The sequence below is a fragment of the Citrobacter sp. Cpo065 genome (assembly GCF_030332805.1).
Taxonomy (GTDB): Bacteria; Pseudomonadota; Gammaproteobacteria; order Enterobacterales; family Enterobacteriaceae; genus Citrobacter; species Citrobacter portucalensis.
The window spans coordinates 380,662-496,004 of record NZ_JAOWHC010000034.1 but is presented as its reverse complement, the minus strand read 5'-3'; the positions used below and the strand labels follow the sequence as shown (position 1 = coordinate 496,004).

Below are 115,343 nucleotides of genomic sequence, written 5' to 3'. Positions count from 1 at the left end.
TATACTTAATATTGTTTCCTTTTGTTCTGTGAATCCGATTTTTAAAAGTCTGTATTGCAATGATTCCATTGATTTAGTGAATGAAAAGATTGTGTTTTTATAATTATGCTCAATGTCATTATATAACGTAATCTATATGTTTTTTAATGATTCATTAAGTTGTTTTTTAAATATTCTCATGATGAATTTATTCGGCTTGCATATAAAAAGGTTAACACTCGAAATAGTAAATAAAAATCACTCACAATAGCTTTCGATATGAGTGTGTTTACTGCTTTATCCCAGGAGTTTTTTTATGTCTACAGGATTACGTTTCACACTGGAGGTGGACGACCTGCCACCGGATGCGCTGGCCGTGGCGTCCTTTCACCTGGAGCAGTCCCTTTCCTCGTTGTTCACCCTCAATATTTCGCTGGTCAGCCAGCAGCTTCTCAGCATTGATTTCTCTCAGGTACTGGAAAAAACAGCCCATCTTAAAATCTGGCAGGGCACGGAGATACAGCGCCGGGTGAACGGTATTGTGACCTGGTTTGAGCAGGGGGAAAACGACGGACACCAGATGCTGTACAGCATGATTGTCCGGCCACCGGTGTGGCGTGCCTCCCTGCGGCAGAACTCCCGTATTTTTCAGAATGAGGACATTAAAAGCATTCTGGGGACGATATTGCAGGAAAACGGGGTGACGGACTGGAGTCCGCTGTTCAGTGAGGCGCATCCGGCGCGGGAATTCTGCGTGCAGTACGGTGAAACGGATTATGACTTTCTGGCGCGGATGGCGGCGGAGGAAGGACTGTTCTTTTACGAAGAGCACTCGCCTGACAGCGACGACCAGAGTCTGGTGCTGTGTGACACGGTGCGCTTTCTGCCGGAGGCGTTTGACATCCCGTGGAACCCGAATACCCGGACCGAAGTGAGCACGCCGTGCATCAGCCAGTTCCGCCACAGCGCACAGATACGCCCCTCTTCTGTCATTGGCAAGGACTACACCTTTAAACGCCCCGGCTGGGCGGGCCGCTTTGAGCAGCAGGGGCAGAACCAGGATTATCAGCGTACACAGTATGAAGTGTTTGATTATCCGGGGCGCTTCAAGGACGACCACGGGCAGAACTTCGCCCGCTGGCAGGTGGAGGGCTGGCGCAATAATGCCGAAGAGGCGCAGGGAAAAAGTCGTTCTCCGGCAATATGGCCGGGGCGGCGTATTCAGCTGACGGAACATCCGCAGGCGGGCCTGAACCGTGAATGGCAGGTGGTGAGCAGCGATTTGCAGGGGAAACAGCCGCAGGCGGTGGCGGGGCGTTCCGGTTCAGGGACCACCCTTGAGAATGATTTTACGGTGATACCGGCGGACAGGACGTGGCGGCCCCGGCCAATGGAAAAGCCGTCAGTGGACGGCCCGCAGTCAGCCACTGTTACCGGCCCGGAGGGGGAGGAAATCTTCTGTGACGAACATGGCCGGGTGCGGGTGAAGTTTAACTGGGACCGGTATAACCCGGCGAACCAGGACAGCTCGTGCTGGATACGGGTGGTGCAGGCGTGGGCGGGACCGGGGTTCGGCAACCTGGCGATACCGCGGGTGGGACAGGAGGTGATAGTGGACTTCCTGAACGGGGACCCTGACCAGCCAATCATCATGGGGCGGACGTACCATGCGGATAACCCGCCGCCTGGCGGTCTGCCGGGGACGAAGACGCAGATGACGATACGGTCGAAGACGTACAAGGGCAGCGGGTATAACGAGCTGATGTTCGAGGATAAAACAGGTCAGGAACTGTTGTCGATGCATGCGCAGAAGGACATGAAGACGACGGTACTCAACGATCAGGATACGGCGATCATTCGTAACCAGAGTCTGGTAGTGGGCAATAACCGGCTGAAAGTCGTGACCGCCAACGAAGATGTCAAAATTGACGGGCACCAGTTGCTCAATATTCGGCAGTTTCAGGAAGTGAATGTCAAAACCGATGTGACCTGTTTTAACGGCGGCGACAGGATAATGCAAAGCGCGGGAAACGTGGTCATCGGATCAGGTTCCATGATCCGGCTGGAATGTGGGGAGAGTGCACTGGAGTTGCATGCCGGGGGCGTGATTAACCTTAAGGGCAAGGCGTTTAACATCGTGGCTGAGGGTAACAGTCTCATTACGACAGGCACAGCTATGCTGGGCCTGAATCCGGAAGAGCCCGCCCCGGCTATTGGCGTTGTCGGTAAAAACCATAAAAAAGACTTAACCAGCATTATACAGGGATTATTCCCCGAAGAGACGGGGGGCGGAAAATGAACGCCATTTACCGCATGAATGAAGGCCATCTGGCGCTGACCGGAGAAGACTGGCTTGACTGCACGATGCAGGTTATCCGCAATACCCGCACCCACACCTCACTGGTGATCACCCGCGCAGTTATTGCCGGGGACAGGTCGTTTGATGACGAACTGGTATTCCAGTGGGCACAGGTGGCTGCACAGATCGATAACTATCAACAGACGCCACCCGTCACATTAACGTTGCCTTTATTGCCTGACTGTCCCGCCCGGGAAACGACGGCTACATATCTTCGTGAACCTTATTTTTGTTGCCAGCGCCAGCTGGCCGTACTGATGCCAGAACGGCGGCTGCTGATGCTGACCTGCACCGCACTGAATACCTTTAGCGAAGAGGACGAACGGTTCTGGCTGCAGGTTAAAAATACGCTGGACAGGGACTGAGATCAGACAGAGGACGTTTTGCCATGAGCAATCCGAACGCCGCCCGTCTGGGCGACGACATCATTCATACCAGTATTCTGGCCGATATACTGGAGGGAGCTTTTGAAGCGGCTATTTGCGTTGCTGTTGGGGTCGTCGTGGTTGCTGCTGCAGCCCCTCTTGCCGCCGCGGCGGCAACTGCTGCAGGCGTGTCAGCTGCGACGGTTGCGGCAGCGTCAGCCGCCGCAACAACCTGTACAGCCGCGGGCATTGTCGGAGGGCTGACCGTTTCGTTATCGGGTGCTTCTGAGGTTGTCGGCGATATTGCTCAGGGCGCGGCAAACTTTATCTCCCCCCCGTCACCGCAGGGGAAAATTGTGACGGGCTCTTTAAATGTGCAGACCAATAGTCTGCCTGCCGTCAGAGCTGCGGGGCGTCTGATGACTGCTGCCGAAAACGCCACGCGGGAAAAAATGGAGGCGGAAGAGAAGAAACGGCGGGAAGAAGAGGACGCCCGGATGTCCACCGGGATGAAAGTGCTGAACGGGGTGTCTGCACTGTTCAGCTATGGCAGCGAACTGCTGGGAGAGTTGATTAACCCTGTCGTGGCCGGGCCGTCAGGCGGAGTGGTGGAAGCTGAGCACGATGTGGTGCTATGCGAAAAACACCCACCGAATCCCATACAGTTTATGGCCGAAGGCTCTTCTCAGGTCAGTATCAATGGTCTGCCTGCTGTCCGCACCGGAGACCGGACAACCTGCGGCGGCACCGTTTCTACGGTGGTCTCTCCCAACGTCATCATCGGGGGGAAACCGGTTGTGGTTCGCCCTATTCATAGCGGCAAATCACCCGGCGTGGAAACCGCGCTGCTCGCGCTTTCCGTCCTGACGTGCCGCCCCACTAAGCTACTGAAACAGCTTCCCTGCATGATAATGGGGATGGCGGCGGCAATGCTTGCCAGTAAGATTGGCGAATCTGTGCGGGCACTGTGGAATCCGGTACATGCCGCGACGGGCGCGAAGGTTCTGAGCGGGGAAGAGGACTGTGATTTTGAGCTCCCGGCCCGTTTCCCTCTCATCTGGCAGCGCATCTACAACAGCCGTAACCCGCATGAAGGGCTCTTTGGTCGCGGCTGGCGCACCGCATTTGAAACCCGCGTGGTCAGGGAGGAGGAATACACCTGCTTCCATGATGAAGGGGGACGCGAACTCCGTTTTGTCTGTCCCCCGCCGGGTGAGGCAGGATTCAGTCCCGATGAAGGACTGTTATTTGCGCAGAGCGAACAGGGCATGGTGGTGATTGGTGATCTGGACGGCGCCACCTGGCGGCTCTATCTTCCGCACCCGCTAGCGCCCTCGCAGCTGCGCCTGCACCTGCTGTCGGATAATTATGGCAATGGCTTGCGGCTCCATTATGACGAACAGGATCGCCTGCAGGCGATTACCGATACCCAGGAAAGCCTGCGGGTGGTGCTGCATTATCAGGACTTACACTCCCCGCAGCGTCCGACCCGGATCACTGAGCATATGCTCACCCCGGACACCCCCGGTGGCGAGCCGGTTCATCGGCTACTGATGTCCTACGACTACACCCCGCAGGGGGAACTGTGCCGTGTGACCGATGCGGATGATGTCTGCCTGCGTGAATTTGATTACACCCCGGACGCCCTGATGGCAGGGCACCGGATGCCCGGCGGGGCCCGTCACCGCTATCAGTGGAAAAAGTTCAGCGACGGCTGGCGGGTGGTGGCCTATGAGTCCCGCGGAGGTGACAGCGCCACGATTGGTTATGACCTGACACAGGGCGTGACCACCGTCACCCATGGCGGTGGCGAAACGCACCGGCATGAATGGGATCATCGCTATCTGGTGGAGAAGTACACCGATGAATCCGGGCAGGTATGGGGCTATGAGTGGAACGAGGACGGGCAGCTTTCGCGTACCGTCGACCCGTTGGGTGCCAGCAGAGCATATCACTATGATAATGCGGGAAACATGATTCTGGAGACCGGCCCGCTGGGCCGGGCCGTCTGTACACGCTGGCTTGAAGACCGGGCGCTGCCTGTTCAGGTCAGCGGGCCGGAGGGAAGCGTACACCAGTATTTTTATGATGCGAACTTTGGTCTGCGTGCAGAAATCAATGCACTCGGGCTGTGCTGCTATTACCGTCGTGATGAATGGGGCCAGGTCGTCGAATTCACAGATGAAAAGGGCGGCGTACAACGCTTTAGCTGTAATGAGCGTGGGCAGCTTATCAGCGTTCAGGACTGTTCCGGGAAAGCAACGCAGTACCGGTACGATGCGGCTTACAGGCTGGCCGAGGAGGTGGATGCGGCCGGGGAGAGTACCCGCTATGTTTACAGCCCGGCAGGCAGGCTAAAAATGGTTTCCGGTGCGGAGGACTGGACGGCCAGCCTGTCCTGGACGGCACAGGGGCTGCCGGAAAGCTACCGGGTGGGACACAATAATCCGGTGCGCTGGCAGTATGATGCCTGTGGGCGGGTGAGCGTGGTGACCGACCCGCTGGGCCATACCGTGCGGCGTGAATATGACGCGCGCAACCGGCTGACGCGTTTGTATAACGAAAGTGGTGAGCTGTACCGGTTTATCCACGGCATAAATGGGCATCTGACGGAAGAGCGGGGTCTGGATGGTGTTATCACCCACTACGAATACGATGTCTGTGACCGGGTGGTCAGTAAAACCTGGGCGGCCGGCACGCCGGATGCGCTGACGCACCGCTGGCAGTATAACGCAGCCGGGGAAGTGACCGGTAAGCAAACGCCGGACGGGCACACGGTCTACCGGTACACGGCGGGAGGGCTCCTGCAGATGGCGTTGTTTTATCCACCGGGAGCGGAGAGCCCTGCGCAACGCGTGCTGCTGGAGCACGACCGGCTGGGGCGGCTGACGTCGGAAGAGAATAACTCAGGCCGGGTGAGCTACAGCCTGGATGAACTGGGTAACCGGACATCCGTCCGGCTACCGGATGGCCGCAGCCTGAAAACGCTGTACTACGGCAGCGGTCATGCGCTGAGTATCAGCCTGGATGAGCGGCTGATTACGGAATTTACCCGTGACAACCTGCACCGGGAAATCAGTCGAACGCAGGGCGGCCTGACGACACGCACGCGTTATGACCGACTGGGGCGGCAGGCGCGCCGGGAAATCTACCGCAAAGAGAACGGGATGCGGCCGGTGGAGGCGTGGCACTGGCAGTACGACAGCCGCCACAACCTGCTGAGTGAAACGCAAATCAGCGACTACCGCTATCAGGGCTACCATTACGATGACGGTGACCACGTCTGTCGCCACGACACCAGTTTTCGTGGGGTGACGCATCATACGTACGATGTGGCGGGTAACCTGCTGACGGCGTCGCAGGCAGGGCTGTCGCTGAAGTATAACCGGCAGCCTCAGTGCGGTAATGGTGCGTGCAGGTATGATGTTTACGGCCGGATGGTGCAGAAACCGGGCCCGGGTGGCCTGTGGCGCTACGGTTATGACAGTGAACACCGGATGACGGAAGCGGTGCTGGACACACCGGACGCAACCGGGGCCGGAAATACGCGACACCGGGTGATTTTTACCTACGATCCGTTTGGGCGGCGAACAGAAAAGCGCAGCGAGGTGACGGTATCTGCGCCGGATGACGGGCGTGTCACCGGGACGCAGGAGGTGACGACCTTTGTGTGGGAAGGGTTCCGGCTACTGGCGGAGACCCGCAACGGACAGTCGCTGGTGTACGTGTACGAAGGGGCGGGGAGTTACACGCCGCTGGCGAGGGTTTACGGCACCGGCGACAAACAGCGTGTGGACTACTACCGCTGCAGCCATAACGGTATGCCGCAGGCGCTGACGGATGAGGACGGGAAACTGCACTGGCGTCAGGATGTGGATACGTGGGGAGAAACGCGGTCGGAATACGCGGATGAAGAGGGAAGCAGGTGGCGGAAGATATGGGGTGGTGCGCCGGAAGAGAACCTGCGGTTCGCGGGTCAGTATCTGGACAGGGAAACGGGGCTTCACTACAATACATTCAGGTATTATGCGCCGGATATGGGGCGGTTTATTACGCCGGACCCGATAGGGCTGGCGGGGGGACTGAATCAGTATGCATATGCGCCGAATCCACTGACGTGGATCGATCCGCTTGGATTAAGAAAATGTACCAGCGGTTTTTCAAGTGCAGACGATGCAGCAAGAGCTGCTTTAAATAAATATAATCCGATGTCTATATTTAAAAACAGAGAATACGGCGGGATTATATACAGAGCTAAAGACGGTTCTTATGGATATACACGTGGTCGTTTAGGAACTGGCAGAACAGCACCGACATTTAAAGACTCTGCAGGAGGTTTACCCAAAGGTTCGACGCCAGTCGGGCAATATCATACGCACGGCGATTATTCGGACAGAGGTTTTAACCGGACGAATAAAGCTGGTGACTATCACAATAGTGATGTATTCTCGTCAACTGATATAAATATTCATAACCGTGCGAATAGTACATTCCCTGATTATACTGATGCTTTAGGAACACCAAGTGGCGGGTTCTGGAAGATTTTTGGTAGAGTCAGCAACCATAGTGATGCAACACCTTTATAACGGGGGAATGTATGAACCAAAATGAATTTATTTTTACTATTGATAAGAAATACACTCCGTATTTATTAAAGGCTATAGTCGCGGCTCAAGATAATGGAATATATGATATAAGCAATTTCTATATTTCATTTAAACAACATATGCGAAAAGATATTGGTAAGGAAATATATTCTATCAGATTTTATTCAGTAGAAATAACAGATGAAAACTGGATGGATATAGGATGCGGTGGAATCGAGGTTTTTGATACAAATGTGGATCTTGATATAAAAACCTGTGAAGTTATTGCGGTTTACGGTAGTAGATAAGTCTCAATATTCTATTGAGCAATGTAAAAGCCGGAAGAAAAAACTTCCGGTTTTTTATTATTTAATCCCCGTTCAGCATACTAAACATCCCGTCTTTAATTCCCTTAACCACCTGCTTCGCCAGATAAAGCTGCTCGCGGAGCTCCTGCACCTCGTTACAGTCCGCCATCAGCACAATGCACCCGTCTGAAATCTTCACCGTCACGCCGCGTCCGGTCTCAAATCCTGCCTCTTTCAGCCAGTCGCCCTTGAGGTGCAGGCTGGGATGCTGTGAGTAATATGTGGTCATATTTTCTGGTATAAGACATATTGCGGTAAATATTTTGACAGAAAATAAGGAATTCAAAGCAGGGCTGAGAAGAGCGACGATGGACAGAGAGTACCTCGCGTCAGTCCTTGCGGGGCGCGGGGTTTCGTAATCTTGCCCTACTTGGCTCCCTTTTCGTCTTTCAGCGCTCTCACCTGGCCATTGTGATAGAGTGCCGTATTCTGCGACGAATAAACACCAGGAGTCATCAATATGAGTCAGTTTCCGACACTTTCCGCAACCACCCTTGCGGCTATCAATACCGTAGGGCGATGGCTGGCGCAGAATGATTTTACGGGGAATATCACCGTTCAGTCAGATTGCGTGATTCTGGCAGGAAACGCGGTTATTCCGACCATCGACGCCGCCTGTCGGATCGCGAAAGAGCAACAGGTTCCCTTGCTGATTAGCGGTGGCATCGGTCATTCCACGCGCTTTCTGTATGATGCGATTGCCCAGCATCCGCGTTATAACATCATTCGTACTACCGGACGCGCGGAAGCGGCGATCCTTGCCGATATTGCTCACCAGTTCTGGCAAATTCCGGGTGAGAAAATTTGGGTGGAAGATCAGTCGACAAACTGCGGTGAGAATACCCGGTTTAGCTGTGCATTACTGAATCAGGCGGCAGAAAGTATTCATACCGTCATAGTGGTGCAGGATCCCACTATGCAACGCCGCACAATGGCCACGTTTCAGCGCGTCACCCGCGATGAGCCGCATGCGCCGCGCTGGTTGAGTTTCCCTGGTTTCATCCCTGAACTGTCTCAACAGCACAACGGCGTGGATTTTGTGCCTGCCGCAGAAGGTCTGTGGTCGGTAGAACGCTACCTTTCTCTCATTACCGGTGAACTTCCGCGTCTGCGTGATGATGCAACTGGCTACGGGCCCTGTGGACACGATTTTATCGTACATGTTGATATACCCCAGGACGTCGAGCAAGCCTGGCAGCAGCTAAAAAATGATACCGCGCTGACCGACTTACTGGAGAGCCGTTCTCTGTAATTCTTGCTGCCCGTTTGTCGGCGTTTTACGGCAAACGGGCAGAAATCCCACCTGGTTTTTCTCTTTATTCTTACTTTTCCAGACGCTTTTATGAAGCAGTTCACAGAACCGCCACTCCAGCGATAATGTGTCATGCATGATTGATATTAATTAACAATAGTTTTACTTGTTAAAAACAAATCAATCACAGGAGAGCCGTATGTCAGTACCCGTACAACATCCTATGTATATCGATGGGCAGTTTGTGACCTGGCACGATGACGCCTGGATTGATGTCGTCAATCCGGCCACGGAAGAGATTATCTCGCGTATTCCCGATGGGCGTGCCGAAGATGCGCGTAAAGCGATCGATGCCGCGGATCGCGCTCAGCCGCAATGGGAAGCGTTGCCTGCCATTGAACGGGCAAACTGGTTACGCAAAATTTCTACAGGTATCCGCCAGCGAGCCGATGAAATCAGCGCGTTGATTGTGGCGGAAGGTGGAAAAATTCAACAACTGGCTGACGTTGAAGTCGCGTTTACCGCTGACTATATCGATTACATGGCGGAGTGGGCGCGTCGCTATGAAGGCGAGATCCTGCAAAGCGATCGCCCAGGTGAGAATATATTGCTGTTTAAGCGTGCACTGGGCGTGACGACGGGCATTCTGCCGTGGAACTTCCCGTTTTTCCTGATTGCCCGCAAACTGGCTCCCGCCTTGCTGACGGGAAATACCATCGTCATTAAGCCGAGTGAATTCACACCGAATAACGCCATCGCCTTTGCCAAAATTGTTGATGACATTGGTTTACCGCGCGGAGTCTTTAACCTGGTGCTGGGACGCGGTGAAACGGCCGGGCAGGAGCTGGCCGGAAACCCGAAGGTCGCCATGGTGAGCATGACCGGTAGCGTCGGTGCGGGTGAGAAAATTATGGCCGCAGCGGCCAAAAACATCACCAAAGTTTGTCTGGAGTTGGGTGGCAAGGCCCCGGCTATTGTGATGGACGATGCTGACCTTGAGCTGGCGGTGAAGGCTATTGTTGACTCGCGGGTGATCAATACCGGACAGGTATGCAACTGTGCCGAGCGCGTATACGTTCAGAAAGGTATCTATGACCAGTTCGTTAATCGTCTGGGTGAGGCGATGAAAGCCGTGCAGTTTGGCAATCCGGCCGAACGCAATGACATTGCGATGGGGCCGCTGATTAATGCCGCTGCGCTGGCGCGTGTAGAGCAAAAAGTCGAGCGAGCGGTGCAGGAAGGCGCCCGTGTGGTGCTGGGTGGTAAAGCCGTTGCTGGTAAAGGTTATTACTATCCGCCGACGTTACTGTTAGACGTGCGCCAGGATATGGCGATTATGCACGAGGAGACGTTTGGTCCGGTGCTGCCGGTGGTGGAATTTGATACGCTGGAACAGGCACTGACGATGGCCAATGACAGCGACTACGGACTGACCTCATCGATCTATACGCAGAATCTGAATACGGCAATGAAGGCGATTAAGGGGCTGAAGTTTGGCGAAACCTATATTAATCGCGAAAACTTCGAGGCGATGCAGGGCTTCCACGCTGGCTGGCGCAAGTCCGGGATTGGCGGGGCAGATGGTAAACACGGTCTGAATGAATACCTGCAAACACAGGTAGTGTATTTGCAGTCTTAAGTTTTTCGCCGGGTGAGCCTGTACGCCACCTGGCGCAATTCTCACACTTTGGTGGCGATCCAGTTCATCATCATTTCCGGCCAGATGGCCAGCGGTAACCCTTGCGCATCGCGAATACCAAATCCGTGCTTACCGCGTTCAAACAGATGCATTTCGACCGGAACGCCCAGCCCACGTAGCGAATTAAAGAAAACCAGGCTGTTTTCTACTTTCACCGCCGGATCGTCGATGGCGTGTAGCAGGAATGTCGGCGGTGTCGTGTTATCCACTCGCTCTTCCAGAGAATAGTGGCGCAGATCTTCCTTTTCGGGCGTAGCGCCAACCAGCTCAAGACGAGAGCCCGGGTGACCGATGTCTTCGCGCAGAGTAATCACCGGGTAGACCAACGCCATGAACGCAGGACGCGTTGGTTGCTCGTCTATGCTATCAATCGGTGTATAAACCGGTTCGGCAAACCGGGTTCCCAGACTGGCGGCTACGTGACCACCGGAAGAGAAGCCCAACACACCGATACGATCAGGGTTAATTTTCCATTCATGGGCGTTGGCGCGAATGTAGCGCATGGCGCGCTGGGCATCGGCCAGCGGCGCGTTTGCACCTTCCTCATGGCCATCACCTGGCATGCGGTAGGTCATCACAAACAGGGTATAACCGCGGGCGTTAAAGAATGGTGCCAGTACGCTGCCTTCTTTATCCATCACCACGCGACGGTAATAACCTCCCGGTGTAACAAGGATCCCTACGCCGTTAGGTTTTTCGGGGGCATAAACGGTAATTTCCGGGGCGCGAATACCGGTGACAGCACGATCATACTGAGATGTTCCTGTATGTCGGGGTTCTGGCGTAAAGACCGCATCGCTGTTTTTTGCTCCGGGGGCTTCACTCTGCGGCCAGAATGAGACGGTGGTTGCGTGGGCAACGGCTTGCTCCATCATGTTTTCTAACGTTTCACGACTCAGTGCTTCCATTACTATGCTCCCTCAGTGGCAAAGGTTAGCTATAGCACAGTCAGTGAATTGAAAACGGGGAGAGACTCACAACGTATTGAATTCGCGGGAAATGAAAGAGGGCGGAGGCTGGCCTCCGCCAGAACATTAGAGCTTGATAAATTTATCCAGCGTACGAATAAGCTGGGTGACAAAACCGTATTCGTTATCGTACCAGGCGACGGTTTTTACCAGTTGCAGATCGCCCACTTCGGTAATCTCGGTTTGTGTTGCATCAAATACCGAACCGAAATGCGAGCCAATGACATCTGACGAGACGATTTCCTCGTCGGTATAACCAAACGACTCATTATTTTGCGTGGCTTTTTTCAGCGCGTTGTTGACCTCTTCAGCAGTGACTTTTTTCCCCAATATCGATACCAGTTCCGTGACAGATCCTGTTTTCACCGGAACACGCTGGGCATGGCCTTTTAATTTTCCGCTCAACGCCGGAATAACCAGACCAATGGCCTTGGCGGCACCAGTGGTATGGGGAATGATGTTCTCTGCTGCTGCCCGCGAGGCGCGCAGATCTTTCCCGCGTGGACCATCAACCAGCGACTGCGTTCCCGTGTAGGCGTGGATGGTGGTCATAGTGCCAAGCTGAATACCGAAGCTATCGTGCAGCGCTTTCGCCATCGGTGCCAGGCAGTTGGTGGTGCACGATGCGACCGAGATAATCCGATCGTTCGCATCCATTGTGTCGTCGTTGACGTTAAAGACAATGGTCTTCATGTCGCCAGCCGGGGCGGATATCAGCACTTTTTTGGCACCTGCATCCAGGTGCGCGTTGGCTTTTTCTGTCGAGGTATAAAAACCGGTGCATTCGATGATTATCTCAGCGCCAGTGGTTTTCCACGGGATATTTTTGGCCTCTTTTTCTGCGTAAACCGCGATTTTTTTACCGTCGACAATCAGCGCGTCTTCGGTAAAGTCGATGCTCCAGGGAAACGGGCCGTAGTTTGAATCGTGCTTTAACAGATAGGCGAGAATTTTGGGCGAGGTGAGGTCATTAATGGCCACAACCTCCACGTTGCTTTTGACTTCCAGTAGCCGACGCAATACCAGACGGCCGATACGACCAAAACCGTTAATGCCAATTTTACTCATGGTTTTCTCCTGTCAGGATGAGGCGGTACGACATATTTTCCTTACCAGGCTTAGTCCAGACAGGCATCCTCGGCAATAGCGGTTCTTGCGGTTAAGCGTAAGCGACTGAAAATGGGTGAACAAAAGTTAATGAATTTTTAACAAAAGCCCGTTATGTTGACGCATTATTGTTTTTATTCAGGAAGTGTTATGGGGAATAAGTATTCTGGCCTGCAAATCGGTATTCACTGGCTGGTCTTTTTGTTAGTTATTGTGGCCTATAGCGCCATGGAGTTTCGCGGATTTTTCCCGCGCAGCTATCGTCCCTTATTCAACATGGTGCACGTATCCTGTGGTATCACGATATTAACGCTGATGGTGGCGCGTCTGCTGGTCAGGCTGAAATATCCGGCACCGCCGATTGTGCCAAAACCAAAGCCAATGATGACCGGCATGGCGCATCTGGGGCATCTGGTTATCTATCTGTTGTTTATTGTGCTGCCTATTATTGGGCTGGTGATGATGTACAACCGGGGTAATCCGTGGATTGCATTCGGCATAGTTATGCCGCATGCGGCAGAGGCTAACTTTGATTTAGTGGATATGCTGAAGTCCTGGCACGTGACGCTGGCAAACCTGGGTTATTTTGTTATTGGTCTGCATGCCGTTGCCGCCCTGATGCATCACTATTTCTGGAAGGATAATACGCTGTTGCGCATGATGCCGCGTAAACGCTCCTGAGGTAATGCCCCGCAAATGCGGGGCATTTTTTTAGCCGATTAATTTTCGCAGGGTGGTGCTTTTCGTACGCTTTGAACCTGGGAGACGCGTTTTTTCAGGCTGACGATAGCCAGCGCAACAACAATCAGCATAATACCGCAGCCTTCAACAACGCCAGGCTCTTCACCCAGCAACCACCAGGAAAACAGAACGCCACAGACAGGTACCGCCAGCGTACTTAAGCTGGCAATACTGGCTGGTAAGTTACGCAACACAAACAGCCATAAACTCCATGCCAGCGCCGTCGCCAGCACGGCGCTATAAGCTAATGCCCAGAAAACGACAGGTTGCCAGTCTGGATCTCGCTGTGGAACCAGCCAGGCCACCAGGCTCATCACCAGCGCGGCATACAGCATCTGCCATGCGGTCAACGCTAACAGATCGATATTCGGATGGCGGGTATACATTCGCTTGGCGACAATCGCGCTGGCCCCCCAACTGATCCCAGAAAGGATCGCCAGTAGCGCGCTCTGCATTGAGGCAAAGTTCAGTTGCCATGGCTGTAAAACCAGCAATAATCCCGCAGCTGCCACGGCAATGGCGAAATACTGTAAACGCCGCATGCGTTCACCGAGGAAAATGGCGGCCATAATCACCACCCAGAATGGCATGGTATAACTCAGTATGGCTACTTTACCTGCGCCGCCGCTGACTAGCGCCCATTGTGATAATCCAACCATGCCGCATGTTTGTAGTAAGGCGATCGCTAACGTATAGCCGAAAGGTGTCGGGCGCATTCCTCGGCCACGCAGTAACAGAACGATGAATAACAATAATGCGCCAAAAGAACAGCGTAGTGCGGTAAAGTCGAACGCGCCGATGTAGTGCGTGACCTGTTTCATCGCGATCCAGCTGTAGCTCCAGATGAGCGTTAAGGTGATGAGGCCGCCAATGGCCAGCGGATGGCTTTTCCCTGCGGTGGTCATAATGTGTCCGTTTTAATGATTTTAGTACGCCACTATACGCGCTTTCAGGGCGCCGTAGTCGTTATCATTCCGGCTGAGTACATGTCGCGAAAATTTGTACTTTCCTCTGTGGAATAAAACCGAAAATTATTTTTCCAGATAGCATAAACGCTTACCGGCAAGATGGTTAAACAACGCTCAGTTCGCCACGTCTGTCACTTGATCACTGTCCTCATTAAAACTACTGTATATAAATACAGTCATATGAGAGGCAGATTATTATGTTGTTTTTCCAGCCAGTAGAACACCCCGAAATCAAACACTTCCCGCTATTTAGCGATCTCGTGCCCTGCGGTTTTCCTTCTCCTGCGCAGGATTACGTTGAGAAACGTATCGATCTTAACGACCTGTTGGTGCAGCATCCCAGCGCAACCTATTTTGTTAAATCGTCTGGCGACTCCATGATGGGGGCAGGGATCGGTGCTGGTGACTTGCTGGTAGTCGACAGTGCCAGAAAAGCGGCCCACGGAGACATTGTGATTGCTGCTATTGAAGGCGAATTCACCGTTAAGCGCCTGCAATTGCATCCGGTGGTGATGCTGAAGCCAGAGAACAGCGCCTACGCGCCGATCATGATCGGCAGCGAGGACACGCTGGATATATTTGGCGTGGTGACATTTATCATTAAATCCGCGGGCTGATTATGTTTGCGCTGGTGGATGTTAATTCGTTTTATGCCAGTTGTGAATCGGCATTCCGACCGGACCTGAAAGGTAAACCCGTTGTTGTTCTTTCAAATAATGATGGCTGCGTCATTGCCAGCAGCGCGGAAGCGAAGGCGCTTGGCGTCAATATGGGAGCACCATACTTCAAACAGAAAGATCTGTTCAGGCGCTGCGGCGTGTTCTGCTTTAGTTCGAACTACGAGCTGTATGCGGATATGAGCAGCAGGGTAATGTCGATTCTGGAGGAGCTGTCTCCGCGCGTGGAAATGTACAGTATCGATGAAGCCTTTTGTGATTTAACTGGCGTGCGAAACTGCAGGGATCTTACAGATTTTGGTCGTGAAATCAGAGAAACCATTTTACAGAAAACGCGCCTCACGGTTGGGGTCGGTATCGCCCAGACCAAAACCCTGGCCAAGCTGGCGAACCATGCTGCCAAAAAGTGGCAGGAACAGACTGACGGGGTGGTGGATCTCTCGAATATTGAGCGTCAGCGTAAGCTGATGGCTGCGCTCCCGGTTGATGAAGTCTGGGGTGTCGGACGCCGTATCAGTAAAAAACTGGACGCTATGGGCATTAAAACGGTCTGCGATCTAGCGGATACCGATATTCGCTTTATCCGCAAACATTTCAACGTTGTGCTTGAGCGCACTGTGCGGGAATTGCGCGGTGAACCGTGCCTGGCGTTGGAAGAGTTTGCGCCAGTTAAGCAGGAGATCATTTGTTCAAGATCGTTTGGTGAAAAACTCACGGATTACAATGCGATGAGAGAGGCTATTTGTACCTATGCTGCACGTGCTGCGGAAAAATTACGCAGAGAGCACCAGTTCTGCCGGTTTATCTCTACGTTTATCAAAACCAGCCCATTTTCCCTGAATGAACCGTATTACGGTAACAGCGCATCGATAAAACTGCTGACACCAACCCAGGATAGTCGGGAAATTATAAGGGCGGCCACACGTAGCCTGGACGCAATATGGCGGGAGGGGCTGCGTTATCAAAAAGCAGGGGTCATGCTGGGCGATTTTTTTAGTTCTGGCGTTGCGCAGTTGAATCTGTTTGATGACAACGCCCCACGGCATAACAGCGATAAGCTGATGGCCGTTCTGGATACGCTCAATGCTGAAAAAGGTAAAGGAACGCTCTATTTTGCCGGACAAGGTATACAACAACCGTGGGCGATGAAGCGAGATATGCTCTCACCGCGTTATACAACGAGATACAGTGATTTACTGCGGGTTGGGTAGGGTGGTTATCGTAAATAAGTCTTAAGAGCGATTCTAAAACTGTCCAGAAATAAATAAAAAAACGATTATCAGCCTTCATTAAAAATCTTATTGTAGCGCCGACTAACAGATAACTAACTGACAAACGGCAAGTCTATAATAGGAAATTTATGAAAAAGACGCTTATTACACTCATTATTGCAAATGCACTGACCGCGACTACGGCATTTGCCGCAGCGGATGCGGGAACCTGGTATGCTGGTGGGAAATTTGGTTGGTCGCATTACTTTGATACCAGCGCAAGCCAGCAAACGGGGGCTAATGGTAATAAATATGGTGATGTTGGTTTTGATAGCGATAACGTCGGTGGCGGGGTATTTACAGGCTACCAGATTACTCCATGGCTGGCAGTTGAAGGCGGCTATGATTATTTAGGTAATATGCAATTCAACGGTAAAAATGGTTCTTCTGGTTCTCAAATGAAAAGCCAGGGTCTGCAATTATCGCTGAAAGCAAGTTATGGTTTGACTGATGATTGGGATCTCTACGGTCGTGCAGGGGCAATGGGATATCGCGCGGAGTCAGATATTAAAGGCAATAACCGCTTTGATACTGGTGTGCGTCCGGTTGTGGCTGTTGGTACGGAATATGCCTTTAACAAGAACTGGGCTGGTCGCGTGGAATATCAATGGGTGAGCAATGTGGGTAATGAAAACCAGATTGGCGTATCAAGTGATGTTAGTTCCGTTACCGCTGGGTTGTCATATCGTTTTGGCCAGCATGATGACGCGGAGGTTACGCCTGCACCGGCAGTTGCCGCAACTCCTGCGCCTGAACCTCAGCGTTTTAACTTAAAATCTGATGTGATGTTTGGTTATGATTCAGCAGCATTAACCCCAGAAGGGAAAGCGGCGATTGCGCAGTTATACCGAAATCCCGGTCTGCAACCGGCCAAAGACAAAGCGACCGTTGTTATTGGCTATAGCGATCGCACCGGAGCCGCAGATTATAACCAGCAACTGTCAGCCCAGCGCGCGCAGGCTGTTGCCGATGAATTAGTCGCGTTAGGCATGCCAGCTGCAAATATTACTGCACAAGGACATGGTTCGAGTGATTCTGTCACGGGATCCAGTTGTGATGGGCAGACCGGACAGCAGCTGATTAATTGCCTTGCTCCAGATCGCCATGTCGTTGTTGAGATCACTGATAAGTACTAAATCGGTGTACAAAAGCCCTCCACATTATCGAATGGGGAGGGCTTTTTTATTCGCACAGTGGACTATCATTAACTGTGACAAATTAAAGATGTTAGAGCGTAATTATGTTCATAGAATCCTTAGTTTCGAGAGCTAAAGGTAGATTATGGCGTTATTTTCTGCCACGGTTTACTCTGAAAAATCATGTGGATGATCAAGTATATAATTACTATGGTGTTTATTTTTCGGATGTAAAACAAGAAAAATATCAGCTTGTGAGCCTAAGAGGCAAAAATGTTGTGCTTGAAAAATGGCATGCTGAGCAGCACGCCTATATGGAGAAAATAAACCTTCCACTCAATGATATTGAAAAAATGAATGTTGAGATTATTCATTGGAGAAAGCAAGGTCCGTTAAGGTTTGATTCGATTTTTCTTTTTGCAATAAATTATTTTACGCGTATTGCTTATGCAAAAAATGCTCTGACGAGAGCAAAAAGCAATCTCTTTTCTTCATTCGCCAGTAACAAGGCGTTGAATGGACTTGATCGTATAATGTTGCTACAGATGCTGGTGAACGAATATGTACATCAATCGCCAGAGAAAACTCACACTGGAGCGACATGTGATGAGGTTATTGATCTATTGTACGGGACGCTTTGGTATAAACATATCAAGAATGAAGATTTCAGGAGGAAGGTCTTTCTGCTGCTCCAGTCACTTGTAATTACAGAAGATGTCAGATTTAGTGATAAAAAATATTATATACAAGGCAAGGCTATTTCAACAATTGTTTCATGGGAATCTGAAGATAAACGGGAAAAGCAGCAGATCAGGATCCAGAAAAATATTAGTCGTTTGATGCTTGTGATTACCGCGTCCACATTGATGATCACCCTGGCAATACTGGCTCAGGCAGGTCTTATTAATCTACATAATCTTTGGGTGCATCTGACACAGTTAAAGCCAATCAGGGTGTTGTTCAAATTAATATGATAAAACACAGTTTTGTTTTAGTCCTGGCAGGAATACAAACTAGAGATGTTGCGTTTCGCTACTGCCGTACTCCTTGAAATGCTGAATAATATCCGTTCCCTCGCGATGGCCTGTGATGAGGTATTGATAAATCTGCTGCGGTGAACCATAAATTAGTAATCCTGGTTGCCCTGGGCGTTATCGTTCGGTTTTTTCATTGGGGTGGAAAGTTCCGTGAATGTTGCGGTGACGTCCTGATCGGGGCAGTGATCATGATGTTTGCAGCAGCTCACCTCCCAAACGTAACGTTCACTATCCCGCAAGTTGGCGAGGTCACATTTACACACAATGAGATCGTGTTTGTGTTGGGTATGCTCGGTTATAAGGGGTTGAAGGAAGTTATCTTCGGGGTATTAAAAAACGGTTTGGTATCGATTTGCGCAAGCTTATAGCGCAACGAAAAAATAATTAAGGGGAATGAAGCCCGTACGAATTAACGGGCTTTACATAGATTACTTTAGACTGATGTTCGGCAAGATATCCTGTCTGGCTACAGATTGAACTTTCCAGGCCCCGCCTTCCTGCACCATACAGTCGATAACGGTATGTGCTTTATTCGTTCCAAACGACACATAAACTTGCATACACACGGGATCATAATCTGACGACACAATCTTGATCTGCCGCCAGTCTTCACTATAATCTTGGGCTTTGATAAACATATCAGAGTCCGGTACGTCTTCGGTATTGGGGTCGGCCGCATTAGATTTTTTCAATGCGGCAATCGTGCTGGTAGTGACGTAAGGTTTAAGTCCAGCGTAATCCGTTAAAGGGTTTTTCTCTTTTAACAATTGTGCAATATACCAGTGATTAAATTTCAATGCTGCTGCCTCTGGGCCAGTAGGGGAAACAGTCGCGAACGCGGAAGTGCAGATTAGTAGGCTGGTAAATATTAATAATTTCATATCAATTGTGCCTGAATAATTGATAAGACGGTGCCGCAGATGCCCAATTATTGCCAGGGCACATGCTGTTTTGTTTATAATCTGAATACCAGGTGCCATCACCGCCGTAAATGCAAGCATGTCCCGCCGGATGGCCAGCGATCGGTTGTATTACAGCAACATCGCCTTTCATTGGGGCGCCATACACAGCTCGAAAGCCTGCTGCACGTAGGTTAAACGCCATATCTTATGCATAGTTTGTATTAATGAGTCTAGCGCCGCCAGCGCGTACGGCATTAGAAACAAAATGAGCGCATCTATGTTGACTGGCACTTCCTGCGCGATTTCGTGCGTAATTAACGGCAGCATCTTTATTCCAGCTCATAACGTTTCCTTGTATTAATAAAAAAACACAATAAAACATTACGCTTTAAATTTAATTGTTTTTGTAAATTATCATTAAGTGATGTTAATCATCATCAAGAATAAATATGAAGTTAATTAAGTCATAAAACATGGGATTATATATTTAGGTAATGAAAAAAGGGGGGGGGGCGGAGTCGAAGTGGTTAACGAAGGTCCGTCGTTAAATTAGCGAGCGTGAAATAAAAGGGGCGCAGCACAACCTTCGGATGAAAGAAATTTTTGTGTCTAATCGGGTGGTGAACAGATTGAGTATCGTATTGGTAATTTCGTACAGCCAGGGCGACAGCTTTACCTTATGGCAGATGTACTGAAGAGAATTTCAATATTTGGGAAATGATATTAGACACTAATCATCAACCAATTAGCTAAACCGTTACACATCAAAATCAGCCGGCCTTGGGCGGTTTTTTATTGCCAGTAATCAGCACCCAGCTCCATCGCAGCGTAGTGACTATTAGAAGGTGGTTGACCGCCGCCAGCGGGAAATGGCGACAGTCATTCATACCCACATAGCGCTGTGGATATAAACCGGGGTTCCGTTTGCCTGCGCAGGCGATAGTAAACGGGTGTCCGCATATATCCGATAACAGCTTAACCTAAGCTACTGATATTAAATAAATCATATATTTTACAGCCAAATAACAAATCTGATAGTATACCCCCCTATAGTATCTGGAGAGCGTATGCCGCATTCACCTGAAGACAAGAAACGCATTCTCACCCGTGTACGCCGTATTCGCGGTCAAGTTGATGCGCTTGAGCGTGCACTGGAATCTGGCGAACCGTGTCTGGCAATCCTGCAGCAAATTGCCGCTGTGCGCGGCGCATCCAATGGCCTGATGGGCGAAATGGTTGAGATCCATCTGAAAGACGAGCTGGTCAGTGGGGAAACTACGCCAGACCAGCGTGCCGTGCGCATGGCTGAAATCGGCCATCTTCTGCGTGCTTATCTAAAATAACATCATCACCTCGCAATAATGGGAAGAGACAAATGAAATCACGTGCAGCAGTTGCATTCGGCCCCGGCCAACCGTTAAAAATTGTCGAAATCGACGTCGCACCGCCAAAGAAAGGTGAAGTGCTGGTTAAAATTACCCATACCGGCGTGTGCCACACCGACGCCTTTACGCTCTCTGGCGACGATCCGGAAGGCGTATTCCCGGCGGTACTTGGGCACGAAGGTGGCGGCATTGTGGTTGAAATCGGCGAAGGCGTCACTAGTCTGAAACCGGGTGACCATGTGATCCCGCTGTACACCGCAGAGTGCGGCGAGTGTAAGTTCTGTAAATCGGGTAAAACCAACCTGTGCCAGGCCGTACGTGCGACCCAGGGCAAAGGTTTGATGCCGGATGGCACAACGCGCTTCTCGTATAACGGTGAGCCGATTTATCACTATATGGGCACCAGCACCTTCAGCGAATACACCGTTTGCGCGGAGATCTCTCTGGCGAAGGTTAACCCGCAGGCCCCGCTGGACAAAGTGTGTCTGCTGGGTTGTGGCGTGACCACCGGTATCGGAGCAGTCCATAACACCGCAAAAGTGAAAGAAGGCGACACCGTCGCCGTATTTGGTCTGGGCGGTATTGGTCTGGCGGTAATTCAGGGCGCGGTGCAGGCGAAAGCCGGGCGTATTCTGGCCGTTGATACCAATCCGGAAAAATTTAAGCTGGCAGGTGAAATGGGCGCGACTGATTTCATCAACCCGAAGGATTACGACAAACCGATTCAGGATGTGATCGTTGAACTGACCGACGGCGGCGTGGATTTTAGCTTTGAATGTATCGGCAACGTTAACGTGATGCGCGCGGCACTGGAATGTTGCCATAAAGGATGGGGCGAAAGCATCATCATTGGCGTGGCAGGAGCAGGGCAAGAGATCAAAACGCGTCCGTTCCAGCTGGTTACCGGGCGCGTCTGGCGCGGTTCCGCGTTTGGCGGCGTGAAAGGGCGTACTCAACTTCCTGGCATGGTTGAAGAAGCAATGAGTGGGAAAATTCAGTTGGATCCCTTTATTACCCACCGTTTACCGCTGGGGCAGATTAACGAAGCGTTCGATTTAATGCATCAGGGTAAGTCCATCCGTACCGTTATCCACTTTGGCGATAACTGATTCATTGGCCAGCGGATTTAACCGCTGGCACTTTCCTGAATTTTTTAGAATTATGTTGTGAAAGTGTGACGAATCCGGCGCTTTTCACGGTAAGTAAACTTCCCGGATTGCCGATGACTATCTAACGGGCGTGTTTTCACGCATAAACCCTACAAGAGAGTCGACGGTCATGGACAACACTACATCGATGCAAGCCCAGCATAAACTGGGCTTTCTGCATCAAATCCGGCTGGTTCCGCTGTTTTCCTCCATTCTCGGTGGCATCCTTCTGCTGTTCGCCTTAAGTTCCGGACTGGCAAGCTATTTTCTTATGCAGGCCGATCGCGATCAGCGCGACGTGACCGATGAGATTCAGGTCAGGATGGGGTTATCTAACAGCTCTAACCACTTACGCACCGCGCGTATCAATATGATCCACGCCGGCGCGGCGAGCCGTATTGCCGAAATGGATGACATGAAGGCCAATATTGCCGAGGCAGAAAAACGCATCAAGCAGTCGCAGGACGGTTTTAACGCTTATATGTCGCGTGCGGTAAAAACGTCTGCTGATGAAGCGCTAGATGCTGAACTGAGCGCCAGCTTCAAAGCCTATACCGACGGTTTACAGCCCATGCTGAAGTACGCTAAAAACGGCATGTTTGAAGCGATCATCAACCATGAAAATGAACAGGCCCGACCGCTGGACTCTGCTTACAATAAGGTATTGTTAAAAGCGATCGACATTCGTACCGCAAGGGCGAACCAGTTAAGCGAACAGGCGCATCAGCGTACACAACTCGGCATGGCTTTTATGCTGGGTGCATTCGTTCTTGCGCTGGTGCTAACCGTGATGACGTTCATTGTTCTGCGTCGTACCGTCATTCACCCTCTGCTACGCGCGGCCCAGCGTATTGAGCGAATTTCATCAGGCGATCTGACGATGCACGATGAACCGACCGGGCGTAGCGAAATTGGCCGTCTGAGCCGTCACCTACAGACAATGCAACGATCGTTGGGGAAAACGGTGGGCACGGTACGTCAGGGCGCGGAAGAAATCTACCGCGGTACCAGCGAGATTTCGGCGGGTAATACCGATCTGTCTTCACGTACTGAACAACAGGCCGCAGCGATTGAACAAACGGCAGCCAGCATGGAAGAGCTGACCGCCACGGTGAAGCAAAACGCCGACAATGCGCATCACGCAAGCAAACTGGCGGAAGATGCGTCCGGTAAGGCCAGTCGGGGCGGTCAGATGGTTTCTGGCGTGGTGAAAACCATGGGTAATATCTCAACGAGTTCGAAGAAAATCTCCGAAATCACAGCCGTGATTAATAGCATTGCTTTCCAGACCAATATCCTGGCACTGAACGCTGCGGTTGAGGCGGCGCGGGCAGGAGAGCAGGGGCGTGGATTTGCCGTGGTCGCCAGTGAAGTCCGTACGTTGGCAAGCCGCAGCGCTCAGGCGGCAAAAGAGATTGAAGGATTGATCAGCGAATCGGTCCGACTGATTGACCAGGGCTCCGGAGAAGTCGTCGCGGCGGGCAATACGATGACGGATATTGTCGATGCGGTAAAACGCGTCACCGATATCATGCTGGAAATCGCGGCGGCCTCTGATGAGCAGAGCCGGGGTATCGTACAGGTGAGCCAGGCGATATCAGAAATGGATAAGGTGACGCAGCAAAATGCCTCGCTGGTTGAAGAAGCATCGGCTGCGGCGGCCTCTCTCGAAGAGCAGGCGGCGCGCTTAACGGAAGCCGTAGGTACATTTCGCTTAACGGGAACGAGTGCAATTAAACGCCCTCCCGTAACCACTACGCCTGACCATTCGCGTCCGCAGACGGCAACGGCCAGTGGCGATAACTGGGAAACGTTTTAACAATAAATTAAGGGACCTGATGGTCCCTTAATTTTTGGTATCAAAACGGTACGGTTTTGCGTATTGCGGCGATGAGGATCTGCGCGGCCTGAGAGAGTTGCACATCGACACGGGTAAGAATACCGATGGGTTCACCCGCACCATGGGTAGGTATCGGCAACGACACCAGCGTCGCCTGGCGTAAATCCTCTCTAACCGCGCCTGAAGGGACAAACCACACATAGTCGTAATCAACCGTCAGCTGGCGGGAAAGCGATGCTGACAGCGTTTCAATGCAGCCTGGCGGCATTTTACAACCCTGACTTTGCAACAATGCTTCTGCGTGCTGGCGAGGCGCGGTTCCTTTTGGCGAAACCACCACCGGCCACTCCATTACCCGACTTAACGTGATGGTTTCCTGCAACAGCGGATGGTTAGGGCGCACGACCAGTTTAAGTGATTCCAGAAACAACAATTCATAGTTCAGACCGACCATTAATTCCGGATCGGCCATGCGACCAATGCCAAGATCGATTTCCCCGGATTTTAAACCTGCCAGAATCATCGGATTGCTCATGGTGGCGACCTGTAGCGTGGTCTCCATTTGCTGCTTGTGGAAAGGACCAATTACCGCAGGCAGAATGCCCAGTGCCGCGGTGGGTAAGGCCCCGATCCGTACGACGTCAGTCTGCGACTCTTCGCGCTGATTTAACGCTTGTCCGGCGGTGTTGAGCGCATCCAGCACTCTTACCGCGTGGGTAAGAAACTGTTCTCCGGGCAGCGTTAACTGCGCGCCAAGGCGGCCACGCTCAAAGAGACGGGTACCGGTCAGTTGCTCCAGTTCATTTAGCGTTTTGGAGAGAGCCGGTTGGCTCAGGTTAAGGGTCTCAGCCGCGCGCCCCAACGTTCCCTGCTGTGCAACGGCGACAAAAGTATGAAGGTGGCGCAAGCGAATGCGCTGATTGAACAGAACATTTTTTTCCATAAGCGATGTTAAAAACAGAGCCGTATCGGTGACAAGTAAAGTTGTTTGTTTTTGATAACCTGATAGCAAAATATTATTAACATTTATCATGTTTTACTTACAACTGATTTATTTTGCTTATGTTTTGTACAGCATTGCTGGGTGGTGGGATCATGGAAGGGAGTGTGGCCAGTCGTTATACTTTGGTGATTGTTTACTTTTGAACGATTTCTCTTCACAAGGCACTGATGAATGATACATGTAATAGGGCACCTTAATCCCGATAGCGATGCCATCTGCACCGCCGCAATGACGGCGCGTTGGCTTAGTTTACGTGGCCAGCAGGCGACGGCATGGCGTTTGGGCGAGCCTAACCGCGAAACGCAGTTTATCTTTGAGCATGCGGGGCTGATGATGCCTGAACGGTTGACGTTTGAACTGACCGATCGTGATGTCTGGCTGGTCGATTTCACCGAGCCGGCCCAGGGACCGGAATCGTTAACAGAAAGTAACGTGGTGGGAATTATCGATCATCACCGACTTGGTGGGTTAGTCACCCGTCTGCCACCGGAAGTGTGGGTGAAGCCCGTCGGCAGTAGCGCAACCCTGCTGTGGCAACTGATGACGGAGGATCAACGCAACCAGTTATCTTCCGCTGAGGCTGTTTTACTGCTCGGCGCCGTATTGAGTGACACTGTCACGCTTCGTTCACCAACGACCACCTCTGACGATCGCCTGGCGGTTGATGCGCTGGCTCAAAAAACCGGAGTGGATCTTGACGCTTTCAGTCGCGACCTGCTGTCAGCTAAAACAAGTGTGGAAGGGATGAGCGCCCGGGAACTTTTGCAGAAAGACATTAAAACCTTCACCATCCATGGACATTCAGTCTGTGTAGCGCAGCTCGAACTCTATGCGCTGCAACAGGTGGATGCGGTGCTGGACGATCTCCGTCAGGAAATGGCGCGCTATGCAGAAGAAAAGAACGCTGCGTTAGTCGTGCTGATGCTCACTGACATCAATCTGGGTGACACCAGCCTATGGTTTGCTGGATCAGAACTTTCAGACATCCCGCAGCCTTGCAAGGTCGAAGGCATGCTTAGCCGTAAAAAACAGATGCTGCCCTGGCTGGAAAGTCATTTGAAACCACGCCAGTAGGTACTGTTCATCTTTTGTATGGGTGGGAAGTTTACGCGGGGTCACACTTTGTAAATTCTTCCCACCGGAGTCAGCGGCGTTTTCTACACTCCAGGTAATATTCACTGGAGGCATGACATTATGGCGAACACCATCACGGCAGATGAGATTCGGGAACAATTTTCGCAGGCAATGTCAGCAATGTACCAGCAGGAAGTCCCGCAGTACGGCACGTTGCTGGAACTTGTCGCTGATGTGAATCTGGCGGTACTGGAAAATAATCCGACGCTGCATGAAAAACTGGCGAATGCGGATGAACTGGCCCGGCTAAACGTTGAGCGTCATGGTGCCATTCGAGTGGGTACCGCGCAGGAGCTTTCTACGCTGCGCCGGATGTTTGCCGTTATGGGCATGTATCCGGTGAGTTATTACGATCTCTCCCAGGCGGGCGTCCCCGTACATTCTACAGCCTTTCGTCCCATCGACGATGCCTCGCTATCGCGCAACCCGTTTCGGGTATTCACCTCGTTATTACGGCTCGAACTAATCGAAAACGCCGCGCTGCGGCAAAAAGCCGCTGAGATCCTCGCGAAACGCGATATTTTCACTCGCCGTTGCCACGAACTACTGGATGAATTTGATGCGCAGGGCAGTTTTACATCTGAACAGGCGCAAGAATTTGTGCATGAAGCGCTGGAAACATTCCGCTGGCATCAGCACGCCACGGTCGATGAAGAGACCTATCACGCATTACATAACGAACACCGGCTGATTGCTGATGTAGTGTGCTTCCCCGGTTGTCATATCAACCATCTGACACCGCGAACGCTGGATATTGACCGGGTGCAGTCGATGATGCCGGAATGCGGCATTGAGCCCAAAATACTGATTGAAGGGCCGCCGCGCCGCGAGGTGCCGATTTTATTACGTCAGACCAGTTTCAAAGCGCTGGAAGAGCCGGTGTTGTTTGCCGGTGAAATGCGTGGCACTCACACGGCGCGTTTTGGTGAAATCGAACAGCGCGGCGTGGCCCTGACACCGAAAGGCAGAGCGTTGTACGACGAATTGCTGAATAAAGCGGGAACGGGGAAAGACAATCTGACGCACCAGCTACATCTTCAGGAGGTGTTTAAAGCCTTCCCGGACAGCGAATTCCTGCTGCGCCAGCAGGGGCTAGCCTGGTTCCGCTATCGTCTGACGCCATCGGGTGAAGCGCATCGGCAGGCGATTCGCCCGGATGACGATCCGCAGCCGCTTATTGAACGGGGCTGGCTGGTTGCGCAACCCATCACCTACGAAGATTTTTTACCGGTGAGCGCCGCAGGAATTTTCCAGTCCAATTTGGGTAATGAAACACAGGCTCGCAGCCACGGAAATTCCAGCCGCGACGCGTTTGAACAGGCGCTGGGTTGCGCGGTTTATGATGAGTTTGCGCTGTATCAGGAGGCTCAAGAACGAAGTAAACGTCGGTGTGGTTTACTTTAACGGAATTTACATGGGATTCGGTCTGTTCCCATCGACATAAAATATTTTCGATTTTGTACAGATAATCGGCGACCAACAATTGGATTATTAATGAATTTTGTCTAGAGTGAGCGGTCAGAAATGTGCACTCTCTTGCCGCTGATTTTGACCGGCGCGGGACCGTTTACACGACCAGAAGGACTCACTTTCAGGCATGAATCGCAGACGATTTATTAAAGGTTCAATGGCAATGGCCGCCGTGTGCGGAACCAGTGGTATTGCATCACTCTTTTCCCGCGCCGCCTTTGCGGCAGAGTCTGACATTGCAGACGGAAAAACCGTACGTTTTGATTTTTCCGTTCTGCAATCGATGGCCCATGACTTAGCACAGAAACCCTGGGGCGGTGCACCACGCGCGTTACCGGACACGCTGGCGAAACTGACGCCGCAGGCCTACAACAGCATTCAATATGATGCAGAGCAGTCTCTGTGGAACAATGTTGAAAATCGTCAGCTTGATGCGCAGTTCTTCCACGTGGGAATGGGCTTCCGTCGTCGTGTACGCATGTTCTCGGTTGATGGTAGTACGCATATGGCGCGTGAAATTCACTTCCGTCCGGAACTGTTTAAATACAACGACGCGGGTGTGGATACCAAACAATTGGAAGGGCAGACTGACCTCGGATTCGCTGGATTCCGCGTGTTTAAAGCGCCAGAACTGGCCCGGCGCGATGTCGTTTCTTTCCTGGGCGCCAGCTATTTCCGCGCCGTGGATGACACCTATCAGTACGGTTTATCGGCCCGTGGTCTGGCGATAGATACCTACACCGACAGTAAAGAAGAATTTCCTGATTTCACCTCTTTCTGGTTCGAAACGGTTAAACCGGGCGCAACCTCCTTTACCGTGTATGCGCTTCTCGACAGCCCAAGCGTAACCGGCGCATTCAAGTTCGTGATCCACTGCGAGAAAACGCAGGTGATTATGGATGTACAAAACCACATCTATGCGCGCAAAGACATCAAGCAGCTCGGCATTGCGCCGATGACCAGCATGTTCAGCTGCGGCAACAACGAGCGTCGGATGTGCGACACTATTCACCCGCAAATCCATGACTCCGATCGTCTGGCGATGTGGCGGGGCAATGGCGAGTGGATCTGCCGTCCGCTGAATAACCCGCAAAAGCTGCAGTTCAACGCCTATACCGATAACAACCCGAAAGGGTTTGGCTTGCTGCAACTCGATCGCGACTTCTCCCATTATCAGGACATCATGGGCTGGTATAACAAGCGCCCAAGCCTGTGGGTCGAACCGCGCAACCAGTGGGGCAAGGGGACCATCGGTCTGATGGAGATCCCGACGACCGGCGAAACGCTGGATAACGTTGTCTGCTTCTGGCAGCCGGACAAGAAGATCAAAGCCGGCGATGAGCTGGAATTCAAATATCGCCTGTACTGGAGCGCTCAGCCGCCGGTGCGTTCACCGCTGGCTCGCGTGATGGCGACCCGGACAGGCATGGGCGGTTTCCCGGAAGGATGGGCACCGGGCGAGCATTACCCGGAAAAATGGGCGCGTCGTTTTGCCGTTGACTTCGTTGGTGGCGATCTAAAAGCGGCTGCGCCGAAAGGCATTGAACCGGTGATTACGCTCTCCAGCGGTGAAGCGAAACAGATTGAGATCCTCTACGTGGAGCCTATCGACGGTTATCGCATTCAGTTTGACTGGTATCCAACCTCTGACTCGACCGATCCGGTAGATATGCGTATGTTCCTGCGTTGTCAGGGTGACGCCATCAGCGAAACCTGGCTGTATCAGTACTTCCCGCCAGCGCCGGATAAACGTCAGTACGTTGACGACCGCGAGATGCGTTAATCACGCCCTTTACGGCTCTCCTGATGGGGAGCCGTATCTGCATTCATCCTCATAACGACTCTGTACACTATTTACTCGATCCTGTTCGCATTTTTCTGTATGGCAAATGGGTACTCTGTGGGTGTGTATTTCTTATACACGTTCTTGTCCACTAACAGGGAGAAAGTATGTTTCCAGAATACAGAGACCTTATTTCCCGACTGAAATCCGAGAACCCTCGCTTTCTGTCCTTATTCGAAAAACACAACAGCCTTGATCATGAGATCTCCAGACTGGAAGGTTCGGATGGTCGGGGGTATAGTTTGGACATTGTTCGTCTTAAGAAACAGAAACTCCACCTGAAGGAAGATCTGCTCAAAATATTGCAAAAAGAGAGTGTCAGTGAGAGCTAAGTAGAACGGCGCTTGCTGTGTAAAAGGGCTTCCTGCGAGAAACGGAAGCCCTTCCTGTTTTAGGTGTTAATCGACCATCACGCGTTTGTTCGTCGCCCCCCAGAGGATCGACATTTCAGTGAACAACGCGCCGCTAATTTCTTCGACTTCTTCTGCACTAACCTGCGCATTTCCCTGTTTACCGAACAGCACCACTTCATCACCGGATGCAACCTGCGGCAAATCGGTTACATCGACGATCACGGTATTCATGGATGTTTTACCCAGTACCGGAACCCGCTGGCCGCGGATCAGCACGTGCCCCGCATTACTGAACACACGGCGATAACCATCGGCATAACCTGTCGGGATATTGGCCAGAACGGAATCACGTTTAAGGGTATAGGTTCTGTCATACCCGACGGTGTTTCCTTTGGGGTAATGGTTTACCGACGCGATGGCAGATTTAAACGTCATGACGCGTTTGTATTCGGTGCTGGCGATGGTATCGCCATAGAAAATACCGCCAACACGCACCATGTCGAGCCAGGATTCTGGAACGGTCAGGGTAGCGAACGTATTCGCGACATGCAGGGTGACATCTTCGCGCTTAAGACCGGTAATTTTCAGTACCTGGGCTGATTGCGTATTGAAACGGGCCAGATCGCGTTTTACCACTGCCGCATCTTCTTCCGGGAAATGCGACATGATGCCGACAATTTTCAGGCCGGGTAATGCGGAAATAGCGCGTGCTTCTTCCAGACCTGCAGCGGTACTGACTTCCAGACCGTTACGCGACATACCGCCAGAGTTCAGCGCCAGATGGATACGAATAGTTTTACCTTTCTCCTGAGCGATTGCACTTAAACGCTTAGCCATATCCAGATTACCGATAAGCTCTTCGGTATCGAAATCCGCCGCCTGGCGCATCTCTTTTTCCGTCGCGTTACGCACGCGCATGAGCTGCGATGTATAGCCTGACTGGCGAACGGTACTAATCTCCTCGTTGCTGGCGATGCCAATACATTGCACGCCGTTTTGCATCATCACCGGTGTTACCAGTGAGAGATCGTGCCCATACGCGTCGCCTTTAAGAATGGCGCACATCCGGGTTTTATCTCCCAGCAGTTGCTGAACTTTATGAATGTTATATTCCAGCGCGCTACGGGAAATTTCCAGCGTGGTATTATCCACGACCTGTTGCTTATTGACGGCAAAGGGAACGGGGCCCGCTTGCGTGGTGGAAACAGGTTGGTGACAGGCGGTAATCAGTAAAAGCGGAATAAGTGCTAAACGACCCAAAGGTGCTGCCATGCTTGCTCCTTAGCAATAGAATGAAAGTGTTATTGTCATCATTACGGTCTATCCATGAGGGGATACCCGGATCACCAGAGTAACGGGTTCCACGCCAGAGATTCTTTCTAAGTGATTGCTGTTACAGCATAAAAATAAGACATCCTCGGTGCTAAACAGAGTAATATCGGCTACTGCCAGTCAGAAATGCCCCGTTTACGATCGCAAAGGAGATAAACATGTCAGAAATAATTATCGTTAGTGACGCGCTGGAACTGCGGGCGGTAGAAGAACAACACGTCACCCCTCTGCATCAGTTGGTGCTCAAGAATAAAATCTGGCTCCAGCAGTCACTGAACTGGCCGCAGTTTGTCGAATCTGAGGACGACACGCGTAAGAACGTGCAGGGGAATATGATGTTGCACCAGCGCGGCTACGCCAAAATGTTCCTTATTTTCGAACAAGGGGAGGTGGCTGGCGTTATCTCGTTTAACCAGATAGAGCCGCTGAACAAAGCCGCTTATATTGGTTATTGGCTGGATGAAGAGCACCAGGGCAAAGGCATTCTGTCTCAGGCGCTACAGGCAATGATTCATCATTATGCGCAGCGCCAGGAGATTCGCCGCTTCGTGATTAAATGTCGTGTAGATAACGTTGAGAGCAACCAGGTGGCGCTGCGCAATGGCTTCCGACTGGAAGGATGTATGCAACAGGCGGAGTTCCTTAATGACGATTACCATGACGTGAATCTCTACGCCCGCATCATTGATGGCTCTTCAGAATAAACCGGCGATAGGGGTGCGCGTGATACGTTGTTCGCCGTTGATCACTTTTGGCCCGCGCAGATGGATTGCATCGCCATCAAAGGCTTCAACTTGGGCCTGATCGGTTATCTCAATATGATGCTCGATCAGCACTTCACCCAGAATACAGGCATAGCCTTCAATCAGGATGTGACCGTCAAGCTGGAGCGGTCCGCCACGTAATTGCGCATGCCCCCCAACCAGCACGTGGTGTTTCAGCACGCAGTTACCTTCGACCACCGCGTGTCCCGCCACCTGCGAGCTGTAGCGCAGGGTAGGAATGGCGTCTTCATCCGTTCCGGCGATGACGCGTGCATGCCCATAGACTTTGGCGCAATCGCAGATCCAGACATTATTCTCTTCGTTGCCTTCTATCCGTGCAAAATCAAAAACTTCAGCCCGATGTTCTATAAAGGCATAATTGATCATCGCATCGCCATAGATTTGCGCCTGATGCACCACGCGTGAATTGCTGACTGCCGCCCGCTCGTAAATTTGCAGGAGCTGGTCGCTTTCACGGGTTAACCCCCTGGCTGCAATGATTTCAGAGTCACACACAATGCGTGCATCACCGCAGATGAGGCACTCACCGCGAACAACAGAATCCTGAATAGTGACGTTGTCACGTATTTGCGCGTTATGGCTGATTTCTGCTCGGTCAATCCAGACGGCATCACCAATCTGCGCACCGTCTCTAACCACGCTTGCCTGTGTAATACGGGCGTCTCCGGTTATCGTCGCGCCGGAAAAAGCGAGCGCATTCTCATCGTATATCCAGCAATTACCGCTTTGCGACAGAACGCTTTCATCATCAATCCAGCCACCGAGCGTACCGGATCTAACATCATTAAAATCAATGAGTGCGATGATTTGGCGTAGTAATACACTTTTTTTATTGCCATTATCCTGGTAACTAAAGGAGCGAGATTCATCGCTTAGACGGTATTTGGTCATAGCTCATTTCCATGTTGCGCACCTTAGTTAAACGTAGCAAAGTTTTCTGTACTGGCTAAACCGGCAGATATTCCATAAAATGCATTTCAAATATACTTTAAAAAATAAACAAAATGAGTAAGAACAAACAGAGTGAACGGGTCCTCAATCTTCCGGCCGGTTATTTTGGCATGGTACTGGGTACAATTGGGATGGGATTTGCGTGGCGTTACGCCAGCCAGGTGTGGCCGGTGAGCCACTGGATTGGTGATGGCTTAGTCATCCTTGCAATGGTCATCTGGGGATTGCTGACGCTGGCCTTTCTGAGCCGTTTACTGCGTTTTCCGCATAGCGTACTGGCGGAAATTCGTCATCCGGTGATGAGTAGCTTTGTCAGTCTGTTTCCGGCCACCACGATGCTGGTCGCGATTGGATTTGTTCCGTGGTATCGACCGCTGGCGATTGGGTTATTCAGTATTGGCGTGGTCATACAGCTGGCATACGCAGCCTGGCAAACGGCAGGGCTGTGGCGTGGGGAGCATCCGGAAGAGGCCACCACGCCGGGTCTGTATCTGCCAACCGTTGCCAATAACTTTATCAGTGCCATGGCCTGTGGTGCACTTGGGTTCAACGATGCCGGATTGGTGTTTTTGGGCGCCGGGGTATTTTCATGGCTCAGCCTGGAGCCAGTGATTCTGCAACGTTTACGAAGCTGCGGCGAGCTGCCGACGGTTTTACGGACTTCACTTGGTATTCAGTTGGCACCCGCGCTGGTCGCCTGTAGCGCCTGGCTTAGCGTCAACGGTGGCGAGGGGGATACGTTAGCCAAAATGTTGTTCGGCTATGGTTTGCTGCAACTTCTGTTCATGCTACGCCTTATGCCGTGGTATTTGTCACAGCCATTTAATGCGTCATTCTGGAGCTTCTCGTTTGGCGTGTCTGCGTTGGCGACAACGGGATTGCATCTTGGGCACGGCAGTGAATCAGGATTTTTTCATACTCTGTCTATCCCACTGTTTATTTTTACCAATTTTATCATTGCATTATTACTGATACGTACGTTTGCATTGCTGATGCAGGGGAAACTGCTCATCCGCACGGAGCGTGCTGCATTACTGAAATCTGAGGATAAATAATGACCCTTTGCGACGAAAACTACTTTACTGAAAAATATGATTTAACCCGTACGCATTCCGATGTCGTTGAAGCGGCAAAAGTGGTTGCACCAGGTAAAACGTTAGATCTGGGCTGCGGTAACGGCCGAAACAGCCTGTACCTGGCGGCAAACGGCTATGACGTTACTGCATGGGATAAAAACCCCATGAGCATCGCTAACCTTGAGCGCATCAAAGCGGCTGAGGGGCTGACCAACCTGAACGCGAAGGTCGCTGACCTTAATGCGTTACGTTTTGAGGGGGAATACGATTTTATTCTATCTACCGTTGTGTTGATGTTCCTTGAAGCCAAAACAATCCCTGGCCTTATTGAGAATATGCAACGTTGTACTAAACCGGGTGGATACAACTTAATCGTCGCGGCGATGGATACTGATGATTTTCCGTGCACAGTTGGTTTTCCGTTCGCGTTTAAAACCGGAGAATTACGTAACTATTACAGTGGGTGGGATCTGCTGAAATATAACGAAGACGTAGGTGAACTTCATCGTACAGATGAAAACGGTAATCGAATTAAACTGCGCTTTGCCACCATGCTGGCACGCAAAACTTCCTGAACCTCCCGTTTGGGTTAACTCTTTCTGCGTTCAGCATTTTTTGTGCTGAGCGCAGAGATAAAATTGTGCGGTGCTTACCATTTTTAGTACATCCAAAATGAAACTGTTTTGCTATCCTTTTTAGGCATCATTGCGAAAACTAAAGGGATCGTTTCATGCGTACTCAAACTTTATTTAAAGTTGCAGCGCTTACTGGCTTGTTGGCATTATCCGGCTGTGCGTCAAAAGTGACCGAGCCGGATAAATATTCTGGGTTTTTAAAAAATTACTCTGATCTGAAGGAAACAAAATCAGCCTCGGGACAAACGGTACTCCGTTGGGTTGACCCGAGCTACAACGAATCCAAATATGACAACATCGTGTATAACCCGGTAACGTATTATCCGGTTCCGAAACCTACTACGCAGGTAGGGCAGCAGGTTCTTGATCAATTACTGACCTATACCAATACACAGTTGAAATCCGCCATCAGCAAGCGTAAGCCTCTGGTTACGACCCCTGGACCGCGTAGCCTGATTTTCCGCGGGGCGATTACCGGTGTAGCGACCAGCAAAGAAGGACTGCAGTTCTATGAAGTGGTCCCGGTTGCACTGCTGGTTGCGGGAACGCAAATGGCGACGGGTCACCGTACCATGGATACCAACCTCTATTTCGAGGGTGAGTTGATTGATGCAGCGACCAATAAACCGGTGATTAAAGTTGTACGTAAGGGTGAAGGTAAAGACCTGAACAACGAAAGCACGCCGATGGCGTTCGAAACGTTGAAGAAAGTTGTTGATGACATGGCGACCGATGCCTCCATGTTTGATGTGAACCAAAAACCACAATAAAAATGATGAACGCACCATCTCAGGATGGTGCGTTATTTTATGCCACACGACGACGATAGAGTAGTTTACCCATCAGCGCTTCCGGTCGGGCAAACATCACCAGATTTCCCAGTAAGATCAACACCAATCCGGCAATTGCATTTACTTGCCAGATGTATCCTTCATACAATGTTGACAGCGTCAGCGCCACCAGCGGGAACAGCAGCGTGCTGTATGCCGCCTTACTGGGACCAATGCGACCTACCAGCGTGAAATAAGCGCCAAAGGCAATCACTGAGCCGAAAATAGCAAGATATAACAGCGCGCTAAGATAGCTGAATGTCCACTGTGGCGTGAAGTTGTCGCCGCGCACCAGAGCAATGGCCGCGATCAGCAATGTGCCGTACAGCATGGCCCAACTGTTGGTGGTCAGTACTTCCAACCCTTTTTTCTGGTGACGCAGACTGATCATATTACCCAGTGAGAAGCCGAAGGTTCCCAGAGCGCTCAAACCGATGCCCAGTAACAGTGAATGATTAAACCCGCTGTTGAGCAAATCCTGCCAGAACAGAGTCACGATGCCCGTCAGTCCCAGACCCGCTGCAATATAGAAGCGCAGCGGTGGTTTTTGACCAAAAAAGATGAAGCTATTGACTGCATTGAACAGGACGGCCATTGAGAAAATCACCGACTCCAGGCCGGTATTAATCCACGCCGCAGCCGTATAAAAACACCAGAAGTTAAAGCAAAAAACGCATCCGCCCTGTAACAGACAAAACAGATGATCGCGACCAGACAGTTTGCGTAATTTACCGCTTAGCAACAGGATCACTATCATCACCGAGCTGGCAACGGCGAAGCGCCAAAAGATAGAAACCGGTGCAGAAACCGGACCTTGCTGCAAATAAATCGCAATCCATGTCGTTCCCCAAATAACCACCACCAGGCAGTACAACAGTGCGTTCATACGACTCTCTCTTTATTCATTCAGACTTACACTGTGTCACGACGGAATGCAGGAGACTTTCATCGACTTGCGGTGGACTTGCAAAATCTTGCGCTTTTTTTAGCGTAATAGTGAAAAGGCAGCTGTTAACGATATGTAGCTGATATAGACTGAAAGCCTGCTAACTTATTTTGAATGTGATGGTATGTCTCAGCCCTACGGTGCCTTTGAAAACTTGCGCAAACATAATGCCGTGCTGCATGAATCGGTTGCGTTACATTCAGGGATCCAACTGGCGGCCTGGTCGAACAAACGCGATACCATCACCCAGTATTGCGATCATCATACGCTCAGTTTATACATCGCAGATGGTTACGAGAGTTACCACAAGACGGCGGGAGGCTGGAAGAATGGCGGGGGACCAGACCGCTTTTGCCTGATGCCGAAGGAGAGTGAGTCCAGTTGGGATATTCGTGACGATCTTTCCTTTGTTCATCTCTATTGTACAGACGCCCATTTGCGCGAAGTGGGTGAAAAAGTCTGGGACAAAAGCCCCTATAGTTTCACGCTGGACGAGCATACGTTTGGCAGTGACCCGGGGATCACGGCGGTTTACCGTCAGTTTTTGCTTGGTAATGACTGGCAGCAACCGGCCAATCACCTCACGCTTAGCGCAGCATCTTCACTACTGTTAACGCATCTGATCCAGCATTACAGCAATGTGCAATGGCGACTTCCCGTTGTCACCGGAGGGCTTGCGCCTGCCACATTGCGCAACGTGCTGGCCTATATTGAAGCACATCTGGCGTATCCCATAACGTTGAGCGATCTGGCAGGTGAAGCAGCGCTAAGTGAATTCCATTTTGCCAGAATGTTTCGCCAGTCGATGAATATGGCGCCTCATCAGTACGTCATGCAACGCCGTATGGCGCTGGCGCAGCAACTGGTCTGTTATTCATCACGCAGCCTGTCGGATATTGCAATGGCCTGCGGGTTCAGTTCGGCGAGCCATTTCAGTAACCGGTTTAAACAAGTGACGGGTAAAACGCCAACGCAGTTACGCGCGGCGAAATAACGTCAACACTGAGTAGCAGATACCGCCGACGATCAGCCCCCAGAATGCAGACCCAACACCAAATACCGTCAGACCACTGGCCGTAACCAGAAAAGTCACGATGGCCGCATCGCGTTCTGCTTCATTATGTAAGGCTTGATATAAACTACCGCTAATCGTGCCAAGCAATGCCAGACCAGCAAGCATCTGGATCCAGCTTACGGGCAGGGCTGCCATCAGTCCTGTGACCGAACCGCCAAACACCCCAGCCAGAATGTAAAAGACACCCGCTGCCGCTGCGGCGAGCCAGCGTCGATTTGCATCTGGATGGGCTTCGGGGCTTTGGCAAATTGCTGCGGTTATGGCGGCGATGCAGATGGAATAGACGCCAAACGGCGAAAATAGCAGTGCCAGCAGACCCGTAAAAACAATCAAGGGTGAAACGGGTAACGAATATCCCGATGCTTTCATGGTCGCAATACCGGGGGCATTTTGCGAAGCCATAGTAACCAGAAACAGCGGTAGCGCAATGCTGATACAGTGGGCTAATGAAAAGTGTGGTGCAATAAACGCTGGCAATACCGGTGACAGATTAACACTATCGGTGACAATGTCACCTTTAACCAGGGCGATGGCTATACCTACCAACATTGCGGCGATTACGGCATACCTTGGGGCAATCACTTTTAGTACTAACCACGCCAGCAGCATGCTGCCGCACAAGATAAGCTCACTGTTCCGGCTATTGAACGCCTGCAAACCAAAACGCAGCAAGATCCCGGCCAGCATGGCCGATGCCAGCGAGTGGGGAATAATTTTCATCAGGCGGGCAAACAGCCCGGTTATACCGCACAGCACAATCAATGCATTAGCTACGATAAAAACACCGATAGCATCCTGAATCGATACCCCGTGCAGGCCCGTCACCAGCAGCGCGGCACCGGGCGTTGACCATGCGGTGAGAACAGGGGCGCGATACCACAATGTCAGCGCCAGCGTACTGACCCCCATTGCTAGCCCCAGTGCGGTCATCCAGCCTGCGATTTGTCCGGTCGTCGCACCTGCGGCGAGCGCCGCTTGCCAGATAATGGCCGCTGAACTGGCGTAGCCGACCAGGACAGCCACAAAACCCGACAAAACTGTAGGCAAGGGGATGGAAAATGTGCGCATAGCAACTCCGCGTGCGTTATAACGGTCAGTTACTGTAGCACTGTGCGTTATAGCGTACAAGTGCTAAGCTGTAGCCCCGAGAAAGGAGAGCGACGAAGGAGAAAAATGGACAACTTAACCCACTATCTGGCCACAACGCTCAAGACGCTACGTCACCAGCGTGAATGGAGCCTTTCGCGTCTGGCGGAGGAAACTGGCGTCTCAAAAGCGATGCTGGGGCAGATTGAGCGCAACGAATCCAGTCCAACGGTGGCGACATTGTGGAAAATTGCCACTGGACTGAACGTCCCGTTTTCAACGTTTATTTCACCACCAGAGTCAGAAGGCACGCTAACATTCGATCCCCAGCAGCAGGCGATGGTCGTCACGCCGTTGTTCCCGTGGGATCCGCAACTGTGCTTCGATCATTTTTCGATACTGCTGGCACCCGGCGCGCTCAGTGAATCTACTCCGCATGAAACCGGCGTAATTGAGCACGTGGTGGTGATTAGTGGTCTGCTGGATATGTGTATTGAGGGGCAGTGGCGCACCCTTAAATCCGGTGAAGGTGTCCGTTTCGCCGGAGATACGGCACATAGCTACCGTAACAGTAGCGAGCAAACGGTTCATTTTCACTCGCTGATCCATTACCCACGCGGTTAATCGGGAAAACTATTTCGAAACGCCGCGCTTGTGACTACAATAACCGCCATTTTTACCGCTTGTGGATGGTAACAACTGTATGCGCCAGCAGCCTCATCACCTTGAATTGTTAAGCCCGGCTCGGGATACCGCCATTGCGCGCGAAGCCATTTTGCACGGCGCAGACGCCGTTTACATTGGTGGACCAGGTTTTGGCGCGCGTCATAACGCCAGTAATAGCCTGAAAGATATTGCCGAATTAGTGCCTTTTGCCCACCGTTACGGGGCAAAAATCTTTGTGACGCTAAATACGATCTTGCATGATGATGAGCTGGAGCCCGCACAACGGTTAATTACCGATCTGTATCAGACCGGCGTTGATGCCCTGATCGTGCAGGATATGGGGATTCTTGAACTGGATATTCCCCCGATTGAACTGCACGCCAGCACCCAGTGCGATATTCGCAGCGTTGAGAAGGCGAAATTTCTATCCGATGTGGGATTCACCCAGATTGTGCTGGCGCGCGAACTGAGCCTTGAGCAGATTAATGCTATCCATCAGGCTACCGATGCGACCATTGAGTTTTTCATTCACGGTGCGCTGTGCGTTGCCTATTCAGGGCAGTGTTATATTTCACATGCACAAACAGGACGCAGCGCTAACCGCGGCGACTGTTCCCAGGCTTGCCGTCTGCCGTATACCCTGAAAGACGATCAGGGGCGCGTGGTATCCTATGAAAAACATCTGCTGTCGATGAAAGATAACGATCAGACCGCCAACCTGGGTGCGTTGATTGACGCAGGTGTGCGTTCCTTCAAAATTGAAGGGCGCTATAAGGACATGAGTTATGTGAAGAATATTACCGCGCATTATCGCCAGATGCTCGACGCCATCATTGAAGAACGCGGCGATCTGGCCCGTTCATCAGCAGGACGTACCGAACATTTCTTTACCCCATCCACAGAGAAAACCTTCCATCGCGGCAGCACCGATTATTTTGTGAATGCCCGTAAAGGGGATATCGGCGCATTCGACTCACCAAAGTTTATCGGTTTGCCGGTCGGCGAAGTCCTGAAGGTGGCGAAAGATCATCTCGATGTTGAGGTGACTGAACCGCTGGCAAACGGGGATGGCCTGAACGTGTTAATCAAACGTGAGGTTGTTGGATTTCGCGCCAACACCGTGGAAAAAACGGGGAACAATCGTTATCGGGTATGGCCGAATGAAATGCCCGCCGACCTGCACAAAGTGCGTCCGCATCATCCGCTGAATCGCAACCTCGATCATAACTGGCAGCAAGCGTTAACAAAAACTTCCAGCGAACGCCGTGTTGCGATCGATATTGAGCTCGGCGGCTGGCAGGAGCAGTTGATTCTGACGCTCACCAGTGAAGAGGGCGTGAGTATCACCCATACGTTGGACGGCCAGTTTGAGGAAGCGAACAATGCGGAAAAAGCGTTGAGTAACCTACAGGATGGACTGGCAAAACTTGGTCAGACGATGTACTACGCCCGTAATATTCAGGTGAATCTGCCGGGCGCGCTGTTTGTGCCAAACGGTCAACTAAATCAGTTCCGGCGTGAAGCCGTTGATATGCTGGATGCAGCGCGCTTGCAAAGCTATCAGCGCGGTAGCCGCAAACCGGTATCTCAGCCAGCGCCGGTTTATCCACAAACGCACTTGAGTTTCCTGGCTAACGTCTACAACCAAAAAGCGCGTGAGTTTTATCACCGTTATGGCGTTCAGTTGATTGATGCAGCCTATGAAGCACATGAAGAAAAGGGCGAAGTGCCGGTGATGATCACCAAACATTGCCTGCGTTTCGCCTTTAACCTGTGTCCGAAACAGGCGAAAGGTAACATCAAAAGCTGGAAAGCAACACCGATGCAACTGGTTAACGGCGATGAAGTCCTGACGCTGAAATTTGATTGCCGACCGTGCGAAATGCACGTAATCGGCAAGATGAAGCACCACATTCTGAAGATGCCGTTGCCGGGCAGCGTCGTGGCTTCGGTCAGTCCAGAAGAACTGATGAAGACACTGCCGAAGCGCAAATGTTAATCGTTAGCTCAGATGTGTATCGGGTTTGCGTGATTTTTGCCAGTGATGGTGCTCACGAAGATCGGCGGCGGATTCTTCCGCCGTCATTCGAAGTTCATCGCTGTCGGCCGTGTGTCGTAGTAAATGATCGGCATCCTGCACCTGAAGATATTCATGTCCCTGATTAGTAGCGAAAAGTTGACCGGAAAAAAGCGCGCTGGCCAGCAATAACACCGTTAACCCTTTCTTAAACATCATGCACCCTCTGGTACGTTAGCTGCGGAATTGGCGATAATTTCGCCTGGTGACTATTCAATATTTTAATCGGGTTAATGACAATCTCTGTTTTGCCATTTCGATGTTTTTTACATATTTGTTTAGCCAGTGTTGGGATTTGTCACAACCGGGCAATACAGTGCTGCCCGGTTGTTTGCAAGGATAGTATCAGGACTTAAATCCGGCGGCTGTCATCAGGAGACGAAAGAACATACCAACGGCGGCCAGGGCCAGCACGCTGCCGCCCCAGAGGAGCACCAGCCACATCAGGCGTTTCCAGATTGTTTGTTGCATCAATGATACCCCTCACCATGTTGAACTTTGCCGCGGAAAACGTAGTAGCTCCAGAAGGTGTACACCAGGATTATCGGGATAATCAGCAGTGCGCCAACCAACATAAAGCCCTGACTTTGTGCCGGAGCCGCCGCCTGCCATAGCGTAATAGACGGTGGAATGATATGTGGCCAGATACTGATCCCCAGCCCGCTAAACCCGAGAAAAATCAGCCCCAGCGTTAATACAAAAGGCAGTGTATGGCAGTTATGTTGCCCCAGCGAACGCCACAGCCAGAGACTGATAAGCGCAACCAGCAGCGGAACAGGCATCAGGAACCACAGGTTGGGCAGGCTAAACCAACGCTCGGCAATCGCGCTATGTGCCAGTGGTGTCCACAGGCTGATAATGGCAATCACAACCAACATTGCCAGCAGCAGTTGTTTGGCCACACTGCGCATTTTATCCTGCAACGGATTTTCGCTTTTCATCACCAGCCATGTCGCCCCCAGCAGGGCGTAAGCCACGACCAGACCAACACCGCAGAACAACGTGAACGGGGTCAACCAGTCGAAAGGACCGCCGCTGTAGCTGCGTCCGGTAACGGAAAATCCGTTGAGTACGGCACCCACCACGACACCTTGCGTGAATGTCGCGAGGATTGAACCGCCGAGAAAGGCTTTATCCCAGAATGGTCGGTGAGCCGGTGTGGCTTTGAAGCGAAACTCGAACGCGACGCCGCGAAAAATCAGGCCGATTAGCATCAGGGTCAACGGGATCGTCAGCGCATCGACAATCACCGCATAGGCCAGGGGGAAAGCGCCGAATAATCCGGCTCCGCCCAACACCAGCCAGGTTTCATTGCCGTCCCATACCGGGGCGACGCTGTTGACCATAACATCGCGGTCGTCAGCGTCCTGAATCGCTGGGAATAAAATGCCAATCCCGAGATCAAAACCGTCCATCACGATATACATCAGCGTGGCGAAGACGATAATCACAAACCAGATAACTGATAAATCGATACCCATTAGCGATGTGCCTCCGGTTGAGAATCGAGGACGGCGGCTGAAAGCGGCCGGGCAGGCGTGCCTGTTGGCGGAATGGTCGGGTCATCTTCCTGTGGCCCTTTACGGATCAGGCGGATCATGTAGCTGTAACCCACGCCAAACACTGAGCTGTACACCACAAAGAAGGACAGCAGGCTGATGCTCATATGTAAATCGCCATGTGCAGAAACCGCATCCGCCGTACGTTGCAGACCATAAACCACCCACGGCTGACGGCCAACTTCAGTGGTCACCCAACCGGCAAGGATGGCAATCAGACCGGAGGGGCCCATCCATAAGGCAAAGCGCAGAAAAGGGCGCGTGGTGTATAAACGCTGCTTATAGCGCAGCCACAGGGCAAACGCGCCCAACAGGATCATCAGCATGCCTAGCCCGGCCATTATGCGAAATGACCAGAACACCATGGTGGAGTTGGGCCTGTCTTCTTTAGGAAACTCTTTTAGGGCCGGGACCTGTTTGTCCAGACTATGGGTCAGGATCAGACTGCCCAGCGCCGGGATTTCCAGCCCATAGCGGGTGCGTTCCTGCTCCATATCCGGCCAGCCGAACAGCAGCAGCGGAGTCGGTTCACCGGGGCGATTTTCCCAGTGTCCTTCAATCGCAGCAATTTTTGCCGGCTGATGCTTCAGCGTATTCAAACCGTGCATATCGCCAATCAAGGCCTGCAGTGGAGCGACGATTAATGTCATCCACAGCGCCATCGAAAACATCGCTCGAATTGCTGGTGTGTTATTCCCGCGCAGCAAATGCCATGCCCCAGAGGCAGCAACAAACAACGCGCTACTCAGGAAGGCGGCAACCGACATATGCAGCAGACGATAGGGGAACGAAGGATTGAAAATAACGGCGAACCAGTCGACGGGAACGACCTGGCCGTTAACTATTTCATAGCCTTGCGGTGTCTGCATCCAGCTGTTGGAGGCGAGGATCCAGAAGGTTGAAATAATGGTACCCAGTGCGACCATGCAGGTGGCAAAGAAATGAAGTCCTGGACCAACCCGATTCCAGCCAAACAACATCACCCCAAGGAAACCAGCTTCGAGGAAGAAGGCGGTTAATACTTCATAGGTCAGTAACGGCCCAGTGATACTCCCGGCGAACTCGGAAAAACCACTCCAGTTGGTGCCGAACTGATAAGCCATCACCAGCCCGGAAACTACACCCATACCAAAATTTACGGCGAATATTTTCGACCAGAAATGGTACAGCGATCGCCAAATGGGATTTTTCGTTTTTAGCCATAGCCCTTCCAGCACAGCCAGATAACTGGCGAGCCCGATAGTAATAGCCGGAAAAATGATGTGAAAGGATACCGTAAACGCGAACTGGATCCTTGCCAGGTGAAACGCGTCAAGACCGAACATGCTTAACTCCGCAGGCAAAATTGATTTGGCGCAATTCTAAGTCTGAGGAGCAATGGAAGGCAGAAACAGAACAGTTCTTTTTAACCATAACAGTTGCAGCGCTGTTATAAGTTGCACTCGCTGATATGAAATCCGGAAGCTTGATTCCTGTTATTGAATAGCGTTCTCTTCTTGAAATACGCGCCGTAGGCAAAGAACTGTCATTACCGATGTTGTAAAACTGTTAACTATAACAGTTAAATAAAATACCCTGATTATGTAAACTGATATACACAGTGGTTGTCACCGACACCGGTAATCAGGACGAAAAATGAAAAAGTACCAGCGACTGGCAGAGCAAATTCGCGATCAAATTGCGTCTGGCGTATGGCAGCCAGGCGATCGCTTGCCATCCTTGCGTGAGCAGGTGGTCAGCAGCGGAATGAGTTTTATGACCGTCGGACACGCATACCAGTTGCTGGAAAGCCAGGGGCGGATTATTGCCCGACCGCAGTCTGGCTATTATGTCGCCGCGCGCCCCGAACATGAATTTGCTGCGCCGCAGGTGCAGGTCATGCGCGATGAAGCGGTGGATATCAATACCTACATTTTTGATATGTTGCAGGCCAGCCGGGATGCGTCAGTGATGCCCTTTGCCTCCGCATTCCCCGACCCGCGTCTGTTTCCACTTCAGCAGTTGAACCGCTCGTTGGCGCAGGTGAGTAAAACTGCCACCGCCATGAGCGTGATTGAAAATCTGCCGCCGGGGAATGCTGAGCTGCGTCATGCCATTGCCCGTCGCTATGCTCAACAGGGGATGACCATTTCACCGGACGAAATCGTCATCACCACCGGCGCGATGGAAGCCCTCAACCTGAGCCTGCAAGCAGTCACCGAACCGGGTGATTGGGTTATTGTCGAAAACCCCTGTTTTTACGGGGCGTTGCAGGCCCTGGAGCGATTACGTCTGAAGGCGCTTTCGATTGCCACCGACGTAAAAGAGGGGATCGATCTCACCGCGCTGGAGCAGGCGTTGCAGGAGTACCCGGTAAAAGCTTGCTGGCTAATGACAAACAGCCAAAATCCACTGGGTTTTACGCTCAGCGCAGAGAAAAAGGCGCGTCTGGTTGCCTTGCTGGAAAAATACCACGTAATACTGATTGAAGATGATGTTTACAGCGAACTGTACTTTGGCCGCGAAAAACCGTTGCCCGCCAAAGCCTGGGATCGCGCCGACAGCGTTCTGCATTGTTCGTCCTTCTCGAAGTGTCTGGTACCAGGATTTCGTATTGGCTGGGTGGCAGCAGGGAAACATGCCCGGCGTATTCAGCGACTCCAGCTAATGAGCACCTTATCTACCAGTTCGCCCATGCAGCTTGCCCTTGTTGATTATCTTTCAACCCGGCGCTATGACGCGCATTTACGGCGCTTGCGTCGGCAACTGGCGGAACGTAAACAACAGGCCTGGCAAACGCTGCTGCGTCATCTTCCGGCGGAGGTCAAAATTCACCACAACGACAGTGGTTATTTTCTGTGGCTGGAGCTGCCGGAACCGCTTGATGCCGGTGTGCTCAGTACCCATGCGCTGGCACACCACATCAGCATTGCGCCGGGGAAAATGTTCTCGACCTCGGGAAGCTGGACTCGTTTTTTTCGTTTTAATACTGCATGGCACTGGGGAGATCGCGAAGAGCAGGCCGTAAAACAGCTTGGTAAATTAATTCGTGAAATGATGAAATAAACCATAACGTGCTATTCAATATAAATGAATAGCGCGTTCTTATTTTCGAAATAGTGAATGCTGAACCACGGTATTATTTATATCGGGTGCGTCCATACAAAATATCAATAGTTAATACTATTGCCACCTCTGCGTCTAACTCCTTGTCTATACTCCAGAAGATTACCCCCAGGTCAGAGTCTGTAGCGTAATGAGCGTTAGCTCACAACCTGATTAAATTTCCTTGCGCCAGCAGGAACGCTTACAACACCCCGACTATTTTTAGAAAAGGACATATATTTACGGCAAGGCTGCCGCTCAATATTTTTTAGACAGGAGTAAGACGTTATGAGCAAGCAGTTTGCCCTCAGTAGCCTGTGCGCACTCAGTATGACGCTGATGACTGCGCAGGCAGCCGAACCCCCCACATCATTAGATAAACCGGAAGGCCGCCTGGATATTATTGCCTGGCCGGGTTATATCGAACGTGGGCAAACCGATAAGCAATATGACTGGGTCTCACAGTTTGAGAAAGATACCGGCTGCGCGGTTAATGTAAAAACGGCAGCCACATCTGATGAAATGGTCAGCCTGATGGCAAAAGGCGGCTACGACCTGGTTACCGCTTCTGGTGATGCCTCACTGCGTCTGATTATGGGAAAACGCGTTCAGCCAATTAATACCGCGCTGATCCCTAACTGGAAAACAATCGATCCACGCGTGGTAAAAGGCGAATGGTTTAACGTTGGCGGAAAAGTTTACGGCACACCGTACCAGTGGGGACCAAACCTGCTGATGTATAACACCAAAATTTTTCCAACGCCGCCGGATAGCTGGAGCGTGGTGTTTGTTGAGCAAAAACTTGAGGATGGGAAAAGCAATAAAGGGCGCGTTCAGGCCTACGATGGCCCGATCTATATTGCCGATGCCGCGTTATTCGTTAAAGCCACTCAGCCGCAGTTGGGTATTACCGATCCCTATCAGCTCACTGAAAAACAGTATCAGGCGGTGATCAAAGTCCTGAGCGATCAGCACGCGTTGATCCATCGCTATTGGCACGATACCACCGTGCAAATGAGCGATTTCAAAAACGAAGGCGTGGTGGCGTCAAGCGCCTGGCCTTATCAGGCTAACGCCTTGAAAGGCGAAGGTCAGCCAATTGCCACGGTTTTCCCAAAAGAAGGGGTTACCGGATGGGCTGATACCACTATGCTGCACAGTGAAGCGAAACACCCGGTTTGTGCTTACAAATGGATGAACTGGTCATTAACCCCGAAAGTACAGGGCGACGTAGCGGCCTGGTTTGGTTCTCTGCCAGTGGTACCTGAAGGTTGTAAAGCCAGCCCTCTGTTGGGTGAAAAGGGTTGTGAAACCAACGGCTATAGCTACTTTGACAAAATTGCCTTCTGGAAAACGCCGATTGCCGAAGGTGGAAAATTCGTTCCTTACAGTCGCTGGACGCAGGATTACATCGCCATTATGGGCGGTCGTTAATTCCGCTGGGGGTTTTATGACGTACGCAGTGGAGTTTCATAGCGTCTCGCGTTTGTATGGGGATGTTCGTGCAGTTGATGGGGTAAGTATTGCGATTAACGACGGTGAGTTTTTCTCTATGCTGGGGCCATCCGGCTCCGGCAAGACCACTTGTCTGCGCCTGATTGCCGGGTTTGAGCAGCTGTCAGGCGGCGCAATTACCATTTTTGGTAAGCAGGCCAGCGAATTGCCGCCCTGGGAACGGGACGTCAATACGGTATTTCAGGATTACGCGTTGTTCCCGCACATGTCGATTCTCGACAACGTCGCCTACGGGCTGATGGTCAAAGGCATCGATAAAAAACAGCGCCACGCGAAAGCACGTGAAGCGCTGGATAAGGTCGCACTCGGTTTTGTGCATGAGCGTAAACCGTCGCAGCTTTCCGGTGGGCAACGTCAGCGCGTGGCGATTGCCCGGGCGCTGGTCAATGAGCCGCGCGTCCTGCTGTTGGATGAGCCGCTCGGGGCATTGGATCTTAAATTGCGTGAACAGATGCAGCTGGAACTGAAAAAATTACAGCAATCTCTTGGCATCACGTTCATTTTTGTTACCCACGATCAGGGGGAAGCCCTGTCGATGTCCGATCGTGTGGCGGTGTTTAATAACGGTCGCATTGAACAGGTAGATTCTCCGCGTGAACTGTATATGCGTCCACGTACGCCGTTTGTGGCAAGTTTCGTCGGGACGTCCAATGTCTTCGATGCGACGATGTCGGCGAACGTTTGTGGGCTACAGGGGATGTTCTCCCTGCGTCCGGAACACATTCGCTTGAATGATACCGGAGGAGAAGTTCAGGCCCGGGGGGTTATTCAGGCGGTGCAGTATCAGGGGGCGGCGACGCGGTTTGAGCTAAAACTCGCCGGAGGGGAAAAATTGCTGGTTAGCCAGGCGAACCTGACGGGAGAAATGCTACCGTTAACGTTGTCGCCAGGTCAGCAGGTGATGGCATCCTGGTCACGCGACGTGATGGTACCGCTGGTTGAGGAGAGGTGAATGGCTATGAACGTCTTACATTCGCCTCCACAGTCGACCAACCTGAACCGGATCTCAGGTTACTTCTGGCGTAATCCGGGGCTGGGGTTATTTTTGCTGCTCCTCGGACCGCTGATGTGGTTTGGCATCGTCTACTTTGGCTCATTACTGACGCTGTTGTGGCAAGGTTTTTATACCTTCGACGATTTCACCATGTCGGTCACACCAGACCTGACGCTGGCGAATTTGCAGGCGCTGTTTAATCCCGCTAACTACGACATCATTTTGCGCACTCTGACGATGGCGGTAGCGGTCACCATCGCCAGCGCGATTCTGGCGTTTCCGATGGCGTGGTATATGGCTCGCTATACCAGCGGCAAAATGAAGGCTTTTTTTTACATTGCCGTAATGTTGCCAATGTGGGCCAGCTACATCGTTAAAGCCTATGCGTGGACGCTGCTGTTGGCTAAAGACGGCGTGGCGCAGTGGTTTTTAACCCACCTTGGGCTGGAGCCGTTGCTGCTTTCGTTCCTGACATTGCCTGCGGTAGGCGGCAATACGCTGTCAACTTCAGGGTTAGGGCGTTTCCTGGTGTTCGTCTATATCTGGCTGCCGTTTATGATCCTGCCGGTACAGGCCGCCCTGGAGAGACTTCCGCCGTCGCTGTTACAGGCTTCTGCTGATTTGGGCGCGCGTCCGCGTCAAACCTTCCGCTATGTGGTGCTTCCATTGGCGATACCGGGTATTGCAGCGGGTTCGATCTTTACCTTCTCTCTGACGTTGGGTGACTTTATTGTGCCGCAACTGGTGGGACCGCCGGGCTATTTCATCGGCAACATGGTGTATTCGCAACAAGGGGCGATCGGCAATATGCCGATGGCGGCGGCATTTACTCTGGTGCCGATTGTGTTAATCGCACTGTATCTGGCGTTCGTGAAGCGTCTGGGAGCTTTCGATGCACTCTGAACGCGCACCCTGGCTACTCAAACTGGCGGCATGGGGCGGGGTTATTTTCCTGCACTTTCCCATCCTCATCATCGCCACCTATGCTTTTAATACTGAGGAGGCTGCTTTTAGTTTTCCACCCCAGGGATTAACGCTGAAGTGGTTTAGCGTTGCTGCGCAGCGTAGCGATATCCTGGAATCTGTGACGTTGTCACTTAAGATCGCTGCGTTGTCGACAGCTATTGCCCTTGTTCTGGGGACGCTGGCCGCGGCCGCGCTGTGGCGTAGGGACTTTTTTGGCAAAAGTGCAATATCGCTGTTGCTACTGTTGCCGATCGCGCTGCCGGGCATTATTACCGGCCTTGCGCTGTTGACCGCGTTTAAAACCATCAACCTGGAACCGGGTTTTCTCACGATCGTAGTGGGCCATGCGACGTTTTGCGTGGTGGTGGTGTTTAACAACGTTGTGGCGCGTTTTCGCCGTACCTCATGGAGTCTGGTCGAAGCGTCTATGGATCTTGGCGCCAATGGCTGGCAAACCTTTCGTTATGTCGTGCTGCCAAACCTGGCATCGGCACTTCTGGCGGGGGGGATGCTGGCGTTTGCCTTGTCGTTTGATGAAATCATCGTGACAACGTTCACCGCCGGACATGAAAGAACACTTCCTCTGTGGCTGCTCAATCAATTGGGCCGTCCACGGGATGTGCCGGTCACCAACGTTGTGGCATTGCTGGTAATGCTGGTGACAACACTGCCAATTTTAGGGGCCTGGTGGCTAACGCGTGAAGGCGACACTCTCGCCGGAAACGGTAAATAAACGACGATATGGGAAATTGCTATGCAACATCAATTACTGATTAATGGCGAGCTGGTCAACGGTGAAGGTGAAAAGCAGCCAGTCTATAACCCTGCCACTGGTGAACTCATTCTGGAGATTGCTGAGGCGTCAGCCATGCAGGTTGATGCCGCTGTACGAGCGGCAGACGCCGCGTTTGCCACCTGGGGGCAAACCACGCCGAAAGTCCGCTCTGAACTGCTGCTGAAACTGGCGGATGCTATTGCTGATAACGCGCAAACCTTCGCTGAGCTGGAATCACTTAACTGCGGTAAACCGCTGCACTGTGTTCTCAACGATGAAATTCCCGCTATTGTCGATGTTTTCCGTTTCTTCGCCGGTGCGGCGCGTACCCTGCAAGGACAGGCGGCCGGTGAATATCTGGAAGGGCATACCTCGATGATTCGCCGTGATCCGCTGGGCGTGGTGGCTTCTATTGCGCCGTGGAACTATCCGCTGATGATGGCGGCGTGGAAGCTGGCTCCAGCGTTGGCGGCGGGGAACTGCGTGGTGATTAAACCGTCAGAAATTACCCCGCTGACGGCGCTTAAATTAGCCGAATTCGCCAAAGACATTTATCCGGCTGGCGTGATTAACGTGCTGTTTGGCCGCGGTAAAACGGTGGGCGATCCGCTGACCGGTCATGAAAAAGTGCGCATGGTTTCGCTGACCGGCTCCATTGCAACCGGTGAACACATTATTCAGCACACCGCGCCGTCAATTAAGCGTACGCATATGGAACTGGGCGGAAAAGCTCCGGTGATCATTTTTGATGATGCCGATCTGGATGCAGTGGTGAGTGGCGTGCGGACCTTTGGTTATTACAACGCCGGGCAAGACTGTACCGCCGCTTGCCGAATTTATGCCCAGAAAGGCATTTATGATGCACTGGTCGAGAAACTTGGCGCCGCCGTTGCCAGCCTGAAAATCGGTCCGCCGAATGATGAATCGACCGAGCTGGGACCAGTGAGCTCGCAGGCACATCTCGATCGCGTGACTAAAGCGGTCGATGAGGCTAAAGCGTTGGGCCATATTAAGGTCATCACCGGCGGTAAAAAAGTGGATGGTTCAGGCTACTATTTTGCCCCGACGCTGCTTGCTGGGGCGAAGCAGGACGATGCCATCGTACAGCGGGAAGTTTTCGGTCCGGTGGTCAGCGTGACCGTATTTGATGATGAAGATCAGGTGCTGGCATGGGCCAACGATTCGAAATACGGCCTGGCATCCTCCGTCTGGACCCGGGATGTTGGGCGAGCGCATCGCTTTAGCGCTCGCCTGCAATATGGTTGCACCTGGGTCAATACCCATTTCACGCTGGTTAGCGAGATGCCGCACGGTGGGCAAAAACAGTCCGGCTATGGAAAGGATATGTCGGTTTATGGGCTGGAGGATTACACGGTTATTCGCCATGTTATGATCAAGCATGAGTAATATCTTAAGCGCGATCGGCGAATGGGGCACGGATAGCTAAATATTGGCATACGTGTGTCTATACTATTCGCGCCACTGGCCTCGTCGCCATCGGACGGCGGTAAGTTGGAAATATCCGCGAGGTCAGGCTAATTGATACAACAAAGCCCCAGCATATAGCCGGGGCTTTGTGCTTTCAGGATCGCCATCGGGTTTATCTGCGGCCCAGGCTGCAAAGCCAGGCGAGTAGGGCACAGACGCTCAGAACCAGCCCCAGTTGCTGCACCATGCCTGCTAAACCCAGCATCATCCCAAGTAACAGGTAATAGCTTAATCCGAACAAAGCTCCTGCGGCACCGGCCTGTTCACGGTAGTGACGCAGCGCCTGACTCAGCACATTGGGAATGGCGATACCATAGGCAATCACCACGCCGAACACCGGAATCAGGATCCACGCGGAGTGCTGCAAACACCACGCGACGAGACCTGACAACGCTGCCAGCACACAGGCATAACGTACCAGTTGTTCCGGCGTCAGACCTGTCGTTAACAGTCTTCGGTTCAGCAGGCTACCTGACAGAGAAGCAAACGCAAGTAGCAACCCCGTCCAGCCAAAGGCTCTGGAGCTCCATCCTAATTGCCCAAAAAGAAACGGTGCCAGGCTGTAATAGCTAAACAGCATGGTGTTCAGTAGGGCAACCAGCAAGGCGTTTTTCCGCAACTCACTGTCCCGCATCATGCGGGAAAACAGCGCGGCAAGCTTCGGGCTGAGCGTATGTTCGGGCCGGGTTTCTGGCAGCATGATCACTGTCAGTATTAGCAGTAACAACGCCAACAGCACAAGGGCAACAAAAACACCGGTATGGCCATACAGACTCACTAACCAACCTCCGCTTAGCAGGCCAAAAACTGGACTCAATGCCAGCGCGGCCCCCATCACGGAAAAGACGCGGGATAGCGCCGTTGATTCATAACTGTCCCTTAGCATGGTCTGTACCACGACCGACCCCGCAGCCGCACCGATAGCGGAGATCATCCGTGCCAGCAGCAAAACGCTGAAGTCGGTGGCAACAACGGCCAATGCGCAACCTGTTCCATAGCAGATAAGCCCTGCCAGCATCGCCCAACGTCGTCCGATGCAGTCACTTAGCCAACCCCACATCGCTACGCCGACGGCAAAGGCAACAAAATAAACGGAGAGTGTTTGAGCCGCGCGCTCACTGCTTACGTGAAAAGAGGTAGCGATACCCGGCAATGCCGGGCTGTAAATGGTTTCCACCAGTTGTGGGAACATAATCAGTAGTGTAAGAAGCCACAGCGGTGGGCGACGAAGTGTGTTCATAGCAATATCCAGAGAGACAGAAAACAGGCGGGCATTATTGCTGAAAGGAATATGTCGTATTACCATTATCAGGACTTTAAATATCAAATATCAGACAGATAATGAAAATTGCCCCTGATGATGCTTTTGATGCGGATAGCTTTGATAAACCGGTAATCGGTATTGCTGCCGATATGGGCGTACATGATTCCGGGCGGCACAGTCATCTTCGTCATCAGCTACTTTTTTCGGCAGCGGGAAGTATTACGATTGAACTGAAGCAGGCCCTGTGTCTGCTACCGCCACGTCGTGCGGTTTGGATCCCGGCAGGCACGGTACATCGCGCCATAATGCGTGGTGTGATGGCTTATCGCTCTTTGTACTTTTCAACCACATTGCCGTTATCTGAGTTACCGCTGCAGATAGTCGAAGTTAATCCGCTGTTTTTTGAAGTGATAGAACGTATGGCCTTCTGGCCATGGGAAATGCCTGCCGCACAGCAGTCCAGCCTCATTGCCGTTTTTTGTGAGGAAATGCGTGCCGCCCGCAGTGAAAACTGGACATTGCAGTACCCCTCAGATCCACGGCTCAACGTGTGGCTCAAGGGATTACACATGGGTGAATTGCCACCACGACTGAATCAATTGTCCCGACAGGTTGGGGCATGCGAGAGGACGATCAGCCGAATATTTATCAGGGATACCGGGATGAATTATCAGGACTGGCGGCAGCAATTTAGGTTGTTAAAAGCCATGGAAATGTTGGCTGATGGATGCCATATCAGCCAGGTCGCGCAATATCTGGAGTTTGTCAGCGACAGTGCTTTTATTGCTTTCTTCCATCAACATACCGGCACAACACCTGGCCGTTATTCGGACAATATAATGCCGCAGAAGGATTAGGGGTATTACATATTAAGGATAATTTACCCAGTGATAGCAGAGTGGGAAGATTGTTTACTGATGGCAGAGAGAAGATCCTCTCTGCCAGCGGACGCTGCAATTAATCAAGAAGCGTTACATCAAGCAAACCAGCCGAACCTTGCGGATATCAGACTGAAAAGTCCTACAGCAGCAAATATATTTATCAGCACCACAGTTTTACTGGAAACATTCATTTTTGCCACCTTTCGTTTTAACCCTTATGGGTATAGTACGGCTTATAACTATCCGCAATAGTACGAATTCTGAACATAATGAAAATGGGTTGTTTTACAGCCGTTTTTCTTAAATTAATTAATAAAACTTGATGTGAGTCATGAAAAATAGCATATTGCGCGCGATTTTCTCTTCTGGCCAGGATGCCTTAAATGTCCCTATACCAAAAAATGTTGGTTTTTTATGCGGTGATGGCCGTCATCACGGCAATCATCACCTGGTTTCTTTCCCGCGATAAAAAGCGGATCCGCTTTCTTAGCGCGGTATTAGTCGGGGCGACCTGGCCGATGAGTTTTCCCGTTGCGCTGATGTTTTCTCTTTTCTGATGACGGCGTATACGCCGTTTCAGGAGAAAAGCAGGGCATCTAATCGTTTTTTGTCGGTTTCAGAGACATCCTGTGGGTGCTGATATCCCGCATTCTCATTCGCACGGGTGTACAAGGCAACTAGCCAGTCGTAAACGTAACGGCTTGCACCATGCGAGGGTTGTTCATCCAGCTTCGTCAGGCGTAACATCGGCGATTGCTTCGGCGCGCTAAAAATAGCCGATCCTTTTTGGATCCTGCTGGCAGGGCGCTGTTCCTCAGCAACGTCGGCAAATCCAAGCCAGGTAATAAAATCACCAATATCGGCGTGTAACTGCGCGGCACAGACATTTTCGCGCTGCATAATGCGCTGTAAGCGTTGTGGCATCTCCAGGCGATAGCTGGTGGTGACGAGAATGTCGGCAACCTGCCTTAACGTACGGGGATCGAGTCGTAAACGGCGGGCATTATTTTCATCGCGACACCACTGGCGCACGTGGTTAATCCACATTTTGTGTGCCTGATATCCGGTCTCCTGACTTTCCGGCGAGTGTAGTGTGTCACGCACCTCGGCAAACAGGTCAATCTCTTCATTAAATAAACCGCTTACCTGCTCCTCGCGAGGTTGCTGAATACGCAGCAGCGACTCAAAAATGCGCATCGGCGGGAGCAAACCATCCAGCAGTTCGCCATGTTTTGCCGCTTGCGCCTGTAACTGGCGGATCACCGACTCGTGGCTATCCGATTCAGCTTGAGCGGGATTAATCCAGCTTTTCAGAGTTTCGCGGATGCGCTGTTGATGCTGCTCGCGTAGAGAAGTCAACCTGGCCTGGCGCTGCTGTGGTGAGGTTGCCTGAGTCAGCCATTCGACAAGACGTTGTAAGCTATGTTTATCCAGTGCCTGCAACGTGCCCCAATGCAGCCCGGGCTTGCCCATTAATTGCTGCACGGATTCATCAAGGTTTTGCTGGGTACTAAAACGCGCATCCTGCGGGGTAATGGCCCAAACCACGCCCGGTAATGCGGCATCATGAACAGGTTGGGTATCATTGACCCAGCCCAACAGCTTGCGGGTGATGGCGGGCGTCTGGGAGCGGGCAGAGACCGCGTTGCAGATTAAGAGCACATCCGGTTGCAGGTGCTGGCGATAATGTTCCAGCATCCAGCCTAATTTTGCCTGCCACAGTGGGTTAGGATGAGCATCCGGGGCGAGGGGAATATCGAGCAGATCGACATTCTCCAGCACCGAGTCTTCGACCGTCAGGACCAGCTCGCGCGTGAGCAGCGCCAGTGACGACAAAGAAAGACTGACCGCATTGAGCAACTGATGATTTTCAATCGGATGAACCACCACATCGCTTTGCGTCTCATTATTGCTGGTCAATGCCACCTGGATCAGGAAACTTTCGGCCGGTAAACCAAAATGATCAACCAGCAGACTCAGCGGGGCCGCTAATTCTTGCGCGTGTCCGGTTTGTTGCAACGTGTGCGCCAGCGCCAGCCACTGCTGCGTCAGCTCTGGTTGTTCTCCCCACAGTAACGCCCAGGCGTTTGCCCGGGTAGTCAGGTCCAGTGCGGGCAGCAACGTGGCAAACTGATACCATAGTGCATCGTCAATTTGCTGCTGGTTTGCCGGTACGCAGGAGCGCCAGAAACGACCAATTGCCGCAACATCATGTGCGGTAATGCCCGGCATCGGGTGACGCTGACGCAGCGTTTGCCATTTTTCCAGGCGCGCCTCAATAATCGATTTCTCGACCTGTCGGTTGCCCGGGAGCGCGCTGAACTGGGCGATAAATAGCTGTACCAGTTCGGCTTCACTGAGTAATCGCAGACGCAACGGCCATTCGCTATCATGCGGATTTTCATCGCGCGTAAAGCGGATCGCCATATTGGTTGGTGCATGGCCCGGATTAATATGCGAGAAATAATCAAAGCTGCGATCCGGGGTAACAATATTCACTTTGCCAGTGGCATTGCAGCACAATGCCGCCAGCAGATGTGCTTTTGCCGATTGTGAGTGTCCGTATAACCCTATACATCCTTGCGATGAAAAGGTCTCCTTCAACGCAGATTCACTCACTGCGGCTAGCGTAAGCTGTGCCAGCAGGGCATCCGCTTCATCATCAAGACGCGCCGCACGTTGACGGGTATCTACCACCCACTCGATGGCGGCCTGCGCGGTATTTAACATCTTACTCATTTCAGGTACACGCTCCCGCTATCAATCCAGTAATGGCTTCCGCTATGGCGACGGTCTGCCAGTGTATTCAGTTTTAACGTTAAGGCATTGGCGGCAACGGGGGTGCCATCCTGTAACCAGGCATCACTCAGGATGAAGAATTCCGGGCCACTTTCTTTGCTGCCGCCGCGTAGCTGCAGCCGAACATTCAACACGCCATCTCCGGCGATAGTTTTTGCCAGTTCGGCAGAGTTTATGCTGAGCGTATACAGCGGCGTGGCAGGCCAGCGGCTGTTTGCCAGTTGCCGGAATCCTAACGTCACGTTGCCACGTAACGGGAAATGCAACCGGGCATCCAGCTTCGCCCCAGGTTTATCCAGATCAATATCGTGATACCAGATGTTCTCATCGCGCAGGGTATTGACCGTATTATCCAGCACACCGAGAAAGCGTACGGTCGAGTAAGCGCCGATATCAGCAGCTTTAAAGTTAAAACGTGGCAAACGCAAATCCAGCGCCAGGCTGCACAGCATAGCGCCTACAGCAGCGGTGGATTTAGGGTTACCAATCCGCCCCTGTTGGCTGAACGGATACCACTCATGCACGCGGTAGTTATCCATCCAGATCATACGGTTAACCGGAACAGGTTGCAGATGGCGGATCAACGCCTGTACACCGGGTAAACAGGCGGGTCTGCCGGTCACTAATAAGATATCGCAGCGATAGTGTGAAATGGCCTCACAAACCGCGTGCAGTGGGGAAGTCAGGGTAAATTGCCCCGCCAATAGTGCTTCTTGTAACTGCCTGAACTGTACCTGTAACGGCACGCTCAGAACATCAAACGCTGGCGACCCTGCTGGCAACGCATGATCGATAGCCTGTTGGATGTAGTTCATCACGTTGCGCGTGGGTTGTTGACTCAGGAGTTCCCCAAAGGTGGCATGTAGTCCGGCGACCGGATCGTTAATATCGCTTTGTTCCCAGGCAGAGAGGACCGCATGACCAAGCGGCATAAAGAGCTGCAATGCCGTTTGTTGACGCAGAATTGCTTGAGTATCGATGCGCCCGGAATCGCCAAACAGCGTGGCCAGCAATGCGGCGGCGTCGGTCACGCCAGCCTGTTGTAAGCGGGTTTGCAGTGCAGGCAACACGCAGCGCTGAATCACGTCCAGCAGCATGTCATCGCCCGCAACTTTAAAACCTTCACGGAACAGCAGATGCGGGGTAATTTTGACGTTCGCGCCAACGCCGTCATCAAGCTGGTAATGAACGACGGCCATATCCGTTGTCCCGCCGCCAATGTCGATCGATGCCACGCGCAGTGCACGGCCTTTAGTCTCACCAGGCTCCGGCAAACGGTCCGGGCGGGCAAGGGCGTTAAAGAACGATTCGGTGTGGCCATCGTAGTGTGAGATAGCCTCGTTATACAGCCACACCAGTTGCCCGCAACTGGCTTCATCCCATTCCATCTGAATTTCAGGTACGGGAACCACACTCTTTTCCTGCTGCTTACGGGTGGTGAAGTCTTCATCCTGCGGGTGCCAGCCCATTGCTTTCCAGACCAGGGCAATAGCTTCAAACATGCGCAGGCGGAAAATCTCGCGCTCCTGTTTGGGCATCGCCGACGGTAGGGTCAGGATCAGCGTCCGCAACTGACGAGGAGACGCCGGGAATCCGAGGCGCAAACGCGTCGCTACGCTGTTAATTTGCCCCAGCGCCTGGGCCAGTATTTCGCACAGCATATGCGTCATCAGCGTGCTGCGGCTGTATTGTGGTGAGAACACTGGCAGACGATCGTCCTGCGGCAGGCTGAACAGCGGTTGCCCGTCATCGTTCATCAGGTTCATCAGCGGGAAGGCGGTAGCCAGCGGTTCGCGCTGGGTTTTGCCATTCATCTGGCTAAAGCGCCAGTCATGCAGCACCGGCGTTTCATCCCACAGATAGCGGCGCGGGCTTGAGATCCCACTGTTGCCCTCGGTGCCCATACGCTGCATCGCCAGCTTACGGGCTTCATCACCCACACGCACAATCGACGGCCAGATAAAGGCGTCATCACGTCCGCTCTCAACGGAAAAGTGCTGCTTACCAAAGCGTGCTTCGGAAAACTCCAGCCGACTGGTGAATAGCGGATCGTTGAGGAGCTGCGGCTCGCTTAACGAACGGACCTGCAATTCAGCGGTCTGACGCAGCCCGTCATTGGCATCCCCGTGATCTTCAATCAGGACACCACAGGTATGGGTATTACCGATATCCAAAATAAGATCGACGGGAATGGCGGGTGTGCTAAGGGTGTGCGTAACCAGTTTCACTTCCGGGACGGAAAGCTGCTCACCTAACAGGGTCAGCACATTCAGCCAGTGCGCCTGGTATTCAAAGTTACGCAGCGCCTGCTGGATCTCTTGTTCTGAGCGGTTCTCATGTTGGGTGACATGGTGCATAAAAGATTCGCGCAACCAGCCGTCAATCCAGGTCTGGTCAAGGAAATCAGCAATTTCGTTGTCATGCCAGGCCAGCGCAAACCGTGTACCGTTAAGCAGATCATTTTCGTTGGGGGTTAACGCCGCAGGGGCATTTTCAGTAAGCTGGCTGTCCAGCGCTACGGTAACACGGTGGGTGTTGCCCGCGCTGTCCGGCTGCGGCAGCTTTCGCACCTGCACGCGTGCCCAGTTATCCGGGCCTTCAACAAACGTACGCGGCGGGTTAAAGCGCAAAAACGGCAGCGGCAGCCAGACGCCGTCGAGCACGTCCAGCGAATAGTGCAGCGTCTGAGTACTTTCCGGCTTCACCACTTCGGGTTGCGCGCCGGTGCTGCCCGGTAGGGTATAGCGTCCTGACGTCAGATCGAAGTCTAGTCTCAGTAGCGGACCGTTTGCCGTTTTGCGCACAAAGCGTCCATGGTGCGCAGATTCCTGCGGCGTGAGGCCGAAATCCAGAAATTGCACACCGCTATTGGCGATGAGCGTCACGCTCTGTTTGTAATCACACAGATTCACCAACATAAAATCAGGCACCTATCTTTTTGATCGTCAGAGGGATTTCCGCGTGATCGTCATAACGCGCGGTACAGGCGGCGACGTCATTGGTTCCCGCTTTGCAGGTAATTTCAGGCATCGGATAACGTGAACCGTCGGTACAACGGGCATTGCCGCGACTCTTAATCATTAATTCACCCGACTGGTGCAAACCAGAGAAAATCTCGGCACGACAAACAATGTTGTCACCATGAACCACGCGCGCAGTGCCTTTATTGGCCTGGATCTGATAGCGCAGCGACGGCGCTTTGCCGCTCACCGGATCTTTAACATCGACCATGACGCGCCAGTTACCGTTGAGAAAACGCGTCGTTCCTGCCTTCATCTGGTTGGCATCCATCACCAGCGCATCTTTTGGAATTGCGGCAATCACCACCGGTCCTTCGACAGGTTTCTCTTTCTTCGCAGCTGGAGTCACTTCAGCACGATGCAGGGGCAGTGCAGATGTCAGTGCTGGCAGCGGTGCCATATCAACCTTAGCGACTTCAATAGCGGCTACTGCGGGTACGGGCTGGGTGGTCTGTTGCTTCCACAGCAGCGGCCCAACGATGGCTGCAATAATCACTGCGGCAACGGGGAGGCTCCACAGCGGCAGGCGGCGTATGGGCTTTTCATGTACCGGCGGGGCAGTGACTTCAGGTTCGCTAACAATAACCGGGGGGTGAGGTTCAGGTTCAACCGGTTTTGGCAGATCAACGACCGGCGTCAGTAAGGGGACATCGGCCTCGGCAAAGGTAATTTCCGGTGCGATTTCTTTTTCCTGTTCTGGCTCTGCTACGGTAACCACAGGAGGAACATCGGCAATGCGCAGGCAGTCGAGCACATCGTCGCGAGGATTTTCATTCAGATTTACGAAGCCCCAGAACGTAATAACGGGTTTGCCATCAACCAGAAACACGTGATTTTCACCGGGAAATTGGATGGCTTTTTCGAGCAGTGAGCCAAACAGCTGTAGGGAAGTTTTCCCCGATTGCAGGCTTTTACGGCTCAGGGTCGCCGCATTTTCCAGCGTGCTCCCCAGATAGCGCAGCGCACGAAAACGTGCTTCTTCATCAGCGGCTTTCCACGCCACGGCTTTCCCTTCTATCGGGGAATACCAGTCAACCCGATCGCCGTTGTCGTTAATTTGTGGGATCGCCAGACAATCCACCATCGCCTGCTGTTTACGCAGACGAAGCGTTTCACGAATTTGCAATGCTGAATCAAACACGGCCTGACCACCGCCGCCCACGGCCTGATAGTCATCCAAATTGCCGCTGCGCAAGAGAGTTTTTGCCACGTTGTTACCCCTTAGACTTCTTCACGTATCTACTTTACGTTTTATAAAAGCGAGCAAACGGCGAAAGAGAGGCAAAAAGGGGCTAATTTTCATGGCATAGAGTGCCGGGAAAAATCTTGACGTTTTGAAAAAGACTTAAGGGAAATTAATTCGCTTAGGGTGATGAATTATTCAGCGAAATACACCGGATTAGAATAACCTGATAGTGATTTGTTATTGGTCAGTTTTTGTCAGCTATGCTCTGATATCTCGGTTAATAATAAAATAAGAAGGCTTATAACCATGATTGCAAGGAAAACGTTACTCGCGCTGGCTCTCAGCACCATCTTACCGTCAGGCGCTGCGTTCGCGGCCAATACTGACACCATCATCTACTGCTCTGAAGCATCGCCGGAGTCATTTAACCCGCAAATTGCCAGTTCCGGTCCCTCATTTGTGGCCAGTTCACAAGTGCTCTACAACCGACTCATCAACTTTGATCCGGTAAAGAATACCCCGATACCGTCTCTGGCAACGGACTGGACGATTTCCCCGGATGGTAAGACTTATACGTTTACCCTGCGTCAGGGCGTGAAATTCAACAGTAATAAATTCTTTAAACCGACCCGCGACTTCAACGCAGATGACGTGATTTTCTCGGTATTACGGCAGAAAGATGCCGATCATCCGTATCACAAGGTTTCTCAGGGAAGCTACGAATACTTTAACGATGTTGGTCTGGATAAACTGATTAAAGAAGTGAAGAAGGTCGATGATTATCACGTTCAGTTTGTCCTCAATGAACCTAATGCTGCGTTTCTTGCCGACTGGGGTATGGATTTTGCCTCTATCCTTTCTGCGGAATATGCCGACGCGATGCTGAAAAAAGGCACCCCGGAAAACGTCGATAACTGGCCGATTGGCACCGGGCCTTACGTGTTGCAACAGTACAAGCAGGACTCGCAAATCCGCTATCTTGCCAACCCTAACTACTGGGATGGCGCCGTTCCAACGAAGCACCTGATCTTCTCAATCACGCCAAACGTCCAGACGCGATTGGCAAAACTGCAAACCAATGAGTGCCAGATAATCCCGGCGCCAGCCCCCGTACAGTTTGACGAGATTAAAAAGAATAAAGATTTGACGCTGCATGCGGTTGAAGCGCTAAACGTCGGGTATCTGGCGTTTAATACCGAGAAAAAACCGTTTGATAACGTACTGGTGCGTCAGGCGCTAAACTACGCGACCGATAAAAAGGCCATTATTAACGCCGTCTTTTTAGGTTCCGGTACGGTGGCAAAATCACCGATTCCGCCGAATATGATGGGCTTCAATAAAGATCTGCAGGATTACGCTTACGACCCGCAAAAGGCAAAAGATCTGCTGAAGCAGGCGGGGCTGGAAAACGGCTTTGAAGCGACGCTGTGGTCAATGCCGGTTCAGCGCCCTTACAACCCGAACTCCCGACGGATTGCTGAGATGATCCAGAGCGACTGGGCAAAGGTGGGCGTGAAGGCGAAAATTGTGTCGTACGAGTGGGGGGAATATCTCTCCGGAATGCGTAAAGGTGAGCATGACACCGCGTTGTTTGGCTGGATGTCAGACAACGGCGATCCGGATAACTTCGCCGATGTGCTGCTGGACTGCGACAGCATAAAAACCGGATCTAACGCCGCGCGCTGGTGCGATAAAGAGTATAATTCGCTGGTTCAAAAGGCGAAGCTGGTGAGTAAACCGGAAGAGCGCGCCGCGCTTTACCAGCAATCGCAAGAGATTTTCTACCAGCAGGCTCCGTGGATAGCCCTGGCAAACGGTAAAACGTTCTATGCTACGCGCAGCAACGTTAGCGGATACAGCGTCAGCCTGATGGGCAGTGATTTTTCAAAAGCAAAATTAAATTAATGAGTTAAGGAGAGGTTATGTCGCATCTGGATGAGGTCAGCGCACGTGTTGATGCCGCCATTGAAGAGAGCGTCATTACGCATATGAATGAATTGCTGATTGAACTCAGCGATGATGTCGCGTTGAGCCGGGAAGACCGCTATACCCAGCAACAGCGTTTGCGTACGGCTATCGCACATCATGGCCGTCAGCATAAAGAAGATATGGAAGCCCGTCGCGAACAGTTGACCAAAGGCGGCACAATCCTCTGATATTTCCCTTATCCGACCTACAGGCACGTTCTGTAGGTCTGATAAGCGAAGCGCCATCAGGCAATTAAAATGAACGTCTCGCCACCAGCCACGCCCCGATGACCAACAGCACCGCGCCACAGACCGGGCCTACCAGCGCCCGCAGCGGCACGCCGTGACTACGTAGAATATCCAGCACCAGCCCGCCGATTAACTGGCTAGCCACCAGTACCGCAATCGTCGTGGCGGCGCCTACATTTTGGTATCCACTAATACTGGCGAAAACAAAGAACGATCCCAACAAGCCGGGGATGAGCGTCCACCAGCGCACGCTGGATACCAGTTCACCAAACCCTGCCAAACCTTGCTTAAACCACAATATGCTGACAAACAGCACGATCCCAACCAGCGAGTTAAGCAACATGGCGATGAGGATCGTCGAGGATGTCTGGGTGATGCGTACCATCAAGGTATTTTGCACCACCAGACCAATACCCGCGGCAATCAGAAAGGAGAGGGTCAGCGTCTGGTTCATCTAAGGGCATCCGGTTCGCGGCGATCGTCTAACTGTAATTGCATGAAGGTCAGATCCAGCCACCGCCCAAATTTAGTGCCAACCTGCGGCATTTGCGCGGTGGTTTTAAAGCCCAGCAAGCTGTGCAGATGCAGTGATGCCTGATTTTGAGACTCAATACCTGCCACCATCACATGCTTGCCGCATGCGCGGGCTTCGTCTATCAGTCTGCTGAGCAGTGCCCGTCCTAGCCCTTTTCCCTGATGTTCAGGATGAACATACACCGAATGTTCAACGGTATGACGGAAGCCATCAAAGTTACGCCAGTCGCCAAAGGAGGCGTATCCCGTAACCACGCCATTCTCTTCACTCACCAGCACCGGATACCCCATCAATTGGCGGGCTTCATACCAGGAAATACGGTTTTCGGCATCGATCGTTTGATCGTTCCAGATAGCCGCCGTATGCAGTACCGCATGGTTGTAGATTTCTGCAATGGCGGCGCAGTCTTCTTTGCTGGCAAATCGAATTGACATGTTGAACCTCAGGGCTTGTTCACTATAGTATTACAATATGAATACTATTGAAGACAGCATAAATCAACGGATCAGTGCAAGAATTCGCATTGAGCGGGAATCTCGCGGTTGGTCACTCACGGAGCTTGCCGAGCGCGCGGGTGTGTCGCGGGCCATGATCCATAAAATAGAGCGCGGCGAGAGTAGTCCAACGGCTACGTTGCTGGGCAGGCTTTCCGGCGCGTTTGGCATCAGCATGTCTACCCTGATTGCACGAGCTGAAATGCAGGAGGGCAAGCTCCTGCGCTTCGTCGATCAGCCTGTTTGGCACGATCCACAAAGTCACTATCTGCGCCGCCATGTTTCACCGCGCAGCGATCTGCCTATCGATCTGGTGCAGATCGAATTACCCGCCGGAAGTGATATCCCGATGCCAGCCTCTTCCTATGTGCAGGCCAGACAACTTATCTGGTTACAGCAGGGGGAATTAGTCTTTGTGGAAGGGGACGTACGCCATGAAATGCAGGCAGGTGATTGCCTGGAACTTGGCCCGCCGAATGACTGTCGGTTTATCAATGAAACCGCGCAACCTTGCGTTTACCTGGTTGTGCGGTTAAATCACGTCGTCAGCTAAATAGCAGGAACGGGCTGCTACTATTGATGGATTCATGCCAAAAGCAGAGGAGCACATCATGGGTCAACAGACTAATCGTAACCGTCGTTGGGTACTGGCTTCCCGTCCACATGGCGCGCCAGTCCCAGAGAACTTCCGTCTTGAAGAAGATGAAGTCGCAACACCGGGCGAAGGCCAGATGTTGTTGCGCACAGTTTATCTTTCCCTCGATCCCTACATGCGTGGCCGCATGAGCGATGAGCCATCTTACTCACCACCAGTAGATATTGGTGGTGTCATGGTTGGGGGTACCGTAAGTCGCGTGGTGTCATCCCACCATCCGGACTACCAGCCAGGCGAATGGGTATTGAGCTACAGCGGTTGGCAGGACTATGACATCTCCGACGGTAACGGGCTGGTGAAGCTTGGCGATCATCCCGAGCATCCCTCCTGGGCGCTGGGTGTTATGGGTATGCCGGGGTTTACCGCTTATATGGGCCTGCTGGATATCGGTCAGCCAAAAGCGGGGGAAACGCTGGTGGTAGCTGCCGCAACCGGGCCGGTTGGCGCAACGGTCGGGCAGATCGGTAAGCTTAAGGGTTGTCGGGTGATCGGTGTGGCGGGTGGGGCAGAGAAATGCCGACATGCCACCGAGGTATTGGGTTTTGATGTTTGTCTCGATCACCACGCACAAGATTTTGCGCAACAACTGGCAAAAGCCTGCCAGCAGGGTATTGATATTTATTACGAAAACGTCGGTGGAAAAGTATTTGATGCCGTTCTGCCATTGCTCAATACCTCAGCGCGGATTCCGCTTTGTGGCCTGGTCAGCGGTTATAATGCAACGTCGCTTCCGGCCGGACCTGACAGATTACCGCTGTTAATGGCAACGCTGCTGAAAAAGCGTATCCGCATGCAGGGTTTTATCATTGGTCAGGATTATGGACACCGTATTCATGAGTTTCAGCGGGAGATGGGGCGCTGGGTTAAAGAGGGCAAAATCCACTACCGCGAGCAGGTGACCGACGGTCTGGAAAATGCGCCACAAACCTTTATCGGTCTGCTGACTGGCAAAAACTTCGGCAAGGTAGTTATTCGTCTTGCTGAGGATTGATGCGTAAAGGTGGAAGACGGTGAATGCCTGTAACCAGGCCTGCTTCGTACAAAATGTAGGCCTGGTAAAATGCCAATGTCGTTATCTGGTATTCATGGAGAAAATAAGAAGGTTACTACCCTAAAGCGAATAAACACTCCACATTGAGATAAATAATGATTACTATTCTCATTCTTAAAAAGGCAAAACCATGATTTTGCTTATTGAAGCTATGTGAAGCAGTAACAAACGAATTTATCAAAGGGAGTCGTCATGTCTTTACGTCATCTGTTTTCGCCGCGTCTGCGTGGTTCTTTACTGTTAGGTTCACTGCTCGTTGCATCATCTTTTACTACGCAGGCTGCAGAAGAACTGCTGCGCAAAGCCGTCGGCAAAGGCGCCTATGAAATGGCGTACAGCCAGCAAGAGAACGCGTTGTGGCTGGCGACCTCACAGAGCCGCAAACTGGATACCGGCGGGGTGGTTTATCGTCTTGACCCGGTCACCCTCGAAGTGACCCAGGTGATTCATAACGATCTCAAACCATTTGGTGCCACCATCAACAACGCCACGCAAACGCTGTGGTTCGGCAACACGGTAAACAGCGCGGTTACGGCGATGGATGCCAAAACCGGTGCGGTGAAAGGACGTCTGGTGCTGGATGCGCGTAAGCGTTCTGAAGACGTTCGCCCGCTGCAGCCGCGTGAGCTGGTCGCCGATGATGCCACCAACACGGTATACATTAGCGGTATTGGTAAAGAGAGCGTGATTTGGGTGGTGGACGGTGAGACGATCAAGCTGAAGGACACCATCCAGAATACCGGCAAAATGAGCACCGCTCTGGCTGTCGACAGCAAAGCTAAACGCCTGTACACCGCCAATGCCGACGGTGAATTCATTACCATTGACACCGCCACTAACAAAATTCTCAGCCGCAAAAAACTGCTGGATGATGGGAAAGAGCATTTCTTTATCAACCTGAGCCTGGACACAGCGGGCAACCGCGCATTTGTCACCGACTCTAAAGCGGCGGAAGTGTTGGTAATCGACACCCGTAATGGCAATGTACTGGCAAAAGTCGCCGCGCCGGAATCCCTGGCCGTGTTGTTCAACCCAACGCGTAATGAAGCCTACGTGACTCATCGCCAGGCCGGTAAAGTGAGTGTGATCGACGCGAAAAGCTATAAAGTCGTCAAAACATTCGAGACCCCAACGTTCCCGAATAGCCTGGCGCTCTCCGCCGATGGTAAAACCCTGTACGTCAGCGTGAAACAGAAATCTACCCGCGAGCAGGAAGCCACTCAGCCGGACGATGTTATTCGTATTGCGCTATAAAACATCCGGAGGGGGAAACCCCTCCTGTCATTTCTCTAAACCCCACGATACGCCTCGTTACACCCCGCCAGTAGCCCGAGCCACTTCAGGGACTTACACTACGCCCTCAACGGCTAACTGAATAACACGGGAATACCATGAAAAAGCCATTTATCTGTCTTTGTGCAGGCGTAATGCTGTTTACCCTTGCAGGATGTACCACCGATTACGTCATGACGACCAAAAGCGGACAAACCATCACCACCCAGGGTAAGCCAAAACTGGATAAAGATACGGGAATGACCAGCTATACCGATCAGGATGGAAATGCGCGGGAAATTAACAGCAACGATGTAGCGCAGTTGATTGAAGCGAACTAAAAATGAAGGCCTGAAGGGTTAACCAGTCAGGCCTTCAGCCATTACGGCGCGGTGCGGTGGATTTCCGCGACGCGTTTACGTACGCCGTACCAGCCTGCAACCAGCAGGATGGCAATCAATGGTAATGACGCGATGGTGTAGGTGCCGTTTGGATAGTCAAACGCCATCAGCACCAGCACGCTCAGCAGGAACAGTAGGGTTAGCCACGAGGTAAACGGAGCGCCCGGCAGTTTAAAGCTGACGTCTGCCGTTTTACCTTCTTTTATGGCCCGGCGCAGACGCATCTGACAGACCATGATAAAGCCCCACGACGCAATAATGCCCAACGACGCGAAGTTCAACACGATCTCAAACACCTGCGACGGTACCAGATAGTTCAGAAATACCCCGACGACATAGACGACCAACGTGGCGAGGATCCCAGCCCAGGGTACTTGTTGACGGCTCATTTTAGCCATGAATTTAGGTGCCGATCCGCCCATCGACATGGAACGTAAAATACGCCCGGTGCAGTACAGCCCAGAGTTAAGGCTGGAAAGCGCCGCGGTGAGCACCACAATATTCATGATACTGCCGATATACGGCACGCCCAGTTTGGAGAAGAAGGTAACAAACGGGCTTTGCCCCGCCTGATAGGCATTCCACGGCAGTAACAGAACCAGCAGCACGACAGAACCCACATAGAACAGACCAATACGCCAGATAACGCTATTGATCGCTTTTGGCACCATGGTTTGCGGATCTTTGCATTCTCCAGCAGCGGTTCCCACCAGTTCAATGGAGGCAAACGCGAAAACCACCCCCTGGACCAGTACCAGCGCCGGCAGCAGGCCATGTGGGAAGAATCCACCGTTGTCGGTGATCAGGTGAAAACCGGTGGAGTTACCATCCAGCGGCTTTCCAGTGCCTAAAAAGACGGTACCCACCACCAGGAAAATCACAATCGCCAGCACTTTGACCAGCGCAAACCAAAACTCCATCTCCGCGAACCACTTCACGCCGATCATGTTCATGGTGCCGACAATGGCCAGCGCGCCGAGGGCGAACACCCACTGCGGTACATCACCAAATGCGCCCCAGTAATGCATATACAACGCCACCGCGGTGATATCGACAATGCCGGTCATCGCCCAGTTGATGAAGTACATCCAGCCAGCCACATAGGCGGCTTTCTCACCTAAAAATTCGCGAGCATAGGAGACAAAGCTGCCGCTGGAAGGGCGATGTAAAACCAGTTCACCAAGCGCACGCAGTATAAAGAACGAAAAAATACCGCACACCAGATAAACCAGCGCCAAAGCAGGACCCGCCATTTGCAAGCGTGCGCCAGCCCCTAAAAACAACCCGGTACCAATTGCGCCGCCAATGGCGATCATTTGTACCTGTCGATTACCCATCGCTTTGTGATACCCCTCTTCGTGGGCATTCAACCAGCGTCGTTTCGCCGCATGTTGTTCCGCGGCTTGCGTGTTGTTTGTGTTCATTACTTTTCCTGTTGACCTGACAAAAATACAAAATCCTTTTTGCCGCACCTGCTGCGGCGAAAACAGCCTTACCCTTCATTGAGTTATGGGGGAAAACTGCCGGCCGAGCATCCTACATTCAATTGTTCGGTTCCGCAAAGCCCCGATAACAAGAATTCAGCATTTTTGTACAGCCAGCACTGGCGCGGTGTGGCCTCGATTCAGCCAATAAAAGAGAAGGGCGTAAATACGTGGAGAGGTGTGCGCTTATCGAGACATTCACCCGATAAGCGCCGTAAGGTTATGCTGATACGCCAAAGACCTGAACGGCCTGCTGTAAGCGCGATGAACGTTGAGTCAGATCGGCGGTAGCATCGGTGACACGCTCCACCATCTCGGCGTTATTGTGTGTCATGGTGCCAACGCGTGAAATCGAATCGTTAATCAGATCCAGCGCCTGGGTTTGCTCACGCGTCGCCAGACTAATATCTTTGATCATCATCGACATCTGCAGGACATCGCCAATCATCCCAGTGAGATGCGTTTCCGTTTGCTCCACCATTTTGACACCGCTGTTAACGTTAGCGACATTCTTCTCAATCAGCTGTTTGATCTCTTTTGCTGCAGACGCCGAATGCTGCGCCAGATTACGGACCTCTGCCGCCACAACGGCAAAACCACGCCCGGACTCCCCGGCCCGCGCGGCTTCAACCGCGGCATTGAGCGCCAGAATATTAGTCTGGAAAGCAATACTGTCGATAACGCCGATGATGTCGACTATCTGCCCGTTGTCACGCGATATCGCCTGCATCATGGCGATAGTTTGTTTCATAATATCGCCGCCTTCTGCCGCATTGGCGCTGGTTTTATCGGCCATGGTCATAGTATGAGCCGCAGTCTCAGCAGTTTGCTGTACCGCGCTACCAATTTCTTCAATGGCGGCAGCGGTTTGTTGCAGGTCGGCGGAGGTTTCTTCTGAACGCTTGTGCAGCGCCGTACCTTCTTTTGATACCCGCTGACTGATGGCGCGAATACCGGATATTTGCGTACTGACATCATCGACCAGGGAATTCAGATTAAGCCCGGACTGATTAACCAGACGCATCAGCATTCCGAACTCATCCACTCGATTTAAATGACAGCTATCAGGTTTTCTCCCGGATACCACTTTCTTCATTTGCGTCAGTAGCGTATTAACTGGCTGACAAATTTGATACTTAAGGTAAATAGCAAGCATCAGAAATAAGAACAATAACCCTCCCGCCTGAATAAATGGATTAACAGGAGCGAAGAGAAATAGCACAGCGAGCAGGGCGATTACCCCTAAAGAATAATTGACGCGCTGGCTAATGCTCAGCCATTTAAACATTGATGCCCATGACAATATTCCGCGACGAATGATAATGCCTTTAAAAAGACGAAACCCTTTAAGCTGCTGATTATTAATTTTTTGATATAAGCTTTCGCTTTGAGTTATTTCATCGCGCGAAGGAACGGTACGCACCGAGATGTAGCCGGTGAGTTTTTCATTGTGCCAGACTGGCGTAACGTTGGCGCGAACCCAGTAATGGTCGCCATTCTGTCGACGGTTTTTCACCATCCCCGTCCAGCTGTCTCCCTGCTGTAGCGTGTACCACATATCGGCGAACGCCGCGGGAGGCATATCGGGATGGCGAATAATATTATGTGGTTCGCCCATTAACTGGTGTTCGTTAAATCCGCTGGCATCAATAAACGCGGAGTTGGCGTAGGTAATATGACTTTCTTTATCTGTCGTAGAAAGCAGCGTCGCTTTATCGTTAAGTGCGTGCTCAATTTGTGTAACGGGCATGTTACTTTTCATAGAGGTCCCATGGTGCTATGTATAATCCATACAAAAATCCCCGCAATAAAATCGGGGGATATTAAAATCTGTTTTAAACCGTTTTAATAAGAACGTTGCATTCTCTACTAATCATCAATTCTGTGGAAGTAGTTAAAATAAAAATTCCTATGTAAATCATTCATCCTGTGTCATAAAAGTGAAACAATTAATACAAGCGCATAACGTGACAAGTCGTTTAAACTGACTTAACGTAAATCGCGTTAAAAAACCTTTTCGTAAAAAGAAAACTGGCATGAAATGATTTTGATGCTATTACCGTGATGCCAACGACCCTATTATATTTTGTAGGCTATTAATTGCGGGTGTTTTTCTGTTTAGCGTTACAACCAGTACTGGGCGATCCAAATTTTAACCCTGGCAGCGACAGGGGCTGTTATCTACTTTTTAGCTGAGCAAATGTGAATTAAATGTTTCAGTATGGCTATTTGATAAATTAATAATAAAGACATGTTAACAAACATAGGCTCGTAACATGTCATATCGCCTGAGTATTCTGGATAAAAGCCCCATCGGTGAAGGTGAAACTGCCGCGACCGCGCTTTCCCGTACGTTGCGCCTGGCGCAACTGGCAGAAGAGTGGGGGTACCATCGTTTCTGGATCGCGGAACACCATAATACGGCACAGCTGGCCAGCCCATCGCCGGAGCTGGTGATCGCCTGGATCCTCGGGCAAACCCAGCATATCCGCGTAGGTTCCGGCGGCGTAATGCTGCAACATTACAGCCCGTACAAAGTGGCGGAAAACTTCAATCTTCTGGCATCGCTGGCTCCTGGACGTGTCGATCTCGGCGTAGGGAAAGCCCCTGGCGGCTTACCGCTGTCGACCCAGGCGTTACAGCATGGGCTGCATCAGGAAGAAAAAGGCAGTTTTGCCGACCAGCTTTCTTTGCTTAACGATTGGCTGGCGCTGAGCGGAACGGAAAGCGGGGAAACGGTATTCCCGACGCCAATTCCACCGATTTCACCGGAAAAGTTTGTACTGGGAGCCAGTGTGCAAAGCGCGCAGTTAGCAGCGCAATCCGACTGGGATTTCATCTTCGCAGCGCACCTCAATGGTGACAAAGCGTTATTGCATGACGTTTTGTCCTTCTGGCAGACCCACAGTGCACGCCCGACGATAGTCGCCGTGCAGGTAATTGTGGCTGACAGTTACGACACCGCTGCGCAACTGGCGGAAAACGTACAAATCTGGGGCGTGGAGCTGGAAGATGGTCAACGTGTCACGGTAGCCAGCGAAGAACAGGCGCTGGCGTTTGCCGCTCAGTCTGGCAGTCCACCACGCAAAATCGCACGTCGTGAGCAGGCGTTGCTACATGGCACCGCTCAGGAGGTGATGGCAACGCTGAATGCTCTGCATACGCAATTTGGCATTGACGAGTTCATTATCGACACGCCAGTGGCGCAAGGGCATGCGCGTCTGACATCGCTGCGTTTGTTGGCGCAAGCCCATAACGCCGTGGAGGTGCTCTGATGACTCTCGGCTCAACGCTTATCGACTGGCGTCGTGAACTACATCAGCATCCGGAGCTTTCCCTGCAGGAGGAAGCAACCACGGCGCGCATTCACGCCTGGTTGCACGCTGCGGACGTCGACATTCTGCCGTTCGAGCTGAAAACCGGTCTGGTCGCGGAAATTGGTCAGGGAGAAGATGTCATCGCGCTGCGGGCGGATATCGACGCACTACCGATAGAAGAAAGCGCCGACGTTCCGTTTCGTTCACTCACGCCGGGCGTGATGCATGCCTGCGGGCATGACGTCCATACCAGCGTCATGCTTGGTGCAGCACTGCTGCTAAAACAGCAGGAAATAACCTTACCGGGGCGCGTCCGTATTTTGTTCCAGCCAGCTGAAGAGAGTTTCGGCGGCGCAAAAACGTTGATCCGCGCCGGTGCGCTGCAAAACGTAGCGGCTATTTTCGGTATGCACAATGAGCCCGGTTTGCCGGTGGGCGAATTTGCCACACGCGGCGGCGCATTTTATGCCAATGTCGACCGCTTCGTACTGCGCATTAATGGCAAGGGCGCACATGCGGCGCGTCCGCATGAAGGTAAAGATGCCATCCTGCTCGCCAGCCAGTTGGTAACGGTGCTGCAAAGCGTTGCCAGCCGCGACATAAACACGCTGGATTCGGTGGTGCTCAGCGTGACCCATATTCAGGGGGGAAACACATGGAACGTACTGCCGGAGTCCGTTGAGCTGGAAGGGACACTCAGAACGCACCGAACCCAGGTGCAGCAGCAGGTTAAGGCCCGCGTTAATGACATCGCCGCCGGATTTGCCCACGCCTTTGGCGCACAAATCGACGTAATCTGGCATGCGGGACCAACCGCATTGGTAAATGATGATCGTTGGGCCGATATTGCCACCGCGGTGGCGAAACAGTCAGGCTATACCACCCACCATGCCGACCTGCATATGGGCGGGGAGGATTTTGCCGTCTACCTGCAAAATACACCTGGCGCATTTGTCAGTATTGGCAGCGCCAGTGAATACGGATTACATCACCCGGGATTTAATCCGGACGAGCGTTTAATTGAACCTGCCGCGCATTACTTTGCACAGTTAGCAAAAACGGCATTTGCACACCTTTAAGTTTACCTGTTAGGTAGGGGTTATTATGGCTGAAAATCGGCAACTACGGCTCGGCACTATTCTACATGGCGCATCGGGAAATATGTCCGCATGGCGCCATCCGGCGGCTCAGGCTGATGCCAGTATTAATTTTGATTTTGTCAAAGAGACGGCGCTTATTGCGGAAAAAGGGAAGCTGGATTTTATTTTTGTCGCCGATGGTCTGTATATTAATGAAAAATCAATCCCACACTTTTTAAATCGTTTTGAGCCGCTGACAGTATTATCCGCTTTGGCCAGTATCACCACGAATCTGGGGCTGGTTGGCACGGTGTCCACATCATACAGCGAGCCGTTTACGACCGCACGGCAGTTCGCTAGCCTGGACCATCTCAGCAAGGGGCGTGCGGGTTGGAACGTGGTGACGTCGCCTCTGGAAGGATCGGCAAAAAACTATTCTCGCGCTCAGCATCCAGAGCATGCCCAGCGTTATCGTATTGCCGATGAATATTTACAGGTAGTGAAAGGGCTGTGGGATTCCTGGGAAGATGATGCTTTTACCCGTAATAAAACAAGTGGAGAATTTTTTAATCCGCAAAAACTGCATACGCTTAATCATCATGGAGATTATTTCCAGGTTGCCGGGCCCTTAAATATTGGGCGTACACCACAAGGTCGTCCGATTATATTTCAGGCGGGCGCTTCAGCAGATGGTAAAAAATTAGCGGCGCAGCATGCTGATGCCATTTTTACCCATCAGGAGTCGTTGGCAGAGGCTAAAGCTTTCTATCAGGATGTAAAAAGCCAGCTGGAAGTCGCCGGACGACATCCTGAACAAATGCATATATTCCAGGGCGTCAGCGTTATTGTTGGCGACAGCGCAGAAGACGTTGAGCAGCAGTATCAGACTACCGCTGCGCTGGTCTCCGTTACTGACGCGCTGAACTATCTTGGCCGCTACTTTGAACATCATGATTTTGCCCAATATCCGCTGGACGCACCGTTCCCGGATCTGGGATCTCTCGGACAAAACAGCTTTCGCAGTACGACTGATGAGATCAAACGCAACGCACGCGAGCGTGGTTTAACACTTCGTCAGGTTGCTCTGGAAGCGGCCAGTCCACGTCCGCGTTTCAGCGGCACGCCACAACAGGTTGCCGACGGCTTGCAGCAGTGGTTCGACGAAAAAGCCGCAGACGGTTTTATCATCCAGGGCGGAACGCCGGATACCTTCCCGCGTTTTGTCGAACAGGTTGTCCCCGTGCTTCAGGCGCGCGGCCTGTTCCGCCATGAATATCCCGGTACGACCCTGCGCGCAAGCCTGGGATTAGCGACACCTGCAAATCAATTCACACAATAAGAGAAAAACGCTATGCAGAAAAAATCAGTATTTCTCGCGTTGTCACTGGCTTTCAGCGCGACCGTTTGGGCAAATGAGGTGACGATTAACGGCACCGGCGTAAGCCTGGAAGCCAATAAAGCGCCGATCAATACAGCAAAGAATCCGCAGGCGATTGCGCAGTTGCCCGCAAACCTGCACCTGGCCGTACCGGGTAAATTCACCGTGGCGATTGCCGGGCTCAGCCAGCCGCCGCTGACCGTCTTTGCCGATGACAATAAAACGCTGATCGGCAGCGAGGCGGATATCGCGCGTCTGGTGGCTGACAGTTTGGGGCTGGAACTTAACGTTGTACCTACGTCATGGGAAGACTGGCCGCTGGGCGTCACTTCCGGCAAATACGATGCCGCGATCAGCAATATTACCGTCACCAAAGCACGCAAAGAAAAATTCGATTTCGCGACGTATCGGAAGGACTCTCTTGGCTTTTATGTCAAAACCGGTAGCAAGCTGAAGAAAATCGAGCAGGCGGAAGATATCGCAGGACTACGCATTATCGTCGGTTCGGGGACTAATCAGGAAGCCATTCTGTTGGCCTGGAACGATGAGAACGTGAAGAAAGGGTTACAGCCGTTTACGCCGGTATATACCAAAGATGATGCCGCGCAAACCCTGGCCCTACAGTCAGGCCGCGCCGATGCCTACTTCGGTCCTAATGTAATCGGCGCGTGGAAAGCTGCACTCAACGGTAAAACGCAATTAGTGGGTAGCGTTGATGGCGGTTGGCCAAAAGCGGCACATATCGCTGTGACGCTGAAAAAAGACAGCGGTCTGGTTCTGCCGGTACAAACCGCCCTCAACGGCGTGATTGGCAACGGCGACTATGACAAGGTGCTGAATCGCTGGGGAGAAGGGGTGGAACGCATTCCACAATCTGAAATCAACCCGGCCGGTTTAGGCGACTAAGGAGGTCATCGTGAGCGATCAATTTCGCGTGCTCTCACCGGAAGCCAGCGAGCTGCAGCCCATTTTGAACGGTCTGTTCGGTGAATATGCCGCCCGCTATGGCGATTACTTTTCTCGCGACGCTGAAGTGGAACTGACCGAATGGTATCTGGCGCCGCAGGGACTTTTTGTGGTACTGGAGCGCCGCGGCGAAATTATCGCCACCGGGGCTTACAAACCTTACGACAAGGACACCGCCGAGATTAAGCGTATCTGGACAAAAAGCAGCCTGCGTCAGCAGGGGCTGGCGGCGCGGGTGGTGCAGGAACTGGAACGTAGAGCGCTGCTCGCAGGCTACAGCCGGATTTATCTAACCACGGGATTTCGCCAGCCGGAGGCCGTCAGACTTTATTTAAGCCAGGGCTACGATCCGCAATTTGATACGACGCGCGATCCCGAAGAGTACAGCCTGCCGCCGTTTGATGGACGGCTGCGCTTTACCAAACTGCTGACTATTGCCGGTCAGGCCAGAATCGCCTGAGGAGAGAAAATGAAAACGACAGATAGCATTAGAGTCGTACCGGCACGTTATTCCATGCGTACCGTAGGCGCGGTCATTGCCTTATTTGCCCTTGCGGTAATTCTTCAGTCCGTGGCGTTTAATCCGCGCTGGGAATGGAGCGTGTTTGCCCGCTGGTTCTTTGATCCGGTTATCTTGTCCGGCCTCGGGCAAACGCTGTTACTGACGCTGATCGGGACGCTGTTGAGTATTGTCATCGGCGGTCTGCTGGCGTTGGCGCGGCTTTCATCTTCCTGGCTGTTGAACGGTCTGGCATGGGGGTACATCTGGCTGTTTCGTTCGTTACCGCTGATTGTGGTGCTGATCGTTTTGTACAACTTCTCCTATCTGTACGACACGTTGACGATTGGTATTCCGTTCACTCCCATTCAGTGGGGAAGTTTTGAGACCATCAATGTACTCGGTCAGTTTTCCACTGCGGTGGTTGGCCTGACGCTGGTGCAAAGCGCCTATACCGCTGAAATTATTCGGGGTGGATTTTTAGGGGTCGATCACGGTCAGTACGAGGCAGCGGCAGCACTGGGCTTACCAGCAGGGCGACGTACGCTGCGGATTATTCTGCCGCAGGCGCTGCGCACCATTTTGCCTGCTGGATTCAATGAAATCATCAGCCTGGCGAAAGGGACGGCGATGGTATATGTGCTGGCAATGCCGGAGCTGTTCTACACCATCCAGATGATATATAACCGCACGCAGGAAGTGATCCCGCTGCTGATGGTGGGTGCGGTGTGGTATCTGGTGATCACCAGCGTCCTGTCGTTAATTCAGCACCTGGTTGAACGTGCGTTGGCACGCAGCGAACGACGTTCAGCGATCAACACAGCCCGGGTGAGTCGTGCAGAAAAACGCAGTCGTCAACGTCCACAGCAGGAGGCCGTCCATGTCCCGCTCGCCTGAAGGCCATATTTCTATTACCGGCGTTAGCAAATACTTTGGTCGCCACAAAGCGCTGGATAATGTGTCGCTGGAGATCCCTCCCGGTACGGTAACGGTTATTCTTGGCCCGTCCGGTTCAGGGAAATCCACACTCTTGCGGACCATCAACCATCTGGAACGCGTCGATGAGGGGTTTATTCAAATCGATGGCGATTACATTGGCTACCGTCGGCAGGGAGACAAGCTATATGAGCTGAAAGAGGCGGAAATTTTGCGCCAGCGTGTTAACGTCGGCTATGTGTTCCAGAACTTTAATCTGTTCCCGCACTTAACGGTTCTGGAGAATCTGATTGAAGCGCCCATTGCGCACGGACTGGCAACGCGTAAAACCGCCACCGAGCGGGCATTAACTCTGCTTGATGCGGTAGGGTTACGGAATAAAGCCGATGCCTGGTCGCGCCACTTATCCGGAGGTCAGCAGCAGCGTATCGCTATTGCCCGTGCGCTGGCGTTAAATCCGCGCGTCATGCTGTTTGATGAGCCTACATCTGCACTGGATCCTGAACTGGTCGGTGAAGTACTGGATGTCATTAAAGCGCTGGCGAAGTCGGGAACCACGCTGGTTGTGGTAACGCATGAGATTGGCTTCGCCCGGGAAGTGGCGGATCAGGTGGTGTTTATGGTCGATGGCAAAATCATCGAGCAGGGCAGCAGCGAGCAAGTGCTGAATCATCCACGCCACACGCGCACTCAGCAGTTTTTGTCGAAAGTGCTTTGAGACACATTGCGGCACAAGGCTGTGCCGCTCAGAGGTTACAGAGTGACGACGATTTTGCCTACCTGGCCGTTGGCTTCCATGTATTGATGTGCTTCGACGATATCATCAAAGGCAAAGGTTTTATCAATCAGCGGCTTGAGCTGGCCAGACTGCAATCCTTCAAAGATAAACCGTTTCGCCCGCGCAAGTTTTTCTGCGTCCGTGGTGATTTCGAAAATCTCATAGCCGCGGAAGGTCAGATGACGACCGAGTATCTCAATGACCGGGATAGAAAGGTCACGTGAATCAAGCGAACCATACTGGAAAAAGAGCCCACCGGCTGGCATCACTTGGGCAATTTTTGCCACCGCTGGGCCACCGACCGGATCGAACACCACGCGGGTTCCTTTACCCTCAGTAATCAGCTGAATCTCGGCCACCAGATCCTGCTCCTGGCTTGCAATAACCTCTGCCGCGCCCAGTTGCAGCAACTGATCACGTTTCTCACTGGTCCGTGTCATCGCAATCGGTTTTGCTCCCCGCATGTTAGCAATCTGAATTGCCGCCAGTCCGACGCTGCTGGAAGCAGCATTGATCAGCACGTTATCACCGGGCTTAATATCCGCATATTCAACCAGCGCACCGAAAGCGGTCACATACATCATCCAGCTGGCAGCAGCCTCGGTAAAGCTCAGGTTTTGTGGATGCTTTACGACCGCGTGAGCGGGGGCATTAACGACTTCACCATACATTCCATATTGATGAAAGCTGAATGCCGGGATGACGCTAACGTAATCGCCAGGTGCAAACTCACGTACGTTGTCTCCCACTGATTCAATGACTCCGGCAGCTTCATAACCCAGTCGCGCCGGGAAATTAGGTTGGTAAATATACTGTCCGGTGCGGTACATAACTTCCGCACGGTTGATACCAATAGCCCGCACGCGGATCTGAACCTCATTTGCATCAGGCGCGGGAACCTGCATCTCCTGAATCTTCAGGACTTCAGCGCCACCAATTTGATTAAAAACTACGACCTTAGACATAGCAGACCTCAGTAAATTGTTCTGTATTGGGTCTGCACAATTTAACGACTCAGATGAGAGTGAAAAACCGTTGTTGCGGAACTTCACTATTACTTATTTTGTAATAATCCCTGAAGTCGCGGTTTTTGTTGGCTAAAAAGTTCGCATAACCAGTCAATGAATACCCGAACCCGAGGGGCGAGATGACGTCTGTCCGGGTAAAGCACCGAAACTGGTTTTGATTCTCCGGTATAATCGGCCAGCACCTCAACAAGCTGGCCTGACTGAAGATAGGGCGCAAGGACAGCATGAACGCCACGTATAATGCCGAGTCCAGATAAGCAGCCGGTCAACAGAATATCGGAGTTATCAACGCTTATCCGCCCTGCGGGGGTGAACGATTCGGTTTTACCTCTATTGACGAAGGTCCATTCCAGCGCTTCGCGATGACGCTCGCTAAAAAAGTTAAGCGCCTGGTGTCGGGATAAATCCTCTGGTACCTGCGGCACCCCCTGTTTTTGCAGATAATCCGGTGAAGCACAGGTCACCATTTTGACCTCACCAAGCCGCCTGGAGATCAAGGTCGAATCTTGTAGCTCGCCAATACGGATCATGCAGTCGATGCCTTCGGCAAGCATATCGATTCTACGGTCGGTGGAGGTGAGTACCATCTCGATGTCAGGATATCGCGACTGGAAATCTTTCAGCGCAGGAACTAACACGGAGTGCGCCAGCGACAGAGGTGCATTAACCCTGAGTTTTCCGCGCGGCGGGCGGGCAGGTGAAAAAGAAGCCATGATGTCATCAACGTCACTGAGCAGGATTTTTGTGCGTTGGTAAAAGGCATCACCTTCTTCTGTCAGACTCACTTTACGAGTCGTGCGGTTAAGCAACTTTGCCCCCAGATCGTCTTCAAGATGTTGGATAGCTTTGGTGACCGCAGGGCGGTGCAGGTGTAACACATCTGCGGCTCTGGCAAATCCACCTTGCTCAACAACCTGTACAAAAATGTTCATGTATTCAAACATACTGGAACGCATTGCTTATTCTCCCCCGGTATTCGACCATTGTTATTATGAAAGTAATAATCATGCCTGCATAGGTTGCCGAATGCTGCTCTACACTTAGGGTTTTAACGTTGGGGGTTGCAGCATGATTAAGGTCTATGGGGTACCGGGCTGGGGATCGGCCATCAGTGAAGTGATGCTCACACTGGCGGAGATCCCTTACAGCTTTATTGATGTGGAAGGTTTTGACAGCGATGGTCCTTCGCGGGAGTTGCTTAAAACAATGAATCCGCTATGCCAGGTGCCCACGCTGGTACTGGAAAATGGCAGCGTGATGACGGAAACGGCGGCGATCGCGCTGATGATCCTCGATCGTCGCTCTGAACTTTCACCACCCGTCGGACACGCCGAACGCCAGCAGTTTCAGCGTCTGCTGATATGGTTGGTGGCAAATGTCTATCCCACGTTTACCTATGCCGATTATCCTGACCGATGGGTACCGGACGCCCCGGCGCAGTTGAAAAAGAACTGCATTGAGTACCGTAAATCCCTCTATATGTGGCTGAACAACCAGCTAAGCGCCGAGCCGTACGCATTTGGGGATCAGCTAACACTGCTGGACATTTACATTGCCGTTATGCGCTCCTGGGGACCAGGACATGACTGGTTTCAGGACAACACGCCGAATATTAGCGCCATCGCCGATGCGGTTTGTCAGCATCCGAGGCTGCGTACCGTACTGAAAAGCAATAAGATTATTTGAGTAAAAAACGCTGTTCCGTAGGAGTGCAAATCCCGGAACAGCGGGCGAACTATCGCCATAAGTTTTAAATTACGCGACAGAAGGGGTCAGCGTAATACGATCCAATGGACCCACGATAAACAGATAAGAAATCAGACCAATCAGCCCCATCGAACCGACGTACAGAATGGCGTAATCAAAAGACTGGGTATTCGCCAGAATGATGCCGATCACCAGTGGCGTGATGATACTGGCCATATTGCCGCACATATTGAAAACGCCACCTGCAATACCGAGCACTTCTTTTGGCGAGGTATCGCTAAGTACGCACCATCCCAGATTGCCAAAACCTTTGGCGAAAAACGCCAGACTCATCGCCGCGATCACCACAAATTCTGACGAGGTGTAGTTGGCGATAACGATGACGCAGGAAAGCAGCATTCCGCAGATAACCGGCAGCTTACGGGCAATTGTCAGGCTGTAGCCGCGTTTTAAAAGCCAGTCGGAGAAAACGCCGCCCAACAATCCACCGATAAAACCGGCAATGGCAGGGATACTGGCGACAAACCCCACTTTGAGGATCGACATGCCTTTCGCCTGATACAGATAAGTAGGGAACCAGGTCAGGAAGAACCAGGTAATGGATGTCACGCAGAACTGTCCGATATATACGCCAATCATCATGCGGTTGACGCAGACGCTTTTAATTTGCGCAAAGGTAATCTTCTGTGGTTCTTTTTTATTACCCAGCGACGGTTCACCACCGCCTTCCCGAATATAGTCAATTTCCTGCTGGTTCACCTTTGGATGATGCATAGGGTCTCTGACTTTGACCAACCAGAAGATGCCAAGAATAACGCCTATTGCCCCAATGTAATAAAACACAAAGTGCCAACTGAGATTATGCAAAATAATCGTCATTAGCGGCGTAATAATCCCTAACGAGATATATTGCGCGGCCTGATAGACAGAGGTAACAAAGCCCCGTTCGTTATTAGGAAACCACTGCACGCTTAATCGGCTGTTGGCCGGAAAGGCCGGAGCTTCAATCGCACCCATCAGTAATCGTAAGATAATCAATACGACAAGCGGGCTGGCGTACAGATAAATGGTGCCCTGAAACATAGTGACCAGCGACCAGCCAATCAGTGCGCAGCCGTATACCAGACGTGAGCCATAGCGATCCAGCAGCCAGCCGCCGGGTAGTTGCATAATGACATAAGAAATACCGAAGGCAGAAAAGGCCAGCCCCATTGCTTCAGGATCAAAACCTAATTCTTTGCTCATAATCGGCGCCACGACGGATAACGTCGCGCGATCGGCGTAATTAAATACGGTCGCAAGAAACAGAAATATCAGAATGCCGTAACGCACTTTTGTACGCTTTATTATTGTGTTCATCACCCACTCCTTTCATAAGGTTGAGAGCGTTTTTGTAGGGGAGGATGGCGGGTATTGCTTACCCGCCAAATTAATTAAGGACGTTTGCCAAACTCGCAGGTTAATTGCGTCCAGCGGCGCGCCTGCTCGCTGATGCTGAAGCCCAGACCGTGACGATCGGAAACCCACATCCGGCCATCGCGCAGCTCAAGTTGTTCGTTAAATAACGGGTTCAGCCATTCGAAATGCTCCAGCCATGGTTCGAGCGGATAAGCGGCGGACAGATGCAGGTGAACTTCCATAGCGAAGTGCGGAGCCAACTTGCGACCATGTTTAGCTGCCAGGTCCATAATTTTCAGGAACGGTGAAATCCCTCCCACACGCGGTGCATCGGGCTGCACAAAATCGCTGGCATTGCCGAGGATCAGCTGTTCATGTTCGCGGAAGCTGGTCAGCATTTCACCGGTGGCAATCGGGGTATCAAGCGCGGCGGCCAGTTGGGCGTGGCCTTCAACATCGTAGGCGTCCAGCGGCTCTTCAATCCAGATTAGATTGAACTGCTCCATTTTACGTCCCATACGGATGGCGGTTTCCCGATCCCACTGCTGATTGGCATCGACCATTAGCGGGAAGTCATCCCCCAGCGCTTCACGAACCGCGGTCAAGCGGCGAATATCCTCGGCGCAGTTTGGCTGACCAACCTTGAGTTTGATACCACCAATGCCGTTTTCACGGGAAATAACCACGTTTTTTAGCACCTGATCTAGCGGCGTATGCAGGAATCCGCCGGAGGTGTTGTAGCACTGCACGGAGTCCCGATGCGCGCCAAGCAGTTTTGCCAGCGGCAATCCTGCACGCTTGGCTTTCATATCCCATAATGCGATATCGATAGGGGAGATGGCTTGTACCGCCATGCCGCTGCGCCCCACGGAAGCGCCAGCCCACAGCAGCTTGGTGTAGATCTTGTCAATATCGTTTGGATCTTCGCCTAACAGGTTATCGGCAATTTCTTTGGCATGCGCATAGATTCCCTGGCCGCCAGCCCGCTTGGAGTAACTAAATCCCACACCTTCAAACCCGTCGCGGCTGCGGATCTCGGCGATGATTATGGCGACTTCAGTTAGCGGTTTCTGGCGACCGGTGAGCACTTTGGCATCGCTCACGGGGGTTGCCAGAGGAAGGAAAGCCAGAGACAGTTTTACCCATTCAATACGGTCACCGGTTTCTGCTGCGGTTTTAGCGTTAGCCGATTTGGCATAGGTCACGGCATCGGAATTGGCACTTAAAGACATATTGTTCTCTCCTGGTGATAACAAATGATTGCGCTATCATTTTTAATGTTAGCGCAATCACTGTGCCAGCGAATTGACTGCGATTTGAACAATTGCTCACAAATTCAGAGAGAGAAGGGTGGTAAATTATAAACGACGTCACATTCCAGTACTTTATGGAGAAATGCACAAATCATTGTGATTGCGCTATCATTGTGAGTGGCGATAATTAACTAAGCTGCTGTTTTCCCTGCGTTATCACTGAGCAACGCTGGCAATAGCCAAAATCATGATGAATAATGCCAGGATAAATCAGCGATTTTTGACAAGGGCATCGACAGTGAAAAATCCCAAACCACCGCGCGCTCCCACGCTGGAAGATGTTGCCCGTACCGCGGGATTGTCACCCATGACGGTGAGCAGGGCGTTGAATACCCCGCAACTGGTGCGCCCGAAAACGGTTGAAAAAGTGATGCAGGCGGTGCGCGCCACCGGCTATATTCCCAACGCACTGGCTGGGGGACTGGCGTCGCGTCGCAGCAAGCTTATCGCCGTGGTTATTCCGCAAATTAACAACAATATGTTTGTCGATACCATCCAGTCATTAAGTGATGAACTGGCAGAACGCGGATACCACATTTTGCTCTGCGTGTCGGGTTATACGCCGCAAACAGAGGCGGAGCTGGTGGCGACGCTGCTTTCTCGTCGCCCGGATGGTGTAGTACTCACCGGTATTCATCATACCGCTGAGCTGAAAAAAGTGATTCTTAATGCGGCCATCCCGGTCGTGGAAATCTGGGATTTAACCCCAACACCCATCGATATGCTGGTCGGTTTTTCGCATGAAAAGGTCGGGCAAGCGGTGGCAGACTATCTGCTGAATAAAGGCTATCGACGTCCGGGGTTGTTATGGACTGCCGATCGCCGGGCAGGCCAGCGTAAACAAGGACTTTGCGATGCGTTGAGTCGTCATGGTATTGCTGCTGACGCACAGGTGGACGTCCCACTTCCGGCCTCTCTGGCATTGGGACGCTCTGGATTAACGCAGCTATTGGCGGATCGCGAGTTTGATGTCATTGTCTGTAGCTCTGATACGCTAGCCCAGGGGGCGATCATGGAGGCCGAAAGTCGCGGTATACGCGTGCCGCAAGAGTTGGCGGTAATCGGTTTTGGCGATCTGGATTTTGCTGCCAGCAATCGGCCCGCCATCACCACCGTCAGCGTCGACAGACGGGCCATCGGGCAACGTGCTGCCTCACTGCTTGCCGATCGTATCGAACAAATTCCGCGTGAAGACGATATTATTGATGTCGGTTTTCATCTGGTAGAACGAGAGTCCGCATAAGTTACCTGCAACCCAAAACAATAAGGAATCTGCTATGCCGCACGTTGATATTAAATGTTTTCCTCGCTCTCTTACCGACGAACAGAAAACCGCCCTGGCGGCGGATATTACCGAGGTTATTATTCGTCATTTGCAAAGCAAAGACAGTTCAGTCAGCGTGGCGCTCAATGAAGTTGAGCCAGAGGCGTGGCAGGCCGTGTGGGATAAGGAAATTGTGCCGCAGATGGCGAGATTAATTAAAAAACCTGGCTACAGTATGTAAGAAAAAACGGGCGGATTTCCGCCCGTTTTCGTTGTGCTTATGGCGTAACGATGTTGAACCAGAATTCGAATTTATCCATATAGCCGAGCATGGCATCAAGCTTGGCGCCGTCACCGGTTATCTTCACGTCACCGCTGTCTTGTGCCTGTTTCAGCGTCACTTCCTTGAGGATGATTTTGTTCAGCGTATCGCGATTAAGCGTGATCGTAGCATCGGCATCTTTCGCTTCGGCATTGGCGGTATGGTTCAGGACGCCATTCTCCAGCTCAAGCTTATATTTACCGCCATCACTGCCAAGATCGATGTTAAACACCGACTTCGCATCACCCGCTTTTTGTCCGTTAATATGCACTGCCAGATAATCGAAGAACATTTCCGGCGTCATAGCACGAACGGTATCCGGGCTGGCGGTATTCGGGGTTGGGCCTTTGACCACGCCGTTACGCAGCTCTTGCGCGCCGGTCAGGTAGAAGTTACGCCACGGGCCGGATTCAGCCTGATAACCCAGTTGCTCAAGCGCATCTGCTTCCAGATTACGTGCGGCCTGGTTATTTGGATCGGCAAACACGACTTTGCTTACCACCTGTGCCACCCAGCGGTAGTTGCCCTGGTCATAGTCGGCTTTTGCTTTCTGCAAAATGGCGTCCGCACCACCCATGTAGTCGACAAATTTCTTCGCAGACTCTTCCGGCGGCAGCTCATCCAGCGTTGCCGGGTTGCCGTCAAACCAGCCGAGATAGAGCACATAGGTCGCTTTAACGTCATGGCTCACGGAGCCATAGTAACCGCGGTTAGCCCAGGTATGTGCCAGTGAGTCCGGCAACTTAAAGTTGGCAGCGATTTCATCGCGGGTCAGACCTTCGTTAGCCATGCGTAGCGTCTGGTCGTTGATGTAACGATACAGATCGCGCTGACTTTTCAGCAGGCTGACCACCTTGTCATTACCCCAGGTTGGCCAGTGGTGCTGCGCCATCAGCACTTCGGCTTTATCACCCCAGCGCACAATCGCTTCGTTGATGTATTTGGACCACGGCAGCGGCTCACGAATTTTGGCTCCGCGCAGGGAGTAGGTGTTGTGCAGGGTGTGGGTAACATCTTCTGCGGATTCAATCAGTTTCTTCTCTTCGATGTACCACAGCATTTCCGACGGTGCTTCGGAACCCGGGGCCAGCATGAAGTCATAGGTCAGGCCATCGATGACCTCTTTTTGTCCATCTTTCTCAATGATATTTGTTGGCGCAATCAGGGTAACGGTTCCCGCGGAGGTCGTGGTTCCCAGTCCCGCGCCGACCTGGCCTTTGGCATCAGGTTTGAGTAGGTTGCCGTACATGTAGCTCGCGCGGCGGCTCATGACGTTACCGGCCATGATATTCTCAGCGACCGCGGCTTCCATAAAGCCGGCTGGCGCATAAACTTTCACTTTGCCCGCTTTAACGTCGGCTTCATCGACAACGCCGCGTACGCCGCCGTAATGGTCAACGTGGCTGTGGGTATAAATCACTGCAACAACCGGTTTTTTACCGCGGTTTTTAAAGTAAAGATCCATCCCGACTTTGGCCGTTTCTGCCGAGACCAGCGGGTCAACAACGGTGATGCCTTCTTTACCTTCAATAATGGTCATGTTTGACAGATCGAGGTTACGAATCTGGTAAACGCCATCCGTTACTTCAAACAGCCCGCTGATGTTGATCAACTGAGATTGACGCCACAGGCTCGGGTTTACCGTATCCGGGGCTTTATCGCCTTCTTTGATGAACGCGTACTGCTGCGGATTCCAGATAACATTTCCCTGCTCGCCCTTGATCACGTCCTGCGGGAGTGGGGCGATAAAGCCTTTATGGGCGTCGGTAAAGTCGGTGTTATCGGAGAAGGGCAGTTGATTGTAAAGCGCGTTGTTGGCTTGTTGCGTGGCGGCTGTAGCGTCTTTGGGGGCTTCAGCGGCCATAAGGGGAACAGAAAACGATGTGAGTAACCCAGCAAGTATAAAACTTTGTGCGATTCTATTAAGTTGCATCGTAAAACCTCTCTGACACTTCAAAAGTACAGTTGGGGATGCTGCTTTGACGGATAGCGTTTTGATTAGGTATTTGAGTTAGTGCAAGATTAACTATAATTCACATGAATGATTAGGCAAGGAAGGCAGAGTAATTTATCTAACTGGTTTTTCAGAAGTTTTAAGAAAACAGTTGCGGATGACAGAGCAGAACTGCCATCCGTTAGCATACTATCATTCACCTGCGATAATGCGTTTCCCGCTGGAGATAAACGTTCCTGCCCCAAGGTGATGCAGAGTATTGAGCTTGCCATCATCAAACTGCCAGCGTCCTTCCACGAAGGCTCGCTCATCAGCGGCAGCGGAGACCACTTCCCCAAACAGAGTGTCATATTTTTCCTGTGCCGCCGTGGCTGGCAACAGGCGACACTCCATCCAGGCCAGACATTTCGCTTCTATCAGCGGTAAACCTAGCACGGGTCCTTGCACCACGGGAATGCCGTAACAGTTGAATTTATCTTCCACGCGACCGGAAACGCTGCCTACGGCCCAGGTCCAGTTGACGGCGGCGATACCCGGAATAACGATGCCGAATTTACCGCTACGTTCAATGAGATCCCGCGACCAGGCGGTCTTATCAACAACAATTGCTACCCGCGGCGGCTCAAATTCCACGGGCATTGACCACGCCGCAGCCATCACATTTCGCCGCTCGGTATGCTCATCCCGGCTGGTTATCAATATCGTTGGGCCATGATTGAGTAGCCGACTGGCATGTTTTAATTCGATCGGACGAAAATGGCTCATGGATGCTCCTTGGCTGAGAGATAACACACCACAATAAACATAGATATTAACGGTATTAGCGATTTTGTCGCCTCACAGGAATTAACAACGCACAAAATCGACAGCGTAAAACGAAAAATACGTTATAAGTACTGCATTAATCGAACAGGAACTCCGTATGACGCCTTTTTTAACCGCTTATTTTGCCCGTATTGGCTGGTCAGGTTCGGCCAACGTCAACCTTGAAACCTTGCAAGCGCTACATCTACTGCACAACAGCGCAATTCCCTTTGAAAACCTGGATGTATTACTGCCAAGAGAGATGCAGCTTGACGATTTGTCGCTGGAAGAGAAGCTGGTAACGGCGCGTCGTGGCGGTTATTGCTTTGAACAGAACGGCGTGTTTGAGCGCGCGTTACGCGAAATCGGTTTTAACGTACGTAGCCTTCTCGGCCGCGTGGTACTGGCAAATCCGTCAAGTCTGCCGCCGCGCACGCATCGTTTGTTGCTGATTGAATTACAGGGTGAACAGTGGATCGCCGACGTTGGCTTTGGCGGGCAAACGCTGACAGCACCAATTCGTCTGCAGGCCAACACTGAGCAGAAGACGCCACACGGCGAATATCGGCTGATTCAGGAAGGTGAAGATTGGATCCTCCAGTTCCGTCATCACGAACACTGGCAGTCAATGTATCGTTTCGATCTGGTCGTGCAGCATCAGAGCGATTATCTGATGGGCAACTTCTGGTCCGCACACTGGCCGCAATCACATTTTCGCCATCATCTGCTGATGTGCCGTCATCTGCCCGACGGCGGGAAATTAACGTTAACCAATTTTCACTTTACCCATTATCAGGATGGACATGCGGTAGAGCAGATTAATTTGCCTGACGTCGCCAGTTTGTATGCGTTGTTGCAAGAACGATTTGGACTGGGTGTGGATGACGTGAAGCATGGATTTACCGAAGATGAGCTGGCGACGGTCATGGCGGCGTTTGATACGCATCCGGAGGCGGGGAAATAGGGGCATCGGAATTAATGCCGGATGCGGCGTCATCGCCTTATCCGGCCTACTGGAACAATTAAAAATCTATCGCCCATTCTGCGTGAAACAGGATCACCGCCGAACCGGTAATGGTGACTTTTTCCGGCTGGTTTTCACGGATAGTCACCGTCACATCAACAATCCCGTCGCGCCCGAGCGCACGGCCCTGATGTCCCTGAACACGTAACGTTTTCCCATCATGCGCCATCAGCCCATGGTGGACCAGCCACGCGCCCATTGGACCGTTGGCATTGCCGGTAACCGGGTCTTCCACAATACCAATAGCAGGTGAAAACATGCGGCCATCAGTGGCATTTTCGCCCTCGCGGATTTGAAAAGGGAAAAAGCCGTTACAGCCAATTTGCTGGCTGATGGCGGTCAAAGCCGGTAAATCAGGGGAAAGGGCGTCAAGGTCCACCTCGGGTTTCAGTGGAATCATCACTTTCGAATGTCCGGTCGTGGCAACCTGAATGGGTAAGCCTGCCAGCATATCGTCTTCGCTCAGGTGCAGCGCATCGAGAATCGCAGTACGAACAGCGCCCTCCAGCGGAGGTTCAAAACCCGGTTCACCTTGCTCAAGGCTAATGCGATAGTCATTCCCGGTAGCGTCAATATCCACCCGATGACGTCCGGCCAGCGAGGTTTGCCAGACCGTGCAGTTGCCCAGACCCAGCACCTTAGCCCGCACATAATGCGCGGCGACGGTAGCATGCCCACAGATAGGAACTTCGACCGTCGGGGTGAAATAGCGGATGCGAACATCGCTGTCGTCACTGGTCAGCAGAAATGCGGTTTCTGAATGACGCAGCTCGCGAGCGATGAGCTGCATCTGCGCGTCACTCAGCACATCAGCATGTAAAACCACACCTGCTGAGTTGCCGCGAAAAGGGACCGGGGTAAAGGCATCGACGTGGTAAACCTGTGGTTTCATTAGCGTTCTCCCTGAAATGGAGAAGCATCATAACGTACAAAAAGCGGGATAGCGATGCAGGCCCGGTAAGCGCAAGCGCTACCGGGCATCAGAGTTCAATTATCGGCGGGAACGAACTATTTGATAGCGGCGAGTGAAGTACTCAAACGGCGCACTCCATACGTGGACCAGACGGGTGAACGGGAATAGCAGGAAGATAGTCATCCCCAGAACCAGGTGCACACGGAAAATCAACGCCACGCCATCCAGATGTGCAGATGCGCCGCCCTGGAAGGTCACCACTGACTGCGCCCAACCAACCAGTTTCAGCATTTCACTGCCGTCAGGATGCTGTGCGGAGAACGGGATGGTGGTTAAGCCGAGGATACACTGAATCAGCAGAACGCAAAGGATCAGAATATCAGCGGTGGAAGACGTTGCACGAATGCGCGGGTTGGTCAGACGCCGCACCAGCAAACCTGCGCCACCAACCAGCGTCAGTACGCCACAAAGCCCACCGGCAATCATCGCCATCTGTTGTTTCACCGCAATCGGCAGGAACCAGGCATACATCCAGTGCGGCGTTAGCATGCCGAACAGGTGACCGAAAAAGATCCCCAGAATGCCGATGTGGAACAGGTTTGACCACAGCACCATGCCGCGTTTGTCCAGCATCTGGCTGGAAGAGGCGCGCCAGGTGTATTGCCCGTAGTCATAGCGTAGCCAACTGCCGAGGATAAACACCGTACCGCACAGGTACGGGTAGATATCGTAAAAAAAGACGTTCAGGTACTGTATCATTTCGGGCCTCCCGCGCTGACGTCGACATACTGCGGCGCCACGTCCTGGCTAAAGCGTCGTTGATAGTTTTGTAACGGTGAACTGTCGCAGGCGGTGGCGTTATCCTCGATAAACTTCACCTGTTCCTCTTCCCACACCGCATCCAGCGCCTGACGAGTATCATCGCGGGTTTCAGCACCAACCTGCTTAGTGACACTGTCACTTGAAAGAGGGCTTCCGGCAAGCAGCAGCAGGGCGTCAAACAGTTGATACCACGGCGTATCGCGCTGTTTTAAGCGCCCGCCCAACAGAGCCAGAATCGGTGCAACGTTCTGCAGTCCTTCTTTGGCCTGGTCCTCCGGCAACACGCTCAAATACTCCAGATACAGCGGCAGATGATCCGGCAGTTCGCGGCAGTCGAGCTGTAGCCCGACCTTTTCGTACTGCGCCAACAGATCAACCATCGCCTGACCACGGTCACGGGACTCGGCGTGCACGTGCTCAAACAGCAGCAGAGAGGTGGCCCGGCCCCGGTCAAAGATTTCGCACCATTCCGCTTGTTTATCCAGCAGTGGCGCATTGAGCAATCCCTGGCTAAATTCGGTAAGCATGGGGGCATCGCTGGCCACAAGCGCCAGCGCGTCGTCTTTATACTCCCACAGCAGCTCGTCGGGATATTCCATCAGCAGGCCGATAACCTTCAGGATTTGCATTATTCACCCTCCGCTTTATCGCGCACTTCGGTGATGTCGATGGCATCAATACGGCTACTGTTAAACAGGTTGAATTTGGTATCTGAGCCATGGCAGCCGTCACCGAAAGTAAATCCGCAGCCGTTTTTCTCCGGGAAGGCATCGCGCGCCATTTCACGGTGGCTGGTCGGGATCACAAAGCGGTCCTCATAGTTGGCGATGGCCAGATAGCGATACATCTCTTCAACCTGCTCAACGGTCAAACCTACTTCCTCAATCGCGCGGGTGTCCGTCACGCCTTCCACTGTTTGCGCACGCATATAGTGGCGCATGGCCATCATACGTTTCAGCGCGCGCAGCACCGGACCGGTATCACCCGCACTGAGCATGTTGGCGAGGTACTGAACCGGAATTCGCAGCGACTCAACCGCAGGCAAAATGTTGCCATTGTGCGGCAGTCCGCCCGCGTCGGCGACCGACTGAATCGGTGACAATGGCGGTACATACCAGACCATCGGCAGGGTGCGATATTCCGGGTGCAGCGGCAGCGCCAGTTTCCAGTCCATCGCCATTTTGTAGACTGGCGAACGTTGGGCCGCTTCGATGACGTTGTGCGGAATACCTTGTTTTAACGCCTCTTCAATGACCGCCGGATCGTGCGGATTGAGGAATACATCGCACTGACGCTCATAGAGATCGGTCTCATGCTCGGTGCTGGCCGCTTCTTCGATGCGGTCGGCGTCGTACAGCAATACGCCGAGATAACGAATACGTCCAACGCAGGTTTCCGAACATACCGTCGGCTGGCCGGACTCAATACGTGGGTAGCAGAAAATGCACTTCTCTGACTTACCGCTCTTCCAGTTAAAGTAGATTTTTTTGTACGGACAGCCGCTGATGCACAAGCGCCAGCCGCGACATTTGTCCTGGTCGATCAGCACAATGCCGTCTTCTTCACGCTTATAGATAGCACCGCTTGGGCAGGTGGCGACACAGCTTGGATTCAGGCAGTGCTCGCACAGGCGCGGTAAATACATCATGAAGGTGTTTTCGAACTGGCCGTACATCTCCTTTTGCATCTTCTCGAAGTTACGGTCGCGGGCACGTTTTGAAAATTCGCCGCCAAGCAGTTCTTCCCAGTTTGGACCCCAGATAATCTTGTCCATCCGCTTACCATCGATCAGCGAACGCGGACGCGCGGTGGGCTGATTCTTGCTTTCCGGCGCGCTATGCAGATGCTGATAATCGTACGTAAACGGCTCATAGTAATCATCGATTTGCGGGATTACCGGGTTGGCGAAAATTTTGGTGATGACGCCCATCTTACCGCCCAGACGCGGTCTTATCTTGCCGTTAACATCGCGAACCCAGCCGCCTTGCCACTCTTCCTGATCTTCCCAGTTTTTTGGATAGCCAATCCCCGGTTTAGTCTCGACGTTGTTAAACCACGCATATTCCATCCCTTCACGCCCGGTCCAGACGTTTTTACAGGTGACGGAGCAGGTGTGGCAGCCGATGCACTTATCCAGATTAAGAACCATGCCTACCTGTGAGAGTATTTTCATTTTTTCGCCTCCTGTACCTGATCGCGACCTTCATCATCCAACCAGTTAATATTTTTCATTTTTCTAATCATGATGAACTCATCGCGGTTAGAGCCGACCGTACCGTAATAGTTGAAGCTGTATGCCAGTTGCGCATAGCCACCTATCATGTGCGTGGGTTTCGGGCAGACGCGGGTCACCGAGTTATGGATCCCGCCGCGCATCCCGGTCACCTCTGAGCCAGGGATATTCATGATTCGCTCCTGAGCGTGATACATCATGGTCATTCCCGGTGGCACGCGTTGACTCACCACTGCACGCGCGGTGAGCGCACCGTTGGCGTTGAAGGCTTCAATCCAGTCGTTATCCTCAATGCCCAGCTCTTTGGCATCGGTTTCACTGATCCAGACAATCGGTCCGCCGCGCGACAGCGTCAGCATCAGCAGGTTTTCGCTATAGGTAGAGTGGATCCCCCATTTTTGGTGCGGCGTCAGGAAGTTGAGCGCTTTTTCCGGGAAGCCGTTAGGCGGAACCTCGCGCATTTCACTGACGCTGCGGGTATCGATAGGTGGACGATACGCCACCAGACTTTCACCGAACGCTCGCATCCACGCATGATCCTGATACAGCTGCTGGCGACCGGACAGAGTACGCCATGGGATCAGCTCGTGGACGTTGGTATAGCCTGCGTTATAGGAAACATGTTCACTTTCCAACCCGGACCAGGTGGGGCTGGAGATGATTTTGCGCGGCTGCGCCTGGATATCGCGAAAACGGATCTTCTCGTCTTCTTTGTTCAACGCCAGGTGCGTATGGTCGCGTCCGGTCATCGCCCCCAGCGCTTCCCAGGCTTTCACCGCCACCTGACCGTTTGTTTCCGGTGCCAGGGCGAGGATCACCTCAGAGGCATCCAGCGCGGTGTCAATCAGCGGGCGTCCTTTTGCCGGGCCTTCGCGCTTGGTGTAGTTCAGCTTGCCGAGGAAATCGACTTCCGCCTGGGTATTCCACGCAATGCCTTTCCCGCCGTTACCGAGTTTGTCCATGAGCGGGCCAAGTGAAGTAAAGCGTTCGTAGGTGGCGGGGTAGTCACGCTCCACAACGGCGATATTCGGTGCCGTTTTGCCCGGGAGGAGATCGCATTCGCCTTTGCGCCAGTCCTGAATGCCAAACGGCTGCGCCAGCTCTGCCGGAGAGTCGTGTTGCAGCGGTTGCAACACCACATCCGTTTCTTGTCCAAGGTGTCCCACACATACCTCAGAGAATACTTTGGCGATGCCTTTATAAATTTCCCAGTCGCTCTTCGATTCCCATGCCGGGTCGACCGCCGCAGATAACGGGTGAATAAACGGATGCATATCCGAGGTATTCATATCGTCTTTTTCATACCAGGTAGCGGTTGGCAGAACGATATCGGAGAACAAACAGGTACTGGACATACGGAAATCGAGCGTGACCAGCAGATCGAGCTTGCCCTCTATCGCCGCCGACTGCCATTCAACCTCTTCAGGTTTAATACCCTCGCTTGAACCGAGCGCTTCCCCCTGGATCCCGCTTTCGGTACCCAGCAAATATTTGAGCATGTATTCATGCCCTTTACCGGAGGAGCCGAGCAGGTTAGAGCGCCAGACGAAGAGGTTGCGCGGATGGTTTTTGCCGTTATCTGGCTGTTCGCAGGCAAAACGAATATCACCTGACTTCAGCGCCTGTGCGGTGTATTGCGCAGGAGATAGCCCTGCTTGTTCGGCTTTTGCTTTAACAGTCAAAGGGTTGAGGTTAAGCTGCGGCGCAGACGGCAGCCAGCCCATCCTTTCAGCCCGCACGTTAAAGTCAATCAAATGTCCGCTAAACTTCGACGCATCGGCCAGTGGAGAGAGGAGTTCCTGCGCGGTAAGTTTTTCATAACGCCACTGGCTGGAATGGTTGTAGAAAAACGAAGTGCTGTTCATCTGACGCGGTGGTCGGTTCCAGTCCAGCGCAAAGGCCAGCGGCAACCAACCGGTTTGCGGACGCAGTTTCTCCTGACCCACATAGTGCGCCCAGCCGCCGCCGCTTTGTCCCACACAGCCACAGAACACCAGGATATTAATCATGCCACGGTAGTTCATATCCATGTGATACCAGTGGTTGACGCCAGCCCCGAGAATGATCATCGAACGGCCATGCGTTTTGTGCGCCGTATCGGCAAACTCACGGGCGATCTGTTCGATATGACGGCGTGGCACACCGGTAATTTGCTCGCCCCAGGCCGGGGTGTAGGCTTTCACTTCGCTGTAATCTTGCGCGCTATGAACGTCATCCAGACCACGATCGAGGCCATAATTCGCCAGCACCAGATCATAGACGCTCACCACCGGGCAACGGCTACCGTCAGCGAGGGTAAGATGTTTTACCGGTAGTTGACGGATCAGCACCGGTTCTTGTTTTACACTGCGAAAATGTGGGTTTTCGTTGCCGCCAAAATAGGGGAATGCCACGCCGGTCACTTCATCATGCTGACCAAGCAGCGAAAGAGAAAGTTCAGTTTCAGCGCCAGCCGCCAGTGGTTCCAGGTTCCATTTGCCTTTTTCCCCCCAGCGAAAACCGATAGATCCGTTCGGGACAACCAGTTCGCCAGCGCTGTTAAAGGCTACCGTTTTCCACTCCGGATTGTTGCTTTCACCCAGGCCATCGACAAGGTCTGAAGCACGCATCATGCGTCCAGGCACGTAGCTGCCATCTTCGCGGGCATCCAGTAAAACCAGCATCGGCATGTCGGTATAGCGACGACAGTAATTGAGGAAATAATCGCTGGGATTGTCGAGGTGGAACTCTTTCAGGATGACGTGGCCCATCGCCATTGCCAGCGCGCTGTCTGTTCCTTGTTTGGGTGCCAGCCATTGATCGCACAGTTTGGCGACTTCCGAGTAATCCGGCGTAATGGCAATCGTCTTGGTGCCTTTGTAGCGTACTTCTGTGAAAAAATGCGCATCCGGGGTACGAGTCTGCGGCACGTTAGAACCCCAGGCGATGATATAGCTGGAGTTATACCAGTCGGCGGATTCAGGAACGTCGGTCTGCTCGCCCCAGGTCATCGGTGACGCGGGCGGTAAGTCGCAGTACCAGTCATAGAAACTCAGACATGTTCCGCCGATTAGCGAGAGATAGCGAGTGCCGGCGGCATAGGAAACCATCGACATCGCCGGGATCGGGGAGAAGCCGACCACGCGATCCGGGCCGTAGGTTTTCACCGTCCAGACGTTGGCGGCAGCAATCAGCTGATTAAGCTCTTTCCAGTTCGAACGGATAAATCCACCGCGCCCGCGTACCTGCTTGTAGCTCTGGCATTTTTGCGGGTCGTTCATAATGGATTCCCAGGCCAGCACCGGATCGGGCTGGCGGAAGAGGGCGTCGCGCCACAATTCGATTAAGCGTTTACGCACCAGGGGATATTTCAGGCGGTTAGCGCTATAGAGATACCACGAGTAGCTGGCGCCGCGTGGACAGCCACGGGGCTCATGATTTGGCAGGTCAGGACGAGTACGCGGGTAGTCGGTTTGCTGCGTTTCCCAGGTCACCAGCCCGTTTTTAACGTAGATCTTCCAGCTGCATGAGCCGGTACAGTTAACGCCGTGGGTAGAACGCACAATTTTGTCGAACTGCCAGCGCTGACGATAGCTGTCTTCCCAGTCCCGGTTGGTGTGCATCACTTGCCCGTGCCCCTCGGCAAACGTATCGCCCTTTTGTTTAAAGTAGCGAAAGCGGTCTAACAGTTTACTCATGACATAACTCCTGCTTCGATAATATTGCCGACGGTGAATCGAACTCCAGGCCTGATCCGACCTACCTAAATGTCCGATCCTGCGGTATCCATTTTGTTATTTTTTTTGTGATTTACGGCCATAGACCAACCAGGTCACCAGCACGCAGACGATGTAAAACACGAGGAATATTTTCATGGCACCCACCGGAGAGCCGGTCAACGCCAGCGATGAGCCAAACGCTTTAGGAATGAAGAAGCCCCCCACTGCGCCAATAGCGGAAATAAATCCCAGGGCGGCGGCGGTATCGGTTACCGCTTCCCGCTGAGCCTGTTCTTCGGTACCACCATGCAGCTTCACCCGATAAATTGTGATTTTGCGAAAGATCACCGCAATCATCTGGAAGGTTGAACCGCTGCCCAGACCCGCGGTCAGGAACAAGCCCATAAACACCAGGTAAAACGCGATAAAGCTACCTTCGCCCGAGCCGGGCAAAGTGAGAAACAGCAGGGCGCTGAACAGTGCCATAAAGATGAAGTTAATTAAGGTGACACGCACACCACCAAACTTGTCAGAGATAACACCACCCGCCGATCGTGCAAGCGCGCCGATGAAGGGGCCGAAGAACGCCAGTTGCAGGATATTCACGTCGGGGAACTGGGTTTTCGCCAGCATGGCAAAGCCTGCCGAAAAACCGATAAATGAACCGAAGGTGGCGAGATACAGCAGACTTAATAACCACAGATGAAAACGCTTGAGGACCGGTAACTGAGAGGCAATTGAGGCCTTCGAGCTGGCAATGTCGTTCATTCCCATGCCCGCTGCCACGGTGGCTATCAGCAGTAACGGCACCCATATCCATGCTGCATTGGCCAGCGACAATAACGAGCCGTCAGTTTGCGGTACGCCCTGTACGCCCAAAAAGGTAAATATGGGCAGAAAGATCACCAGTGGCGCGATCAACTGCATCACGCTGACGCCGAGGTTGCCGAGACCACCGTTAACGCCTAACGCGCTGCCTTGCTTCGCTTTGGGGAAGAAAAAGCTGATATTGCCCATGCTGGAGGCAAAGTTAGCGCCTGCAAATCCGCACATCAGCGCAATGACTATAAATACTCCAAACGGAGTAGCGGTATTTTGCACGGCAAATCCGAGCCAGACGCAGGGAATAACCAGAATAATCGTGCTAAAAATGGTCCAGCGACGACCACCAAATATAGGTACCATAAAGGAGTAGGGTACGCGTAATATTGCACCAGAAAGAGATGGCAATGCCGTTAATAAAAACAGTTGGTCGGTGGTGAAATTAAAACCAATTTTATTCAGATTGACGGCTACGGCACTGAACAGCATCCAAACGCAAAACGCAAGAAGCAGGCAACTTACTGATATCCAGAGGTTTCTGCGCGCAATGTGCTTGCCTTTATTTTCCCAAAAGCCGGGGTTCTCTGGTTTCCAGTCAGTTAAAAGATAACGATTATTTTTCTCATTTGATGATGACATATTATTCTCCATGCACATGCCGTTCATGAAAAAGAAATAAACGCATGCAGCGCTGCGCGGCTTCTTTTTAGAAACTATTGAAAAGTTTTAGGAATATTGACTGAAAGAATAGATAAAAAAGCGCAATAACGCGGCGTGATGGGAGAATTACACGTTGCTTAAGTGTTACCAATTGTAAACATGAAAGATGTATTGTTAATCCATCTATTACATTAAATAAATAACTCCTGCGTTATCATACGATCAAGATGACGATCGAATGCAGGATCGGCCATTTCCTCAATACCTAATATGTACATACCATCCAGGCCGCAGACTAATGCGATTAAGCGCCATGCGACGTCGGCGGCATCAGGCGCGGATGAGAACTCACCGGCTTTCTGTCCTTGTGTAATGATGTTGGCGGTTTCTTCGTGCCACATTCGCATGGTCAACAGGTAGGCGCTTTTAATTTCCGGATCTTTACCCGCAACAACCTGTGCTTCACGCCATAGCTTAATATAGGGTTCCAGACCACCATCTTCACTGCCTAGCATCGCATGCAGTCGCTCACGGAAACTGGCGTCTTCGCTGACCAGTTCGGCATCAAGTAGGGTGCGGATAAGGCGCACAAATGCCTGGGATTTGAGTTCGCCGGCAGAGGCGAAATGGTGATGTACCTGGCCCGTCGCGACGTGAGCTTCTGCAGCAATGCGTCGAACCGTCATGGCGGAAAATCCTTCTTCAAGTGCGACACGCATTGCTGCTTGCAGAATCACTTCCCGACGTTCATCCCGATTTAGATAGCTCATCATTCCTCCTGTACCCGTATAGATCGCAGTCTAACAAAAAGTTGGACATATGTTCAATTTTCCGTAGGATCGCTAAAGCTGGACATGTGTCCAGTTTTGGTTTCGTTAGGGAGTTTTATGTTTCGTCAGTGGTTAACGTTAGTCATTATTGTGCTGGTCTACATCCCTGTTGCGATTGATGCAACGGTGCTGCACGTTGCCGCGCCCACGCTGAGTATGACGCTGGGTGCCAGTGGTAACGAGCTGCTGTGGATCATTGATATTTATTCCCTGGTAATGGCCGGAATGGTATTGCCAATGGGTGCGTTGGGGGATCGCATCGGCTTTAAACGTCTGCTGCTGTTAGGCGGTGGATTATTTGGTCTCGCATCGCTGGCGGCCGCTTTTGCTCATAGCGCAAGCTGGCTGATTGCCACCCGGGCGGTATTGGCGATTGGCGCGGCGATGATTGTTCCGGCAACGCTGGCGGGTATTCGCGCCACGTTCTCTGAGCAACGGCATCGAAATATGGCGCTCGGCGTCTGGGCAGCGGTCGGTTCCGGCGGTGCGGCGTTTGGCCCATTGGTTGGCGGGATGCTGCTGGAGCACTTCTACTGGGGGTCCGTATTCTTAATTAATGTGCCAATTGTCCTGGTGGTAATGGCCTTAACCGCACGCTTAGTGCCACGCCAGGCCGGACGTCGCGATCAATCGTTAAATTTTGGTCATGCGATAATGCTGATTGTTGCCATTCTGCTGTTGGTTTACAGCGCTAAAACCGCGCTGAAAGGGCATACGGCGACCGTTGCCATCGCCCTGACGCTGTTAACCGGCGCTTTACTGTTGTGGCAGTTTGTCCGTATCCAGCTTGCGGCAGCTCGCCCGATGATTGATATGCGTCTGTTCACGCATCGCATTATCTTGAGCGGTGTAGTGATGGCGATGACCGCGATGATAACGCTGGTGGGTTTTGAGTTGCTGATGGCTCAGGAACTACAGTTTGTTCACGGTTTAACACCATATCAGGCTGGATTGTTCATGCTGCCTGTGATGCTGGCAAGTGGTTTCAGCGGACCGATTGCCGGTATGTTGGTTTCACGCCTTGGATTACGTTGTGTGGCAACGGCGGGCATGGCGCTGAGCGCCGTCAGTTTTTACGGCCTGGCGATGACGGATTTCAGTAGCCAACAGATACAAGCCTGGATTTTGATGGCTTTGCTTGGCTTCAGCGCCGCCAGTGCGCTCCTGGCTTCAACGGCGGCTATCATGGCAGCAGCGCCGGCGGAAAAAGCCGCGGCCGCTGGCGCCATCGAGACAATGGCTTATGAACTGGGGGCAGGACTTGGGATCGCTATCTTTGGCTTACTGCTGAGCCGTAGCTTTTCTGCATCGATTCTGCCGCCAGCCGGACTTAATCCGCAGGAAGTAGAACGAGCCACATCGTCAATGGGGGAGGCGGTACAACTGGCGCACTCGCTCCCGTCGTCACTGAGTGAGGCATTGCTGACGGCTGCCAGAGAAGCGTTCACCTGGTCACATAGCGTGGCCTTAAGCAGCGCCGGCAGCATGCTTATCATATTAGCGATAGGAATGTGGTTCAGTCTGGCAAAGGTACAACGTTAATAACTAGTGAGCTAAATGACAGGGGTAATCCATCTCTTCGACTTCTTTCCCACTCAGTCGAGCGTATTGCCCCGTCAGTCTCCAGAACGCAGGTTGCGTTTCCGTATAGATCTCTGCCGCTAATATCAGGCGGCGGCGATCTACCTCATTAAGTTCCAGAAGTGTCCATGGAATAAAGTAGCGATCGCTGTCCGTCAACGTAAACCACAGTGGGCATCCGCAGCCGGAACAGAAGAACCGTTCACCACGATTTGAAGAAGGAAAGTGCGAAGGTTCTGCCGATTCTGGCGACATCAGCGGGTGAGTGCTGGCTTCCAGATACATGGCGATGCCGCCTGACCATTTCTGACACAGCGTACAGTGGCAGGCATAGACATCCAGCATTTCGACGTCAACGGTAAAATGACTCTGTCCGCAAAGACAACGACCAGTGAATGTCTGCACGGCATACTCCTTATGACCGAGTCTACATTAAGAGAAAAAGCCAGCCCTTGAAGGACTGGCTTTGTATTCAGACTACAACAAAATTAGAACTGGTAGTTCAGACCAACAGCCACGATGTTGTCAGTGCTGATGTTCGCGCCAGCTTTGCTAGTGAATTCATTGTCATCCAGCAGGTTGATTTTGTAATCAACGAAGGTAGACATGTTTTTGTTGAAGTAGTAAGTAGCACCCAGGTCTACGTATTCAACCAGATCCTGGTCGCCGTAACCGTTGATGTCTTTACCTTTGGATTTCAGGTAAGCGATGGACGGACGCAGACCGAAGTCGAACTGATACTGAGCAACAGCTTCAAAGTTCTGAGTTTTGTTAGCGATGTTATTAGCATCACCAAACACGGTCATGTTGCGGGTTTCGGAGTAAGTGGTCGCCAGGTAGATGTTGTTCGCATCATATTTCAGACCAGCAGCCCATACTTCAGCGTTTTTACCGCGAGCGTTCAGATCACCTACACGGTTTACCTGAGAATCAGTACGGTCAGATTTCGCATAGGTAGCACCTACGCCAAAGCCTTCGTATTCATAAGTGGTAGACAGACCGAAGCCGTCACCATTAGCTTCATTTGGCTTACGGCTGTCTTCGTTTTTGCCCTGGTACTGAGCAGCAAAGTTCAGACCTTCAACCAGACCGAAGAAGTCGGTGTTACGGTAGGTTGCAACGCCAGTAGTACGGCCAGTCATGAATACGTCAGTCTGGGTCCAGGTATCGCCACCGAATTCTGGCAGAACGTCGGTCCATGCGCCGATGTCGTATGCTACGCCGTAGTTACGACCGTAGTCGAAAGAACCGTATTCAGCGAATTTCAGACCAGCGAATGCCAGACGAGTTTTATCTTTGTCGGAACCACCGGTGGATTCAGTACGGTTACCTTTGAATTCATATTCCCACTGACCGAAACCAACCAGTTGGTCATTGATCTGAGTTTCGCCTTTGAAGCCCAGGCGCGCGTAGGTTTTGTCGCCATCGCTGCCGTTGTCGTCAGAGAAGTAATGCTGAGCGTGAACTTTACCGTAGATATCCAGTTTGTTTGCGTCTTTGTTATATACCTCAGCTGCGTTTACCGCACCTGCCGCCAACAGGCTAGTCACTGCCACTGCAACTAATTTAAGTTTCATTCTAAATAATCCTTATAATTTTTTCTTGGTGTGTTTCCTAAACCATTGCTAAACGAAGGGGTTCGTCAATGGCAAACTATTTTTAAATGACGCAGTGGTATAAGTTCAATAATAAGTTTCATAATATTGCGAAATATTTGAATTTGTGTGATCCAGATCTACATAATATAGCTGATTGTATTAATCTTTATATGTGACAAATCTGAATGGGTATATTTACGTAGGGGACTATTGTGCCGTCTATGGTTTAAATGGCGTTAGTCACGCAGGTATAATATATACATACTGAGGAATATAGATAAGCATGCAATATTTTCGGGAGTTAATTAATTACCAATTACTTAACATTAAATTAAACAAAAATAAACATAAGCCACAAGTGGAATGAACATTTATTATTCATTAATTTGATTACAGTGTAGCCGGGTTTTAGATTTGCGCGATAAAACCCGGATTTTTTTCAGGCGCGGCGTGTTGCCAACCAGCAAAGTAGCGAACCCGCACAAAGCATCAATGCACCCTGCCAGAAAGATAGCGACAACGGGGCGCTGAGTAACACAGCAGCCAGAGCGGAGGATAGCACTGGGGTAAAATAGGAACCTACGGCCATGATGGTCACGTTGCCATGCAAAATGCCAATATTCCACGCCGCATAGGCAAATCCTAACGTTAATGCCGCCGAGAACATTTTAATACTCACCGAAGTGCTGAAAATCATTTCTGGTTGCGGAGTCATAAAATAGTAAACCCACAAACTTGCAGCCGTTAGTAAAACGAATACGGTAATACCGTTAAAGCCTTTTGCGTATTTATTGGTCACCGTGCAATACGTTGCCCAGATAAATGCGCCAAGAAAGGCGAGAAAATAGCTCAGCGGGCTGCTGGCAACGTTGTTTATAATTTCACCAGGATTAAGGCCATTTTCGCCACCCAATACCCAACAAACCCCGGTCAGTGCGATAATTAATCCAGGGATCACCAGCCAGGTTGTTTTTTGACCATTAAATAAAATAGCAAACAATATCGTCAGACTCGGCCAGAGATAATTGACCATACCGACTTCAATAGCCTGGTGACGAGTAGCCGCATAACCGAGAGCCAGCGCTAAACATATTTCATAGGTAACAAAAAGCACGCTACCCGCGATTAAATAACGCACAGGAATTTTTCTGATATTCGGAAAGCCAACGGTAAAAATCAGCAACAGGCCACTTAACGAAAAAATCATTGCTGCGCCACCTGCAGGACCCAGTCCTTCACTTACCCCACGCATTAGCCCGACCATCGTGCTCCAGAGCACGATGGCAATGAGCCCAATTAACGTCGCTTTATGTTTTGTCATTCTGATTGTCTGTCCATAGTGCTGGTAAAAATTTAAGCTGAAATTTATAGCACTTTTACACCGTAGCGCGCTAACTAATTACCTTTTATCTACCCCCTTATAGGTACAAAGGTTAAACAAAGTGCACTATTTAGTAGCGGAACCGTTTCGTTATTGATTTGACGCAAAAAAAATATGGATATAGCTGATAGTTTCGTCGCGAAGTTGTACATGTCATCTTTCAATTATGCCGCGCTGGCGCGATTTGAGAGATGTCCTGTACGAATCCCTGCAAAAAAGAGGAAAGCAATGGACGTCAGCCGCAGACAATTTTTTAAAATCTGCGCGGGCGGTATGGCGGGAACAACAGTAGCTGCTCTGGGTTTTGCACCCAAAATGGCACTGGCTCAGGCGCGAAACTATAAGCTTTTACGCGCCAAAGAGATCCGAAACACCTGCACATACTGTTCCGTAGGTTGCGGGCTATTAATGTATAGCCTGGGAGATGGAGCAAAAAACGCCAAAGAGTCGATTTACCATATTGAAGGGGATCCGGATCATCCGGTGAGCCGTGGGGCATTATGTCCTAAGGGCGCAGGATTACTGGATTACGTGCACAGTGAAAACCGTCTGCGTTACCCGGAATACCGTGCACCAGGTTCCGACAAATGGCAGCGTATCAGCTGGGATGAAGCATTCACCCGTATCGCGAAGCTGATGAAAACTGACCGTGACGCCAACTTTATTGAGAAGAATGAGCAGGGCGTAACGGTAAACCGCTGGCTTTCAACCGGGATGCTGTGTGCATCTGCGGCAAGTAATGAAACCGGCATGCTGACGCAAAAATTTGTGCGCTCACTCGGCATGCTGGCAGTAGACAACCAGGCGCGCGTCTGACACGGACCAACGGTAGCAAGTCTTGCTCCAACATTTGGTCGCGGTGCGATGACCAACCACTGGGTTGATATTAAAAACGCTAACGTCGTGATGGTGATGGGCGGTAACGCCGCTGAAGCACATCCGGTGGGATTCCGCTGGGCGATGGAAGCTAAAAACAACAATGATGCCACGCTGATTGTTGTTGACCCTCGTTTTACACGTACAGCTTCGGTGGCGGATATCTATGCGCCAATTCGTTCCGGCACGGACATTACGTTCCTGTCCGGCGTCTTGCTGTACCTGATTGAAAACAACAAAATTAACGCTGAATACGTTAAGCATTACACCAACGCCAGCCTGCTGGTGCGGGATGACTATGCTTTTGAAGACGGTCTGTTCAGCGGGTATGACGCGAAAAAACGCCAATACGATAAATCGTCCTGGAACTACCAGTTCGATGAAAACGGCTACGCGAAACGCGATGAAACGTTAAGCCATCCTCGCTGTGTCTGGAACCTGCTAAAACAGCACGTTTCCCGCTACACGCCGGATGTGGTGGAAAACATTTGTGGTACGCCGAAAGAAGACTTCCTGAAAGTCTGCGAAGTGCTGGCTTCCACCAGTGCAGCCGATCGCACCACCACGTTCCTGTACGCGCTGGGTTGGACTCAACATACCGTCGGGGCACAGAACATCCGCACCATGGCGATGATCCAGTTGCTGCTCGGCAACATGGGGATGGCAGGTGGCGGTGTCAACGCCTTGCGCGGCCACTCCAACATTCAAGGGTTAACCGACTTAGGTCTGCTCTCTACCAGCCTGCCGGGCTACCTGACGCTGCCGTCAGAGAAACAGACAGACCTGCAAACCTATCTGGCCGCAAACACGCCAAAAGCGACATTGGCAGATCAGGTTAACTACTGGGGCAACTATCCGAAGTTCTTCGTCAGCCTGATGAAATCTTTCTACGGCAATGCAGCGCAGAAAGAAAATGACTGGGGCTTTGAGTGGCTGCCGAAGTGGGATCAGTCCTACGACGTCATTAAATACTTCAACATGATGGATAGCGGGAAAGTCACCGGCTACATCTGTCAGGGCTTTAACCCTGTTGCGTCCTTCCCGGACAAAAACAAAGTGGTGCAGAGCCTCAGCAAACTGAAGTATCTGGTGGTTATCGATCCGCTGGTGACCGAAACTTCAACGTTCTGGCAGAACCACGGTGAATCAAACGACGTTAACCCGGCGTCGATTCAAACCGAAGTTTTCCGTTTGCCTTCTACCTGCTTTGCAGAAGAAGACGGTTCCATCGCCAACTCCGGCCGCTGGCTGCAGTGGCACTGGAAAGGTCAGGACGCACCGGGTGAAGCCCGCAACGACGGCGAAATCCTGGCCGGTATTTACCACCGTCTGCGCGACATGTATCGCACTGAAGGCGGTAAAGCTGTAGAACCCGTTCTGAAAATGAGCTGGAACTATAAGCAGCCGGACGAACCGCACTCCGAAGAAGTGGCGAAAGAGAACAACGGCTATGCGCTGGAAGATCTCTATGATGCCAACGGCGTGCTGGTTGCGAAGAAAGGTCAGTTGCTCAACAGCTTTGCGCTGCTGCGCGATGATGGTTCTACGTCATCATCCTGCTGGATTTATACCGGCAGCTGGACCGAGCAGGGCAACCAGATGGCCAATCGCGATAACGCCGACCCGTCAGGCCTCGGTAATACGCTGGGCTGGGCCTGGGCATGGCCGCTGAACCGTCGCGTGCTGTATAACCGCGCTTCGGCGGATCCGCAGGGTAAACCGTGGGATCCAAAACGCATGCTTATCCAGTGGAACGGTACGAAGTGGACGGGGAACGATATCCCTGACTTCAATACCGCAGCACCGGGCAGTGGCACCAATCCGTTTATCATGCAGCCGGAAGGGCTGGGGCGTCTGTTTGCTATCGATAAGATGGCGGAAGGTCCGTTCCCGGAACACTACGAGCCGATGGAAACGCCGCTTGGCACTAACCCGCTGCACCCGAATGTGATCTCCAACCCGGCAGCGCGTCTGTACGAGGCGGATAAACTTCGTATGGGCACGAAACAGGACTTCCCGTACGTCGGGACGACCTATCGTCTGACCGAACATTTCCATACCTGGACCAAGCACGCATTGTTGAATGCGATTGCCCAGCCAGAGCAGTTTGTGGAAATCAGCGAAACGGTGGCGGCAGCGAAGGGGATCAACAACGGCGATCACGTGAAAGTCAGCAGCAAACGTGGATTTATTCGCGCAGTTGCCGTGGTCACTCGTCGTCTGCGTACCCTGAACGTCAACGGTCAGCAGGTAGAAACGGTTGGGATCCCAATCCACTGGGGCTTTGAAGGAGTCGCGCGTAAAGGCTTTATCGCCAACACCCTGACGCCGAATGTCGGTGATGCAAACTCGCAAACGCCGGAATACAAAGCGTTTTTAGTTAACATCGAGAAGGCGTAAGGGAGGCGAACATATGTCTATGGAAACGCAGGACATCATCAAACGGTCCGCAACAAACTCCATCACGCCGCCACCTCAGGCTCGTGATTACAAAGCAGAGGTCGCGAAGCTGATCGACGTTTCCACCTGCATAGGCTGTAAGGCCTGTCAGGTGGCATGTTCAGAGTGGAACGATATCCGCGATGAAGTCGGCCACTGCGTCGGGGTTTATGACAACCCCGCCGATCTCAGTGCCAAGTCCTGGACGGTGATGCGATTTACCGAAACCGAACAGAACGGCAAGCTGGAGTGGTTGATTCGTAAAGACGGCTGTATGCACTGTGAAGATCCGGGCTGCCTGAAGGCGTGCCCGTCTGCCGGGGCCATCATCCAGTACGCCAACGGGATTGTCGATTTCCAGTCAGAGCACTGCATTGGCTGCGGCTACTGTATTGCCGGGTGTCCATTTAATATTCCGCGCCTCAATAAAGAGGATAACCGCGTGTATAAATGTACGCTGTGTGTGGACCGCGTCAGCGTCGGGCAGGAACCTGCCTGCGTGAAAACGTGTCCGACCGGGGCAATACATTTCGGCACCAAGCAGGAAATGCTGGAAATGGGCGAACAGCGTGTGGCAAAACTGAAAGCTCGCGGTTTTGAACATGCCGGTCTCTACAACCCGGAAGGTGTGGGCGGCACGCACGTCATGTACGTTCTGCATCATGCCAACCAGCCTGAACTGTATCACGGTCTGCCAAAAGACCCGCAGATAGATACCTCTATCAATCTGTGGAAAGGGGCGCTGAAGCCGCTGGCCGCTGCCGGATTTATCGCCACCTTCGCCGGACTGATTTACCACTACATTGGTATTGGTCCGAATAAGGAAGTGGACGACGACGAGGAGGATCATCATGAGTAAGTCGAAAATGATTGTGCGCACGAAATTTATCGACCGCGCCTGTCACTGGACGGTGGTGATCTGCTTCTTCCTGGTAGCGCTGTCGGGGATTTCATTTTTCTTCCCGACTCTGCAATGGCTGACGCAAACCTTCGGTACGCCGCAAATGGGACGCATTTTGCACCCGTTCTTCGGCATACTGATCTTCGTGGCGCTGATGTTCATGTTTGTACGCTTTGTGCACCACAACATCCCGGATAAGAAAGATATTCCGTGGCTGAAAAACATTGTGGAAGTACTGAAAGGCAATGAACACAAAGTGGCGGATGTGGGCAAATACAACGCCGGGCAGAAAATGATGTTCTGGTCGATTATGAGCATGATTTTCGTGCTGCTGATTACCGGTATCATTATCTGGCGTCCGTACTTTGCGCAGTTCTTCCCGATGCAGGTCGTGCGCTATAGCCTGCTGATCCATGCGGCTGCGGGGATTATCCTGATGCACGCCATCCTCATCCATATGTATATGGCATTCTGGGTGAAAGGATCGATTAAAGGTATGGTCGAAGGGAAAGTGAGCCGTCGTTGGGCGAAGAAACATCACCCACGTTGGTATCGCGAAGTTGAAAGACAAGAAGCGAAAAAAGAGAGCGAGGAGGGGGTTAACTAATCCCTGATGTTCCCTCTACGCAATGGCGCTACATCAGTAGCGCCATTTTTTTGCCAAAAAAACGTCATGTTTCTGTCATCTGCTGAACGTAAGGTGTTGTCTTTCCGATAATAGAAGAGTTAAAAGACAATGCATCTGGTGAAAAAATTACTCGCAGTCAGCGTGTTTCTTTGTGCTTCAGCTCAGGCGCAAAACATCCTCGAATTTCATCAGCCGGAGAACAACCCGGAAGAGTTTTATGCCGTAACCGAAATTCCGGCAGGTGGAATGATTAAATATGAAACCGACGCCAAAACCGGTTTTATCGTTGCCGATCGCTTCCAGTCAATGCCGGTTGCCTATCCCGCCAACTACGGTTCACTCACCCAGTCTTTAGCCGGTGACGGTGACCCGCTGGACGTCATTTTTTATACCCGTGCGCCGCTTGCTCCGGGAACGTTGATTAAGCTGCGCGCTATTGGCGTACTGAAGATGATCGACGGCGGTGAAAAGGACGACAAAATTGTCGCCGTTCCGGCCAGTAAAATTGACCCCACTTATGACGACATCAAAGAGTTAAGCGATCTGCCCAAGATTGAAGTTCAACGTCTGGAATCTTTCTTCCGCGTGTACAAAGATCTGCCGGAAGGGCGCAAGAAGGTCGAATTAAACGGTTTCAATGACGCCGCTACGGCAAAGCAAGAGATCAAACAGGCCTGGGATGCCTGGAAAGAGAAAAAACCGCAGCAATAAATGGTATGCCGGATGACAAAAGTTTATCCGGCATTTATATCACTGTACCGCCAGCTTACGCAGACGTGAAATATCCACGCTTTTTTGGGCCTCTGCCAGACTCCAGGTATTTTGCAGGTTTAACCACATTTCGGGTGAACTGCCAATCACTACGGAGAGTTTAATCGCCATCTCAGGCGTCAGAGCCGCTTTCCCGGTTAATAGTCGACTTGCCGTTGACGGTGCAATCTCCATAGCTCTGGCAAACTCGCGCAGGCTGACATTGAGTTCTTCCAGCGCTTCCTGAATGATATCCCCAGGACGGGGATGATTTGCCATCTTCATCAATGATAGTCCTCGTAATCCAGTATGTACGCGTCGCCATTGACGAATTCAAACGTAATACGCCAGTTACCTGAAACAGAAATTGCCCATATGCCGTCGCGTTCACCCACCAGAGGATGTAGCTTATAACCGGGCATATTGATATCTGTAACCTTGCTTGCCGCATCAATAACGGCAAGTCTGTGTCGTAATCGTCGGACATGTTTCGCCATAACGCCTGATGTTCGTCCATGAAGAAACAAATCGCGCAATCCCTTGTGCCTGAAGTTCATGATCATCCGTATCATCCTTGTTCCTTCAAGAGGAACACTACCATCAATGTTCCGTTGAACGCAACACCAAGATTGCGATATTTAAAATTGTGCGGCGAATGTGCAAAAAGAAAAAGGGAGAAGGGGAATAACTGGAAAGCGTCACGCAAGAATTGCCGGATGGCTGGCCTACACGCGCATTTTGCTGATGTAGGCCGGATAAGCTTGCGCCATCCGGCAATAAAGATTACTCCAGTTGTGCGTTCAGACGTTCAATCTCCTTGCGCCATTGCGCCTGTAACAACGGTTTTTGATGTTTCGGCTTGCGGGCGAGATCGTCGGCCAGACGCTGCTCAAGATCGAGAAGTTGTTCCAGCAATCTATCGCTGTCACCGCTTATTTCAGTTTTCGCTTCGACCGCCGTTTTGGGAACGGTTATCTCCGCGGACGTTTCCCGAATACGCGCATTGACCGCCTCCAGATCGTGCCATTCACTGAGTTCGCCATTGTCGATTAACCAGAACCGGTTGCAGCTTTGGCTGATAAGCTGCCGGTCGTGACTGACCAGCAACACGCCGCCGTTATAGCTTTGTAGCGTTTCTGCCAGCGCCTCTTTGCCTTCCATATCCAGATGGTTGGTCGGTTCATCGAGCATCAGCAGACTGTAGCGCGCAAGCGTCAGCCCAACAAACAGTAACCGGGAGCGCTCACCGCCGCTTAACGTGCTGACTCGCTGCGCATGACGAACCCACGGAAATCCCGCGCTAATCAGCGCCATCTTGCGAATCTCTGGCTGCGGGGCAAACGCTTCCAGCGCATCAAACAATGAATCGTTATCGGCAAGCTGATGCAGCGTCTGGTCGTAATAACCCAGGGTAACGCGCGGGTGTAACACCAGTGAAGGTGATGCCAGCTGTGACTGAAACTGTTGCCAGATAAGCCTTAACAGCGATGATTTCCCGCAACCGTTACGCCCGACAATCGCCACGCGATCGCCGCTTTTTAACCGGATACCGGCAATGGAAAACAGTGTATCTGCACCGGGAGCAGGGGCTACAGACAGATTGGTCATCTCCAGCAAACGATCTGCACGCAGGGCATCACCCTGCAATGTTAGTGTCCACTGACTTCCTGACGTTACTTCTGTTTGCACCTCTTTCAGGCGCTGTACCTGTTTTTCCATCTGCTTGGCCTTGCGGGAGAGATCTTCGTTGTCGTAGACCCGCCCCCAGGTTGCCAGCCGTTTGGCGCTGGCAGTCACCCGGTCTATCTCTTTTTGCTCAGCCTTGTGGCGCAGAGCATCGCTGACATCTCTTTCTGCCAGAGCCTGACACGCTGCACTACAGGGTAGATCAAACGCATGGAGGGTGCGATCGCGCAAGATCCAGGTTCCGTGAGTCACCGCGTCCAGCAGCTGCGGGTCGTGGGAAACCACCACAAAACTACCAGACCAGTTCTGTAAGAACTGCTCAAGCCACAGTAATGTAGGCAAATCCAGGTGGTTACCCGGCTCATCCAGCAGCAGCAGGTCAGGATTACGCATCAGCGCCCGCGCTAATAGCAAGCGCGTGTGCTGGCCACCGCTCAACGTTTGCGCTGTAAGAGATAAATTCTCTGGCGTAAAACCCATTTCGGCAAGCAGTGCTTCAACCCGCCACTGCTGAGCTGCGCGTTCATGCTCGGGAAGTTGAGCAAGAACGGCTTCCTGCAGCGTAAGAGGCAGTATATCGTCAGGTAGATGTTGTTCTACACGCGCGAGATGGCAGTGATTCGCCTGCGCGATTGCCCCACTGGTGGGCGAGATCGTGCCATCGAGCAGTTTTAACAGTGTGCTTTTGCCGCAGCCGTTGTAACCGATAAGCCCGATGCGGTCGCCTTTTTTCAGGGTAAAGGAAAGATCGTCGAATAGCGTGCCGAATGCCGTATCAACGTGTAAGGATTGTGCGGTTAGTAATGTGCTCATTGTTGCTTACTCAAGAGTTACAGGCGTGAAAACGCCTCGTCAAACATCGCTGACGATAACCCGGTAAGCCCGAGAGAAGGGGATTTAGAAGTTAGCTTCGCTCAAGCAGAAGTTATCGCAGCACGATACCGATAACGCTTGAGCACTGGCGATCGCCAAAAGCATGTGAAACGATAAAACGTTCACAGTACAGCATAAGTATCCTCCTTTTGTTTTTCAGAATGTTAATCGGTGGTGAAAGTGTAATCGTAAGTTACGCAAAAGCGCAAGTGTTGAACGCCCGGCAGCAGTGTGCCGCCGGGCAAACCGTCAAATAGAGGTACGACGGTAGTCGCGATATTCTGCCTGCCAGAAATTATCGTCAATCGCCTGTTGCAGCGCTTCGGCGGAGGTTTTCACTGCCACACCTTGCTGCTGAGCCATTTTACCGACGGCAAAAGCAATGGCGCGAGAAACGGTCTGAATATCTTTCAGTTCCGGTAGCACCAGACCTTCACCGTTGAGCACCAGCGGTGAATACTGCGCCAGCGTTTCACTCGCCGACATCAGCATTTCATCAGTGATGCGCGACGCGCCAGACGCAATCACACCCAGGCCGATACCCGGGAAGATATAGGCGTTGTTACACTGGGCGATTGGGTAAATTTTATCTTTCCACAGTACCGGTGCGAATGGACTACCGGTCGCAACCAGCGCGTTACCTTCGGTCCAGGCGATAATATCCTGTGGTGTAGCTTCAACACGGGAAGTGGGGTTAGACAACGGCATGACGATCGGACGCGGACAATGCTTGTGCATTTCGCGGATGATCTCTTCGGTAAACAGGCCGGTTTGTCCGGAAACGCCGATTAGGATATCCGGCTTAACGTTGCGGACCACATCGAGCAACGACAGCACATCTTCTTGGGTATCCCAATGCTGGAGATTTTCGCGTTTTTGCACCAGTTTGGTCTGGAAGGAGAGCAGGTTCGGCATTTTGTCTGTTAACAGGCCGAAGCGGTCGACCATGAATACGCGTTGACGCGCCGCTTCTTCGCTTAAACCTTCACGCTGGATCTGCGCAATGATCTGCTCGGCGATCCCGCAACCGGCGGAACCTGCGCCGAGGAAGACGATGTTCTGTTCGCTCAACTGGCTACCGGCCGCGCGGCTAGCCGCAATCAGCGTACCGACAGTAACCGCCGCGGTGCCCTGAATATCGTCGTTAAACGAGCAAATTTCATCACGATAACGGGTCAGCAGTGGCATAGCGTTTTTCTGGGCGAAATCTTCAAACTGCAACAGCACGTCCGGCCAGCGATGCTTCACGGCCTGGATGAATTCATCAACGAATTCGTAGTATTCATCATCAGTGATACGCGGATTGCGCCAGCCCATATACAGCGGATCGTTCAGCAGTTGCTGGTTGTTGGTCCCCACGTCCAGTACCACCGGAAGAGTATAGGCCGGGCTAATTCCGCCACATGCGGTATACAGCGACAGTTTACCGATTGGAATGCCCATCCCGCCGATCCCCTGATCGCCAAGACCTAAAATACGTTCGCCATCGGTGACAACGATGACCTTGATATTGTGGTTAGGGACGTTTTGCAGGATATCGTCCATATTGTGGCGGTTCTGATAAGAGATAAACACGCCGCGCGCACGACGATAAATCTCAGAGAAACGCTCACAGGCCGCGCCGACCGTTGGGGTATAGATAACTGGCATCATCTCATCCAGGTGATTATGCACCAGTCGGTAAAACAGGGTTTCGTTGGTGTCCTGGATGTTGCGCAGGTAAATATGTTTGTCGATTTCGGTTTTGAATCCCTGATATTGGATCCAGGCGCGTTCAGCCTGTTCCTCAATCGTCTCGACCACTTCCGGCAGTAACCCCAGCAGGTTGAAGTTACGGCGTTCTTCCACACTGAAGGCGCTCCCTTTATTCAGTAAAGGGAATTCCAGCAGTACCGGGCCAGCGTAGGGGATGTAAAGGGAACGCAGTTTTTTGGTTTCGTTTTCCATGTCACTCACTCTTTTTTGAATAACCGTCCCTGGCGCTCTTTATGATCGTATGTGGCCTGTCCGCCAGGGAAACGGGCGAAGTATAAAGCATTGTGAATGGGTTAAGGGGTTTTATAAGCAAAAACACCACTGCGGTTGCAATGGTGTTTATCTCGTTACTCAGTCAGACGTGCGAAAGGCTACTTGCCGTCAGTGCGGCGCTTTCTTCCAGTAGGATTATTGACCACGTTGGTTTTGTCACCTTCGGTCACGATTTTACGTTGATTTGAGATTTTGTGGTCCAGTCCGAGAATATGACGGGCCTGACGGTTCGATTTCATTCTAACTCCTTAATCCTGTTACTGGTTTCAAGGGCGAGCCCGTATGAGAACGGACGAAATACAACCTGATATAAAGCCGATGTTCAACATAACGGCTTTCTGGATGGTCGGTCATTTTATCTGAAAGGTCAATGCTTAAGCGGCAAATGAGAACTATCCCGTATGTAACATGCTTTTTCTCAGCCGTCCTATACTAGTAACTCCGACGACAACACAGGAGAGCGGCAATGACTATCCATAAGAAAGGTCAGGCACACTGGGAAGGCGACATTAAGCGCGGCAAAGGCACTGTGTCGACCGAAAGTGGCGTGTTGAATCAGCAACCGTATGGGTTTAATACACGATTTGAAGGTGTGAAAGGCACCAATCCTGAAGAATTGATTGGCGCGGCCCATGCTGCCTGCTTCTCGATGGCACTTTCGCTGATGCTGGGCGAAGCAGGGTTTACACCAGATGCCATTGATACCACTGCCGATGTTTCTCTGGATAAAGTAGATGCCGGGTTTGCGATCACTAAAGTCGCGTTGCATAGCCAGGTGAGCGTGCCGGGGATAGACGCCGCCACGTTTGACGGCATCATCCAGAAAGCAAAAGCCGGATGCCCGGTATCACAGGTACTAAACGCGGAAATTACGCTGGATTATCAGCTGAAGTCTTAATCATGGCGCGCCGGATGCGACTGCGTCTTATCCGACCTACGATTGTGCCGGATGTAAGTCAGTCTTATCCGGCACCTGATGATGTTATTGCGCTACCCAACCGCCATCCATATTCCACGCCACGCCACGCACCTGCGCCGCACCGTCTGAACACAGAAATAGTGCCAGCTCACCTAACTGTTCCGGCGTGACGAATTCGCGCGACGGCTGCTTTTCCGCCAGCAGGGCGTCACGCGCAGCCTCAGGCTCTGCGCCTTCGGCAATGCGCTTATCGATCTGCTGCTGAACCAGCGGCGTGAGCACCCAGCCGGGACACAGCGCATTGCTGGTGACACCCGTCTGCGCGGTTTCCAGTGCGATGGTCTTGGTGAATCCCACCACGCCGTGCTTCGCCGCTACGTAGGCAGATTTCTCTTTTGAAGCCACCAGACCGTGAACAGAAGCGATATTAATGATGCGCCCCCAGTTTCGCGCGCGCATACCAGGAAGCGCCAGACGCGTGGTGTGAAAAACGGAAGAGAGATTAATGGCGATAATCGCGTTCCATTTATCAACCGGGAAGGTTTCCACCGGGGATACATACTGGATCCCCGCATTGTTGACCAGAATATCAACGCCGCCGAATTCGCTCTCGGCATAGCGCATCATGTCGACAATTTGCGCTTCATCGCTCAGATCCGCGCCATGATAGCCTGGCGTTTTGCCATATTGGGCAACAGCATCTTTGGCGGCATCCACATCACCAAACCCGTTGAGGATCAGGGTGGCGCCCGCTTGCGCCAGCACCTGTGCGATACCTAATCCGATACCGCTGGTCGAGCCGGTAACCAGGGCGGTTTTTCCCGTTAAGTTCATGATGATTCTCCTTAAACAATTCCGGTGGTGTAGAAGACGCCGATGACAAACAGTACGGCCAGACTTTTAATGACGGTAATAGCAAAAATTCCGCCATACGCCTGACGATGGCTGAGACCGGTGATAGCTAATAAGGTAATGACTGCGCCGTTATGCGGCAGGGTGTCCATACCGCCGCTGGCCATAGACGCCACGCGGTGGAAGACTTCAAGTGGGATATTGGCAGCGTGAGCGGCCGCGATAAAGGTGTCAGACATGGCGGCAAGGGCAATACTCATCCCACCAGACGCCGAACCGGTGATCCCGGCAAGCGTAGTGATACTGATAGCTTCATTGAGCAGCGGGTCAGGAATAGCCGCCAGTGCTTTTGACAGTACAAGGAAACCTGGCAGGGCGGCGATCACTGCGCCAAAAC

General features: G+C 52.0%; 101 protein-coding genes and 3 pseudogenes (1 of these 104 running past the window's edge). 57 read left to right on the top strand and 47 right to left on the bottom strand.

Translation table 11 applies throughout. The features are described 5' to 3' along the window. Window positions 1-295 precede the first annotated feature (295 nt). The 4 genes from OGY68_RS18470 to OGY68_RS18455 are packed head-to-tail and all read left to right on the top strand — an operon-like array spanning window position 296 to window position 7,597. Window positions 296-2,278, top strand: a complete 1,983-nt coding sequence (locus OGY68_RS18470; protein ID WP_286617313.1) for a type VI secretion system Vgr family protein — start codon at window positions 296-298, stop codon at window positions 2,276-2,278. Further along, complete coding sequence (locus OGY68_RS18465) at window positions 2,275-2,703, top strand: DcrB-related protein (RefSeq protein ID WP_008784877.1); 429 nt, start codon at window positions 2,275-2,277, stop codon at window positions 2,701-2,703. Before OGY68_RS18470 ends, OGY68_RS18465 begins: the two co-directional genes overlap by 4 nt. Window positions 2,704-2,726: 23 nt before the next feature. Further along, the gene (locus OGY68_RS18460) at window positions 2,727-7,289 is read left to right on the top strand and encodes an RHS repeat-associated core domain-containing protein (protein ID WP_057068749.1); all 4,563 of its coding nucleotides are present in this window, start codon (window positions 2,727-2,729) and stop codon (window positions 7,287-7,289) included. Window positions 7,290-7,300: 11 nt separating this feature from the next. Continuing rightward, window positions 7,301-7,597, top strand: coding sequence for a hypothetical protein (locus OGY68_RS18455; RefSeq protein WP_125363241.1), 297 nt, complete (start codon window positions 7,301-7,303; stop codon window positions 7,595-7,597). Window positions 7,598-7,658: 61 nt separating this feature from the next. Here OGY68_RS18455 and OGY68_RS18450 read toward each other — a convergent pair whose 3' ends face one another. Next, a complete protein-coding gene (locus OGY68_RS18450) occupies window positions 7,659-7,886 on the bottom strand; it encodes a SymE family type I addiction module toxin (protein ID WP_100247282.1) in 228 nt (75 codons plus the stop codon). Here OGY68_RS18450 and OGY68_RS18445 point away from each other — a divergent pair. From OGY68_RS18445 to aldA, 3 genes and pseudogenes are all read left to right on the top strand, one after another. Further along, window positions 7,885-8,016 (top strand): annotated as a pseudogene (locus OGY68_RS18445) (ISAs1 family transposase); the annotation flags it as partial. The gene OGY68_RS18450 and the pseudogene OGY68_RS18445 sit on opposite strands and share 2 nt — an antisense overlap. Window positions 8,017-8,111: 95 nt before the next feature. Next, entirely contained in the window at window positions 8,112-8,909 is a 798-nt protein-coding gene (locus OGY68_RS18440) for a YdcF family protein (protein ID WP_188093448.1), read from the top strand. Between the two features lie 199 nt (window positions 8,910-9,108). After that, complete coding sequence (aldA, locus tag OGY68_RS18435) at window positions 9,109-10,548, top strand: aldehyde dehydrogenase (RefSeq protein WP_275382853.1); 1,440 nt, start codon at window positions 9,109-9,111, stop codon at window positions 10,546-10,548. A gap of 41 nt (window positions 10,549-10,589) precedes the next feature. On the opposite strand, the gene OGY68_RS18430 is transcribed toward aldA, so the two are convergent. Both OGY68_RS18430 and gap read right to left on the bottom strand, forming a co-directional pair. Continuing rightward, window positions 10,590-11,516, bottom strand: coding sequence for an alpha/beta hydrolase (locus OGY68_RS18430; protein WP_057068149.1), 927 nt, complete (start codon window positions 11,514-11,516; stop codon window positions 10,590-10,592). Between the two features lie 126 nt (window positions 11,517-11,642). Then, window positions 11,643-12,644 (bottom strand): type I glyceraldehyde-3-phosphate dehydrogenase, encoded by a 1,002-nt coding sequence (gene gap, locus OGY68_RS18425; RefSeq protein ID WP_008784871.1) that lies wholly within the window; start codon window positions 12,642-12,644, stop codon window positions 11,643-11,645. Between the two features lie 189 nt (window positions 12,645-12,833). Between gap and cybB the strand changes: the two genes are divergently transcribed. After that, on the top strand, window positions 12,834-13,364 hold the full coding sequence (gene cybB, locus OGY68_RS18420) for a cytochrome b561 (protein ID WP_008784870.1): 531 nt from the start codon (window positions 12,834-12,836) through the stop codon (window positions 13,362-13,364). Window positions 13,365-13,402: 38 nt separating this feature from the next. Here the strand turns inward: cybB and OGY68_RS18415 are convergent, their stop codons facing one another. Continuing rightward, the gene (locus OGY68_RS18415) at window positions 13,403-14,329 is read right to left on the bottom strand and encodes a DMT family transporter (protein ID WP_057068151.1); all 927 of its coding nucleotides are present in this window, start codon (window positions 14,327-14,329) and stop codon (window positions 13,403-13,405) included. A 260-nt stretch (window positions 14,330-14,589) separates the two neighbouring features. On the opposite strand from OGY68_RS18415, the gene OGY68_RS18410 reads away from it, so the two are divergent. From OGY68_RS18410 to OGY68_RS18395, 4 genes are all read left to right on the top strand, one after another. Further along, window positions 14,590-15,009, top strand: coding sequence for a translesion error-prone DNA polymerase V autoproteolytic subunit (locus OGY68_RS18410; protein ID WP_003833182.1), 420 nt, complete (start codon window positions 14,590-14,592; stop codon window positions 15,007-15,009). A gap of 2 nt (window positions 15,010-15,011) precedes the next feature. Further along, entirely contained in the window at window positions 15,012-16,280 is a 1,269-nt protein-coding gene (locus OGY68_RS18405) for a Y-family DNA polymerase (RefSeq protein ID WP_048214134.1), read from the top strand. Between the two features lie 149 nt (window positions 16,281-16,429). Further along, on the top strand, window positions 16,430-17,476 hold the full coding sequence (gene ompA, locus OGY68_RS18400) for a porin OmpA (protein WP_032943541.1): 1,047 nt from the start codon (window positions 16,430-16,432) through the stop codon (window positions 17,474-17,476). Between the two features lie 185 nt (window positions 17,477-17,661). Beyond that, window positions 17,662-18,450: a hypothetical protein gene (locus OGY68_RS18395; protein WP_057068157.1), complete on the top strand. Its 789-nt coding sequence runs from the start codon at window positions 17,662-17,664 to the stop codon at window positions 18,448-18,450. A gap of 491 nt (window positions 18,451-18,941) precedes the next feature. Here OGY68_RS18395 and OGY68_RS18390 read toward each other — a convergent pair whose 3' ends face one another. Together OGY68_RS18390 and OGY68_RS18385 are read right to left on the bottom strand one after the other, a co-directional pair. Then, window positions 18,942-19,514 carry a DUF3828 domain-containing protein gene (locus tag OGY68_RS18390; RefSeq protein WP_325757796.1) on the bottom strand — a complete coding sequence of 191 codons (573 nt, stop codon included), beginning with the start codon at window positions 19,512-19,514 and terminating at the stop codon, window positions 18,942-18,944. Further along, window positions 19,396-19,758, bottom strand: a pseudogene (locus OGY68_RS18385) (CHAP domain-containing protein). The gene OGY68_RS18390 and the pseudogene OGY68_RS18385 overlap by 119 nt, the downstream one beginning before the upstream one ends. A gap of 724 nt (window positions 19,759-20,482) precedes the next feature. Between OGY68_RS18385 and OGY68_RS18380 the strand changes: the two are divergent. From OGY68_RS18380 to OGY68_RS18370, 3 genes are all read left to right on the top strand, one after another. Beyond that, complete coding sequence (locus tag OGY68_RS18380; protein WP_003833178.1) at window positions 20,483-20,758, top strand: metal/formaldehyde-sensitive transcriptional repressor; 276 nt, start codon at window positions 20,483-20,485, stop codon at window positions 20,756-20,758. Window positions 20,759-20,790: 32 nt separating this feature from the next. Further along, a complete protein-coding gene (locus tag OGY68_RS18375) occupies window positions 20,791-21,909 on the top strand; it encodes an S-(hydroxymethyl)glutathione dehydrogenase/class III alcohol dehydrogenase (RefSeq protein ID WP_057068163.1) in 1,119 nt (372 codons plus the stop codon). A 169-nt stretch (window positions 21,910-22,078) separates the two neighbouring features. Next, the gene (locus OGY68_RS18370) at window positions 22,079-23,767 is read left to right on the top strand and encodes a methyl-accepting chemotaxis protein (protein ID WP_020996385.1); all 1,689 of its coding nucleotides are present in this window, start codon (window positions 22,079-22,081) and stop codon (window positions 23,765-23,767) included. Window positions 23,768-23,807: 40 nt separating this feature from the next. Here OGY68_RS18370 and pcaQ read toward each other — a convergent pair whose 3' ends face one another. After that, on the bottom strand, window positions 23,808-24,731 hold the full coding sequence (gene pcaQ, locus OGY68_RS18365) for a pca operon transcription factor PcaQ (RefSeq protein ID WP_003020288.1): 924 nt from the start codon (window positions 24,729-24,731) through the stop codon (window positions 23,808-23,810). Window positions 24,732-24,962: 231 nt separating this feature from the next. Between pcaQ and OGY68_RS18360 the strand changes: the two genes are divergently transcribed. From OGY68_RS18360 to OGY68_RS18345, 4 genes are all read left to right on the top strand, one after another. Beyond that, window positions 24,963-25,865 (top strand): manganese-dependent inorganic pyrophosphatase, encoded by a 903-nt coding sequence (locus OGY68_RS18360; protein ID WP_057068165.1) that lies wholly within the window; start codon window positions 24,963-24,965, stop codon window positions 25,863-25,865. A gap of 120 nt (window positions 25,866-25,985) precedes the next feature. Next, window positions 25,986-27,329: a 2-oxoadipate dioxygenase/decarboxylase HglS gene (hglS, locus tag OGY68_RS18355; protein WP_003020282.1), complete on the top strand. Its 1,344-nt coding sequence runs from the start codon at window positions 25,986-25,988 to the stop codon at window positions 27,327-27,329. 193 nt (window positions 27,330-27,522) lie between these two features. Next, complete coding sequence (locus OGY68_RS18350; protein ID WP_008784858.1) at window positions 27,523-29,178, top strand: glucan biosynthesis protein D; 1,656 nt, start codon at window positions 27,523-27,525, stop codon at window positions 29,176-29,178. A 167-nt stretch (window positions 29,179-29,345) separates the two neighbouring features. Next, complete coding sequence (locus OGY68_RS18345; protein ID WP_003833168.1) at window positions 29,346-29,570, top strand: HP1242/YdcH family protein; 225 nt, start codon at window positions 29,346-29,348, stop codon at window positions 29,568-29,570. 66 nt (window positions 29,571-29,636) lie between these two features. Here the strand turns inward: OGY68_RS18345 and alr are convergent, their stop codons facing one another. Continuing rightward, window positions 29,637-30,863: an alanine racemase gene (gene alr / locus OGY68_RS18340; protein ID WP_003833167.1), complete on the bottom strand. Its 1,227-nt coding sequence runs from the start codon at window positions 30,861-30,863 to the stop codon at window positions 29,637-29,639. Between the two features lie 218 nt (window positions 30,864-31,081). Here alr and rimL point away from each other — a divergent pair, with 218 nt between their 5' ends. Then, entirely contained in the window at window positions 31,082-31,627 is a 546-nt protein-coding gene (rimL, locus tag OGY68_RS18335; protein WP_008784856.1) for a 50S ribosomal protein L7/L12-serine acetyltransferase, read from the top strand. Here rimL and ydcK read toward each other — a convergent pair. After that, window positions 31,619-32,599 (bottom strand): YdcK family protein, encoded by a 981-nt coding sequence (gene ydcK / locus OGY68_RS18330; RefSeq protein WP_057068169.1) that lies wholly within the window; start codon window positions 32,597-32,599, stop codon window positions 31,619-31,621. The genes rimL and ydcK overlap by 9 nt on opposite strands. 113 nt (window positions 32,600-32,712) lie before the next feature. On the opposite strand from ydcK, the gene tehA reads away from it, so the two are divergent. The 3 genes from tehA (at window position 32,713) to OGY68_RS18315 (ending at window position 35,140) form a co-directional block, all read left to right on the top strand. After that, on the top strand, window positions 32,713-33,714 hold the full coding sequence (gene tehA / locus OGY68_RS18325; RefSeq protein ID WP_008784854.1) for a dicarboxylate transporter/tellurite-resistance protein TehA: 1,002 nt from the start codon (window positions 32,713-32,715) through the stop codon (window positions 33,712-33,714). Beyond that, window positions 33,714-34,310 (top strand): tellurite resistance methyltransferase TehB, encoded by a 597-nt coding sequence (gene tehB / locus OGY68_RS18320; protein WP_003833160.1) that lies wholly within the window; start codon window positions 33,714-33,716, stop codon window positions 34,308-34,310. The genes tehA and tehB overlap by 1 nt, the downstream gene beginning before the upstream one ends. 155 nt (window positions 34,311-34,465) lie before the next feature. Further along, on the top strand, window positions 34,466-35,140 hold the full coding sequence (locus tag OGY68_RS18315; protein WP_048227575.1) for a DUF3313 domain-containing protein: 675 nt from the start codon (window positions 34,466-34,468) through the stop codon (window positions 35,138-35,140). A 37-nt stretch (window positions 35,141-35,177) separates the two neighbouring features. Here OGY68_RS18315 and OGY68_RS18310 read toward each other — a convergent pair whose 3' ends face one another. Further along, on the bottom strand, window positions 35,178-36,086 hold the full coding sequence (locus OGY68_RS18310; RefSeq protein WP_032943534.1) for a DMT family transporter: 909 nt from the start codon (window positions 36,084-36,086) through the stop codon (window positions 35,178-35,180). Between the two features lie 184 nt (window positions 36,087-36,270). On the opposite strand from OGY68_RS18310, the gene OGY68_RS18305 reads away from it, so the two are divergent. Then, window positions 36,271-37,140 carry an AraC family transcriptional regulator gene (locus OGY68_RS18305; RefSeq protein ID WP_057068172.1) on the top strand — a complete coding sequence of 290 codons (870 nt, stop codon included), beginning with the start codon at window positions 36,271-36,273 and terminating at the stop codon, window positions 37,138-37,140. Here the strand turns inward: OGY68_RS18305 and OGY68_RS18300 are convergent. After that, window positions 37,123-38,289, bottom strand: a complete 1,167-nt coding sequence (locus tag OGY68_RS18300) for a benzoate/H(+) symporter BenE family transporter (RefSeq protein WP_057068174.1) — start codon at window positions 38,287-38,289, stop codon at window positions 37,123-37,125. The two genes, OGY68_RS18305 and OGY68_RS18300, sit on opposite strands and share 18 nt — an antisense overlap. A 105-nt stretch (window positions 38,290-38,394) precedes the next feature. Here OGY68_RS18300 and OGY68_RS18295 point away from each other — a divergent pair, with 105 nt between their 5' ends. Together OGY68_RS18295 and rlhA are read left to right on the top strand one after the other, a co-directional pair. Then, entirely contained in the window at window positions 38,395-38,931 is a 537-nt protein-coding gene (locus OGY68_RS18295) for a helix-turn-helix domain-containing protein (protein WP_032943531.1), read from the top strand. A 79-nt stretch (window positions 38,932-39,010) separates the two neighbouring features. Next, entirely contained in the window at window positions 39,011-40,972 is a 1,962-nt protein-coding gene (gene rlhA / locus OGY68_RS18290; RefSeq protein WP_057068176.1) for a 23S rRNA 5-hydroxycytidine C2501 synthase, read from the top strand. A 3-nt stretch (window positions 40,973-40,975) separates the two neighbouring features. Here the strand turns inward: rlhA and OGY68_RS18285 are convergent, their stop codons facing one another. The 4 genes from OGY68_RS18285 to OGY68_RS18270 form a co-directional block, all read right to left on the bottom strand. Next, window positions 40,976-41,206, bottom strand: coding sequence for a DUF2554 family protein (locus tag OGY68_RS18285; protein WP_057068178.1), 231 nt, complete (start codon window positions 41,204-41,206; stop codon window positions 40,976-40,978). Window positions 41,207-41,395: 189 nt separating this feature from the next. Beyond that, entirely contained in the window at window positions 41,396-41,521 is a 126-nt protein-coding gene (locus OGY68_RS18280) for a DUF2474 domain-containing protein (protein WP_057068180.1), read from the bottom strand. Next, complete coding sequence (gene cydB, locus OGY68_RS18275; RefSeq protein ID WP_048214147.1) at window positions 41,521-42,531, bottom strand: cytochrome d ubiquinol oxidase subunit II; 1,011 nt, start codon at window positions 42,529-42,531, stop codon at window positions 41,521-41,523. Before cydB ends, OGY68_RS18280 begins: the two co-directional genes overlap by 1 nt. After that, complete coding sequence (locus OGY68_RS18270; RefSeq protein ID WP_286579765.1) at window positions 42,531-43,934, bottom strand: cytochrome ubiquinol oxidase subunit I; 1,404 nt, start codon at window positions 43,932-43,934, stop codon at window positions 42,531-42,533. The genes cydB and OGY68_RS18270 overlap by 1 nt, the downstream gene beginning before the upstream one ends. A 310-nt stretch (window positions 43,935-44,244) precedes the next feature. Between OGY68_RS18270 and OGY68_RS18265 the strand changes: the two genes are divergently transcribed. From OGY68_RS18265 to patD, 6 genes are all read left to right on the top strand, one after another. Then, window positions 44,245-45,654 (top strand): aminotransferase-like domain-containing protein, encoded by a 1,410-nt coding sequence (locus OGY68_RS18265; protein WP_057068183.1) that lies wholly within the window; start codon window positions 44,245-44,247, stop codon window positions 45,652-45,654. Window positions 45,655-45,981: 327 nt separating this feature from the next. Further along, on the top strand, window positions 45,982-47,127 hold the full coding sequence (ydcS, locus tag OGY68_RS18260) for a putative ABC transporter substrate-binding protein YdcS (RefSeq protein ID WP_008784842.1): 1,146 nt from the start codon (window positions 45,982-45,984) through the stop codon (window positions 47,125-47,127). Between the two features lie 16 nt (window positions 47,128-47,143). Then, the gene (locus tag OGY68_RS18255; RefSeq protein ID WP_057068185.1) at window positions 47,144-48,160 is read left to right on the top strand and encodes an ABC transporter ATP-binding protein; all 1,017 of its coding nucleotides are present in this window, start codon (window positions 47,144-47,146) and stop codon (window positions 48,158-48,160) included. Next, window positions 48,161-49,105, top strand: coding sequence for an ABC transporter permease (locus OGY68_RS18250; protein ID WP_003833133.1), 945 nt, complete (start codon window positions 48,161-48,163; stop codon window positions 49,103-49,105). After that, window positions 49,095-49,901: an ABC transporter permease gene (locus OGY68_RS18245; RefSeq protein WP_003020204.1), complete on the top strand. Its 807-nt coding sequence runs from the start codon at window positions 49,095-49,097 to the stop codon at window positions 49,899-49,901. Before OGY68_RS18250 ends, OGY68_RS18245 begins: the two co-directional genes overlap by 11 nt. A 21-nt stretch (window positions 49,902-49,922) precedes the next feature. Continuing rightward, window positions 49,923-51,350 (top strand): aminobutyraldehyde dehydrogenase, encoded by a 1,428-nt coding sequence (gene patD / locus OGY68_RS18240; protein ID WP_003833127.1) that lies wholly within the window; start codon window positions 49,923-49,925, stop codon window positions 51,348-51,350. A 193-nt stretch (window positions 51,351-51,543) separates the two neighbouring features. Here the strand turns inward: patD and OGY68_RS18235 are convergent, their stop codons facing one another. After that, entirely contained in the window at window positions 51,544-52,671 is a 1,128-nt protein-coding gene (locus tag OGY68_RS18235; RefSeq protein WP_057068187.1) for a multidrug effflux MFS transporter, read from the bottom strand. Window positions 52,672-52,772: 101 nt separating this feature from the next. On the opposite strand from OGY68_RS18235, the gene OGY68_RS18230 reads away from it, so the two are divergent. Beyond that, window positions 52,773-53,552 carry an AraC family transcriptional regulator gene (locus OGY68_RS18230; protein WP_057068189.1) on the top strand — a complete coding sequence of 260 codons (780 nt, stop codon included), beginning with the start codon at window positions 52,773-52,775 and terminating at the stop codon, window positions 53,550-53,552. 119 nt (window positions 53,553-53,671) lie between these two features. On the opposite strand, the gene yncL is transcribed toward OGY68_RS18230, so the two are convergent. After that, window positions 53,672-53,767: a stress response membrane protein YncL gene (yncL, locus tag OGY68_RS18225; RefSeq protein WP_071524268.1), complete on the bottom strand. Its 96-nt coding sequence runs from the start codon at window positions 53,765-53,767 to the stop codon at window positions 53,672-53,674. 192 nt (window positions 53,768-53,959) lie between these two features. Between yncL and OGY68_RS18220 the strand changes: the two genes are divergently transcribed. Next, window positions 53,960-54,133, top strand: a complete 174-nt coding sequence (locus tag OGY68_RS18220) for a GhoT/OrtT family toxin (protein WP_003020198.1) — start codon at window positions 53,960-53,962, stop codon at window positions 54,131-54,133. Window positions 54,134-54,152: 19 nt separating this feature from the next. Here the strand turns inward: OGY68_RS18220 and OGY68_RS18215 are convergent, their stop codons facing one another. From OGY68_RS18215 to OGY68_RS18205, 3 genes are read right to left on the bottom strand one after another with little or no spacing between them, the layout of a single operon-like run. Next, entirely contained in the window at window positions 54,153-56,315 is a 2,163-nt protein-coding gene (locus tag OGY68_RS18215) for a virulence factor SrfC family protein (protein WP_057068191.1), read from the bottom strand. Beyond that, window positions 56,312-59,293, bottom strand: coding sequence for a virulence factor SrfB (locus tag OGY68_RS18210; protein ID WP_057068235.1), 2,982 nt, complete (start codon window positions 59,291-59,293; stop codon window positions 56,312-56,314). The genes OGY68_RS18215 and OGY68_RS18210 overlap by 4 nt, the downstream gene beginning before the upstream one ends. A gap of 4 nt (window positions 59,294-59,297) precedes the next feature. Next, entirely contained in the window at window positions 59,298-60,605 is a 1,308-nt protein-coding gene (locus OGY68_RS18205) for an SrfA family protein (RefSeq protein WP_008784833.1), read from the bottom strand. 282 nt (window positions 60,606-60,887) lie between these two features. Between OGY68_RS18205 and OGY68_RS18200 the strand changes: the two genes are divergently transcribed. Both OGY68_RS18200 and OGY68_RS18195 read left to right on the top strand, forming a co-directional pair. Next, window positions 60,888-62,486, top strand: coding sequence for an ABC transporter substrate-binding protein (locus tag OGY68_RS18200; protein WP_057068193.1), 1,599 nt, complete (start codon window positions 60,888-60,890; stop codon window positions 62,484-62,486). Window positions 62,487-62,503: 17 nt separating this feature from the next. Continuing rightward, window positions 62,504-62,737, top strand: coding sequence for a YdcY family protein (locus tag OGY68_RS18195; RefSeq protein ID WP_003020183.1), 234 nt, complete (start codon window positions 62,504-62,506; stop codon window positions 62,735-62,737). Window positions 62,738-62,801: 64 nt separating this feature from the next. Here OGY68_RS18195 and OGY68_RS18190 read toward each other — a convergent pair whose 3' ends face one another. Together OGY68_RS18190 and OGY68_RS18185 are read right to left on the bottom strand one after the other, a co-directional pair. Then, complete coding sequence (locus OGY68_RS18190) at window positions 62,802-63,251, bottom strand: DMT family transporter (RefSeq protein WP_008784831.1); 450 nt, start codon at window positions 63,249-63,251, stop codon at window positions 62,802-62,804. Then, window positions 63,248-63,766, bottom strand: coding sequence for a GNAT family N-acetyltransferase (locus OGY68_RS18185; RefSeq protein WP_008784830.1), 519 nt, complete (start codon window positions 63,764-63,766; stop codon window positions 63,248-63,250). The genes OGY68_RS18190 and OGY68_RS18185 overlap by 4 nt, the downstream gene beginning before the upstream one ends. A gap of 37 nt (window positions 63,767-63,803) precedes the next feature. On the opposite strand from OGY68_RS18185, the gene OGY68_RS18180 reads away from it, so the two are divergent. The 4 genes from OGY68_RS18180 (at window position 63,804) to OGY68_RS18165 (ending at window position 67,145) form a co-directional block, all read left to right on the top strand. Next, on the top strand, window positions 63,804-64,379 hold the full coding sequence (locus tag OGY68_RS18180) for a helix-turn-helix domain-containing protein (RefSeq protein ID WP_003833097.1): 576 nt from the start codon (window positions 63,804-63,806) through the stop codon (window positions 64,377-64,379). Between the two features lie 58 nt (window positions 64,380-64,437). Continuing rightward, window positions 64,438-65,472 carry an NADPH-dependent curcumin/dihydrocurcumin reductase gene (gene curA / locus OGY68_RS18175; protein ID WP_057068195.1) on the top strand — a complete coding sequence of 345 codons (1,035 nt, stop codon included), beginning with the start codon at window positions 64,438-64,440 and terminating at the stop codon, window positions 65,470-65,472. Window positions 65,473-65,724: 252 nt separating this feature from the next. Continuing rightward, on the top strand, window positions 65,725-66,786 hold the full coding sequence (gene yncE, locus OGY68_RS18170; RefSeq protein WP_003833093.1) for a 7-bladed beta-propeller protein YncE: 1,062 nt from the start codon (window positions 65,725-65,727) through the stop codon (window positions 66,784-66,786). 137 nt (window positions 66,787-66,923) lie between these two features. Further along, window positions 66,924-67,145, top strand: coding sequence for a YgdI/YgdR family lipoprotein (locus tag OGY68_RS18165; RefSeq protein WP_003020157.1), 222 nt, complete (start codon window positions 66,924-66,926; stop codon window positions 67,143-67,145). Window positions 67,146-67,186: 41 nt separating this feature from the next. Here the strand turns inward: OGY68_RS18165 and ansP are convergent, their stop codons facing one another. Further along, window positions 67,187-68,629: an L-asparagine permease gene (gene ansP / locus OGY68_RS18160; protein ID WP_057068196.1), complete on the bottom strand. Its 1,443-nt coding sequence runs from the start codon at window positions 68,627-68,629 to the stop codon at window positions 67,187-67,189. A 280-nt stretch (window positions 68,630-68,909) separates the two neighbouring features. Beyond that, complete coding sequence (locus tag OGY68_RS18155; protein ID WP_057068198.1) at window positions 68,910-70,451, bottom strand: methyl-accepting chemotaxis protein; 1,542 nt, start codon at window positions 70,449-70,451, stop codon at window positions 68,910-68,912. 514 nt (window positions 70,452-70,965) lie between these two features. Here OGY68_RS18155 and OGY68_RS18150 point away from each other — a divergent pair. Genes OGY68_RS18150 through OGY68_RS18125 form a run of 7 tightly spaced genes read left to right on the top strand, consistent with a single transcriptional unit; the run spans window position 70,966 to window position 77,582 of the window. Next, window positions 70,966-71,964, top strand: coding sequence for an LLM class flavin-dependent oxidoreductase (locus tag OGY68_RS18150; RefSeq protein WP_057068200.1), 999 nt, complete (start codon window positions 70,966-70,968; stop codon window positions 71,962-71,964). Continuing rightward, window positions 71,964-73,085, top strand: a complete 1,122-nt coding sequence (locus OGY68_RS18145) for an amidohydrolase (protein ID WP_057068201.1) — start codon at window positions 71,964-71,966, stop codon at window positions 73,083-73,085. Before OGY68_RS18150 ends, OGY68_RS18145 begins: the two co-directional genes overlap by 1 nt. A 25-nt stretch (window positions 73,086-73,110) precedes the next feature. Then, the gene (locus OGY68_RS22980) at window positions 73,111-74,424 is read left to right on the top strand and encodes an LLM class flavin-dependent oxidoreductase (RefSeq protein WP_057068203.1); all 1,314 of its coding nucleotides are present in this window, start codon (window positions 73,111-73,113) and stop codon (window positions 74,422-74,424) included. A gap of 12 nt (window positions 74,425-74,436) precedes the next feature. Next, entirely contained in the window at window positions 74,437-75,369 is a 933-nt protein-coding gene (locus OGY68_RS22975; protein ID WP_032943502.1) for an ABC transporter substrate-binding protein, read from the top strand. A gap of 10 nt (window positions 75,370-75,379) precedes the next feature. Further along, window positions 75,380-75,889, top strand: coding sequence for a GNAT family N-acetyltransferase (locus OGY68_RS18135; RefSeq protein WP_003833076.1), 510 nt, complete (start codon window positions 75,380-75,382; stop codon window positions 75,887-75,889). A 9-nt stretch (window positions 75,890-75,898) separates the two neighbouring features. Continuing rightward, window positions 75,899-76,825 carry an amino acid ABC transporter permease gene (locus OGY68_RS18130; RefSeq protein WP_057068205.1) on the top strand — a complete coding sequence of 309 codons (927 nt, stop codon included), beginning with the start codon at window positions 75,899-75,901 and terminating at the stop codon, window positions 76,823-76,825. Next, entirely contained in the window at window positions 76,809-77,582 is a 774-nt protein-coding gene (locus OGY68_RS18125) for an amino acid ABC transporter ATP-binding protein (RefSeq protein WP_008784819.1), read from the top strand. The genes OGY68_RS18130 and OGY68_RS18125 overlap by 17 nt, the downstream gene beginning before the upstream one ends. 35 nt (window positions 77,583-77,617) lie before the next feature. Here OGY68_RS18125 and OGY68_RS18120 read toward each other — a convergent pair whose 3' ends face one another. Together OGY68_RS18120 and OGY68_RS18115 are read right to left on the bottom strand one after the other, a co-directional pair. Then, entirely contained in the window at window positions 77,618-78,607 is a 990-nt protein-coding gene (locus OGY68_RS18120; protein ID WP_057068207.1) for a zinc-dependent alcohol dehydrogenase family protein, read from the bottom strand. An 89-nt stretch (window positions 78,608-78,696) separates the two neighbouring features. After that, window positions 78,697-79,626 (bottom strand): LysR family transcriptional regulator, encoded by a 930-nt coding sequence (locus OGY68_RS18115; RefSeq protein ID WP_020996394.1) that lies wholly within the window; start codon window positions 79,624-79,626, stop codon window positions 78,697-78,699. Window positions 79,627-79,738: 112 nt separating this feature from the next. Here OGY68_RS18115 and OGY68_RS18110 point away from each other — a divergent pair, with 112 nt between their 5' ends. Further along, the gene (locus OGY68_RS18110; RefSeq protein ID WP_057068209.1) at window positions 79,739-80,356 is read left to right on the top strand and encodes a glutathione S-transferase family protein; all 618 of its coding nucleotides are present in this window, start codon (window positions 79,739-79,741) and stop codon (window positions 80,354-80,356) included. A 69-nt stretch (window positions 80,357-80,425) separates the two neighbouring features. Here OGY68_RS18110 and OGY68_RS18105 read toward each other — a convergent pair whose 3' ends face one another. After that, complete coding sequence (locus OGY68_RS18105; RefSeq protein ID WP_008784815.1) at window positions 80,426-81,736, bottom strand: MFS transporter; 1,311 nt, start codon at window positions 81,734-81,736, stop codon at window positions 80,426-80,428. A gap of 74 nt (window positions 81,737-81,810) precedes the next feature. Then, a complete protein-coding gene (locus OGY68_RS18100) occupies window positions 81,811-83,007 on the bottom strand; it encodes an L-talarate/galactarate dehydratase (protein WP_032943493.1) in 1,197 nt (398 codons plus the stop codon). A 319-nt stretch (window positions 83,008-83,326) separates the two neighbouring features. Here OGY68_RS18100 and OGY68_RS18095 point away from each other — a divergent pair, with 319 nt between their 5' ends. Next, window positions 83,327-84,331: a LacI family DNA-binding transcriptional regulator gene (locus tag OGY68_RS18095; RefSeq protein WP_020996395.1), complete on the top strand. Its 1,005-nt coding sequence runs from the start codon at window positions 83,327-83,329 to the stop codon at window positions 84,329-84,331. A gap of 34 nt (window positions 84,332-84,365) precedes the next feature. Beyond that, the gene (gene pptA / locus OGY68_RS18090; RefSeq protein WP_032943490.1) at window positions 84,366-84,593 is read left to right on the top strand and encodes a tautomerase PptA; all 228 of its coding nucleotides are present in this window, start codon (window positions 84,366-84,368) and stop codon (window positions 84,591-84,593) included. A gap of 37 nt (window positions 84,594-84,630) precedes the next feature. Here pptA and OGY68_RS18085 read toward each other — a convergent pair whose 3' ends face one another. Together OGY68_RS18085 and OGY68_RS18080 are read right to left on the bottom strand one after the other, a co-directional pair. Next, window positions 84,631-86,607, bottom strand: coding sequence for an alkyl/aryl-sulfatase (locus OGY68_RS18085; protein ID WP_057068212.1), 1,977 nt, complete (start codon window positions 86,605-86,607; stop codon window positions 84,631-84,633). 213 nt (window positions 86,608-86,820) lie between these two features. Next, a complete protein-coding gene (locus OGY68_RS18080) occupies window positions 86,821-87,393 on the bottom strand; it encodes a flavin reductase family protein (RefSeq protein WP_003833054.1) in 573 nt (190 codons plus the stop codon). A gap of 157 nt (window positions 87,394-87,550) precedes the next feature. Here OGY68_RS18080 and nhoA point away from each other — a divergent pair, with 157 nt between their 5' ends. Further along, window positions 87,551-88,396: an N-hydroxyarylamine O-acetyltransferase gene (nhoA, locus tag OGY68_RS18075; protein ID WP_057068215.1), complete on the top strand. Its 846-nt coding sequence runs from the start codon at window positions 87,551-87,553 to the stop codon at window positions 88,394-88,396. A 58-nt stretch (window positions 88,397-88,454) separates the two neighbouring features. Here the strand turns inward: nhoA and OGY68_RS18070 are convergent, their stop codons facing one another. The 7 genes from OGY68_RS18070 to OGY68_RS18040 all read right to left on the bottom strand — a co-directional run bounded on the left by OGY68_RS18070 (window position 88,455) and on the right by OGY68_RS18040 (window position 98,374). Continuing rightward, the gene (locus tag OGY68_RS18070) at window positions 88,455-89,348 is read right to left on the bottom strand and encodes a PhzF family isomerase (protein ID WP_258736573.1); all 894 of its coding nucleotides are present in this window, start codon (window positions 89,346-89,348) and stop codon (window positions 88,455-88,457) included. Window positions 89,349-89,447: 99 nt separating this feature from the next. Further along, on the bottom strand, window positions 89,448-90,128 hold the full coding sequence (narI, locus tag OGY68_RS18065) for a respiratory nitrate reductase subunit gamma (RefSeq protein WP_003833047.1): 681 nt from the start codon (window positions 90,126-90,128) through the stop codon (window positions 89,448-89,450). Then, window positions 90,125-90,820 carry a nitrate reductase molybdenum cofactor assembly chaperone gene (narW, locus tag OGY68_RS18060; RefSeq protein ID WP_048214176.1) on the bottom strand — a complete coding sequence of 232 codons (696 nt, stop codon included), beginning with the start codon at window positions 90,818-90,820 and terminating at the stop codon, window positions 90,125-90,127. Before narW ends, narI begins: the two co-directional genes overlap by 4 nt. Next, window positions 90,820-92,364: a nitrate reductase subunit beta gene (gene narH, locus OGY68_RS18055; RefSeq protein ID WP_057068221.1), complete on the bottom strand. Its 1,545-nt coding sequence runs from the start codon at window positions 92,362-92,364 to the stop codon at window positions 90,820-90,822. Before narH ends, narW begins: the two co-directional genes overlap by 1 nt. Further along, a complete protein-coding gene (locus tag OGY68_RS18050) occupies window positions 92,361-96,101 on the bottom strand; it encodes a nitrate reductase subunit alpha (RefSeq protein WP_286617310.1) in 3,741 nt (1,246 codons plus the stop codon). The genes narH and OGY68_RS18050 overlap by 4 nt, the downstream gene beginning before the upstream one ends. A gap of 96 nt (window positions 96,102-96,197) precedes the next feature. Further along, window positions 96,198-97,583: a NarK family nitrate/nitrite MFS transporter gene (locus OGY68_RS18045; protein ID WP_286617308.1), complete on the bottom strand. Its 1,386-nt coding sequence runs from the start codon at window positions 97,581-97,583 to the stop codon at window positions 96,198-96,200. A gap of 212 nt (window positions 97,584-97,795) precedes the next feature. Then, window positions 97,796-98,374, bottom strand: coding sequence for a TetR family transcriptional regulator (locus OGY68_RS18040; protein ID WP_057068227.1), 579 nt, complete (start codon window positions 98,372-98,374; stop codon window positions 97,796-97,798). Window positions 98,375-98,491: 117 nt separating this feature from the next. Here OGY68_RS18040 and OGY68_RS18035 point away from each other — a divergent pair, with 117 nt between their 5' ends. Next, on the top strand, window positions 98,492-99,976 hold the full coding sequence (locus OGY68_RS18035) for an MFS transporter (protein ID WP_057068229.1): 1,485 nt from the start codon (window positions 98,492-98,494) through the stop codon (window positions 99,974-99,976). A 3-nt stretch (window positions 99,977-99,979) separates the two neighbouring features. Here OGY68_RS18035 and OGY68_RS18030 read toward each other — a convergent pair whose 3' ends face one another. The 3 genes from OGY68_RS18030 to yddG all read right to left on the bottom strand — a co-directional run bounded on the left by OGY68_RS18030 (window position 99,980) and on the right by yddG (window position 102,934). Then, entirely contained in the window at window positions 99,980-100,420 is a 441-nt protein-coding gene (locus OGY68_RS18030) for a GFA family protein (protein WP_008784802.1), read from the bottom strand. A gap of 83 nt (window positions 100,421-100,503) precedes the next feature. After that, the gene (gene ompD / locus OGY68_RS18025) at window positions 100,504-101,592 is read right to left on the bottom strand and encodes a porin OmpD (RefSeq protein WP_057068231.1); all 1,089 of its coding nucleotides are present in this window, start codon (window positions 101,590-101,592) and stop codon (window positions 100,504-100,506) included. Window positions 101,593-102,052: 460 nt separating this feature from the next. Further along, window positions 102,053-102,934, bottom strand: coding sequence for an aromatic amino acid efflux DMT transporter YddG (gene yddG / locus OGY68_RS18020; protein ID WP_286617306.1), 882 nt, complete (start codon window positions 102,932-102,934; stop codon window positions 102,053-102,055). Between the two features lie 288 nt (window positions 102,935-103,222). Between yddG and fdnG the strand changes: the two genes are divergently transcribed. From fdnG to OGY68_RS18000, 4 genes and pseudogenes are all read left to right on the top strand, one after another. Then, complete coding sequence (fdnG, locus tag OGY68_RS18015; RefSeq protein WP_141711928.1) at window positions 103,223-106,270, top strand: formate dehydrogenase-N subunit alpha; 3,048 nt, start codon at window positions 103,223-103,225, stop codon at window positions 106,268-106,270. Between the two features lie 13 nt (window positions 106,271-106,283). Further along, on the top strand, window positions 106,284-107,168 hold the full coding sequence (gene fdnH, locus OGY68_RS18010; RefSeq protein WP_003833024.1) for a formate dehydrogenase N subunit beta: 885 nt from the start codon (window positions 106,284-106,286) through the stop codon (window positions 107,166-107,168). Then, window positions 107,161-107,817 (top strand): formate dehydrogenase-N subunit gamma, encoded by a 657-nt coding sequence (fdnI, locus tag OGY68_RS18005; protein WP_003020054.1) that lies wholly within the window; start codon window positions 107,161-107,163, stop codon window positions 107,815-107,817. Before fdnH ends, fdnI begins: the two co-directional genes overlap by 8 nt. A 129-nt stretch (window positions 107,818-107,946) precedes the next feature. Continuing rightward, window positions 107,947-108,547: pseudogene (locus OGY68_RS18000) on the top strand (inorganic diphosphatase); the annotation flags it as partial. 41 nt (window positions 108,548-108,588) lie between these two features. On the opposite strand, the gene OGY68_RS17995 reads toward OGY68_RS18000, so the two are convergent. The 5 genes from OGY68_RS17995 to sra all read right to left on the bottom strand — a co-directional run bounded on the left by OGY68_RS17995 (window position 108,589) and on the right by sra (window position 113,414). After that, window positions 108,589-108,873: a HigA family addiction module antitoxin gene (locus OGY68_RS17995; protein ID WP_003833018.1), complete on the bottom strand. Its 285-nt coding sequence runs from the start codon at window positions 108,871-108,873 to the stop codon at window positions 108,589-108,591. After that, the gene (locus OGY68_RS17990; RefSeq protein ID WP_003833016.1) at window positions 108,873-109,151 is read right to left on the bottom strand and encodes a type II toxin-antitoxin system RelE/ParE family toxin; all 279 of its coding nucleotides are present in this window, start codon (window positions 109,149-109,151) and stop codon (window positions 108,873-108,875) included. Before OGY68_RS17990 ends, OGY68_RS17995 begins: the two co-directional genes overlap by 1 nt. Window positions 109,152-109,371: 220 nt before the next feature. Further along, window positions 109,372-111,087, bottom strand: a complete 1,716-nt coding sequence (locus tag OGY68_RS17985; RefSeq protein ID WP_057067738.1) for an ABC-F family ATP-binding cassette domain-containing protein — start codon at window positions 111,085-111,087, stop codon at window positions 109,372-109,374. A 309-nt stretch (window positions 111,088-111,396) separates the two neighbouring features. Continuing rightward, complete coding sequence (maeA, locus tag OGY68_RS17980) at window positions 111,397-113,094, bottom strand: malate dehydrogenase (protein ID WP_003833011.1); 1,698 nt, start codon at window positions 113,092-113,094, stop codon at window positions 111,397-111,399. 179 nt (window positions 113,095-113,273) lie between these two features. Next, window positions 113,274-113,414, bottom strand: coding sequence for a stationary-phase-induced ribosome-associated protein (gene sra / locus OGY68_RS17975; protein WP_003833009.1), 141 nt, complete (start codon window positions 113,412-113,414; stop codon window positions 113,274-113,276). Window positions 113,415-113,641: 227 nt separating this feature from the next. On the opposite strand from sra, the gene OGY68_RS17970 reads away from it, so the two are divergent. Beyond that, a complete protein-coding gene (locus OGY68_RS17970; protein WP_005126807.1) occupies window positions 113,642-114,073 on the top strand; it encodes an OsmC family protein in 432 nt (143 codons plus the stop codon). Between the two features lie 84 nt (window positions 114,074-114,157). On the opposite strand, the gene OGY68_RS17965 is transcribed toward OGY68_RS17970, so the two are convergent. Next, window positions 114,158-114,928 (bottom strand): 3-hydroxybutyrate dehydrogenase, encoded by a 771-nt coding sequence (locus tag OGY68_RS17965; protein ID WP_057067741.1) that lies wholly within the window; start codon window positions 114,926-114,928, stop codon window positions 114,158-114,160. Window positions 114,929-114,939: 11 nt separating this feature from the next. After that, window positions 114,940-115,343 carry the 3' portion of a GntP family permease gene (locus tag OGY68_RS17960; RefSeq protein WP_196776256.1) on the bottom strand. The gene runs 991 nt beyond the window's last position, so only the last 404 of its 1,395 coding nucleotides appear in the window; its start codon lies beyond the right edge, outside the window — the gene reads right to left on this strand; its stop codon occupies window positions 114,940-114,942.

Bases quoted from the DNA above. Each gene is read 5' to 3' on its own strand.
- OGY68_RS18470 (WP_286617313.1), top strand. From the start codon at position 296: ATGTCTACAGGATTACGTTTCACACTGGAGGTGGACGACCTGCCACCG.
- OGY68_RS18465 (WP_008784877.1), top strand. From the start codon at position 2,275: ATGAACGCCATTTACCGCATGAATGAAGGCCATCTGGCGCTGACCGGA.
- OGY68_RS18460 (WP_057068749.1), top strand. From the start codon at position 2,727: ATGAGCAATCCGAACGCCGCCCGTCTGGGCGACGACATCATTCATACC.
- OGY68_RS18455 (WP_125363241.1), top strand. From the start codon at position 7,301: ATGAACCAAAATGAATTTATTTTTACTATTGATAAGAAATACACTCCG.
- OGY68_RS18450 (WP_100247282.1), bottom strand. From the start codon at position 7,886: ATGACCACATATTACTCACAGCATCCCAGCCTGCACCTCAAGGGCGAC.
- aldA (WP_275382853.1), top strand. From the start codon at position 9,109: ATGTCAGTACCCGTACAACATCCTATGTATATCGATGGGCAGTTTGTG.
- OGY68_RS18430 (WP_057068149.1), bottom strand. From the start codon at position 11,516: ATGGAAGCACTGAGTCGTGAAACGTTAGAAAACATGATGGAGCAAGCC.
- gap (WP_008784871.1), bottom strand. From the start codon at position 12,644: ATGAGTAAAATTGGCATTAACGGTTTTGGTCGTATCGGCCGTCTGGTA.
- cybB (WP_008784870.1), top strand. From the start codon at position 12,834: ATGGGGAATAAGTATTCTGGCCTGCAAATCGGTATTCACTGGCTGGTC.
- OGY68_RS18415 (WP_057068151.1), bottom strand. From the start codon at position 14,329: ATGACCACCGCAGGGAAAAGCCATCCGCTGGCCATTGGCGGCCTCATC.
- OGY68_RS18410 (WP_003833182.1), top strand. From the start codon at position 14,590: ATGTTGTTTTTCCAGCCAGTAGAACACCCCGAAATCAAACACTTCCCG.
- OGY68_RS18405 (WP_048214134.1), top strand. From the start codon at position 15,012: ATGTTTGCGCTGGTGGATGTTAATTCGTTTTATGCCAGTTGTGAATCG.
- ompA (WP_032943541.1), top strand. From the start codon at position 16,430: ATGAAAAAGACGCTTATTACACTCATTATTGCAAATGCACTGACCGCG.
- OGY68_RS18390 (WP_325757796.1), bottom strand. From the start codon at position 19,514: ATGCTTGCATTTACGGCGGTGATGGCACCTGGTATTCAGATTATAAAC.
- OGY68_RS18380 (WP_003833178.1), top strand. From the start codon at position 20,483: ATGCCGCATTCACCTGAAGACAAGAAACGCATTCTCACCCGTGTACGC.
- OGY68_RS18375 (WP_057068163.1), top strand. From the start codon at position 20,791: ATGAAATCACGTGCAGCAGTTGCATTCGGCCCCGGCCAACCGTTAAAA.
- OGY68_RS18370 (WP_020996385.1), top strand. From the start codon at position 22,079: ATGGACAACACTACATCGATGCAAGCCCAGCATAAACTGGGCTTTCTG.
- pcaQ (WP_003020288.1), bottom strand. From the start codon at position 24,731: ATGGAAAAAAATGTTCTGTTCAATCAGCGCATTCGCTTGCGCCACCTT.
- OGY68_RS18360 (WP_057068165.1), top strand. From the start codon at position 24,963: ATGATACATGTAATAGGGCACCTTAATCCCGATAGCGATGCCATCTGC.
- hglS (WP_003020282.1), top strand. From the start codon at position 25,986: ATGGCGAACACCATCACGGCAGATGAGATTCGGGAACAATTTTCGCAG.
- OGY68_RS18350 (WP_008784858.1), top strand. From the start codon at position 27,523: ATGAATCGCAGACGATTTATTAAAGGTTCAATGGCAATGGCCGCCGTG.
- OGY68_RS18345 (WP_003833168.1), top strand. From the start codon at position 29,346: ATGTTTCCAGAATACAGAGACCTTATTTCCCGACTGAAATCCGAGAAC.
- alr (WP_003833167.1), bottom strand. From the start codon at position 30,863: ATGGCAGCACCTTTGGGTCGTTTAGCACTTATTCCGCTTTTACTGATT.
- rimL (WP_008784856.1), top strand. From the start codon at position 31,082: ATGTCAGAAATAATTATCGTTAGTGACGCGCTGGAACTGCGGGCGGTA.
- ydcK (WP_057068169.1), bottom strand. From the start codon at position 32,599: ATGACCAAATACCGTCTAAGCGATGAATCTCGCTCCTTTAGTTACCAG.
- tehA (WP_008784854.1), top strand. From the start codon at position 32,713: ATGAGTAAGAACAAACAGAGTGAACGGGTCCTCAATCTTCCGGCCGGT.
- tehB (WP_003833160.1), top strand. From the start codon at position 33,714: ATGACCCTTTGCGACGAAAACTACTTTACTGAAAAATATGATTTAACC.
- OGY68_RS18315 (WP_048227575.1), top strand. From the start codon at position 34,466: ATGCGTACTCAAACTTTATTTAAAGTTGCAGCGCTTACTGGCTTGTTG.
- OGY68_RS18310 (WP_032943534.1), bottom strand. From the start codon at position 36,086: ATGAACGCACTGTTGTACTGCCTGGTGGTGGTTATTTGGGGAACGACA.
- OGY68_RS18305 (WP_057068172.1), top strand. From the start codon at position 36,271: ATGTCTCAGCCCTACGGTGCCTTTGAAAACTTGCGCAAACATAATGCC.
- OGY68_RS18300 (WP_057068174.1), bottom strand. From the start codon at position 38,289: ATGCGCACATTTTCCATCCCCTTGCCTACAGTTTTGTCGGGTTTTGTG.
- OGY68_RS18295 (WP_032943531.1), top strand. From the start codon at position 38,395: ATGGACAACTTAACCCACTATCTGGCCACAACGCTCAAGACGCTACGT.
- rlhA (WP_057068176.1), top strand. From the start codon at position 39,011: ATGCGCCAGCAGCCTCATCACCTTGAATTGTTAAGCCCGGCTCGGGAT.
- OGY68_RS18285 (WP_057068178.1), bottom strand. From the start codon at position 41,206: ATGTTTAAGAAAGGGTTAACGGTGTTATTGCTGGCCAGCGCGCTTTTT.
- OGY68_RS18280 (WP_057068180.1), bottom strand. From the start codon at position 41,521: ATGCAACAAACAATCTGGAAACGCCTGATGTGGCTGGTGCTCCTCTGG.
- cydB (WP_048214147.1), bottom strand. From the start codon at position 42,531: ATGGGTATCGATTTATCAGTTATCTGGTTTGTGATTATCGTCTTCGCC.
- OGY68_RS18270 (WP_286579765.1), bottom strand. From the start codon at position 43,934: ATGTTCGGTCTTGACGCGTTTCACCTGGCAAGGATCCAGTTCGCGTTT.
- OGY68_RS18265 (WP_057068183.1), top strand. From the start codon at position 44,245: ATGAAAAAGTACCAGCGACTGGCAGAGCAAATTCGCGATCAAATTGCG.
- ydcS (WP_008784842.1), top strand. From the start codon at position 45,982: ATGAGCAAGCAGTTTGCCCTCAGTAGCCTGTGCGCACTCAGTATGACG.
- OGY68_RS18255 (WP_057068185.1), top strand. From the start codon at position 47,144: ATGACGTACGCAGTGGAGTTTCATAGCGTCTCGCGTTTGTATGGGGAT.
- OGY68_RS18250 (WP_003833133.1), top strand. From the start codon at position 48,161: ATGGCTATGAACGTCTTACATTCGCCTCCACAGTCGACCAACCTGAAC.
- OGY68_RS18245 (WP_003020204.1), top strand. From the start codon at position 49,095: ATGCACTCTGAACGCGCACCCTGGCTACTCAAACTGGCGGCATGGGGC.
- patD (WP_003833127.1), top strand. From the start codon at position 49,923: ATGCAACATCAATTACTGATTAATGGCGAGCTGGTCAACGGTGAAGGT.
- OGY68_RS18235 (WP_057068187.1), bottom strand. From the start codon at position 52,671: ATGAACACACTTCGTCGCCCACCGCTGTGGCTTCTTACACTACTGATT.
- OGY68_RS18230 (WP_057068189.1), top strand. From the start codon at position 52,773: ATGAAAATTGCCCCTGATGATGCTTTTGATGCGGATAGCTTTGATAAA.
- yncL (WP_071524268.1), bottom strand. From the start codon at position 53,767: ATGAATGTTTCCAGTAAAACTGTGGTGCTGATAAATATATTTGCTGCT.
- OGY68_RS18220 (WP_003020198.1), top strand. From the start codon at position 53,960: ATGTCCCTATACCAAAAAATGTTGGTTTTTTATGCGGTGATGGCCGTC.
- OGY68_RS18215 (WP_057068191.1), bottom strand. From the start codon at position 56,315: ATGAGTAAGATGTTAAATACCGCGCAGGCCGCCATCGAGTGGGTGGTA.
- OGY68_RS18210 (WP_057068235.1), bottom strand. From the start codon at position 59,293: ATGTTGGTGAATCTGTGTGATTACAAACAGAGCGTGACGCTCATCGCC.
- OGY68_RS18200 (WP_057068193.1), top strand. From the start codon at position 60,888: ATGATTGCAAGGAAAACGTTACTCGCGCTGGCTCTCAGCACCATCTTA.
- OGY68_RS18195 (WP_003020183.1), top strand. From the start codon at position 62,504: ATGTCGCATCTGGATGAGGTCAGCGCACGTGTTGATGCCGCCATTGAA.
- OGY68_RS18190 (WP_008784831.1), bottom strand. From the start codon at position 63,251: ATGAACCAGACGCTGACCCTCTCCTTTCTGATTGCCGCGGGTATTGGT.
- OGY68_RS18185 (WP_008784830.1), bottom strand. From the start codon at position 63,766: ATGTCAATTCGATTTGCCAGCAAAGAAGACTGCGCCGCCATTGCAGAA.
- OGY68_RS18180 (WP_003833097.1), top strand. From the start codon at position 63,804: ATGAATACTATTGAAGACAGCATAAATCAACGGATCAGTGCAAGAATT.
- curA (WP_057068195.1), top strand. From the start codon at position 64,438: ATGGGTCAACAGACTAATCGTAACCGTCGTTGGGTACTGGCTTCCCGT.
- yncE (WP_003833093.1), top strand. From the start codon at position 65,725: ATGTCTTTACGTCATCTGTTTTCGCCGCGTCTGCGTGGTTCTTTACTG.
- OGY68_RS18165 (WP_003020157.1), top strand. From the start codon at position 66,924: ATGAAAAAGCCATTTATCTGTCTTTGTGCAGGCGTAATGCTGTTTACC.
- ansP (WP_057068196.1), bottom strand. From the start codon at position 68,629: ATGAACACAAACAACACGCAAGCCGCGGAACAACATGCGGCGAAACGA.
- OGY68_RS18155 (WP_057068198.1), bottom strand. From the start codon at position 70,451: ATGAAAAGTAACATGCCCGTTACACAAATTGAGCACGCACTTAACGAT.
- OGY68_RS18150 (WP_057068200.1), top strand. From the start codon at position 70,966: ATGTCATATCGCCTGAGTATTCTGGATAAAAGCCCCATCGGTGAAGGT.
- OGY68_RS18145 (WP_057068201.1), top strand. From the start codon at position 71,964: ATGACTCTCGGCTCAACGCTTATCGACTGGCGTCGTGAACTACATCAG.
- OGY68_RS22980 (WP_057068203.1), top strand. From the start codon at position 73,111: ATGGCTGAAAATCGGCAACTACGGCTCGGCACTATTCTACATGGCGCA.
- OGY68_RS22975 (WP_032943502.1), top strand. From the start codon at position 74,437: ATGCAGAAAAAATCAGTATTTCTCGCGTTGTCACTGGCTTTCAGCGCG.
- OGY68_RS18130 (WP_057068205.1), top strand. From the start codon at position 75,899: ATGAAAACGACAGATAGCATTAGAGTCGTACCGGCACGTTATTCCATG.
- OGY68_RS18125 (WP_008784819.1), top strand. From the start codon at position 76,809: ATGTCCCGCTCGCCTGAAGGCCATATTTCTATTACCGGCGTTAGCAAA.
- OGY68_RS18120 (WP_057068207.1), bottom strand. From the start codon at position 78,607: ATGTCTAAGGTCGTAGTTTTTAATCAAATTGGTGGCGCTGAAGTCCTG.
- OGY68_RS18115 (WP_020996394.1), bottom strand. From the start codon at position 79,626: ATGCGTTCCAGTATGTTTGAATACATGAACATTTTTGTACAGGTTGTT.
- OGY68_RS18110 (WP_057068209.1), top strand. From the start codon at position 79,739: ATGATTAAGGTCTATGGGGTACCGGGCTGGGGATCGGCCATCAGTGAA.
- OGY68_RS18105 (WP_008784815.1), bottom strand. From the start codon at position 81,736: ATGAACACAATAATAAAGCGTACAAAAGTGCGTTACGGCATTCTGATA.
- OGY68_RS18100 (WP_032943493.1), bottom strand. From the start codon at position 83,007: ATGTCTTTAAGTGCCAATTCCGATGCCGTGACCTATGCCAAATCGGCT.
- pptA (WP_032943490.1), top strand. From the start codon at position 84,366: ATGCCGCACGTTGATATTAAATGTTTTCCTCGCTCTCTTACCGACGAA.
- OGY68_RS18085 (WP_057068212.1), bottom strand. From the start codon at position 86,607: ATGCAACTTAATAGAATCGCACAAAGTTTTATACTTGCTGGGTTACTC.
- OGY68_RS18080 (WP_003833054.1), bottom strand. From the start codon at position 87,393: ATGAGCCATTTTCGTCCGATCGAATTAAAACATGCCAGTCGGCTACTC.
- nhoA (WP_057068215.1), top strand. From the start codon at position 87,551: ATGACGCCTTTTTTAACCGCTTATTTTGCCCGTATTGGCTGGTCAGGT.
- OGY68_RS18070 (WP_258736573.1), bottom strand. From the start codon at position 89,348: ATGAAACCACAGGTTTACCACGTCGATGCCTTTACCCCGGTCCCTTTT.
- narI (WP_003833047.1), bottom strand. From the start codon at position 90,128: ATGATACAGTACCTGAACGTCTTTTTTTACGATATCTACCCGTACCTG.
- narW (WP_048214176.1), bottom strand. From the start codon at position 90,820: ATGCAAATCCTGAAGGTTATCGGCCTGCTGATGGAATATCCCGACGAG.
- narH (WP_057068221.1), bottom strand. From the start codon at position 92,364: ATGAAAATACTCTCACAGGTAGGCATGGTTCTTAATCTGGATAAGTGC.
- OGY68_RS18050 (WP_286617310.1), bottom strand. From the start codon at position 96,101: ATGAGTAAACTGTTAGACCGCTTTCGCTACTTTAAACAAAAGGGCGAT.
- OGY68_RS18045 (WP_286617308.1), bottom strand. From the start codon at position 97,583: ATGTCATCATCAAATGAGAAAAATAATCGTTATCTTTTAACTGACTGG.
- OGY68_RS18040 (WP_057068227.1), bottom strand. From the start codon at position 98,374: ATGAGCTATCTAAATCGGGATGAACGTCGGGAAGTGATTCTGCAAGCA.
- OGY68_RS18035 (WP_057068229.1), top strand. From the start codon at position 98,492: ATGTTTCGTCAGTGGTTAACGTTAGTCATTATTGTGCTGGTCTACATC.
- ompD (WP_057068231.1), bottom strand. From the start codon at position 101,592: ATGAAACTTAAATTAGTTGCAGTGGCAGTGACTAGCCTGTTGGCGGCA.
- yddG (WP_286617306.1), bottom strand. From the start codon at position 102,934: ATGACAAAACATAAAGCGACGTTAATTGGGCTCATTGCCATCGTGCTC.
- fdnH (WP_003833024.1), top strand. From the start codon at position 106,284: ATGTCTATGGAAACGCAGGACATCATCAAACGGTCCGCAACAAACTCC.
- fdnI (WP_003020054.1), top strand. From the start codon at position 107,161: ATGAGTAAGTCGAAAATGATTGTGCGCACGAAATTTATCGACCGCGCC.
- OGY68_RS17995 (WP_003833018.1), bottom strand. From the start codon at position 108,873: ATGAAGATGGCAAATCATCCCCGTCCTGGGGATATCATTCAGGAAGCG.
- OGY68_RS17990 (WP_003833016.1), bottom strand. From the start codon at position 109,151: ATGATCATGAACTTCAGGCACAAGGGATTGCGCGATTTGTTTCTTCAT.
- OGY68_RS17985 (WP_057067738.1), bottom strand. From the start codon at position 111,087: ATGAGCACATTACTAACCGCACAATCCTTACACGTTGATACGGCATTC.
- maeA (WP_003833011.1), bottom strand. From the start codon at position 113,094: ATGGAAAACGAAACCAAAAAACTGCGTTCCCTTTACATCCCCTACGCT.
- sra (WP_003833009.1), bottom strand. From the start codon at position 113,414: ATGAAATCGAACCGTCAGGCCCGTCATATTCTCGGACTGGACCACAAA.
- OGY68_RS17970 (WP_005126807.1), top strand. From the start codon at position 113,642: ATGACTATCCATAAGAAAGGTCAGGCACACTGGGAAGGCGACATTAAG.
- OGY68_RS17965 (WP_057067741.1), bottom strand. From the start codon at position 114,928: ATGAACTTAACGGGAAAAACCGCCCTGGTTACCGGCTCGACCAGCGGT.